106 protein-coding genes, 5 pseudogenes and 1 other annotated feature are annotated in these 115,343 nt (G+C 43.6%); of the genes and pseudogenes, 84 read left to right on the top strand and 27 right to left on the bottom strand.

Annotation, left to right across the window (positions count from 1 at the left end; genetic code table 11):
* The 9 genes and pseudogenes from G5B06_RS06145 to G5B06_RS06180 all read left to right on the top strand — a co-directional run.
* Positions 1–5,990, top strand: a 5,990-nt coding sequence (locus G5B06_RS06145; RefSeq protein WP_173771566.1) for a SpaA isopeptide-forming pilin-related protein, incomplete at its 5' end; no start/stop codon positions are given.
* A 72-nt stretch (positions 5,991–6,062) separates the two neighbouring features.
* Positions 6,063–6,203 carry a hypothetical protein gene (locus G5B06_RS06150; protein WP_164651566.1) on the top strand — a complete coding sequence of 47 codons (141 nt, stop codon included), beginning with the start codon at positions 6,063–6,065 and terminating at the stop codon, positions 6,201–6,203.
* Positions 6,204–6,209: 6 nt separating this feature from the next.
* Positions 6,210–7,310, top strand: coding sequence for a DUF5688 family protein (locus G5B06_RS06155; protein WP_026648906.1), 1,101 nt, complete (start codon positions 6,210–6,212; stop codon positions 7,308–7,310).
* Between the two features lie 73 nt (positions 7,311–7,383).
* Positions 7,384–7,692, top strand: coding sequence for a hypothetical protein (locus G5B06_RS06160; protein WP_026648905.1), 309 nt, complete (start codon positions 7,384–7,386; stop codon positions 7,690–7,692).
* Between the two features lie 880 nt (positions 7,693–8,572).
* Positions 8,573–8,917 carry a TnpV protein gene (locus tag G5B06_RS19785; protein ID WP_222891046.1) on the top strand — a complete coding sequence of 115 codons (345 nt, stop codon included), beginning with the start codon at positions 8,573–8,575 and terminating at the stop codon, positions 8,915–8,917.
* Positions 8,918–9,939: 1,022 nt separating this feature from the next.
* Positions 9,940–15,027: pseudogene (locus G5B06_RS06165) on the top strand (DEAD/DEAH box helicase family protein); the annotation flags it as partial.
* An 81-nt stretch (positions 15,028–15,108) separates the two neighbouring features.
* Complete coding sequence (locus G5B06_RS06170) at positions 15,109–17,859, top strand: YodL domain-containing protein (RefSeq protein WP_028086450.1); 2,751 nt, start codon at positions 15,109–15,111, stop codon at positions 17,857–17,859.
* Positions 17,860–18,342: 483 nt separating this feature from the next.
* On the top strand, positions 18,343–18,975 hold the full coding sequence (locus tag G5B06_RS06175; RefSeq protein ID WP_173771568.1) for a reverse transcriptase domain-containing protein: 633 nt from the start codon (positions 18,343–18,345) through the stop codon (positions 18,973–18,975).
* A 5-nt stretch (positions 18,976–18,980) separates the two neighbouring features.
* Entirely contained in the window at positions 18,981–19,310 is a 330-nt protein-coding gene (locus tag G5B06_RS06180) for a hypothetical protein (protein WP_173771570.1), read from the top strand.
* A 286-nt stretch (positions 19,311–19,596) separates the two neighbouring features.
* Here the strand turns inward: G5B06_RS06180 and rlmN are convergent, their stop codons facing one another.
* Together rlmN and G5B06_RS06190 are read right to left on the bottom strand one after the other, a co-directional pair.
* Positions 19,597–20,580: a 23S rRNA (adenine(2503)-C(2))-methyltransferase RlmN gene (gene rlmN / locus G5B06_RS06185; protein WP_002584956.1), complete on the bottom strand. Its 984-nt coding sequence runs from the start codon at positions 20,578–20,580 to the stop codon at positions 19,597–19,599.
* Between the two features lie 16 nt (positions 20,581–20,596).
* The gene (locus G5B06_RS06190) at positions 20,597–20,782 is read right to left on the bottom strand and encodes a cysteine-rich KTR domain-containing protein (RefSeq protein ID WP_003431289.1); all 186 of its coding nucleotides are present in this window, start codon (positions 20,780–20,782) and stop codon (positions 20,597–20,599) included.
* 398 nt (positions 20,783–21,180) lie between these two features.
* Between G5B06_RS06190 and G5B06_RS06195 the strand changes: the two genes are divergently transcribed.
* From G5B06_RS06195 to G5B06_RS06210, 4 genes and pseudogenes are all read left to right on the top strand, one after another.
* Positions 21,181–21,537: a helix-turn-helix transcriptional regulator gene (locus G5B06_RS06195; RefSeq protein ID WP_002584957.1), complete on the top strand. Its 357-nt coding sequence runs from the start codon at positions 21,181–21,183 to the stop codon at positions 21,535–21,537.
* A 201-nt stretch (positions 21,538–21,738) separates the two neighbouring features.
* A pseudogene (locus G5B06_RS06200) lies at positions 21,739–21,843 on the top strand (plasmid mobilization protein); the annotation flags it as partial.
* Between the two features lie 217 nt (positions 21,844–22,060).
* On the top strand, positions 22,061–23,389 hold the full coding sequence (locus G5B06_RS06205) for an ADP-ribosylglycohydrolase family protein (protein ID WP_044924450.1): 1,329 nt from the start codon (positions 22,061–22,063) through the stop codon (positions 23,387–23,389).
* Positions 23,373–24,041, top strand: coding sequence for an SIMPL domain-containing protein (locus G5B06_RS06210; protein WP_026648895.1), 669 nt, complete (start codon positions 23,373–23,375; stop codon positions 24,039–24,041). The genes G5B06_RS06205 and G5B06_RS06210 overlap by 17 nt, the downstream gene beginning before the upstream one ends.
* 66 nt (positions 24,042–24,107) lie before the next feature.
* Here G5B06_RS06210 and G5B06_RS06215 read toward each other — a convergent pair whose 3' ends face one another.
* Entirely contained in the window at positions 24,108–25,466 is a 1,359-nt protein-coding gene (locus G5B06_RS06215) for a relaxase/mobilization nuclease domain-containing protein (RefSeq protein WP_026650134.1), read from the bottom strand.
* The gene (locus G5B06_RS06220; RefSeq protein WP_026650133.1) at positions 25,433–25,756 is read right to left on the bottom strand and encodes a MobC family plasmid mobilization relaxosome protein; all 324 of its coding nucleotides are present in this window, start codon (positions 25,754–25,756) and stop codon (positions 25,433–25,435) included. The genes G5B06_RS06215 and G5B06_RS06220 overlap by 34 nt, the downstream gene beginning before the upstream one ends.
* A 282-nt stretch (positions 25,757–26,038) precedes the next feature.
* On the opposite strand from G5B06_RS06220, the gene G5B06_RS06225 reads away from it, so the two are divergent.
* Entirely contained in the window at positions 26,039–26,794 is a 756-nt protein-coding gene (locus G5B06_RS06225; RefSeq protein WP_049946956.1) for an 8-oxo-dGTP diphosphatase, read from the top strand.
* Between the two features lie 72 nt (positions 26,795–26,866).
* On the opposite strand, the gene G5B06_RS06230 is transcribed toward G5B06_RS06225, so the two are convergent.
* From G5B06_RS06230 to G5B06_RS06240, 3 genes are all read right to left on the bottom strand, one after another.
* Positions 26,867–27,160 (bottom strand): hypothetical protein, encoded by a 294-nt coding sequence (locus G5B06_RS06230; RefSeq protein WP_026650130.1) that lies wholly within the window; start codon positions 27,158–27,160, stop codon positions 26,867–26,869.
* 33 nt (positions 27,161–27,193) lie between these two features.
* The gene (locus G5B06_RS06235; RefSeq protein WP_026650129.1) at positions 27,194–27,748 is read right to left on the bottom strand and encodes an ImmA/IrrE family metallo-endopeptidase; all 555 of its coding nucleotides are present in this window, start codon (positions 27,746–27,748) and stop codon (positions 27,194–27,196) included.
* A gap of 77 nt (positions 27,749–27,825) precedes the next feature.
* Positions 27,826–28,278, bottom strand: coding sequence for a helix-turn-helix domain-containing protein (locus G5B06_RS06240; RefSeq protein ID WP_026650128.1), 453 nt, complete (start codon positions 28,276–28,278; stop codon positions 27,826–27,828).
* A 194-nt stretch (positions 28,279–28,472) separates the two neighbouring features.
* On the opposite strand from G5B06_RS06240, the gene dinB reads away from it, so the two are divergent.
* From dinB to G5B06_RS06275, 7 genes are all read left to right on the top strand, one after another.
* A complete protein-coding gene (gene dinB, locus G5B06_RS06245; protein WP_044924451.1) occupies positions 28,473–29,717 on the top strand; it encodes a DNA polymerase IV in 1,245 nt (414 codons plus the stop codon).
* A 20-nt stretch (positions 29,718–29,737) separates the two neighbouring features.
* Entirely contained in the window at positions 29,738–29,977 is a 240-nt protein-coding gene (locus G5B06_RS06250; protein WP_026650126.1) for a hypothetical protein, read from the top strand.
* A 275-nt stretch (positions 29,978–30,252) separates the two neighbouring features.
* Positions 30,253–30,798, top strand: coding sequence for a hypothetical protein (locus G5B06_RS06255; RefSeq protein ID WP_026650125.1), 546 nt, complete (start codon positions 30,253–30,255; stop codon positions 30,796–30,798).
* Between the two features lie 331 nt (positions 30,799–31,129).
* Positions 31,130–31,690, top strand: a complete 561-nt coding sequence (locus G5B06_RS06260) for a sigma factor-like helix-turn-helix DNA-binding protein (protein WP_026650124.1) — start codon at positions 31,130–31,132, stop codon at positions 31,688–31,690.
* Positions 31,691–31,795: 105 nt separating this feature from the next.
* Complete coding sequence (gene trxA / locus G5B06_RS06265; RefSeq protein ID WP_028086464.1) at positions 31,796–32,101, top strand: thioredoxin; 306 nt, start codon at positions 31,796–31,798, stop codon at positions 32,099–32,101.
* Positions 32,102–32,113: 12 nt separating this feature from the next.
* Positions 32,114–32,434, top strand: coding sequence for a rhodanese-like domain-containing protein (locus G5B06_RS06270; protein WP_161234128.1), 321 nt, complete (start codon positions 32,114–32,116; stop codon positions 32,432–32,434).
* Between the two features lies 1 nt (position 32,435).
* The gene (locus tag G5B06_RS06275) at positions 32,436–34,127 is read left to right on the top strand and encodes an FAD-dependent oxidoreductase (RefSeq protein ID WP_073106970.1); all 1,692 of its coding nucleotides are present in this window, start codon (positions 32,436–32,438) and stop codon (positions 34,125–34,127) included.
* Between the two features lie 118 nt (positions 34,128–34,245).
* On the opposite strand, the gene G5B06_RS06280 is transcribed toward G5B06_RS06275, so the two are convergent.
* The gene (locus G5B06_RS06280) at positions 34,246–34,929 is read right to left on the bottom strand and encodes a Crp/Fnr family transcriptional regulator (protein WP_044924472.1); all 684 of its coding nucleotides are present in this window, start codon (positions 34,927–34,929) and stop codon (positions 34,246–34,248) included.
* A gap of 110 nt (positions 34,930–35,039) precedes the next feature.
* Here G5B06_RS06280 and G5B06_RS06285 point away from each other — a divergent pair, with 110 nt between their 5' ends.
* The 11 genes from G5B06_RS06285 to G5B06_RS06335 all read left to right on the top strand — a co-directional run bounded on the left by G5B06_RS06285 (position 35,040) and on the right by G5B06_RS06335 (position 43,564).
* Positions 35,040–35,960, top strand: coding sequence for a hypothetical protein (locus G5B06_RS06285; RefSeq protein ID WP_028086467.1), 921 nt, complete (start codon positions 35,040–35,042; stop codon positions 35,958–35,960).
* 85 nt (positions 35,961–36,045) lie between these two features.
* Positions 36,046–36,372, top strand: a complete 327-nt coding sequence (locus tag G5B06_RS06290) for a hypothetical protein (protein WP_222891074.1) — start codon at positions 36,046–36,048, stop codon at positions 36,370–36,372.
* Positions 36,373–36,491: 119 nt separating this feature from the next.
* Positions 36,492–36,692 (top strand): 4Fe-4S binding protein, encoded by a 201-nt coding sequence (locus G5B06_RS06295; RefSeq protein WP_222891075.1) that lies wholly within the window; start codon positions 36,492–36,494, stop codon positions 36,690–36,692.
* On the top strand, positions 36,689–37,273 hold the full coding sequence (locus G5B06_RS06300; protein WP_055195153.1) for a 4Fe-4S binding protein: 585 nt from the start codon (positions 36,689–36,691) through the stop codon (positions 37,271–37,273). Before G5B06_RS06295 ends, G5B06_RS06300 begins: the two co-directional genes overlap by 4 nt.
* Before the next feature lie 98 nt (positions 37,274–37,371).
* Entirely contained in the window at positions 37,372–38,145 is a 774-nt protein-coding gene (locus G5B06_RS06305; protein WP_055195155.1) for a NifB/NifX family molybdenum-iron cluster-binding protein, read from the top strand.
* A 189-nt stretch (positions 38,146–38,334) separates the two neighbouring features.
* On the top strand, positions 38,335–38,721 hold the full coding sequence (locus G5B06_RS06310; protein WP_044924454.1) for a helix-turn-helix domain-containing protein: 387 nt from the start codon (positions 38,335–38,337) through the stop codon (positions 38,719–38,721).
* A 139-nt stretch (positions 38,722–38,860) separates the two neighbouring features.
* Positions 38,861–40,318, top strand: coding sequence for a helix-turn-helix domain-containing protein (locus G5B06_RS06315; RefSeq protein ID WP_161234127.1), 1,458 nt, complete (start codon positions 38,861–38,863; stop codon positions 40,316–40,318).
* 49 nt (positions 40,319–40,367) lie between these two features.
* Complete coding sequence (locus G5B06_RS06320; RefSeq protein WP_008705291.1) at positions 40,368–40,547, top strand: hypothetical protein; 180 nt, start codon at positions 40,368–40,370, stop codon at positions 40,545–40,547.
* Between the two features lie 333 nt (positions 40,548–40,880).
* A complete protein-coding gene (locus tag G5B06_RS06325) occupies positions 40,881–41,807 on the top strand; it encodes a nucleoside 2-deoxyribosyltransferase (RefSeq protein ID WP_173762714.1) in 927 nt (308 codons plus the stop codon).
* Positions 41,808–41,867: 60 nt separating this feature from the next.
* The gene (locus G5B06_RS06330; protein ID WP_173762715.1) at positions 41,868–42,737 is read left to right on the top strand and encodes a KilA-N domain-containing protein; all 870 of its coding nucleotides are present in this window, start codon (positions 41,868–41,870) and stop codon (positions 42,735–42,737) included.
* 599 nt (positions 42,738–43,336) lie between these two features.
* Complete coding sequence (locus tag G5B06_RS06335; protein ID WP_118263272.1) at positions 43,337–43,564, top strand: DNA-binding protein; 228 nt, start codon at positions 43,337–43,339, stop codon at positions 43,562–43,564.
* A 113-nt stretch (positions 43,565–43,677) separates the two neighbouring features.
* On the opposite strand, the gene G5B06_RS06340 is transcribed toward G5B06_RS06335, so the two are convergent.
* From G5B06_RS06340 to G5B06_RS06370, 7 genes are all read right to left on the bottom strand, one after another.
* Positions 43,678–44,103 carry a sigma-70 family RNA polymerase sigma factor gene (locus tag G5B06_RS06340; protein WP_118510262.1) on the bottom strand — a complete coding sequence of 142 codons (426 nt, stop codon included), beginning with the start codon at positions 44,101–44,103 and terminating at the stop codon, positions 43,678–43,680.
* Positions 44,104–44,663: 560 nt separating this feature from the next.
* Positions 44,664–46,028, bottom strand: coding sequence for a sensor histidine kinase (locus G5B06_RS06345; protein WP_118071896.1), 1,365 nt, complete (start codon positions 46,026–46,028; stop codon positions 44,664–44,666).
* On the bottom strand, positions 46,019–46,681 hold the full coding sequence (locus G5B06_RS06350) for a response regulator transcription factor (protein WP_055056575.1): 663 nt from the start codon (positions 46,679–46,681) through the stop codon (positions 46,019–46,021). Before G5B06_RS06350 ends, G5B06_RS06345 begins: the two co-directional genes overlap by 10 nt.
* A gap of 38 nt (positions 46,682–46,719) precedes the next feature.
* On the bottom strand, positions 46,720–47,097 hold the full coding sequence (locus tag G5B06_RS06355) for a NisI/SpaI family lantibiotic immunity lipoprotein (protein WP_025580194.1): 378 nt from the start codon (positions 47,095–47,097) through the stop codon (positions 46,720–46,722).
* Complete coding sequence (locus G5B06_RS06360) at positions 47,090–47,833, bottom strand: lantibiotic immunity ABC transporter MutG family permease subunit (protein ID WP_025580193.1); 744 nt, start codon at positions 47,831–47,833, stop codon at positions 47,090–47,092. Before G5B06_RS06360 ends, G5B06_RS06355 begins: the two co-directional genes overlap by 8 nt.
* A gap of 2 nt (positions 47,834–47,835) precedes the next feature.
* The gene (locus tag G5B06_RS06365; protein WP_008705323.1) at positions 47,836–48,582 is read right to left on the bottom strand and encodes a lantibiotic immunity ABC transporter MutE/EpiE family permease subunit; all 747 of its coding nucleotides are present in this window, start codon (positions 48,580–48,582) and stop codon (positions 47,836–47,838) included.
* Complete coding sequence (locus G5B06_RS06370) at positions 48,583–49,287, bottom strand: lantibiotic protection ABC transporter ATP-binding protein (RefSeq protein ID WP_173762739.1); 705 nt, start codon at positions 49,285–49,287, stop codon at positions 48,583–48,585.
* A 331-nt stretch (positions 49,288–49,618) separates the two neighbouring features.
* On the opposite strand from G5B06_RS06370, the gene G5B06_RS06375 reads away from it, so the two are divergent.
* From G5B06_RS06375 to G5B06_RS19610, 6 genes and pseudogenes are all read left to right on the top strand, one after another.
* Positions 49,619–49,855 (top strand): helix-turn-helix domain-containing protein, encoded by a 237-nt coding sequence (locus tag G5B06_RS06375; RefSeq protein ID WP_118064609.1) that lies wholly within the window; start codon positions 49,619–49,621, stop codon positions 49,853–49,855.
* A gap of 263 nt (positions 49,856–50,118) precedes the next feature.
* Positions 50,119–50,340 carry a helix-turn-helix transcriptional regulator gene (locus G5B06_RS06380; protein ID WP_173762716.1) on the top strand — a complete coding sequence of 74 codons (222 nt, stop codon included), beginning with the start codon at positions 50,119–50,121 and terminating at the stop codon, positions 50,338–50,340.
* Positions 50,324–51,118 (top strand): DUF3169 family protein, encoded by a 795-nt coding sequence (locus G5B06_RS06385; protein WP_173762717.1) that lies wholly within the window; start codon positions 50,324–50,326, stop codon positions 51,116–51,118. The genes G5B06_RS06380 and G5B06_RS06385 overlap by 17 nt, the downstream gene beginning before the upstream one ends.
* Before the next feature lie 232 nt (positions 51,119–51,350).
* Positions 51,351–52,398 (top strand): annotated as a pseudogene (locus G5B06_RS06390) (macro domain-containing protein).
* Positions 52,399–52,549: 151 nt separating this feature from the next.
* Positions 52,550–53,248: pseudogene (locus G5B06_RS19605) on the top strand (ADP-ribosylglycohydrolase family protein); the annotation flags it as partial.
* A gap of 57 nt (positions 53,249–53,305) precedes the next feature.
* Positions 53,306–54,010, top strand: coding sequence for a vWA domain-containing protein (locus tag G5B06_RS19610; RefSeq protein ID WP_173762740.1), 705 nt, complete (start codon positions 53,306–53,308; stop codon positions 54,008–54,010).
* Positions 54,011–54,092: 82 nt separating this feature from the next.
* Here G5B06_RS19610 and G5B06_RS06405 read toward each other — a convergent pair whose 3' ends face one another.
* The gene (locus G5B06_RS06405) at positions 54,093–54,452 is read right to left on the bottom strand and encodes a helix-turn-helix domain-containing protein (protein WP_021977433.1); all 360 of its coding nucleotides are present in this window, start codon (positions 54,450–54,452) and stop codon (positions 54,093–54,095) included.
* 244 nt (positions 54,453–54,696) lie between these two features.
* Here G5B06_RS06405 and G5B06_RS06410 point away from each other — a divergent pair.
* The 21 genes and pseudogenes from G5B06_RS06410 to G5B06_RS06510 form a co-directional block, all read left to right on the top strand.
* Positions 54,697–54,885, top strand: a pseudogene (locus G5B06_RS06410) (type II toxin-antitoxin system HicB family antitoxin); the annotation flags it as partial.
* Between the two features lie 117 nt (positions 54,886–55,002).
* Complete coding sequence (locus G5B06_RS06415) at positions 55,003–55,737, top strand: class I SAM-dependent methyltransferase (protein ID WP_173762719.1); 735 nt, start codon at positions 55,003–55,005, stop codon at positions 55,735–55,737.
* Positions 55,718–56,809 carry a hypothetical protein gene (locus tag G5B06_RS18970; protein ID WP_243278931.1) on the top strand — a complete coding sequence of 364 codons (1,092 nt, stop codon included), beginning with the start codon at positions 55,718–55,720 and terminating at the stop codon, positions 56,807–56,809. Before G5B06_RS06415 ends, G5B06_RS18970 begins: the two co-directional genes overlap by 20 nt.
* Positions 56,810–56,813: 4 nt before the next feature.
* Complete coding sequence (locus G5B06_RS06425; protein WP_173762720.1) at positions 56,814–57,755, top strand: DMT family transporter; 942 nt, start codon at positions 56,814–56,816, stop codon at positions 57,753–57,755.
* A 131-nt stretch (positions 57,756–57,886) separates the two neighbouring features.
* Positions 57,887–58,438 (top strand): ECF-type riboflavin transporter substrate-binding protein, encoded by a 552-nt coding sequence (locus G5B06_RS06430; RefSeq protein WP_173762721.1) that lies wholly within the window; start codon positions 57,887–57,889, stop codon positions 58,436–58,438.
* A gap of 102 nt (positions 58,439–58,540) precedes the next feature.
* A complete protein-coding gene (locus G5B06_RS06435; RefSeq protein WP_173762722.1) occupies positions 58,541–60,265 on the top strand; it encodes an ABC transporter ATP-binding protein in 1,725 nt (574 codons plus the stop codon).
* On the top strand, positions 60,255–61,085 hold the full coding sequence (locus tag G5B06_RS06440) for an energy-coupling factor transporter transmembrane component T family protein (protein ID WP_173762723.1): 831 nt from the start codon (positions 60,255–60,257) through the stop codon (positions 61,083–61,085). The genes G5B06_RS06435 and G5B06_RS06440 overlap by 11 nt, the downstream gene beginning before the upstream one ends.
* Before the next feature lie 22 nt (positions 61,086–61,107).
* Positions 61,108–61,791 (top strand): pyridoxamine 5'-phosphate oxidase family protein, encoded by a 684-nt coding sequence (locus G5B06_RS06445; RefSeq protein ID WP_330384916.1) that lies wholly within the window; start codon positions 61,108–61,110, stop codon positions 61,789–61,791.
* A 199-nt stretch (positions 61,792–61,990) separates the two neighbouring features.
* On the top strand, positions 61,991–62,527 hold the full coding sequence (locus tag G5B06_RS06450; protein ID WP_173771573.1) for a nitroreductase family protein: 537 nt from the start codon (positions 61,991–61,993) through the stop codon (positions 62,525–62,527).
* Positions 62,528–62,810: 283 nt separating this feature from the next.
* Entirely contained in the window at positions 62,811–63,833 is a 1,023-nt protein-coding gene (locus G5B06_RS06455) for an alpha/beta fold hydrolase (RefSeq protein WP_173771575.1), read from the top strand.
* A 202-nt stretch (positions 63,834–64,035) separates the two neighbouring features.
* Positions 64,036–65,433, top strand: a complete 1,398-nt coding sequence (locus tag G5B06_RS06460) for an alanine/glycine:cation symporter family protein (protein ID WP_148446141.1) — start codon at positions 64,036–64,038, stop codon at positions 65,431–65,433.
* Positions 65,434–65,519: 86 nt separating this feature from the next.
* Positions 65,520–65,766 (top strand) — a binding site (T-box leader).
* A gap of 86 nt (positions 65,767–65,852) precedes the next feature.
* Positions 65,853–66,356 (top strand): TRAP transporter small permease, encoded by a 504-nt coding sequence (locus G5B06_RS06465; protein WP_118062304.1) that lies wholly within the window; start codon positions 65,853–65,855, stop codon positions 66,354–66,356.
* A complete protein-coding gene (locus tag G5B06_RS06470) occupies positions 66,357–69,689 on the top strand; it encodes a TRAP transporter large permease subunit (protein WP_173771577.1) in 3,333 nt (1,110 codons plus the stop codon).
* Between the two features lie 162 nt (positions 69,690–69,851).
* Positions 69,852–70,784, top strand: coding sequence for a GTP-binding protein (locus tag G5B06_RS06475; protein WP_173771579.1), 933 nt, complete (start codon positions 69,852–69,854; stop codon positions 70,782–70,784).
* Positions 70,768–71,802: a DUF3878 family protein gene (locus G5B06_RS06480; RefSeq protein ID WP_173771581.1), complete on the top strand. Its 1,035-nt coding sequence runs from the start codon at positions 70,768–70,770 to the stop codon at positions 71,800–71,802. Before G5B06_RS06475 ends, G5B06_RS06480 begins: the two co-directional genes overlap by 17 nt.
* Before the next feature lie 135 nt (positions 71,803–71,937).
* The gene (locus G5B06_RS06485; protein WP_118169595.1) at positions 71,938–72,171 is read left to right on the top strand and encodes a polya polymerase; all 234 of its coding nucleotides are present in this window, start codon (positions 71,938–71,940) and stop codon (positions 72,169–72,171) included.
* A gap of 211 nt (positions 72,172–72,382) precedes the next feature.
* Positions 72,383–73,612: a CobW family GTP-binding protein gene (locus G5B06_RS06490; RefSeq protein ID WP_173771583.1), complete on the top strand. Its 1,230-nt coding sequence runs from the start codon at positions 72,383–72,385 to the stop codon at positions 73,610–73,612.
* 94 nt (positions 73,613–73,706) lie between these two features.
* The gene (locus G5B06_RS06495) at positions 73,707–74,657 is read left to right on the top strand and encodes a GTP-binding protein (protein ID WP_021977126.1); all 951 of its coding nucleotides are present in this window, start codon (positions 73,707–73,709) and stop codon (positions 74,655–74,657) included.
* 13 nt (positions 74,658–74,670) lie between these two features.
* Entirely contained in the window at positions 74,671–75,249 is a 579-nt protein-coding gene (gene pth / locus G5B06_RS06500; protein WP_021977127.1) for an aminoacyl-tRNA hydrolase, read from the top strand.
* A gap of 7 nt (positions 75,250–75,256) precedes the next feature.
* Positions 75,257–78,583, top strand: a complete 3,327-nt coding sequence (gene mfd / locus G5B06_RS06505) for a transcription-repair coupling factor (protein WP_173771585.1) — start codon at positions 75,257–75,259, stop codon at positions 78,581–78,583.
* A gap of 213 nt (positions 78,584–78,796) precedes the next feature.
* Positions 78,797–79,978, top strand: a complete 1,182-nt coding sequence (locus tag G5B06_RS06510) for an FKBP-type peptidylprolyl isomerase (protein WP_173771587.1) — start codon at positions 78,797–78,799, stop codon at positions 79,976–79,978.
* A gap of 75 nt (positions 79,979–80,053) precedes the next feature.
* Here the strand turns inward: G5B06_RS06510 and G5B06_RS06515 are convergent, their stop codons facing one another.
* Complete coding sequence (locus G5B06_RS06515) at positions 80,054–80,851, bottom strand: HAD family hydrolase (RefSeq protein WP_244094534.1); 798 nt, start codon at positions 80,849–80,851, stop codon at positions 80,054–80,056.
* A 10-nt stretch (positions 80,852–80,861) separates the two neighbouring features.
* Positions 80,862–82,067, bottom strand: a complete 1,206-nt coding sequence (locus G5B06_RS06520; RefSeq protein ID WP_148446123.1) for a DUF4317 domain-containing protein — start codon at positions 82,065–82,067, stop codon at positions 80,862–80,864.
* Between the two features lie 641 nt (positions 82,068–82,708).
* Here G5B06_RS06520 and G5B06_RS06525 point away from each other — a divergent pair.
* A complete protein-coding gene (locus G5B06_RS06525; RefSeq protein WP_173762734.1) occupies positions 82,709–83,710 on the top strand; it encodes a hypothetical protein in 1,002 nt (333 codons plus the stop codon).
* Positions 83,711–83,876: 166 nt separating this feature from the next.
* Here the strand turns inward: G5B06_RS06525 and G5B06_RS06530 are convergent, their stop codons facing one another.
* Complete coding sequence (locus tag G5B06_RS06530; protein WP_148446119.1) at positions 83,877–84,521, bottom strand: phosphoribosyltransferase; 645 nt, start codon at positions 84,519–84,521, stop codon at positions 83,877–83,879.
* Positions 84,522–84,828: 307 nt separating this feature from the next.
* Positions 84,829–85,281, bottom strand: coding sequence for an Hsp20/alpha crystallin family protein (locus G5B06_RS06535; RefSeq protein WP_173771590.1), 453 nt, complete (start codon positions 85,279–85,281; stop codon positions 84,829–84,831).
* A gap of 676 nt (positions 85,282–85,957) precedes the next feature.
* Here G5B06_RS06535 and G5B06_RS06540 point away from each other — a divergent pair.
* On the top strand, positions 85,958–87,589 hold the full coding sequence (locus tag G5B06_RS06540) for a glycoside hydrolase family 36 protein (RefSeq protein WP_173771592.1): 1,632 nt from the start codon (positions 85,958–85,960) through the stop codon (positions 87,587–87,589).
* Between the two features lie 15 nt (positions 87,590–87,604).
* Here the strand turns inward: G5B06_RS06540 and G5B06_RS06545 are convergent, their stop codons facing one another.
* Positions 87,605–88,450, bottom strand: a complete 846-nt coding sequence (locus tag G5B06_RS06545; protein WP_148446113.1) for an AraC family transcriptional regulator — start codon at positions 88,448–88,450, stop codon at positions 87,605–87,607.
* Between the two features lie 78 nt (positions 88,451–88,528).
* On the opposite strand from G5B06_RS06545, the gene G5B06_RS06550 reads away from it, so the two are divergent.
* The 3 genes from G5B06_RS06550 (at position 88,529) to G5B06_RS06560 (ending at position 91,700) form a co-directional block, all read left to right on the top strand.
* Positions 88,529–89,164, top strand: coding sequence for a YczE/YyaS/YitT family protein (locus G5B06_RS06550; RefSeq protein ID WP_173762945.1), 636 nt, complete (start codon positions 88,529–88,531; stop codon positions 89,162–89,164).
* A 270-nt stretch (positions 89,165–89,434) separates the two neighbouring features.
* Entirely contained in the window at positions 89,435–90,559 is a 1,125-nt protein-coding gene (locus tag G5B06_RS06555; protein WP_173771594.1) for an aldo/keto reductase, read from the top strand.
* A 49-nt stretch (positions 90,560–90,608) separates the two neighbouring features.
* On the top strand, positions 90,609–91,700 hold the full coding sequence (locus G5B06_RS06560) for a PTS transporter subunit IIC (protein WP_173771596.1): 1,092 nt from the start codon (positions 90,609–90,611) through the stop codon (positions 91,698–91,700).
* A gap of 152 nt (positions 91,701–91,852) precedes the next feature.
* Here G5B06_RS06560 and G5B06_RS06565 read toward each other — a convergent pair whose 3' ends face one another.
* On the bottom strand, positions 91,853–92,890 hold the full coding sequence (locus tag G5B06_RS06565) for a DnaJ C-terminal domain-containing protein (RefSeq protein ID WP_173771598.1): 1,038 nt from the start codon (positions 92,888–92,890) through the stop codon (positions 91,853–91,855).
* Positions 92,891–93,192: 302 nt separating this feature from the next.
* Between G5B06_RS06565 and G5B06_RS06570 the strand changes: the two genes are divergently transcribed.
* Entirely contained in the window at positions 93,193–94,143 is a 951-nt protein-coding gene (locus G5B06_RS06570; protein ID WP_243278935.1) for a hypothetical protein, read from the top strand.
* Between the two features lie 63 nt (positions 94,144–94,206).
* A complete protein-coding gene (locus G5B06_RS06575) occupies positions 94,207–95,118 on the top strand; it encodes a LysR family transcriptional regulator (protein WP_173771600.1) in 912 nt (303 codons plus the stop codon).
* A gap of 80 nt (positions 95,119–95,198) precedes the next feature.
* Here the strand turns inward: G5B06_RS06575 and G5B06_RS06580 are convergent, their stop codons facing one another.
* Positions 95,199–95,717: a nitroreductase family protein gene (locus tag G5B06_RS06580; protein ID WP_173771602.1), complete on the bottom strand. Its 519-nt coding sequence runs from the start codon at positions 95,715–95,717 to the stop codon at positions 95,199–95,201.
* 247 nt (positions 95,718–95,964) lie between these two features.
* On the opposite strand from G5B06_RS06580, the gene G5B06_RS06585 reads away from it, so the two are divergent.
* On the top strand, positions 95,965–96,237 hold the full coding sequence (locus G5B06_RS06585) for an acylphosphatase (RefSeq protein WP_148446101.1): 273 nt from the start codon (positions 95,965–95,967) through the stop codon (positions 96,235–96,237).
* 4 nt (positions 96,238–96,241) lie between these two features.
* Positions 96,242–96,937 carry a YjjG family noncanonical pyrimidine nucleotidase gene (locus G5B06_RS06590; protein WP_173771604.1) on the top strand — a complete coding sequence of 232 codons (696 nt, stop codon included), beginning with the start codon at positions 96,242–96,244 and terminating at the stop codon, positions 96,935–96,937.
* Positions 96,938–96,949: 12 nt separating this feature from the next.
* On the opposite strand, the gene G5B06_RS06595 is transcribed toward G5B06_RS06590, so the two are convergent.
* Positions 96,950–98,077 carry a CdaR family transcriptional regulator gene (locus G5B06_RS06595; protein WP_148446097.1) on the bottom strand — a complete coding sequence of 376 codons (1,128 nt, stop codon included), beginning with the start codon at positions 98,075–98,077 and terminating at the stop codon, positions 96,950–96,952.
* A gap of 242 nt (positions 98,078–98,319) precedes the next feature.
* Between G5B06_RS06595 and G5B06_RS06600 the strand changes: the two genes are divergently transcribed.
* A complete protein-coding gene (locus G5B06_RS06600; RefSeq protein WP_148446095.1) occupies positions 98,320–99,450 on the top strand; it encodes a glycerate kinase in 1,131 nt (376 codons plus the stop codon).
* A gap of 119 nt (positions 99,451–99,569) precedes the next feature.
* Here the strand turns inward: G5B06_RS06600 and G5B06_RS06605 are convergent, their stop codons facing one another.
* Positions 99,570–101,363: a flavin reductase gene (locus tag G5B06_RS06605; protein WP_148446093.1), complete on the bottom strand. Its 1,794-nt coding sequence runs from the start codon at positions 101,361–101,363 to the stop codon at positions 99,570–99,572.
* 213 nt (positions 101,364–101,576) lie between these two features.
* Between G5B06_RS06605 and G5B06_RS06610 the strand changes: the two genes are divergently transcribed.
* From G5B06_RS06610 to G5B06_RS06625, 4 genes are read left to right on the top strand one after another with little or no spacing between them, the layout of a single operon-like run.
* Positions 101,577–102,215, top strand: a complete 639-nt coding sequence (locus tag G5B06_RS06610; protein WP_148446091.1) for a Crp/Fnr family transcriptional regulator — start codon at positions 101,577–101,579, stop codon at positions 102,213–102,215.
* Positions 102,216–102,229: 14 nt separating this feature from the next.
* Positions 102,230–102,721 carry a GNAT family N-acetyltransferase gene (locus tag G5B06_RS06615; RefSeq protein WP_148446089.1) on the top strand — a complete coding sequence of 164 codons (492 nt, stop codon included), beginning with the start codon at positions 102,230–102,232 and terminating at the stop codon, positions 102,719–102,721.
* Positions 102,718–103,281, top strand: coding sequence for a class I SAM-dependent methyltransferase (locus G5B06_RS06620; RefSeq protein ID WP_173762937.1), 564 nt, complete (start codon positions 102,718–102,720; stop codon positions 103,279–103,281). Before G5B06_RS06615 ends, G5B06_RS06620 begins: the two co-directional genes overlap by 4 nt.
* A gap of 37 nt (positions 103,282–103,318) precedes the next feature.
* Positions 103,319–103,591 carry a DUF1294 domain-containing protein gene (locus G5B06_RS06625; protein WP_173762936.1) on the top strand — a complete coding sequence of 91 codons (273 nt, stop codon included), beginning with the start codon at positions 103,319–103,321 and terminating at the stop codon, positions 103,589–103,591.
* On the opposite strand, the gene G5B06_RS06630 is transcribed toward G5B06_RS06625, so the two are convergent.
* Positions 103,475–104,272 carry a YczE/YyaS/YitT family protein gene (locus tag G5B06_RS06630; protein ID WP_243278936.1) on the bottom strand — a complete coding sequence of 266 codons (798 nt, stop codon included), beginning with the start codon at positions 104,270–104,272 and terminating at the stop codon, positions 103,475–103,477. The two genes, G5B06_RS06625 and G5B06_RS06630, sit on opposite strands and share 117 nt — an antisense overlap.
* 213 nt (positions 104,273–104,485) lie before the next feature.
* Between G5B06_RS06630 and G5B06_RS06635 the strand changes: the two genes are divergently transcribed.
* The 10 genes from G5B06_RS06635 to G5B06_RS06680 all read left to right on the top strand — a co-directional run bounded on the left by G5B06_RS06635 (position 104,486) and on the right by G5B06_RS06680 (position 114,066).
* Positions 104,486–105,451 (top strand): beta-ketoacyl-ACP synthase III, encoded by a 966-nt coding sequence (locus G5B06_RS06635; RefSeq protein ID WP_148446082.1) that lies wholly within the window; start codon positions 104,486–104,488, stop codon positions 105,449–105,451.
* A gap of 103 nt (positions 105,452–105,554) precedes the next feature.
* A complete protein-coding gene (fabK, locus tag G5B06_RS06640) occupies positions 105,555–106,499 on the top strand; it encodes an enoyl-[acyl-carrier-protein] reductase FabK (RefSeq protein ID WP_148446080.1) in 945 nt (314 codons plus the stop codon).
* Between the two features lie 3 nt (positions 106,500–106,502).
* Positions 106,503–107,423 carry an ACP S-malonyltransferase gene (gene fabD / locus G5B06_RS06645; protein WP_148446078.1) on the top strand — a complete coding sequence of 307 codons (921 nt, stop codon included), beginning with the start codon at positions 106,503–106,505 and terminating at the stop codon, positions 107,421–107,423.
* Between the two features lie 16 nt (positions 107,424–107,439).
* Complete coding sequence (fabG, locus tag G5B06_RS06650) at positions 107,440–108,180, top strand: 3-oxoacyl-[acyl-carrier-protein] reductase (RefSeq protein WP_148446076.1); 741 nt, start codon at positions 107,440–107,442, stop codon at positions 108,178–108,180.
* 25 nt (positions 108,181–108,205) lie between these two features.
* Positions 108,206–109,447, top strand: coding sequence for a beta-ketoacyl-ACP synthase II (gene fabF / locus G5B06_RS06655; RefSeq protein WP_148446074.1), 1,242 nt, complete (start codon positions 108,206–108,208; stop codon positions 109,445–109,447).
* A 4-nt stretch (positions 109,448–109,451) separates the two neighbouring features.
* Positions 109,452–109,955 (top strand): acetyl-CoA carboxylase biotin carboxyl carrier protein, encoded by a 504-nt coding sequence (gene accB / locus G5B06_RS06660; protein ID WP_148446073.1) that lies wholly within the window; start codon positions 109,452–109,454, stop codon positions 109,953–109,955.
* Positions 109,956–109,987: 32 nt separating this feature from the next.
* A complete protein-coding gene (gene fabZ, locus G5B06_RS06665; RefSeq protein WP_021977160.1) occupies positions 109,988–110,416 on the top strand; it encodes a 3-hydroxyacyl-ACP dehydratase FabZ in 429 nt (142 codons plus the stop codon).
* 9 nt (positions 110,417–110,425) lie between these two features.
* Complete coding sequence (gene accC, locus G5B06_RS06670) at positions 110,426–111,790, top strand: acetyl-CoA carboxylase biotin carboxylase subunit (RefSeq protein WP_148446071.1); 1,365 nt, start codon at positions 110,426–110,428, stop codon at positions 111,788–111,790.
* Complete coding sequence (locus G5B06_RS06675) at positions 111,780–113,489, top strand: acetyl-CoA carboxylase carboxyltransferase subunit alpha (RefSeq protein WP_173762933.1); 1,710 nt, start codon at positions 111,780–111,782, stop codon at positions 113,487–113,489. Before accC ends, G5B06_RS06675 begins: the two co-directional genes overlap by 11 nt.
* A gap of 136 nt (positions 113,490–113,625) precedes the next feature.
* On the top strand, positions 113,626–114,066 hold the full coding sequence (locus G5B06_RS06680) for a MarR family winged helix-turn-helix transcriptional regulator (RefSeq protein WP_148446068.1): 441 nt from the start codon (positions 113,626–113,628) through the stop codon (positions 114,064–114,066).
* A gap of 100 nt (positions 114,067–114,166) precedes the next feature.
* Here G5B06_RS06680 and G5B06_RS06685 read toward each other — a convergent pair whose 3' ends face one another.
* Entirely contained in the window at positions 114,167–114,445 is a 279-nt protein-coding gene (locus G5B06_RS06685) for a type II toxin-antitoxin system HicB family antitoxin (protein ID WP_148446066.1), read from the bottom strand.
* A gap of 238 nt (positions 114,446–114,683) precedes the next feature.
* Between G5B06_RS06685 and G5B06_RS06690 the strand changes: the two genes are divergently transcribed.
* Positions 114,684–115,127, top strand: coding sequence for an HD domain-containing protein (locus G5B06_RS06690; protein ID WP_148446064.1), 444 nt, complete (start codon positions 114,684–114,686; stop codon positions 115,125–115,127).
* Positions 115,128–115,343: the final 216 nt, after the last annotated feature.

Genomic DNA, 115,343 nt, shown 5'->3' on the forward strand with positions numbered 1-115,343 from the left:
CGACAGATCATGCGGACACTTACAAAGCGGTCTATTATGTGGAACCGGTAAATCAAGAGCATCCGAAGTACCAGATCAGCCGAAAACTGATTGTGCGTGAGAAAGCAACAGAAGCTCAGACTGAAACTGCAGGGAGTGAAGCAGTGACCGAATCAGAAACCGCTGGCAGTGAACAGCAGACAGAGGAAGCGGAGGATTCAGAAGCAGACTCGGAGATTACCGATATTGACGCTGATGAATTTGATGATTTAGTAGAGCAGGCACAGAATCAGGATACCTATGATGAAGAATCAGGGTTAGAGCTTCATGATGTTTTGGAACAGGCAGGAGACGAAGGTGTGGATCTTGATGCTATGGAAGAGGGAGAGATTGCAACATTTGAAGCAGTTTCAGCTTATTCAGCAAGAAGTACACAGCAGGTAACAATTGAAAAAGGACCACTGTATAGATATGCAGATTATAATCTTGGAACCTATCTGACAGAGCCGTACTATATCAGCTACGGAAACGTCAGAGCAATTGCGTATTGTGTACAGCCAGCTAAGCCAGGACCTGGATCTGGAAATTATACAATTACAAAGATTGGAGACAATCAGGCGTTAGCAAAAGTGTGTTATTACGGCACAGATGCCGCAGGGAGCGAAAGCTTTTTTGCGAATAAACACACGGATTTTTCAGAAGGAAAAAGATTCATCATCATTCACATGGCTGCATCATATGCCAACGGAAGCAGTGATGCATTTTATGGAACCAATGCTACAGGAGAGGCTTTGGCAAAAGAACTCTATAATTATTGTGTGAATAAGCCGGAAATACCAGATGTAGCGATGTCATTTTCAAAGCCGGATGTAAAAGCTTATGTAGATAGAAATGTTCAGAGAACGGAGAACATTAAGTTCAACGCATCTTCCCAGCAGAAAATCACAATGGACTTACCAAAAGGAGTAAAGCTCCATAATGTATCTACTGGAACCGTAAGTGCGGCAGGTGCAAGCGTAACAATTGGAGGAGGAACCACGTTTTATCTCTCAGCTCCTCTGACACAGACAAGAGATGTAAGTGATACTTTTTCTGCAAAAATGAAGGGAAGTATTACAAAAGATTATTCAGCATATAAATTGACTACGAATGCAAGTGTTCAGGATCTGGCATTTGTATTTGGAGAAGGTGTTGCTGATGAAAAATATGTAAGCTTAAAGGTGTCATGGATTGAACAGGCTACGATCGAAATCGTAAAGAAAGACGATACAGCGAATGTCAATCTTGCAGGTGCAGTATTTGGCGTTTACAGCGATGAGGCTTGTACAAAGCTGATCACTCAGATGCCTGCAACAGATAAGAATGGAAAATCCTCTGTTACGATTATCAAGACACAGGATACCGTTTATCTGAAAGAAATCACAGCACCACAGGGATATGTAGTAAATGCAACGGCAACAAATGTAAAACTGGTAGCAAGTAAGACCTCAGCTGTAACCGTGGAAAATAAGGAGCAGCTTGCAGAGCTTACTGTTTATAAAGAAGGTCAGGTGCTTACCGGAGCAGAAGTCAGTGAGAGTGGAACCGTATTCCATTATGAGAACCGCAGACAAAAAAATGCTGTTTACAACGTGTATGCCGGAGCAGATATTGTGACTGCGTATGGTACAAAAGTGTACAGCAAAGGTGATCTGGTGAAAGAAAATCTGACAACAGGTGAGAATGGCTCTGTTACCCTGAAGAATCTCCATCTAGGAACTTATGTGGTAAAAGAAGCAAAAGCACCGGACAACTTCTATAATGGCGGCGAAGAAAAGACAGTGACGCTGACTTATGCCGGACAGAATAAAGAAGTTGTATTTGCGGATGTCACCTTCAACAATGAGCGTCAGAAAGCAGAAGTCACTGTAGTAAAACAGGATAAAGATACAAAGAAACCGCTGGAAGGTGGTATTTTCGCCCTGTATGCGGCAGACGATATCAAAAATGCAGATGGTGTAGTTGTTGTAAAGAAAGGCACCCTGATTGAGAAAGCCACTACCGGTGAGGATGGAAAGGCAAAATTCACAGCAGATCTGCCTATCAATCATTCCTATTCCGTAAAAGAAGACCAGGCACCAGAAGGCTATGTAAGAAATACAGAAGACGTGTATACGTTCAAGTTCTCTTACACCAATGATAAAGAAGCAACCGTATCTTTCGCCCATACCTTCAGCAATGACCGTGTGACAGCAAAAATCAATTTATTCAAAGTTGATAAAGAAACAGGAAAAGCCGTTCCGCAGGGCGATGCAACACTGAAAGGTGCAGTCTACGGATTATATGCCCGTGAAGATATCGTGCATCCGGATGGAGCAACCGGTGTGATTTATAAAGCAGGGGAACAGGTGGCTTCTCTTACAACGGATGAAAAAGGACAGGCTTCTGTAGATGGCTTATATCTTGGCAAATATTACGTCAAGGAGATCACACCACCGACCGGATACCTGGCAGATACAGAAGAACATGATCTTGAATGTAGTTATGAAGGTGATATGACTGCAGAAGTAAAAAGAGAATGCATTTCCAGTGAACAGGTGATCAAGCAGCCGTTCCAGATTATCAAAGCAGCCAACAATGGAAAGACCGATGCAGATCTGTTATCCGGAGCCGGATTTACAGTTTATCTGAAATCTTCCCTTACAAAGAAAGCAGATGGAAGCTATGATTTTGATTCTGCTAAACCAGTAGTGAGTGGAGAAAACGGAGCTACTGAGATTTTTACAGATGAAAAAGGTTATGCCTGCAGTATTCCATTACCATTTGGAAGCTATATTGTCCGTGAAACAACAACACCACACAATTACAAGCCAGTCGATGATTTTGAAGTGAATATCACAGAGAACCATCCGAATGAGCCACAGATCTGGCGTGTGCTTCTGGACAAAGAGTTCAAGGCAAAATTGAAAATTGTGAAAAAAGACGATGAAACAAAGAAATCCGTCCTGATTGCAGGAACAGAATTTAAGGTATATGACCTGGATAACAAAAAATACGTGGAGCAGGTAACTACTTATCCTGTGACAACCACACACAAGTCCTATTTTACAGACAGTCAGGGTTATCTGATCATGCCAAAGAACCTGAAAATCGGACATTACCGGATTGAGGAAGTCAACGCACCGGAAGGGTACACAATCAACAAGAATTATATGGAGATTGCTGTTGATGCAAACACTGCTTATCAGATGGATTCAGAAAGCGGCGATGCCATTATCACAGTTGATTACGAGAATCATCCGGTAAAAGGAAAGCTGACGATCTATAAAAAAGGTGAGATGCTGAGTGGATTCAAAAAGGATTTTGTTTATGAAGAAAAATATCTGAAAGGTGCAGAGTTTAACGTCTATGCAGCGGAAAATATCTACACACCGGATTATCAGAAAGATGAAAATGGAAACAGACAGCTGATTTATGCAAAAGATGCTCTGGTAACAACGGTAACGACCGGGGAAGACGGAAAAGCAGTTGCAGATAACCTGCCGCTTGGTTCTTACTATGTGGTAGAAAAAACAGCACCGGAAGGATTTGTTCTGAACCATGACAGATCGGATGTAGCATTTGTCTATGCAGATCAGGATACACCTGTGATCGAACAGGAAGTGACTGTTGGTGATGACAGACAGAAAGTTGCAATCCAGGTAGAAAAACAGGATGCAGAAAACGGAGCAACGGTAGAAGGTGCAGTCTTTGGCATTTATAACAAAGATGATATCAAAGCAGAAGGCAAAGTCATTGTCAACGCTGATACCCTGTTACAGGAAATGACTTCTGATAAAGATGGAATTGCTTCCTGTACGCTGGATCTGCCACTCGGACAGTATTATGTAAAAGAGTTAAAGGCACCGGCAGGATTCGTTTCTTCCGATGAAGTTCTGAATCTGGATGCTTCTTATCAGGGACAGGACGTGAAGACAGTAAAACTGAAAACAGTGAAGAAGAATCAGCCGACAACGGTTGAAATTACAAAATCAGATGTGACAACAGGTGTGGAACTGGATGGAGCAAAACTCACCGTTCTTGATAGAGAGGGGAATGTCGTAGATCAGTGGACTTCTGTAAAAGACCAGCCACATGTGATTAAACGACTGACCGTTGGGGAGGAATATACCCTTCGTGAAGAAATCGCACCGTATGGATATCTGAAAGCAACGGATGTGAAGTTCACACTGGAAGATACCGCAGAGATTCAGAAGGTAGAGATGAAAGATGAAGTGCCGACAGGACTTTTAATCATCAACAAAAATGGAGAATTTTTGGATAAAGTGACACTTCTGGACAATGTAAAAGGCACTGTGGAGCATCTCTTCGAATATGTAACCGGAAGCCTTACAGATGTGACTTTCGATGTATTTGCTGCGGAAGATATCAAAGCGGCAGATGGTGTCAGCAAAGATTATTACAAAGCAGATGAAAAAGTAGGAACTATTACTACAGATTCCAATGGTATTGCACAGATGGATAATCTCCCGGCAGGCAAATACTATGTGAAAGAAGTTAAAACTGCCCATGGCTATGTATTGGATGGAGAACCGAGATATGTTGATCTTTCCTACCGTGATCAGGACACACCGGTAATCACTTATGATGAAAAATGGCAGAATACCCGTCAGAAAGTAAAGGTTACTGTTCTGAAGAAAGAAAAAGATACAGACCGTGTTCTTGCAGGCGGCGTCTTCGGCCTTTATACCAGTGAAGATATCAAAAATGTAAACGGAGATGTGTTGCTTGAGAAAGATTCCCTCATCGAGCAGAAAGCAACCGATGAGAAAGGACAGATCACTTTTGCGGCAGATCTTCCAGTAGATGGAAAATATTATGTAAAAGAGAACAGTGCACCGGACGGATTTGTGACAACGGAAGAAGTGCAGGAGTTTACCTTTGAATATGCCGGAGAAGATCAGGCAGAAGTAAGCTATGATTTTACGTTTGAAAATCAGCCGACCACAGTGGAACTGACAAAAACAGACCTGACCACAGGCAAAGAACTTCCAGGTGCACACCTGAAAGTGACGGATGCAGATGGAAATGTTGTGGATGAATGGACTTCTACAGAAGGATCTCATGTGATCAAAGAACTTGTTGTAGGTAATGAGTATACCATGACGGAAACAAAACCGGCAGACGGATATGTTACTGCAGAGAGCATTACCTTTACGGTTGAGAATACAGCTGAGATTCAGAAGCATGAGATGAAAGATGATGTGACCAAGGTTCAGATCAGCAAGACAGATATCACAGGAGATACAGAGATTCCTGGTGCAAAACTAACGATTCTTGATAAGGACGATCAGGTAGTAGAGAGCTGGACTTCCACAGAGGAGGCACACTATATTGAAAAACTGCCAATTGGTAGATACACCTTACGAGAGGAACAGGCACCAAAAGGATATCTTCTGACATCGGATGTGACATTTGAGGTGAAGGATACTGGAGAAATCCAGAAAGTGGTTATGAAAGATGATACTGCCAAGGGAAAAGTCATTCTCAATAAGACAGATAAATCATCTGGGGAACCGCTGAAAGGAGTAGAATTTGAATTCCGTGACAGCAAAGGAAAGGTCCTGGAAACCTTAAAAACAGATGCTGCCGGTCATGCCGAGAGTAAGCTGTATGAGATTGCCGCATTCAAGAACGGCAAATATGATACAGCAATCAAGTATTATCTGGTGGAGACAAAAACACTGGATGGATACACACTGGATCAGACCAAGCATGAAGTGACATTTGCCTACGCAGACGACAGTACGCCGGTTGTAGAAGTTACTTTCAATCTGACAAATGAGAAACCGGAAGTTCCGGAAACACCAAGCACACCAGATGTGCCGCAGTCCCATGAAGAGACGAAGGTATCAGATGCACCGAAGACAGGAGATAACACAAATATCTGGCTGCCGATTCTGCTTCTGCTTATCTCTACCGGAGGCATGGCAGGACTTTATATCAGCAGAAAGAAAATCAGAAAACAGTAATCCTCAGTAAAGGGGGCCCTGAATCAGGGCTCCCTTTAAAATACAAAAATTCACAGAAAGGGACAGAAAAATATGATGAAAACAATGGAAAAGAGACAGGAAGCAAGAAAGAACCAGGAGAGAACTTTAAAAAGAATGATGGCTTATCAGAAAAAAGCCGAGCAGATGGTCAGCAGGAAAAGAATGAACCATCACATGATCAGAAAGGGGTAAAAGCGTATGATGAACAGAAAAGAATTTTATGAATATGTCAAAGATAATGTAAAAGACTATTTGCCGGATTCATATCAGAATGGAGAAATCCGTATTGAAGAAGTTGCAAAAAATAATGGATTAAGGTTGACTGGCATTTCAATTCCACAGGGTGATCAAAGAGCTGTGCCGATGGTATATCTGGATTCTCTTTATATGGAATATGTCAATGGAAAAAATCTGGATTCCTGTGTGGGTGATGTGGCAGATATGCGTATTGAAGTGCAGGACAAAGCGGCATTTATCAATATGGGTCTTCCGGATATTTTGGATTATGAAAAAATGAAGGACAAATTACAGGTGAGAATCTGTGACCGGGAATGGAATGAAGAACGCCTGGCTGATAAAGTTGTTACCGAACATGGAGATTTTGCAGCATATTACGCAGTGAATGTGGAAGAAAACGAGGGAGGAATTGGTAGTATTCCGGTTACTGTCAATCTTATGAATGAATGGGGTGTGACAGCAGAACAAATCCAGGCAGATGCAGTGGCGGCAGACAGAAATCGTGGTGTTGTTTTGATGGACATGAATGAAATGATAAAATCCATGATTTTTGGTGAAGAAGCAGAAAATCTTTTGAATGAAAAACTGAATGTTGAAGCAATGGAAAATCCAATGTTCTGTCTTTCAAATGCACAAAAAATGAATGGTGCATCACTGTTACTGCAGGAAGATATTCGTAAGCAGATCGGTGAATGCCTGGGAAGTGATTATTTTGTTCTTCCCTCTTCAATTCATGAGGTGCTGATTCTTCCTGATAACGGAATGTTTGAAGTACCGGAATTAAATGCCATGGTACAGGAAGTCAATGAGACGCAGGTAGAGAGGCAGGAACAGCTTTCGGATAAGGTTCAGTTCTGTGATGGAAAGACAGCAGTTATGGAAAATGCCGAACGCAGGGAAGCACGTCTGGAGAAAGAAAAAGCAGCAGAAAAAGCAACTGGGAGAACAGAAGCAAAAGGTGGAATCCATGGAAAACTGGAGAAAGCCAAGGCGGAGATCAAAGCAAAAGGGACAGATACAATCCCAAAGAATAGGGCGAAAGACCTTGCCTCAGTATTATAACGAGAAATAACGATGATTTTGAGGGGACTGTGTGAGCAGTCCCTAATTTTATGAAGATGGAGGAGAAAAGAATATGGACTGGTGTTTATATGGTGATGATAAAAGAAAGGAAATGGATAGAGATTTAAAACCGGAATATCTTTTGGATGACTTACGGAGATATCAGGATGTATTTGGTGAAGAATTTGGTGTAAAAGAGCTTCTTATGCTGGAGGATATCCGGGTAAAGGCTATGATTGCCGGAGCACTTGCAGATATGCCGGAATTTCTTATTGATCAGATTGGAAAAGCAAGTAACAGTAGTAATTTTCCTTCTATGACAAGGGCAATGGAACGGATTGCCGATGTTGTAGAAGAAAAGTGGGAAGAAGAAAGGGAGTAACAGATGGCAAATAAATTATATGCAATGGAACTTCTGACGGAGGAAGTGGCAAAGGATGTTGCTGCCAATCCGCAGGAATGGATGCGGTTTCTAAATACTGCATCCAGGCTGTACCGGTACACTTTTCCGGAACAGCTCTTGATCTATGCACAGCGTCCGGGAGCAACAGCCGTGGCATCCATGGAAATCTGGAACCAGAAGATGTACCGATGGATTAAAAAGGGTTCTAAAGGAATTGCCCTGATAGATAACACATCCGGACCAAAAACGAAACTCCGATATGTTTTTGATGTGCAGGATACTTATAAGGTAAAAAATCTGGGCAGAGATCCGCAGTTATGGAATCTTAATCCAGAAGGAGAACAACTGGTGGCAGATTATCTGCAGGAGCGGCTGGCACTGGAAGCAACAGAGGGAGGATTAGCAGAGGTTCTTCACCAGGCGGCAGAAGAAAGTGTGCAGGCCTGGTTGCCGGATGCTTTCGACGAACTGCAAATGGATGTAGCCGGCACTTTTCTGGAAGATCTGGATGAACAGAATCAGAAAGTGGAGTTCCGGGAACTGATGACAAACAGTGTCTGGTATGTGTTACTGAACCGATGCGGACTGGATGTGCAGGAATATCTTGATGCAGAGGATTTTCGTCATATTACAGATTTTAACCAGTTAAAGGTTATTGGACACCTTGGAAGTTCTGTGAATGAGATCAGCAGACCGGTATTGATGCAGATTGGACGATATGTGTTGAATGACTTGGAAAAAGATCTGAAAACGGTTGCAAAAGAAAAAGAAGTAGCTTATAATGAATTTAACACGTTAATTCGTGAAAGCAAAACAAGGAACACAGAAGATAGAGGAGAAAATAAGGAGGAAACAGAGCATGAGAGAGATCACTTACAGCCAGAATGGAGAGTACCAGATTCCGGATATCAGTCTGGAGGAGACGAGAGGAACGATCGGGAAGTACGGATTGATGAGGAAAGAGTATCTGAGAAACCACAAAGTAGCCAGATTCAACATTCTGACCTTACAGAACCGTCTGGACAGTCATCTGATGGAAATCGACAGCCAGGCAAGGCAGAGAGTAGACAACCTGATGTCAGAACTTCTGGAGAAAAACCCGGCACCGGACAAAATGGCAGACGGGATGGCATGGACCAGACACATGAACCAGATCAAAGCACAGGCAGAGGAACTGGTAATTCAGGAGATTATTTACAATTAAGTCTGTTCCCGACAGAAGAGGAACAGTTAGGAGAAATAAGGAAAGCGGTAGCTGCATTAGAACAGCCAGCCGCTTTTCTTATTTCTGATGAAGTAGTAGATGATATTCTCCGCACGGGAAGTGGACAGAAAAATACACTGTTTCATATTACGGCAAGACTGATTGAAGGTCTGGATAATGAAGAAATGCAGAACTTCCTGAAGGAGGAATATGAAACAGGTGGAAAAGGATTTACCATAGATGGACAGAAAATCAGTATCTGGTATGACAATGATGGTATCCGTATCCGACGGGGAGATTCCGCCAGAAGAAACTTTGATCGCATGGTTACGTGGGAAGAAGCGGCGGACAGAATCCGGGATATGTATGAGGATAGAAGTTACGTGGATAATCTGATTTCCAATAACGCCATTGAACAGGAGCAGGAAGAAATGACCAATCTTCTTGCACTCCATTTTCGGGATACCAGCAGAAACCGGGAGGAGCAGCAATCATATTCGGATTGGCAGGATGTCGTGCGGGAAGCTTGGACAGATTCAGCGGAAGCAGATGCAATTGCCCATCGCTTTGAATGGCTGCAGAAAGATATGGATGAGAATCCAGAAGATTATCGCAGGTGGGAGATTCAGCATAATCCGGAATATTTCCAGCGTTTTCAGGATCTCCAGAGGGAGCGTTCCTGGGTAGACCAGAAATTTACGGTCGAACGTCCGGCCCTTTCCTTTATCACACAGGATGAGATAGATGCAGTCCTTAGAAGAGGCGGGATCACTGCCGGAGGACGGAATCGGATCTATGAGTATTTCATGGAACATCACGATATAAAGGATGCAGCTGAGTTTCTGAAAAATGAGTATGGTACAGGTGGAGCAGCACCTGGGATACCGGGAGCGTATGAATCCGATGCTTCCCATGATGCGAAAGGATTAAAACTTGCGAAAGGGAAGATTGGCAGTCCAGATGTAGAAGTTCTATTAAAGTGGAATAAGGTTGCAGAACGTGTCCGTCAGCTGATTCGCACCGATGATTTCTTATCACCGGAAGAACTGGAAAAGTATGAAGAACGGCAGGAAGCACAGAGACAGGCGGATCTGGAAGGAGCTCAGCAGGCTTTGGAAGTGGAGCAGGAAGGCTCTGATCAGCAGGAAATACGAGAGGAAAATCAGGAACCGTCGGAGGTTGAGACACAACCGGAAGCAGTAGAAGATGCAGAAAAAAAGGAAGATATAACACCAGAACAGTCTGATATTCCAGCAACAAACTTCCATATCACAGATGATGAACTGGGACAGGGAACACCAAAGGAAAAGTTCCGTGCTAATATCATGGCAATCCAGCTTTTAAAGAAATGCGAGGAAGAAAACCGCAATGCCACACCAGACGAACAGGAGATTTTATCCCGATATGTAGGCTGGGGAGGTCTTGCTGATGCTTTCGATGAAACAAAATCCGCATGGGAGACGGAATATCTGGAATTAAAGACAGTCCTTACACCGGAAGAATATGCAGCAGCCAGAGCTTCTACCTTAAATGCCCATTACACACAGCCAATCGTGATTGAAAGTATGTATCAGGCGTTGGAAAATCTGGGATTTACAAAAGGAAATATCCTGGAGCCATCCATGGGTGTTGGTAACTTCTTTGGAATGCTTCCTGAGAAGCTGAACCAGTCAAAACTCTATGGTGTGGAACTGGACAGTATCAGCGGTAGAATTGCAAAACTGCTTTACCCAGATGCCAATATCCAGATTAAAGGTTTTGAGAAGACAGATTATCCGAATGATTTCTTCGATGTGGCAATCGGAAATGTGCCATTTGGAGCTTATAAAGTGAATGACAGGCAATATGACCGCTATAATTTTATGATTCACGATTATTTTCTGGCAAAGACAATCGACCAGTTGCGTCCGGGTGGTGTGGCAGCTTTGATCACAACAAAAGGAACCATGGATAAAGCATCACCGGAAGTCCGAAAGTATCTGGCAGAACGTGCCGATCTCCTTGGAGCCATCCGCCTGCCGAACACAGCATTCAAAGCAAATGCAGGAACGGAAGTCAGTGCAGATATTTTATTCTTCCAGAAGCGTGACAGCATGACAAAAGAGATGCCGGAGTGGGTGAATCTTGGAAGTGATGCCAATGGAATTACGGTCAATCAGTATTTTGCAGACCATCCGGAAATGATTCTGGGTGAGATGAAAGAGGTATCCGGTCCGTATGGTATGGAAACAACCTGTATGCCGATAGAAGGTGCTGATCTTGAAGTCCAGCTTGCAGAAGCTGTCAGGAATATTCATGGAAATATGGCACCTGCAGTTGATGTGGATGCAGAACTGGATGATGTACCAGAGAGTATCCCGGCAGATCCGAATGTTCGTAATTACAGTTATGCGGTTGTAGATGATCAGGTATATTACCGTGTTAACTCTCTGATGAATCAGGTAAAGATGCCTGCCGCTACTGCAGAACGTGTAAAAGGTATGGTGGAGATCCGAGACACGGTGCGTGAACTGATTGCCATGCAGATGGAAGAATCCGTAACAGATGAAGAAATTCACAAACAGCAGGAGAAATTGAATCAAGTATATGATGCTTACACAGCAAAGTATGGAGTCATCGGAAGTAATGCAAACAAGCGGGCGTTTTCTGATGACGCTTCTTATTGTCTGTTGTGTTCTCTGGAAGACCTGAACGAAGATGGAACATTGAAGCGAAAAGCAGACATGTTTACGAAACGAACCATCAAAAAGGCAGTGGCGGTAACCAGTGTGGAAACTGCGACAGAAGCCTTAGCATTATCATTGAATGAAAGAGCAAAGGTGGATCTGTCCTATATGGCACAGCTGACAGGAAAGACAGAAGAAAAAATCACGGAGGAACTGGTTGGAGTTATATTTAAGAACCCACTGACAGACCAGTGGGAGAGTGGAGATGAGTATTTATCTGGAAATGTCAGGGAGAAGTTAAACACAGCAAGAACCTTTGCAGAGAATCACCCGGAATTCACACCGAATGTCCGTGCATTGGAAGCAGTTCAGCCAAGAGAACTGGAAGCATCTGAAATCGAAGTAAGGATTGGGGCAACCTGGATTGAACCATCGGATTATCAGGACTTTATGAGGGAACTGCTTCATACTCCGTGGTATCTTGCACAGAAGGAGATACAGGTAAAATATTCTGAGGTGAATGGTGAGTGGCGGATTACCGGGAAAAATGCAGACAGTCCAAGAAATGCGTTTGCCTATGCAACGTATGGAACCGAGAGGGCAAATGCTTACCGGATTCTGGAAGATACACTGAATCTGAAAGATGTTCGTATCTATGATAAGAGTGTCAATGAAAATGGGGATGAGATTCGTGTCCTCAATAAAAAAGAAACTATGCTGGCATCACAGAAACAGGATGCCATGAAAGCAGCATTTAAGGATTGGATTTTCAAAGATCAACAGAGACGTGAAAGACTGGTAAGAGTTTATAATGAACGGTTTAACAGTATCCGTCCCCGTGAATACGATGGCAGTCATCTGACTTTCCCAGGAATGAACCCGGAAATTGAACTTCGCCCACATCAGAAAAATGCTGTCGCACATCAGCTTTACGGGGATAATGTGCTTCTGGCTCATGTAGTAGGAGCTGGGAAGACCTACGAGATGGTAGCGGCTGCAATGGAGAGCAAACGTCTGGGATTATCACAAAAGAATCTATTTGTCGTGCCGAACCATCTGACAGAGCAGTGGGGAGCCGAGTTCCTGCAGTTATATCCGGGAGCCAATATCCTGGTGGCAACCAAGAAAGATTTTGAACCGGCGAACCGGAAAAAGTTCTGTGCCAGAATCGCTATGGGAAACTATGATGCGATTATCATCGGTCATTCCCAGTTTGAGCGTATCCCAATCTCTGATGAGAGGCAGGAAGCCATGCTGCGGAAGCAGATTGACGATCTGGAAATCGCAATCCAGAGTGCAAGATATGAGCAGGATGGCGGCCGCTATACGGTAAAGCAGATTGAAAAGACCAGAAAAACGCTGATGACAAGACTGGAGAAGCTGAATCAGAAAGAGAAAAAGGATAATGTAGTTACCTTTGAAGAACTGGGAGTGGATCATCTGTATGTAGACGAGGCACACAGTTATAAAAATGCGTTCCTTTATACAAAAATGAGAAATGTAGCCGGAATTGCCCAGAACGAAGCACAGAAATCAGCAGATATGTTTAATAAATGTCAGTATCTGGATGAGATTACCGGTGGAAAAGGCATTACCTTTGCAACGGGCACACCGATCAGCAACAGCATGACGGAACTTTATGTCATGCAGAGATATCTGCAGAACAGCAAATTACAGAATATGGGCTTGGGATTATTTGATTCCTGGGCATCCACGTTTGGAGAGGTTGTGACCAGCATTGAACTTGCACCGGAAGGAACCGGATACCGAGCAAAATCCAGATTCGCCAGATTCTATAATATCCCGGAACTGATGAATATGTTCAAGGAGATTGCAGATATCAAGACTTCGGATCAGTTGAATCTTCCAGTACCGGAAGCGGAATACGAAACTGTAGTATTGAAACCAACAGAACAGCAGAAAGAAATCGTAGCAAGCCTAGGAGAGCGTGCGGAAGTGGTAAGAAACGGTGGCGTAGATGCTAGTGTAGACAATATGCTGAAAATTACCAATGACGGAAGAAAACTGGCACTGGATCAGCGATTGGTCAATGAACTATTGCCAGACGATCCGGGCAGTAAAGTGTCGGTCTGTGCAGAAAAAAGCTATGAAATCTGGAAAGATACAGTTGTACAGAAATCGGCGCAGATCATTTTTTGTGACTTGAGCACACCGAAAGGCGATGGCAGTTTCAATGTTTACGATGACTTGAAACAGAAGCTGATGGCGAAAGGTGTACCGGAAAAAGAAATTGCATTCATTCATGATGCAAATACCGAAGCAAAGAAGACGGAGCTGTTTGGAAAAGTAAAATCTGGGCAGGTTCGTTTTTTGATTGGTTCAACAGCAAAGATGGGTGCCGGTACCAACGTGCAGGATCGTCTGATTGCTCTGCATCATCTGGATATTGGCTGGAAACCGTCTGATCTGGAGCAGAGGGAAGGACGTATCATCCGGCAGGGAAATCACAATAAAAAGGTTTATATCTTTCGGTATGTGACAGAATCCACCTTCGACAGCTACATGTGGCAGTTGATCGAAAATAAACAGAAGTTCATCTCCCAGATTATGACGAGCAAAGCACCGGTCAGAAGCTGCGAAGATGTGGACGAAGCGGCACTGTCCTATGCAGAGGTTAAGGCACTGGCAACTGGAAATCCGGCAGTAAAAGAAAAGATGGCACTGGACGTGGATGTGGCAAAACTGAAACTTTTAAAAGCCAATCACATGAATAACCAGTACCGTCTGGAAGATGATATTGCAAGAAATTTTCCACAGCAGATTGCAAAATTGACCGAGACTATTGATAGCTACAAAGCGGATATTGCCCATTATCAGGAGCATAAAATCACAGATCCAGAACAGTTTTCCATGGAGATCAGCGGCAAAGTATTTACAGAAAAGAAAGAAGCAGGAGCGGCACTACTGGCAGTCTGCAAGGACATGAAAGCAGTCGATGCAGCAATGGATATCGGAAACTATCAGGGATTCAACATGAGAATCCAGTTCGACAGCTGGAGTAAGGAGTTTATCCTGTCTGTGAAGCATGAATCGGTATCGAAAGTTCATCTGGGAGCAGATGCCCTGGGAAATATCACCCGTATCAATAATCTTCTGGAAAGCTATCCGGAGAAACTGGCAGAAGCGGAGCAACGATTGGAAACGGTACAGGAGCAGCTTACAAATGCCAAAGAGGAAGTTGGAAAGCCATTCACAAAAGAAGAGGAACTGAACCAGAAACTGGAGCGACTGTCAGAACTAAATGCCCTTCTTAATATGGATGAACGGGAAGACACAGAAGCAGAGCAGTCAGAATCGAAAGAGAAAGAAGAACGACCGGCACGTGGTTCTATCCATGAGAAATTGCAGATTTATAAAGAAAAAAGCCAGCGGGAAAGCGAGAATGGCAGGGAAGATAGAAAAAGGGACTTCGGTCTGGAATAAGAAAACAGGAAAGATGGCATAATTTGGTAGAAAGAATGTTCTGCCGGTTATGCCACTTTTGGGAATACAGGAGGAACTTATATGGCGAGAAACATGATAACAGGAATAGAAACGCAGAAAATGCAGGAATATACACAGGAACAAATAGACCGTGCAGAACACATGGGAATAGCAATTCCAGCGGACGTAAAAGAACAGATTTTTGAATATGCAAATCTGGTTGGCGAAGAAGAGAAAGTAAGGACGCTGGTAAGAAATCTGGCAGATGCAGTCAATCGGTCAGATGAAGATAGAGTAGAGGAACTTCTGGATGATGCCCAAATGGATATTCAGGACTTACCAGATCCAACCATAGGCAAGCTGGAACTTCGGGATTATGGATATACAGCAGAGGATATGGTGCCGCTTAGAAAAGCAGCAGCCCTGGATTATCACAGAATGGGTTCTAAAATCTATTGCCTGGGTAGTGATGGCAGCAAGGGAGAGTATGCAAGTAAAGAAATGATACAGGCACATGAAGGGCTGTTTGGCATGGAATCACAGATGTGGGAACGGATAAGGGATCAGGATCTGGATTATGCAGATGAAGATTTTGGAGCATTTCAGGAGCCGATGAATGTGATTGGACAGGAAGAAGCTCTGAAATTATATGATGCCGGAGCAGATATCTATCTGATTACCAATTTTTCATCACCAATCTATGTTACAGAGCGAATGGAGATTGAACGAGGTCCGGAGCATTATCAGATGTCTACAGAAGAACTGGAACGATTCCGCAATTTGGAATGGGAGATGCAGAAATATCCGCAGATTCAGTCTTTGAAAGAGGCAAATCTGCTATTAGGGACAAGACGAACATTCGGTATTTATCAAATAAGAGATGGTTTGCCAGGTGAAAACTATGCGTTTATGAATATGAGCTTCATTGAAAGTCACGGGATGCAGATTAAAAAAGAAGACTATGAACTGGTCTATGTGGGAGAATTATTTGGAAATATGTCGCTAGATGATATATTTGAACGATTCAACATCGACAGACCAGAAGACTTTCGAGGACATTCCCTGTCTGTCAGTGATATCGTAGTTCTGAATGAGGGGGGAAAGGTAACCGCTCATTTTGTAGACAGTATCAGTTTTGAACAGCTAGATTCTTTCCTGAATCTGGAAGAACAGGTTCTTAGTGAACTGGCATATGAGGTAGGAGAACGTTACTTTGCTATTCAGAGAACAGAAGGAGGATATGATTATTCCTTTTACGATGAAGATTTCCGCCTGATGGATGGTGGCGTCTATGAAAATGGTGAAATTTCTATTGAAGAAGCGGCAGAGGAACTTTTGGAAGACGAAGGATGGACTGGAGAACGCATCCGTGGGGATTATGATCAGTTGATGGAAAAGGTAGAAGAAATGGATGAGGTTGTAATGGCAGAGATTCAGAAAAGCCAGGGCGAATATAAGCCATTGGCAAAGGTAGAAGAACTGGAAGAGGCAAATTATAACATGATTGATAATGTCCTCAATAATATGCCACCGAAGAAAGAACCGTATCTGGAATACTTTGCCGCAGAATGTGATGAGTTCCATGATATGGGAGCTTATGAAAAAAGTACCGATGTTAATCAGATTGCTGCGGTTTATGAAAAATATAGGGAGAATCCTGAGAATGCCTATCGAGTATGCAGTATGGGGATTATCTATCGTGATCCGGAAGACAGTTACTATGATGATGCTGAATTTGCAATCGTAAAAGGAAATACAGTACTTGGAAATCTGATGGACGATGTTCGATTTTATGGAGAACTTGCACTGATACGGGAAGGGATTGAGAAAATTCATGATGCATTGCCGGACTATAAGTATGTACCAATGCGGGATGTTCGGGAAGCAATGTATCCAGAGAAGATGACCACAGAACAGTTGGCAGAGGCATTGGATGAGATTGCAGAAGCTTTTGATCCGTATGAGTATCGAGATAATGTGGAGACGGGAGAAAATACGGTACAAGAGGTGATGTTGGATTTGCAGAGTGGCAATACACATTCTTATATTTCTTATCTGAAGGATATTGTAGACGAAGAATGTGACCAGTCTGTGCGTGCAGGTGTATTGATTGAAAGACTGAAAGTCTATGAGCCGGAGTTTCCAAAGAATCTGGAACCAATGGTGTATGTAAACTATTGTGAAGAAAGTGCTCTCATGAATCCAAGATGTCAGAAGTTATCCGAGCTGGATGCAAAAACAGCAGAAATGGATAAAGAATGGTATGCAAAACGTGATTCGAAGACAGAGGAACCTACAAAAATCACAAAGATATATGTGACTGTATATTATGCGGAAAAAGGTGAACAGATGCTGCATCATTTCAAGAAGTCAATAGATATTGGAAATGGACATGGCGGTATTGTGAGTCAGTTGAAGTATGATAATGAAATGAAGCTTACAGATGAGTATTGGATCAATTACCAGAAAGGTAAAGGAAGTGAAGAGTTCCAAAAATATATGGAAGATCTGACAGACATGCAGAATCATGTGCTTCCGTATCTGCAGAGCTTTTGCAATCTGGAAGAAAAAGGTGTGAAAGAGAGACGAGAACAGCAGATAACGGAAAGAAATGAAGGAAGAGCAGATGAGCGGGGAACAAGTACCGAAGCGAATGCAGTGGTCAAGGATGCAGGAAAAGCAGATAGGAAACAGGTACAACAGAAGCAGGCGGTAGTTGGAAAAGATAAGAAATTATCCATTCATGAACGGCTTGAGATTAATAAGAGGATTATTCAAGAAAAGCAGGGAAAAGATAAGCCGGAGAGAGGGGCTGATCGGGGTGTGAGATAAGTATAATATTATAATTCTAATGAAGGATGTAGGGAGTCAATCCCTGCATCCTTTTTTAATGGTGCGCCTTGCGGCGCACGTTTCTAACGGGTGAAAGTCCCTAATCCGCCCTAGTAGTGGGAAGGATACAGCCAAGACCAAGGGTGTCCTTTTCATAGCAACGACTATGATTAACGCAAGGGGAATCTGAAGGAAGGCGGAGGCAAATCTCCGGTCTGACGAACAGAAATCACATGAGGCTACAGTTAAGGATAAGGTTGCCATACAAACTGAAGTCCAATAACTACTCGGAATTAACTGTGGTAGATGTGGCAGATATGTGGAGAGAAAGAAACGTGTGGTACCAAGGGAGGTCTTGTCAGCAAGTGGAAACAGAGTATGAAACTTGTAGTAACAACGAATGGCAAGAAGTCAGCAGAGGTCATAGTACCATTGTGGTTGCAAACATAATGGGAAGGACTGAACTTTAGGAGATGTGAGTAAATGAATGTAACCAAAGATGGAATTAAGGACAGACAACTTCATATTGAGGACTATCTGCAAATGGTATCTGCGGAACAGAAAGAGTATGCAGAAGTGTCCGCCCATCAGAGGATTGCTGAAAACAACGACATCATCACAGATTTTCAAACGGACAGACTGATGGAAAAGATTTTATCAAATGACAATCTTAATCAAGCATACAAGAAGGTAAAATCCAATAAAGGAGCAGGCGGAGTTGATGGGATGAGCGTGGATGAACTTCTATCGTTTCTCAGAAACAACGGAGTGCAACTGAAACAACAGTTAATGGATGGTAAATATAAACCCAATCCAGTCCGAAGGGTAGAAATACCCAAAGAAACAAAAGGCGAGTTCAGAAAACTGGGAGTACCAACGGTAGTTGACCGTGTTTTTCAACAGGCAATTACACAAGTACTTTCTCCAATTTATGAAGAACAGTTTTCAGAAAACAGTTATGGCTTTCGCCCAGGCAGAGGTGCACACGATGCACTAAAGCAATGCCAGACAAATGTAAACGATGGTTACGGATATGTGGTAGATATGGATTTGGAGAAATTCTTTGATACTGTATGCCAAGTGGTTTCCCGGATGACAGAGAAAGTGCTGCAGTAAACAGTGTGGTAAAAGATAGGGCATCATTTGTTGAGTACATAGCGTTTGTACTTGGTGATGATTATGTAGCATCTATGCTTGAAGGAAAGCAGATGGGAGAATCCGGCTTTTTTGCCAATTCGAGTGATGCAATGCCGGCACTCTATGAAAAGATGTTAAAGACATCTGTAGAAGGGCCGGAAAGAATAAAAGACATTGTCCTCTCTGCCCCTTTCGCTCCGTACCCGTTCGGGAGATGGCTCTTGAGTGCGCTTTTCAGAAAAAAGTTGAAAAAAGCAAAATGCGCCCGTCCGCAAGACGCGGACGGGCGCAAAGGAAATGTAAGCAGTAGCTAAATGTATTGACAGTTCACATTCATAGCCGGAATATCCCGCTTGCGGAGCATAGCTTTTTTTGACCGCAAAGCATTAGGCGGGTTACAGTAAATAAAAATGGACACGGCGATACCTCCCCGATACCGCCGTATCCTTAAAAAAGGGCGACTTTAATACACTACCCGCAATCCATTCTATAATAGGGAACAGCGGCTTTTGCGCAATATTAAATAAAAAAGCCGATAACACATAGGTTTTTTGACCTAATGCGTTATCGGCTCTGCGTCTATGCGTCTGGCACTTTTAATCATTTTTTTTTGAATTTATTATATGTGTTAGCTAACTGTCCACAAGCCGCGTTAATCTCTCTGCCATGAGAAACTCTCATAGTAACTTCAAGTCCTGCTTGCTCTAATTGATGTTTGAATGCAACTATTTCCCGTTTCTGTGGTGCTTTAATTCTTGAATTGCTTGTTGGGTTGTATTGTAACACGTTAATCATAACTTTTTTGCCCCGAAACCATTTTGCAAGTTGTCTTACATCTGAGGGCCGGTCATTTATACCCGGTAAAAGCAAATACGCAAAGACAATTTTGCGATTATGCCTTTCAGAATAGGATAAGGCTTGCTTAACAACATCTTCAATAGCATATATGCGCATGTGAGGAATAATACGATTTCTTGCAGATTGTGTTGCTGCGTGTAAAGATATTGTCAACTGAATTTTAAGATGTTCCTCGCGCAATTTTTTTAATTGATCGACCGGACCAACTGTTGATATGGTAATGCCGTCGGTTGGAAAGTTGAGCCCATATCTATCTCGGAGAATATGGATTGCTTTTATCAAGTTGTCATAATTGAATAAAGGCTCTCCCATACCCATAAAAACGATACGGTTTACTTTTCGACGCAACAATATAATCTGTTGTACGATTTCTGACGATGTTAGATTACGAACAAAGCCATTTCGCCCGGACTCACAAAAAATACAACCAACAGGACAACCGACTTGTGTGCTCACGCAAACAGTTCCACCATCTCGCCGCTTGATAAAAACCGTTTCAATGTATTTGTTGTCTTTCAGTTCGTAAACATACTTTTCAGTATCACTGCTTTTGCAAATATTTTTTACCAACATTGATAGATTTTTTTTGCGTGGTAATTGCTTATATAATTCTTCATATAAGGCTTTTGCTTCATTCTCGCCAATAACTTCCGACATTTCTTTGTAAGTAAATCCGTATGGATCATTCCGTACTTCCGCAGGCGTATATTTAGGTAAACGTTTCATTTTTATATCCTTTCTTCTAAATAATAAAAGTTTGTTTTTCTGTATTTTTGATTACAATCTCTAATTTTTCTACATCAATGATATGCGTCAATTTGCATTTAGGGCAGAAAAGAGGAAAATCTTTTAATACAGTATTATGAAATACTTGAACTCTCGTCTTTCCGTTACAAATCGGACATTTTATCCAATATTTTTTAAGCATTATATTTCACTCGTCCTTTTTACACAAAAAAATGCAGGTCAATCCTCAACATGAGCATTGACCTGCATTTATAATGCACAGAGCAGTACAACAAAACTAAGGCATAGCTTGCACTATGTCTATACTATATCTATACGTCGTTAGTTTTTTGTATAGCATCCGCAAAATAAGCATGACAAAAAAGCCCATGTTGAAAATGGGAAAATCCTTTTTTTCAATGCTTATCTAATACGCATGCTATGCAACATAAACGCCGCCTCCTTTTACATAAATTTTATTTTATCAGAAAATCAGTCTACTGTCAATACACAACAGGAAGTATTTAACCTAATGATATGAATTGTGTGGACATATCCAAAAAGAAAGGTGAACTGTAAAATGTAACAGGGTGAATGAAAATGGCAAAAAGACCCGTACCATTGTACGACTTTAAGGCTTTCGGGGCAGCTATAAAAGCCGCGAGAAATGAATACGGCGAGAGCCGCAAAAAGGTAAGCGACGAGTTATATATTTCCCCGCGCTACCTTGCGAATATCGAGAACAAGGGACAACAGCCGAGTTTACAGGTATTCTATGACCTTGTAACCCGGTATCATATTTCGGTAGATCAATTTTTCTTCCCGAACAGCAATGCGGAGAAATCCACCGGGCGGCGGCAGCTTGACGCGCTGCTGGACGGTATGAGCGATAAAGGCATACGGATTGTAACCGCAACAGCAAGGGAGATAACGGAAGTCGAAAAAGCAGAGGATTAACCTCACAATATGAGAAATCGGGAGATTGCAGCGCATGGCGGCTGCAATCTTTTTTTGCGTCCAAAATCAAAGGAACGCGCAACAAATACCGCCTTTCGGTGGGGGTATGGAGTAGATAGCAAGCACAGCAAACGAGTACCCGTTTGCGGAAAATGCTTGTTGGGATAATCCCAAACCCTTATACCGAAAGGCGGTGCGGAAATGGAAAACCGAAAGAGAAATATACAGATGAAGTTTTACGTTACGGAAGAAGAAAAGCGGCTGATCGACGAGAAGATGAAGCAGCTTCCCATAAAGCAGTATGGCAATTTGCGATGTGGCAAGAAAAAAATATGGTACGCCAGTATGGTCAGAACAAAATGAAAAATATTAGAGAAATTAGTGTCGGTGCAATATTGTACCGGCATTTTTATTTTCTGAAAGTGTCGCCCAAACAGCGACCATATGAAGATGCCTTTTAATTATACTCATATTGTAACAGAGAAAGAGAGGTGCCGGAGTAATCCGGGAATTGGAGGCATATATGTACGGAGCAATTTTAGGAGATATTATAGGAAGTCCGTTTGAGTTTGACAGAGGTGATAAAACAAAGAATTTTGATTTGTTTAGTGAAGGCTGTGGCTTTACAGATGATTCTGTTATGACAATAGCAGTTGGAGAAGCTCTCCTGGCAGTCGGACCGGAAGCAGCAGTAAAGAAAATTGAAGATGCGGTAGCATCCAATATGCAGGATTGGGGAAAAAGATATCCACATGCAGGCTATGGTGGATGCTTCAGACATTGGCTTAAAGAAAATAATCCGAAGCCATACGGAAGCTATGGAAATGGTTCAGCCATGAGAGTGTCAGCGGTAGGCTGGCTTTATGATTCGATGGAAAGAACCAGAGAGGTAGCTAGAGCTACAGCGAATGTGACACATAATCATCCAGAAGGTATAAAGGGTGCAGAGTCAACTGCAAGTGCAATATATATGGCAAGGAATGGATCTTCAAAAGAAGAAATCAAAGCTTATATCGAGAGGGAATTTCATTATGATCTGAGTAGAACATTGGATAATATCCGAACCTACTACCATCATGTTGAAAGCTGTCAGGAAACAGTACCAGAGGCAATCATCGCATTTCTGGAATCCAAAGATTTTGAGGATGCCATACGGAATGCAGTATCACTTGGTGGAGATACGGATACGCTTGGTGCTATTACAGGAAGTATTGCAGAAGCATTTTATGGGATCCCAGCTGTGCTGATTGCAGAGTGTAAAAGCCGGATTGATAAGGGACTGATGACGGATGTTCTTGATGAATTTGATCATGTACTTGGCAGGAGCGTGGATACTTATTCAGATGAAGTGGATGAGACACAGGCAAATCAGATGATTGAGGCAGCAATCGACCAGTATTATATTCAGCAGGATAAAAATGGAATGCTGTTATTTATGGAAGTTATGGTAACAAGAATGCAGCAGGCAGGAGAAGTTATTGTTCCATATATCACGGAAAATCCTTTTATGTCGGAAGAACAGATAAGTAAAGTAAAGGCTGGTGACACGATTTCGCTTGACCATGATGTAAGACTTAAAATAGAGACTGTAAAAGATGCTGATGAAAAAGAATGGATTGGAGTATTTACATCTTCTGAAGAGATGCATAAGGGTTCTGCTGGAAATGTGCAGATGAATCAGTCTATTGAATCAATACTTCGTCTGGCACTTAATTGGGAACAGGTGAATGGAATTGTGATTAATCCGTTTGGTAAGTATATTCAGATGACAAAGAAGATGATAGAGCTTTTAATCAATGGGTATGAATATAATGAGAATGAAAGGAAGAGCAAAGATGATGAGAACAATTAAAGTTACAGGAAAAGGGAAAATAGCAGTAAAGCCGGATAAAATCCGGTTATATGTCAACAAGGAAGAACTTTGCAAAGAATATGAAGATACTCTCCGAAGGTCAACAGAAGATACAGAGCTTCTCAAGGATTTGTTTGAGAAACTTGGTTTTCAGAGAAAAGACCTTAAAACAGTATATTTTAATGTCGATACAGAATATGAAAGCTATCAGGACAGAGATAAGAGCTGGAAGCGAAGATTTAAAGGTTATAAGTATAATCACCATATGAAAATAGAGTTTGCAGCTGATAATAAAAGATTAGGGCAAGTCCTTTACGCTTTGGCTCATAGCTCATTAAGGCCAGAGTTTTCTATTGAGTATACAGTGGCAGATGTAGAAAAATGTAAAAATGAGCTGTTACATAAAGCAATCGAGGATTCCATTCAAAAGGCACAGGTGCTTACAACAGCAGCAAATGTGAAATTGGGTGAAATACAGGCAATTGATTATTCTTGGGGAGAGATAGATTTTGTAACAAAGCCATTGAATGAAATGAGATTAATGGAGTGTACGGAATGTGAAATGAGTGCACCGGGAGCATATGATATAGATATTGAGGCAGACGATATTAATGTTACTGATACGGCAACTGTAATATGGGAAATTGCATAAAGAGGAAGATATAAATAGATTAGACGAAAAGCAAGAGGCACCGTTAAAGTAGGTACCTCCTTCTTTTTAGAGAGTTAGCTCTTTTTCTGATATGGGAATTTGCATCTCCGGAGCATTAAGTAGTGCTGTGAAATTCTGTCTAATGATATTCAGTGTCTTCTGCTTTTTCTGCAATTCTTGTTTTTCCCGGACAGTAGCAGCTTGTTCAGATTCAAGATTTTCTATCCTATTCTGGATTTTATTAGAGCTTGGGATTTTGGTAACACCGAGATCCTGAAGCTCTTTTTTTAGTGAATCGTGCAGTTGGTATTCTGCTTGATGTTTGGTTCGGTATGCTTTTGGATTTTTAGCAGATTTGCAATCTTCAATCACTTTTCGGCAGAGACGGTAAGAATCACAGTGTTTTTGAATGATTTTCTGTGTGCTCAGCTCACTGTTGATTTGCGTTATTCTTTGATCAGCCGCTTTAACAGAAGCATCAACATCAGAAACATGCTGTTGGAAATCTTCATAATTCAGCAGGTTATTTTCGGAAAGATAGTTGAAGGTGCGTGCCGCTTCTTTCAGGTTATTTAGTTTTGCCCATCGTTCAAATCCTTCTCGATTGCCGGTCGTAACATAAGTGGAGATATTGATATACAGGCGAGCTTCTCTGGACAGATGCCTTGGAGCTTTTATTTTGTTACGGTTTTTTGCCAAACGGATGCGGACATTTTCTTCTGAATAATAGCTTCCAAGAGATTTCATATAAGTGAAGTTTTTCTGTTCCGGTGCACGGAAGGACAGGTGTTTTCCCTGTCGGACTTCATATCCGGCTAACTGCATTTTTTGTAAAAATTCCTCATAGTTGATGGAAGTCCAGATTGCTTTATCAACTGCAACACGTAGCTTGGCTTTCCAGCTGGTGCCACGATGATATTCCATGTTCTCCTTATAACTTTTGCCTTTTTCTCCGGTTGGCATACTGGTGGCAAGTCCATTTTCATGGCAGATACGATTACTGATCCGGCAGATTTTATGGTAGCTCCGCTTATTGGAAACATACTTGTGATGATCAACAAAACTTGCTGCATTAAAGATGATGTGGTTATGGATATGATTTTTATCAACATGGGTGCTTATCACATATTCATATTTTCCTTTCAGTACTTCGTTTGCAAATTGTTGCCCTAAGCGATGGGCAGTTTCGGCATCAACTTCTCCAGGTTTAAATGACTGGATCAGATGAAATGCCAGGTTATCACCTTTGTCCATTCCATTCTTTTTTGCCATTTCTCTTGTCATAGAAAATTCAAGATCTGCAGTTTCCGGGGAACAGCCAAAACTGGAAACTAACAGTTTTTCTTCTGTTTTATCTGGATTCGTGATGTAGTCCAGAGCTTTCTTGTCTGTTACTTTAATTGGGAAGATCTTAAGATACGCCATAATTCTTTCACCATCTCTTTTAATTCTTGCTTTTCTTCCGGATACAGATCACCGGTGCTGTTTACTTTTTTGGCAATCTGATTAATATTCACACCGATCTTATGCATTTCCTCATACTGTTTCTTCAGTGGAGTGGTATCGGTGTTGACGATGTAACCGTCGATTGCCATTTTACGAAGATAAGCTCCCATATTTTTTGTCTTTGATTCAATCATCTTTCTACGAATAAGCTTTTTTTCTTCTGGGGAAACACAAAACAAAATCTGTATATTTCTTTTTCTCTTTGCCATAGGCAGATTCTCCTTTCTTTGGTTCTTCGAAGTAGTGACTTCTGTGTTTTTAATTTAGGGCAGGGTTCCCTAAATTGCTGGTTTTCCGGAAGTGTATATACACTTCCTGTCCTTGCTATTTACCGGTGGCACAGCCGCCGGAAGAGAGTCTTAAAAAAGAACCCTCTATAAATAAGGTACTGAGAGAAGAAAAAGAGGACATCGAAGCTCAGAAGTATGACGCAAGCATGATTCTGTGGTATAGTAAAATCTGAATGAAAAAGAAGAAAAGAGGTCAAACCGATGTCACGGAAAAACCATAAGATGATAGATGGGAGATTACTGCAAACGAATAAGAAGTATTCCCAGTTAAAAATGAAGCAGAAAGAAAAGATTGCGGAATGGATGTTTCAGGCAACCAGAGATTATTATATGAAAAAATGTACTTTTCCGAGTGACAAACATCTGGAAGAAGTGGTGGATTCTGTTTATGAAAAAATTGAAGATGCAGAAATCTGGATTCCGTATGGAGAGGTCTTCAAGCATTATAAATCCAAACGATCGGATATCAACAAACGTGTCAGAAAATCTCTGAATGAAAAAGAAGAGAGTCAGATTGAGAAGGTCTGTTTTATGAATATGTGTATGATTCAGGATCATAAAGGGAATGTACTGGCTCTGGATAAAGTAAATGATAGCTATACCGGTACAACTTTTCCAGGCGGTCACGTAGAAGCAAATGAGATTTTTCAGAAATCTATGATTCGGGAAGTCTGGGAAGAAACAGGACTTACGGTTGAAGCACCGAAGCTTGGAGGATTATATCATTGGCATAAGAGCGGAGTGCACTATGTTATTACCTTGTATAAAGCGGATAAGTTTACCGGAGAATTAAAGAGTTCTGAGGAAGGAAGAGTTTATTGGATTCCGCTGGAAGAGTTAAAAACAAAAGAACTTGCTACAGGTATGGAACACGTTTTGCGGATTCTGGAATCAGAGAAGGTGGACGAGTGCTATATGCATCTGGAAGCAGATGGATATGTGGGAGACTTGTATTAAAGAATTACATGAGAAATGGCTGCCTGCTCATTGGAGAAAAGACAGCCATTCTTTATAAGATACATCATTCATCTATTCTGTTTTTTGCGGTTCGTTTTTGGAAGTGAAATTAATATATTTGGCACGTTGTAAAATTGAAATAACTGCATCAATGCTTTCAGGATTGGAGAAGCTCATGATAAAAGGTTCTTCTTTAAATTCCATGGGTTCGAACCCAGGATTCTGATCTGGATTCTTGAGTATATGGATGGGACGTGCACTCTGATTATAAAATGCCAGTTGTGCGGAATCTGTAGTGTTACCGATGACACCAATGCCTACATCCCCTTTTCCAAAGTCTATTCTATGTTTATTTAAGTTGATCATTTTCAAAAATCTCCTTTTTCAAAAATAGCATATTTAGTAATTTTCTATTATTCCCGAAGTAGGGATATCTTTTAAAAAGTCACTGTTGGAAGTAATCGGAGAATCTACAATCTGAACGCCGCTTCGTTTCATCATTCGGAATTTGAAATCAAGAAGTTCCGGTGGAACTTTCAGTTCTGCGGCAGCCTGGAAAAAGGACATATCAGCGTTAAGCATCTCCAGGACATCTTCATCTTCCAGAAGATAATCAGCGGCAAAGCAATTCGCTTCATATTCACATTGTGACACTCCATCGAATAATTCAAAATCATGAAAACACTTGATCTGAAGGGGTTTCTGATGAAGGAGTGCGTGACCGATCTCGTGGATCAGGATAATCTGCTGTATGATTTCCGGTAGGTCGCAGTTAATGACGATGCAGGTCTTTCGACATTCCCGCATACAGAAGCCTTTGCAACAGTTTGGATCAGTTCCAAGCGGAAGCTTTTTAACAATAATATGCATAGCGGCTGCAAGGCGGTACGGATCACTTTCCTGATATTTTGCTTTTACTTTATTAACAGTGTCTCTTATACATTTTGAACTCATAAAAACACCTCGATATTTCATAAGATAGTTTGCTGCAAGTATAGAGTAGCAAAAGTGCTGTACGAAAATACGGACACCTATGAATCACTTTCCATTTCAGTGTTTTTCTTTTTCCGTCCAAATGTCTTTTTGGCTTCCATCTTACAGGAAAGATATGCTTTGGTTACAGCCTGATAGAAAGCATCTTTTGCTTCTTCGTCGAGTTCGCCACCAGCAAAAAGAGCACGGTTGGCTTCGAGAATCTCATTGATGTCCCTGGCTCCTTTTTCACCAAGCTGTCCATTGACTTCATCAATATAATCCATTTTTTCAATTCCGTAAGAAGGATCTGTGATCTCATCATGTTTCAAATAATCGTAAGAGACATTCAATGCATGAGCGAGCTTTCTCATAGTAGAGATTCGTGCGATGGTGCCGGAACTTTCATAAGCTGCGATCGCACGCTGGGATACGCCGACCAGTTCTGCAAGTTCTTTTTGTGTCAGATGATTTTGTTCTCGTTGATATTTAATCTTGTCTGAAAAATTCATAGTGGGATCCTTTCCAAGTTTTTGAAATCGTAACTTCATCAACTTTATAAAAACTATTGACAGAGTTCATTATCACGTATAAAATACAAACAAATGTTCGTGAAGTTAGTAGAAATTATAATCTATAAACTTCACAAAGTCAATATGAAGCAAAGAACTTTTATTATGATTTTTAAGACTGGTAGGTGAATGTTATGAGCAGGACAATTCTTCATTCAGATATGAATTGCTTTTACGCAAGTGTTGAGATGCTGCATCATCCAGAACTTGCCGGGAAGCCGATGGCAGTCGGTGGTGATCCGGAAGCAAGACATGGAATTGTGCTGACTGCAAACTATATTGCGAAGCGAGCCGGAGTAAAAACAGGCATGGCATTGTGGCAGGCAAGACAGGTTTGCCCAGAAATAATCTTTGTACCGCCTCGCATGGATCTTTATTTGAGGTTTTCCAGAATGGCACAGGAGATTTACAGTGAATACACAGATCAGAGAGAACCATTTGGGATTGATGAAAGCTGGCTGGATGTGACCGCCAGTACTTCTATCAAGGGAGACGGAATGAAGATTGCAAAAGAGATCAGCAGTCGGATTAAATATGAACTGGGGGTTACCGTAAGTATTGGTGTTTCCTGGAATAAGATATTTGCAAAGCTCGGTTCTGATTATAAAAAGCCGGATGCCATTACAGAGTTTTCCAAAGACAATTACAAGGATATTGCATGGAAACTTCCAGTAGGTGATTTACTCATGGTCGGAAGAAGCACTGAACGGACGATGAAGAAACTTGGCATTTGTACAATCGGAGATCTGGCAGGAGCAGAACCTTCTATATTAGAAACATATCTTGGAAAGATGGGATTGGTACTTCATACCTTTGCAAATGGATGGGATGAAACTCCAGTTTTGGTAGAAGGATATAAAGTACCGATCAAGTCTATCGGGAACAGTACAACAACGCCAAGAGATCTTGTTAGTGAATTGGACGTGAAGATTATTTTGATGGCTCTTTCAGAAAGTGTAGGAGCCAGGCTTCGTGAAAATGGTTTTCAATGCAGGACAGTAGAAATCTCGATTCGGGATAATGGATTGTATCATTTCACGAGACAGTGCAAGTTGGACAGGGCAAGTAATCTTACAGAAGAAATTGCCAGAACTGCATTTGAGTTATTCCAGAAAAACTATAATTGGGAACATCCAATTCGTAGTCTTGGTGTTCGAGGATGTGATCTGGTATCAGAAGAGATGCCGTATCAGCTTGATTTATTTATGGATGAAACGAAGAGAGAAAAAATCAAAAAGATGGACCAGGTGGTAGATGAGATCCGTGGAAGGTTTGGCTATCAGAGTATTCAGAGAGCATTTATGTATCAGGATAAGATACTGGCACAGCTGAATGCTAAGGAACATACGGTTCATCCACAGGCATATTTTCATGGATAGGAGAGAGCAGGTGTTTTGTAATGACAGCTAAAGTGTATGTAGATGTCCTGGCAGTATTCAGCCGGGAAGGAGAATTGATCCCTACAGCGTTTGTCTGGGAAGATGGACGTAAGTATGCGATTGATAAGGTTTCAAAACCGGAGCGTTGTGCCAGCCGAAAAGCTGGCGGAACCGGATATCGTTATACCTGTCAGGTGGGTGGAAAAATCTGTCATCTGACTTATGAAGAAAATTATAAATGGTTTATGGAACGTAAATAACGGCGTCCTAAAAGGGAGCCCTGAATCAGGGCCCCCTTTGGAGAGATAGATATTCGATGAGAACATCAGCAGTCGGGGATACATCCTTTCCCGTGAGAACCGATTGCTTTCAATAGATCATACAGTTGCCGATCAGCCAGAAATAGAAGCTATCCCACAGCGGATATTTCTGCGGAATCTGCATGAAGAGATGTTAGGACAGTGACAGACTGTGAATGGAACAAACAATACAATGATTGGTCTGGCTGCGGAAGCGGTCGGGAAGGAGGACAATTATGCAGAGAATACAGGATATGTTTATCAATATGGAAGAAGTGGCAGAGGATGCTTATAAGAATACGGAATTATTGCTGAGTCAGTATACTAAAGTAATGTTCCGTATTGAGAAGAACCTTGTGGATATAGATTATGAAATGTATGCAGAGGAAGGGAAGCATCTGAAGGAAATGTTATATGATCTGGTAGATTTCGATGCGACTGCAGAGAAACGCAGAATCCAGGAAAAGCTTCTGAATAATGATATGAATCTCTGTTTGCTGGAAATCATGAGAGATTCCCTGATAGCTTTGAGGGATTATCCAAAAAATGGACAGCTGTATTATCGGCTTTTGAAATATAGATATTTTGAAGCAGGAAATACCAATGAAGATGTGATGCTGATGCTGGATGATATGCCAAGCACTACTTATTATCGAAACCGTAAGAAAGCAATCCGTTTGTATGCAACAATGCTCTGGGCATTTACACGTCCGGAAAAGATACAGAATAAGATGGAGGAAATAAACTGGAAGAAAAGTGGAAGTAAAGTGGCAGTGAACTGACAGTAAACTGGCATGTGAATGGTATTACAATGAAAATACGTGCATGTTAGAATTGATATGCTGAGAGAAATAGACCTTCGCAGACGTAATGTTTGCGGAGGTTTTTCTTTTCTCAAATTTTAAGGCGTCAGGCTGTGCCCGGAAGGGCATGGCCTTTTTTTATACCCAAAAACAGGTTGCAGATTTGAAAAAGCTTCCTTTTTAACAGGTAGATGCCGGAAAGGAAGAGCATATCAAGATGCAGGGAAGAGGCAGGCATTATGCCAGATATCCATGATTTTCGATTTGTCACAAATCAAATCAACAAAAACGACAAATCGGAGAAACAATCATGGAAGAAAGAAAATACACATTTTACGACAGATATCAGAAGGTGAAATACGCTAATATTACAGCAGAAGAGCTGGAAGTTCTTAATATTTTTTATAATAAGGAACATTATATGTTTGATCAGCAGCATCAGAGAAATAATACAGTATTATTTTGTGGATTAGAATCAGAAAACGGTTGTGCGACAGACTTTATCGCAGATAGTGGACGTGACATTGCATCGGATATTACAACTGAGATCTTCTTTAAAGAACTCTTCAGCGATCTGACAGAGAAAGAAAAGAAAATCGTGAGCGATTATTTTATCATGGGAAAACAGGTTAAAGAAACAGCAGAGGAACTGGGCATCAGCACACGTCAGGTGAGTAGAGACAAGAACAGTGCTTTGGCAAAAATGTTGAAGAGGATGAAAGCAGCTGGATATGAATCATATGCTGAGGCGGCAGGTGCATTTCTGCAGGAAAGCGATTATATTCCAACACAGATGGAGACACAGAACTCGATTATGAAGAAAAGGACCGGAGAAGTGAGACTGCCATCAGATCATAAGATGAAAAAATAAATTAGTTAAAAATTAATCATGATAATAATGTGATGATATCACAGAAAACAAATGAATTTCAGATTATAATAAAGCCACAAAAGAAAAAACAAGGAGGACTGTAAAATGTCTGCTATTAATATCAATAAAAATAATTTTCAGAATGAAATAATGGATTCCGAGAAAACCGTTCTTTTAGACTTTTGGGCTCCTTGGTGTGCTCCTTGTCGTATGGTGGCTCCTATCATAGAGGAGATAGCAAGTGAACGCCCTGATATCAAAGTTGGAAAGATCAATGTGGATGAGCAGCCAGAACTGGCAAGTAAATTTGGTATTATGAGTATTCCAACTTTGGTGGTTATGAAGAATGGGAAGATTGTAACAAAAGTTTCAGGGGCAAGACCTAAGAAGGCAATCTTAGAGATGCTTTAAGGAGGTGCGTTAATGGGATTTTTTGATTTTTTAAAACAGGCGAATATTAATCAAGGGATAGAGGAATATAAAAAGACTGCTGGTGCAGCTCTGCTGGATGTTCGTACGCCGCAGGAATATCAGGAAGGGCATATACCAGAAAGTAAAAATGTGCCATTGCAACAACTTAACAATGTTGTTTCGGTAGTGAAGAATACAGAAATACCGCTGTTTGTATACTGTTATTCCGGAGCCCGAAGTCGTCAAGCAACTGGGATGTTGCAACGAATGGGATATTCTAAAGTAAATAATATTGGTGGCATTGCTGCTTATTCAGGAAAGGTGGAAAAATAAGATGAAGGTAATAATCGTAGGCGGTGTAGCCGGAGGAGCTACAGCTGCAGCAAGAATACGAAGATTGGATGAACATGCAGAAATTACTGTGTTTGAAAGATCCGGATACATATCCTATGCGAATTGTGGGCTTCCATATTATATCGGAGACGTGATCACAGACCCGGAAGAACTTACACTACAGACACCAGAGAGTTTTTTTAAACGATTCCGTATTAACATGAAAATTCATCATGAAGTTATCTCCATACATCCGGAACGAAAAACGGTTTCAGTGAAAAATTTAGAGAATGGTGAGATATTTGAAGAAAACTATGATAAGCTGATCCTCTCTCCAGGTGCAAAGCCAACACAGCCGAGACTTCCCGGAGTAGGTATGGATAAACTTTTTACACTTCGTACTGTAGAAGACACTTTTCGGATAAAGGAATATATAAATAAGAATCATCCAAAATCGGCTGTATTGGCAGGTGGCGGTTTTATTGGTCTGGAACTGGCAGAAAATTTGAGGGAGCTTGGCATGGATGTTACAATTGTCCAGCGGCCTAAGCAGCTGATGAACCCATTTGACCCGGATATGGCATCCATGATCCATAATGAAATGAGAAAGCATGGGATAAAACTGGTACTGGGCTATACAGTAGAAGGATTTAAAGAAAAGGACAATGGAGTAGAGGTTCTATTAAAAGATAATCCATCCCTTCAGGCTGATATGGTGGTGCTGGCAATCGGAGTTACACCAGACACAGCATTAGCAAAAGAAGCTGGTCTGGAACTTGGCATCAAGGGAAGTATCGTAGTGAATGACAGAATGGAAACTTCTGTACCGGATATTTATGCAGCAGGTGATGCAGTTCAGGTAAAACATTATGTTACGGGTGATGATGCGCTGATCTCTTTGGCCGGACCAGCCAACAAGCAGGGCAGGATCATCGCTGATAATATTTGTGGTGGTGACAGCCGTTACCTGGGCAGTCAGGGAAGCTCCGTTATCAAAGTATTTGATATGACAGCAGCCACTACAGGTATCAATGAAACCAATGCCAAAAAGTCAGGATTAGATGTAGATACAGTAATTCTTTCTCCTATGAGTCATGCCGGTTACTATCCTGGTGGAAAAGTGATGACCATGAAGGTGGTTTTTGAAAAAGAGACTTATCGTTTGCTTGGTGCTCAGATTATTGGATATGAAGGAGTTGATAAACGTATTGATGTGCTGGCAACAGCAATTCATGCAGGGCTGAAGGCAACCCAGCTGAAAGATCTGGATCTTGCATATGCACCGCCGTATTCCTCTGCCAAGGATCCTGTAAATATGGCAGGATTCATGATAGACAATATAGCAAAAGGTACCTTAAAACAATGGCATCTGGAAGATATGGATAAGATTTCTAAAGATAAAAGTGTTGTATTGCTGGATGTGAGAACTGTAGGTGAGTTTAACAGGGGGCATATGGATGGATTCAGAAATATTCCTGTAGATGAACTAAGGGAACGTATCAATGAAATTGAGAAGGGAAAGCCTGTTTACTTGATATGCCAAAGTGGTCTGCGCAGCTACATTGCCAGCCGTATTCTGGAAGGAAACGGTTATGAAACATACAACTTCTCCGGTGGATTCCGCTTCTATGATGCAGTGGTTAATGACCGTGCGTTGATTGAAAGGGCATATGCATGTGGTATGGATTATTAAAAAATAATCACAATAATTTTATAATTTACTTGTAGCGTAAAAAGATCCCCCATTTATTAGAATGACTTTCACAATTCTGATAAATGGAGGATTCTTTAGATGTCATAGAAAAACAGTTTTATGATCTTTGTAGTGTTTCCAGTCTTTTCGAATCAAGGATGGTGATTTTGCCGCGTGAGAGTTTGACGAGACCATCGCCCTGAAAGTATCGAAGCATTCGAGTGATCACTTCCCTGTGGGAACCAAGATGGTTTGCGATAGTTTCGTGAGTGATTTTCAGTTCATTTGTTCCTTCGATAGAGGTCTCTTCTAAAAGAAATGAAGCAACACGCTTATCCAAACTCTTCCACATGATCTGTTCAATCAGCCACATGACATCAGAAAAACGGCTAGCCATTAATTCATTGGTATAGTTTGCGACGGGAGCCGATTCCTTCATGATGTCCTTATAGATTTCAGCAGGGATGATCCAAAGATCAGTATCTTTTTCTGCTTCAATGGTTACTTCAAATTGAATGGACTGCATGATACATGAGGCGGATAAAAGACACATATCCATATCGAACAGGCGGTAAAGTGTAATTTCTCGTCCTTCATCTGAAAGTATGTAAGTTCGAAGCTGCCCGGATTTAACCAGTAATAATCCAGTACAATCCAGGTTTCCGTTGTGAATGATCGTTCCTTTTTTTACATCCCGTGTAATCAAATTGTCTGAAATTACTTTTTTCTGTGCTGTATTTAAGTCATTCCATAGTGGAAAATAATTTTCGAAGCTCATAACAGTTATCTCCTTTACGAACATAGTATACTTACTTTTTTTAGATGCGTCAATTATATAATTGACATATGCCATAAATAAAAATATACTGACTATAGTACATGACTGTTGTGAATATGAGGGAGGGATAAATAATGCAGGGAGATGTCAGTTTTACATTTTTGGACCGAATTGAAGAAGTAGAACTGAATATTGTAGATAGACGATGGCAGTCTGCACTGGCATTGGCATTGACTTTGCCAGATATTTGCGGAGGTATTGCTTTCCCGGAAATTGTTAAACATTATCGAGATGGCCGGGTTATGCTGGATCGGCAAAAGAATCCGACCCGTGATGTGGGAACCCAGTATATTCGCTGGTTTGATGAATATGCAGGGGACTACTTTAAACTATCTCAATCCGATGAAAAGCCATATATTTGCGGAGAACGCTGTTGGCAGCTTCGATGTGAATATCTTCATCAAAATAAAGGATTTTTGAATGATGAAAATAATATACGCTTTCATCTTGGACTAAACTGTGGAATGTCAGTTTGTCAGTTGGAAAGTATGAACATACAGGAGAACGGAAACGATATTCGTATAGACATAGAACAGTTTTGTCTGAGGATGTGCAAGGCAGCAAAGAGTTATTATGATAAAGTTCATTTGGAAAAAGACTTTAGTCTCTATAATACACCAGTTTTGGATTTTATTCAGGTAACACAAAAAAAGAAAGCTGCTTCTATTATTGCACTGGTCTGTGGCAGTGAACGTTATGCAAAAGGATTAAAAGAAACATTGCAATTTATTTCAGATCAGATCATGCTGTTTTACACACCGGAAAGTGCTAAAACAAGATTAGGCAGACATAAGCCGGATCTTTGGATTGTTACCGAAGATATGACGAGCCAACCGAATCAGCCATGGCGTGCGGACAGGACAACACCTGTAATTTTAATCACAGGCAATCCTGATGCTGTTGAAATTAAAAAGAATTCAGGAAAACTAACTGTTCTTTCTATGCCATTATCAATAGTTGATTTGCGGAAAACCGTCGAAATATATGTGTCGTGAGGAGAAGTTTATGCTGTACATAATACTATTATTTGTATTTGTAGTTGTATATTTGATGATGCTTATGCGGAGACAGAAAGAAAAGATGAGCGAAATTAAAATACAAATAGATCAACTGCAAGCACAACATGATCGATTGCAGAAAGAAAGGGATCAGTTACAAGAACGGATGAATCATCTGGAAGAGCAACGAGAACACTTGCAAATGCAAACAGACCAGGCATTTCGGAGTGCTGATGAAATCGAGAAAATTTACGATGAGATATGGAATCATGCTAATACCATTCACCTTTACTCTTCGTTAGCTGAAGAAGAAAGCAAATCTATAACAATGAAAGAAAAACAAAAAGAAATTATTCGAACAACTGAGGAAATTCTAAACATCATATATAAATATAAAGGTAATGTATAATAAAAATATGTCATTGTAATGATTAGCGTTCAAGGTAAATTCTTATGTAATAATATCACAGAAGGATTTACCTTTTTCAGGTACAATAGAGATACAAAATTTGAAAGGGGAACAAAGCATTGGCAAAAAGAATGGCAAGTGTCGATAAAAAAAGATGTGTTGCCTGCGGAGTATGTGAAAATACTTGTCCGCTGGCAGCTGTCAAAGTTTACCATGGATGTTATGCTGTGGTAGAAGAAACAGTGTGTGTAGGATGTGGAAAATGTGCAAAGTCCTGTCCGGCAGGTTGTATTGAAATGAAAGAGAGGACAGCGATGTGAAGAAAAAGAAACATTGGTATGATTATTTATGGATATGGGCGATCCTTTATTTTGCTCTCGGTTTTTTTAATATTTTGTTTGCTTGGTTTGGGATGATTGATTTCCTGTTGCCGTTAGGAATAGCGATATTCGGTGAAAATAAATTTTTCTGTAATCATTTGTGTGGACGTGGCCAGCTTTTTAGTAAGCTCGGTGGGGATTTAAAATGCTCAAGAAATAAACCAACCCCGCGATGGATGAGTTCAAAATGGTTCCGATACGGCTTTTTGATATTTTTCCTTACAATGTTTGGGAATATGGTATTTCAGACATATTTAGTTGGTGCCGGATCATCATCCTTGCGTGAAGCCATCAAATTATTCTGGACCTTCCGTGTTCCGTGGGGATGGACATACACTGCCGGAACAGTAGCTGATTGGGTGGCACAGTTTAGTTTTGGATTTTATAGTTTGATGCTTACATCTTTGTTGTTAGGGTTGATCGTAATGGTGTTATATAAGCCACGAACCTGGTGTACATTTTGTCCAATGGGAACAATGACGCAGGGTATCTGTAAATTAAAAAATAATGAAAAGAAGTAATACTATAAGGTGATTCATAAAAGGCATATGTCAAAAACATTATTGACATATGCCTTTTATAGGGCTATTATATAAGAAAAGCGAGAAAGGAGCAGTTTATGCCGAGACCAGTAAAATGCAGAAAAGTCTGTCATTTCCCCAATGTTTTAGAATTTCTTCCGGCAGATGATACTGAGAAAAAAACACCCATTGTTCTAACGGTAGATGAGTACGAGACAATCCGTCTTTTGGACAAGAAAGGTTACAGTCAGGAGCAGTGTGCAGCATCTATGCAAGTCGCAAGAACAACGGTCCAGCGAATTTACGAGATCGCCAGGAAAAAGATCGCAGATGCACTTATCGACGGGCATCCACTCAAAATTGAGGGCGGAGATTTCAGAATCTGTGACGGTCAGAGCGGCAACTGCAGCTTTGGAGGATGTTACAAACAGGAAATTTACAAAAAATATGCAGCAGAAAAAGGAGAAGGTATCATGAGAATAGCAGTAACATATGAAAATGGACAGATTTTCCAGCACTTTGGACACACAGAGACATTTAAGATTTACGATGTAGAGGAAGGAAAAGTAGTACATTCAGAAGTAGTAGATACGAATGGAAGTGGACATGGCGCATTGGCAGGAGTTCTTAATGCATTGAATGCAGACGTTTTGATTTGTGGCGGAATTGGAGGCGGCGCACAGACAGCGTTAGCGGCAGCAGGCATCAAGCTTTTCGGAGGAGTTTCCGGAGATGCGGATGAAGCAGTAGAAGCTTTTATCAATGAAACACTTGAGTATAATCCGGATGTGAAATGTTCTCATCACGAGCACAACAACGGGGAAGGACATACATGTGGCGAGCATGGATGTGGAAGCCACAGTTGTCATTAAGAAGTGAGATTGCCATCGGATCATAAGATGAAAAAATAAAAGGTATTGATCTATAAAGAGGGAAGGGAACCCGCATCATCAAATTTGCTTGTGATGTCGGGTTCTCTTTTTATTTGCATAATGATATACTTTTATTGTGGTTAGAAAAATAAAGCATGTACAAAACTCATAGGAGAAAGATGTATACTTATGACAACATTTGGTGATAAAATTAGGAAGTTGCGAAAAGAGAAAAAAATGACTCAACAAAAGCTGGGTGATATGGTGGGCGTTTCTCATAGAACAATTCGATCTTGGGAAGTTGAAGGACGATATCCGAAGCAGAGTAGTTTATATCAAAAACTGGCAGATGCATTTCAGTGTCAGGTTTCTTATCTTATGAATGATAATGAAACCGTGTGCTTGGGTAATGATGAGCCAAGTGAATATGCTGGTGCTAAACAGGCAAGGCAGATTCTTGAACAGGTAGCTGCTTTATTTGCCAGTGGAACTATGACCAATGAGGACAAAACTATTTTCATGGATGAGATGACGAGACTTTATCTGGCATCAAAAAAGAACAGAAGAAAATGGTAAGAAGAAATGAACTGTTTTGTTTTCTTGCTTGATAGAAAAGAAGAATAGAACGTATAATAGTGTTAATGATCCAGAGAAGATTGCTCTGGAAATAGAATTATTCGTACCAGTGGTGCGAGTATAGAGTAGGAGTGAAAGAATGGTAGAAGATACTATGTTTTCCGGGGAATCGAAAAATATTGAGTACAAGGTATCCTTACCTGATAAAAGTGAAAAGTACATGAAGACAATCGTAGCTTTTGCCAATACACAAGGTGGCAAGCTGATTGTTGGAGTAGATGATAAAACACACCAGATTGTTGGTGTGGAAAATGATGTGTTGTTTCAGCTGATGGATGGAATTGCCAATGCAGTTTCTGATTCCTGTGTGCCACAGATCATTCCTGATATTGAGCCACAGACAGTAGACGGGAAAACGGTCATTGTTGTATCAGTAGAAGCTGGAAAGAACAGACCGTATTATCTAAAATCAAAGGGAAAAGATAATGGCACTTATATCCGTGTAGCAGGTACATCAAGACAGGCATTTCCGGAGAAGATAAAAGAACTGGAAATGGAAGGGGCCAGAATCTCATGGGATGAGCTTACTTGTGTGGGTTATCCTGTTTCAGAGGAAGCAACAGAGAAACTTTGTCAGGATATTGAAAAGTTCCGGAAGAAAGCAGGAATGTCAGAACATTCTGTAAAGAAAGAGCAGCTGATAAACTGGAAAATTTTGAAGCAGAGCGAGGGACAGCTTCTGGCAACGAATGCCTATGCGTTGCTGACATCGGATTATTTTTCATTCTCCAAAACACAATGTGCGGTATTCAAGGGAACAGATCGTGCAATGTTTCTGGATAAGAGAGAATTTACAGGACCAATCTATACACAAATCGAAGAAGCAGTAGATTTTGTATTGAGAAATATTCGGCTTGGAGCAACAATTGACGGATTGGTGCGAAAAGAGAAATATGAGTTACCACCGGAAGCAATCAGGGAAATGATTATTAATGCCCATTGTCACCGTAACCTATTAGATGAATCCTGTATTCAGGTCGCAGTTTATGATGACAGATTGGAGGTGACATCTCCGGGTGGATTATATAACGGATTAACTTATGAGGAAGTCATGAATGGTCATTCGAAGATCAGGAATAAAGGCATTGCCAATATATTCAGTCAGATGGGACTTGTAGAGGCATGGGGAAGCGGAATAAAAAGAATCCTTAATGCTGCAGAAGAGTATGGACTTCCAAAGCCGAGATTTCAGGAATTTGATAATATGTTTCGGGTAGAGTTGTTCCGAGTCAATCCAATAACTGACCAAGCTAACCAAGCTACTAACCAAGCTAACCAAGCTACTAACCAAGCTAACCAAGATTTAGAGAGATTAGACCAAGTGGAAGATGAAAATGTACTGAGTGAGAAAGAAATAGAAATTCTGAATCTTGTACGTATGCAACCTTCAATCACGCAGAAAGAAATGGCTAATGCGTTAGATTGGAATCTTGCTAGTGTGAAGTATTATATAACCAAATTGAAGGAAAAGAATTATCTGAAGAGGCAGGGAAGTAGCCAAAAAGGGAAATGGGTGATATTAACAAAACGAGATTGACACTTGTATCAATTCGTGTTAAACTATGAAATGTAAGGAGGAGAGAAAGATGCCTAGAAAACCATCATTAGACGGCAAAGATTCTAGTCTGAGAATTAGGATGTCACCAGAGCAAAAAGAAAAGCTAGTATCTTATGCAGAGAGACATTATCAGACTATGAGTAATGTAATATTCCAGGCGTTGGACATTCTTTACGCAAGAGAAGAACAACAAAATAATAAAGAGTAAAATGGAGTTATTTTGGAGTTTATTTCTTCATAAGCGGTGCGAAAAACACAAAAACAGAACGCACGTTCGAAATATAAACCTCTAATAACAGCCTTTGCGTGTCATGAAACGCAGTCCGCAAAGGAATTTGAATAGAATAATAGAAATTTTATACAGATTGTTTTTATATGGTAGGTAATCTATAGATTATCTGCCATATATTTTTGTTTTTTAACAGTATAGATTTTTAATAATATACAAGAATAACAAGAAAACAAACAAGAATGCAAGAAAAGGACTTGACTCTAAGATATTGCAGAGGTATTATTAGAGTAAATTAGGAGGGGCAAAGATATGACAATGAGTTCGACAATACAAGAAGTTGTATTAGAATTTTTATCAGACAAACAAGAACATAGTGTGCAGGACATTAAGCATTATCTTCGAGAACAAGATGTTCGTGATTATACAGAGGGGCAATTTGCAGGCTCTTTGAATACTTTAATGAGAAATGGATCAATAAAAAAAGTGGATAGAGGTATATATTCTATAAAATTAAGGAGTGAGGATATGAAAAAATGTTTTGTAGTATCACCAATAGGTGATGAAGGGAGCGAAATAAGAAAACGGGCGGATCAAATGTTCAAATACATAATCGCACCTGTATGTGAAGAAACTGGATTTGAACCTATAAGAGTGGACAAGTTAAATCAACCAGATTCAATAACCCAAACTATTATAGATTACTTATTACAATCAGAACTTGTGATTGCGGATATTACAGGACATAATCCGAACGCTTTTTATGAGATGGGTTACAGAGCTTCAACTGGAAAACCAATTATCCATTTGAAATGTAAAAATGAAGGGATTCCTTTTGACATAGCTGGAATCAGAGCATTTGATTATGACCTTAGTGACTTGGATTCAGTTGAAGAGATTAAATCCAGGTTAATCAAAACAATAGGGGCCCTATCGTTTGATACGAAATCAGATCAAAATAATGAAGACGATTCCGATACTAAGGAGATGAATGGAGATATATCTCAATTGATTCCAATTTTATATGAAATTCAGGACGATATATCCCAGTTAAAAAAGGAAATTCATAATAAGGATACAGAAACAATACAAGCAGTTATTAAGGCAGCAACGCCATCTGCGCCTATAGAGGATTCCAATACAGCAATAATGAAAGCAGTTCTTCCTGAGCTGTTAAGAAATCCCAATTCAATGAAAACATTGATAGAATTAAGTGAGCTGGGAAATAAAAAGAAGTAAGGGAGAATGGAAAACAATATATTGGCGTTTTTAAAGATGATATAAATAAAGGGGAATCATATGAAAAATATGAAAATAGATGCCAATGGAACTGAAATCAGAATAATGGGAGATATTGTTAATGAAGACGCCTATATTTCGCTCACTGATATTGCAAAATATAAAAATCCAGACAATGCTTTTATTGTAGTGGCAAACTGGATGCGTAATCATTCTACAATTTCATTTTTGGGATTGTGGGAACAAATTCATAATCCCAATTTTAAACCTATCGAATTCGATAGGTTTAAAGCAGAGTCAGGAGATAATGCATTTACACTGACACCGCAGCAGTGGATAAAAGCAACGGATGCAATCGGTATCATATCAAAATCAGGTCGATATGGTGGTACTTATGCACACACGGATATTGCGTTTGAGTTTGCTTCTTGGATTTCACCAGAATTTAAGCTGTATATTATCAAGGATTATCAGCGTTTAAAGAAAGATGAAGCAGACCGTTTAGCGATTGGCTGGGATGTAAAGAGAGAACTTTCAAAAATAAACTACCGAATTCATACGGATGCGGTGAAGGAGTTTTTGATTACACCGACGTTGTCCCAACAGGAAATGGCATATACATATGCTTCTGAAGCGGACATTTTAAATATGGCTTTGTTTGGAAAAACAGCATCCCAATGGAGAAGCGAAAAAGGAATAAAGGGGAAGAATTCCAATATCAGAGATTTTGCTTCTGCGGAAGAATTGGTTGTGCTTATCAATCTGGAGGATACAAACGCTGATCTGATAAGACGGGAAGTGCCTAAAATTGAGCGATTAAAAATATTACGGGAAAAGGCATACAGACAATTAGAACTTTTGAAGAAGAATCAAGATACGATTGAAGCATTGAAGAAAAATCTTATTGAAGATACAGAAACAAATAGTTGATTTTCTAAGCAAAGCTGCTTATAATCTGTATCGGAACATATTGCTATTATCCACAGTTACTTATGCTGTGTTATAAACAGCGATAACAAAATGATAACATTAGCTTATACAGGCAGGATAATATGGACAAATCAAAGAATTAAAAGAAAGGCAAATACGATAGCAAATAATCTCTAAACAAAATTGATTAGTAGTTGTCGAGTTTGAGTAGCGGACTAAATTGCGAAAAAGCCCATAAATAAAGGTTTTGCGGGCTGTCTGGATGTTCCGGTGGAGTGCAAATGGAGTTAAAAAATCTTTTTTTTCTTTGTTTTCTTTCCGGAGTTATCTGAGATTTTCGCAAAAGTAACTATGCTCAGAAAATATAATTAGTGTGAATATGAAGAACAGTTTGTTTTGATGGAAATATTTTCCGTCAGGGCAGACTGTTTTTTTATACCCTTTTTCAATGATATTAACTCCATGGTTCAGCGATAACACATATGGAAACTGTAAAATTAAAATAATTTGCTAAATTTCGGAAAATGATGTCCGATTTTGCATCGGCCAGTACAGAGTATATGAAGAGATAAATATTCAAAATACAGGAGGTACTGATTATGCAGAACAAATTATTTTTAAAGGCAGCTGATATATGTGAACTTCTGGAGGTGAAACAGACATCGGCTTATGAGATCATTGGCAATCTGAATAAGGAGCTGGAAGAACAGGGATATTTGACGCTTAGAGGAAAAGTTCCGACAAAGTATTTTGTGAGGCGTTTCTACGGGGTAGAAGATACCTGTGAGATTCCACAGGAAGAGGGAAAGGAATGGTTTCATGCGTAAGAGAAAAATGTATTTATCAGTAGAAGACATTGCAGAACTCTTTGGATTATCAGTTTCGTTTGCTTACCGGGTGTTGGAAAGAATGAATGCCGATCTGGAAAGCAAGAACTGCTTCATTCTGCAATACCTCCCGTCAGTCTTGTTCTCATGGTTTCCAGCGTCTTAGTCCTGTGCCGCTGGACGGCGCTGCGGGACATTCCCACCACCGCGCCGATCTCGCCGTCCGTCAGTTCCAGGACACAATGCAGTATCAAGATGCTTTGTCCCGGCTGGGGCAAGCTGGCAAAGGCAGCGGCCACCAGCCCGTCGCTGATCTGAAGCTCACAGCCATAGGCCGGAAATATAAAACTGTCGCTGGGGTACTGATCTATCGTGCATAGCGTGTCCAGTTCCGAAAGCGGCAGCGTTTCAAAGGATGTTTCCCAGCCACGCTGACGCTTCCTTTCCCGGAAGTAGTCAACGGCTTCATGGTACAGTACCAGCTTGCAAAAATGGTCAAACTGGCAGCGCCTCCCGTAATCATCAGGGGTAACTTTCATCTTCTCACCCCCTTTCCGTGGGGAGTGAGCAGGATGATCCTGTCCGTTGTCAGGGGCCTATGCTGGCCCTGGTCTGCTGACCGCCTCCTTTTCCATCTGATTTTTTGCCGGAAATGAGAATCCGCGAAAATCGACAAAAATCGCCCGGCAGGTCGTAAACCTACCGGGCGACGATTTGAAGCGTTTTGTTGTTTTCTTACATGGTATAGTTCATACTCATAGCCGGAATATTCCCGTGGCGGGGCAAGGCTTTTTTTAAGCGGTAGAAGTGGATTAGATTATAATGATAGTAAAACAGCATGGCGGCGTCCTCCCGTGGGCCGCCATGCCTTTAACTGCTGGGAATGACAGAAAGAAAGCAGCGGCCTTGATTTCTCAAAACCGCCACCAGTGAATATAAATTAAGCGTGAAAATGGGTCTGCCCAGCAGCGGTTTTTTTCTTTTCTGCCGCTGGGCAGATGTTTTTTCTTTAGATACATGATAAGAGGAATTTTTGAAGATTCCATAAAGATTTGAAAAATGGACGGACATAAAAGACGTCCATTACACTATCGGAAAATCAGCAAGGAAGTTTCATAGTAACCTTTGCGCCGCCGGTTTCTTTTGAATTTTCTAAAATAAGCTGACCATTATGTTGTTCCATAATCGAATTTGTAATATATAGACCCATACCAAAGTGTAACTTTGAATTGCGGCTTTGATCGCCCATATAGAACCGTTCCTGTGCGTGGCATAATGCCTCTTTAGAAAATCCCGTTCCCTCGTCTGTGACTGAAATTTCCACGAAACCGTTGTTACTCTGAACATCCACATAAAGCGTTCCGCCTTGCGGGGAGTAGTCCAGCCCATTACTGATAACATTCATAATAGCACGTTCTATCAGCACCCTATCAAATTTCAGCATTTGAGGGAGTGAAACAGTATTCATTTGCAGCCGGATTTCTTTTGTCCGGCATAGTGATTCCATATAACCGAACAAGTGCTGCATGAACGCTGGCAAGTCTATACTTTCAATATGGAGCTGATAACCAACCGCCGCCCGTGATATATCAATCAGGGTTTGAATATATGACTGCATCTGGCCGGAGCTTTCCACGACGTAACCAGCGTATAATCGTTGCTCATCATCAAGATTTGTTTCTGTGAGTAAATCAGCATTTCCTTGAATAACCGTCAGAGGCGTTTTCAAATCATGGGCAAGCGCGGCGATTTGCTCTTTCTGTGTCTGTTCGGTTTTCCATTGCCGTTCTAACGAAATTTTCAGATTATCTTTCATATCTGAAAAAGATGCAAGGACATCTTCAAACTCTTTGATTTTGGCGTGTCCTACTTCAAAATCAAGGTTTTGCTTTGAAACCTCCGCAGTTGCTTCAAAAAGCGGGGTCAGTTGTGTACGCAGGTTCTTAGCAAATCTGGCGGTCAGTATGATAATGACCAGCAGCGAATTTACAGCCATCAGGATAAACACAAGCGTGTCAGGAGATGGAAAATATTCCGGTAGCCATGACACTGTAAATTGAGAACCAATATAATACCTTAAAACGCAAAATTCGTTTTCCCGGACAACAAGTGCAAACTGCCTCCCCGTAGCATATTCAATATATTCTCCCTTTGCGTACAGCAGGGCAATTTCTTTTTCATCATCGTCCATATTGCTGTAAAGCTCATTAAAGTTCTTGTCCAGAATTAAGTAGCCGCATCCCTGTGGAATCACAACCTTTGTAATATCCGGGGCAATCGTCAGCGTTGGAATGATCTCTTTTACCTGCAATTCACTTAGATTTGCTCTTGTAGCTAATCCAGCATTTACAGCAAGTCCCTCCAAACCAGAAGGGACAATAATTGCCGCTACCAGCATGACAATGAGGGAGATAGCAAACTGGCGAAACAATATTTTCAATGTAGGTTTCTTTTTCACTCCCATTTATATCCTATCCCCCATACGGTGCTGATCGGACTTATTTTGAAATGCTCCAATTTCGCACGAATATTTTTTATATGCGTTGAGATCGTAGAGTTATCGCCTATTCCATCAAACCCGAAAACGGCTTCATAGATTTGTTCTTTTGTAAAAACCTGTCCCCGGTTTTTCGCAAGGTATTCACAGATTGAATACTCGCTTTTGGTAAGGGGAACCGGCTGTTCTGAAACATACAGTACCTTTGCGGAAAGGTCAAATCTTATATCAGGCTCAAATGAAAGTGTGCTGTGATGCTCCCTTTTTTCTCTGCGTAAATGTGCCGCGACACGGGCGCGAAGCTCCTGAATACGAAAAGGTTTCGTAATATAATCATCCGCACCGATGCCCAATCCAAACAATATATCTTCCTCTAATGTCTTTGCGGTCAGAAAGAGAATCGGGCAGTCTACCATATTCCTGATCTGTTTGCAAAACTCAAACCCGTCTGTGCCAGGCATCATCACATCCAAAAGAATGAGGTCATAGAAATGCAGCTTTTTGATGTCTACATCATCCGCATTTTGACAGACTGTTATCAAATATCCATCTTTCCCCAAACTGTTCTTAATCAATTCCAAGATAGAAACTTCATCGTCAACTACAAGTAAGTGGGTCAAAAAATCGCCTCCCGCCCCATTATACCACATTGTCGAGGTTACTCATCATTATTTTTAATGTCAGCTTTCCGATATTCATTGTTGATATTTACAGCTACGGCATTGCTTATATCCACATCCACAATACTGTAAACGTAGCCGAAACTGAAATCTTCCCCCGCCACATTTTTGAAGCGTTTCGATACCTGCCCGATTTCTTCTTGCAGTTCTGACATTTCAAGACATTCATCCGTTATGGTATATGTCAGGCCGTTATATGAAATTTCATCATAGTTTGCGGCGTTCAGCTCATAATACGGCAGAGATTCATTTAACGCCTTATTTTTATCGGCGGTATCGCGGAGCGCACCGCAGGCCGATAAGCATATAAGACTTACAAGCACAATTACCACGGCAAACAGGCACTTTTTATTCACTGTTTTTACCTCCCTCCCAACCATGAAACCAAACCAAACTGGCAATCAGCAGACAAACAGTGCAGCATACAGAAATAATCATACCGCTGAAAAAATCGGTTTTTACCTGTGCATACAGTTGGGGGCTATCCCATGCAAGCACAGTGTAATCCATAGCACGAACGCCCCAGGCCCAGGGAATATATTTCCATGTAGCGTCACCAAGCCCTGTTATCATAAGGGCAGCTATTAAACTCCCTGCAATTCCCAATCCCATAGATGCACCTTTTCCGAAGCTCATTCCCACAAACAAATGAATCAGATAAATGGGAAGCATGGTAATCAACAATAGAATCCCTGCTTTCAGGTAAAGGCTTGCCGGAGCATCCCTATATAGTGCAGCGAATGTTCCTAACGCTAAAAATGTTGCGCCAAAAGCACAGATCATCAGAAAACCAAGTTTACCAATATACGTTGCCATGCGAGATGGGATTGTTCCCAACAAAAGCTGATAATGCCCGGCCTGATTTTCGATCTGAACAACCAGGCCCACAATAATGCCGATCAGAAACGGGAACGCAACGGCCAGCACTTCCAGATAGGCACTGATTTTGGTTGCCAGTTCCCATCTGGATATATGATAGTAACCCGCAAAAATCGCCGCACATATAATCGGAATCATGCTGTGCATATAGAGCAAAATGCTATGTTTACACTTCTGATATTCTGCTTTCCAGCAGCGAACCACAGATACCATAGTTACCCCACCTCCTTTTTCTCAAACCATCTTGCAGTTAAAAATGACAGCGCCGCAAACCAGGCCAGCGAAATGACCAATACAAGTATAATCATCCAAAATGCCATTGCCGTACTCTGATCTGCAACCGGCTCACCATTAGGCAAAATACCTAACACGGAAATCATAAGATGCGGCACCCAGCTATACGGGCAGATCATCCACAAAGAGGTTGTAGCCGTGAAAATCCCTAAAACGCTTCCAAGTCCGGCATTAAGAATAACCGTGACAAAGATACCAACTTTTTTTGATAACCATAAGCACAGCGGAACTTCCCATAGGCTTGCAATGACAATACAAGCTGTTCCGGCCGCAGCCTGCCAAATTCCGATTGTCAGGGGAATTTCGTTGATAACTAATATTGCAAAACCGCCCAACAGATTTAGCGCCAGGAAAATGAAATTCCCCACACAGGAGTAAATACCGGCCACTCCAATTTTTGCTTTCCAGACTTTGTTCTGCGAAACAGGCAATGAAGCAACGGCACGATATTTTAGTTTGCCATTATCCCGCTGTTCAATCAAGGCACAGGTGAGCGTAAGGAATCCAGGATAAAGCAGGATATACCACCAATTATAAGAATTGAGCTGGAACCAAAGAGGGGCAAAAAAGTTCATAAGCGCAGTTACAAACGGGGCCAGAACGATCAGCGTTTTTGTGAAAGTTCTCTTATGCTTTAGGTTCTCTGCCTGAATATATGCCATCTCCATTTAATATCCCTCCTTACCATTTCTGCGAATAACATTCATAAAGAGTTGTTCCAAATCTTCACCGGCGCGAAGCTCTCCCTCATATCCAAGGACGCCGCCAGCAATGATACCCACATGATCTGCAATCTGCTGGACTTCTGACAGAATATGGCTGGACAAAATAACTGTAATCCCTTTGCAGGGAAAAGAGCGAATTAACTCTCGAAGTTCCTCAATCCCTAAAGGGTCAAGGCCGTTAGTCGGTTCATCCAGAATCAAAAGCTGGGGACTGTTCAGCAATGCAATAGCAATACCAAGCCGCTGCTTCATACCAAGAGAAAACTGCCCGGCCCGTTTCTTGCCGGTATTCGTGAGCTGGACAATTTGCAATACCTCGTTAATTCGTGCATCGTCCAGGCCGAGCAATGTAGTTCTGACTTTGAGATTTTCGTATGCAGTCAGATTTTCGTAAAGCGGGGGCATCTCAATCAAAGCACCGATATGCTCCAGATCATTCCGCTTCCACGGGTGGCCGTCAAACTCGATGCTTCCCGATGTGGGGCGCAAAATGCCGGTGAGCATTTTTAAGATCGTGGATTTGCCAGCCCCATTCGGCCCCAGCAGACCATAAACCGAGTTGCGCCGGATGTTCAGTGACACATTGTTTACCGCCATTTGCCCCTTGAAATTTTTGCAGAGGTCAGTCGTTTTCAAAATCATATCCATATAATCAAGTCCTTTCTTTGATTTTACGGATAGCATACCGGGCAATTTTGAAGATTTCATAAAGATTCCCGAAAACAGAATATGAACAATACACCGTAACCGTGGAGCATATCGCAACAAAGCACCAACCTACGCATTTAGGGCCTTAAAAAGCCCTATATTTCAAGGTTTTTCCCGCATAGTCGGCGGGGTATGTGAGTGTTTTATCCTATCCCCGCCATAGTGCCGCTCTAAATGCGTAGAATTTACCAGCAGAAAATCGCCGGTTTCTTTGGCTCCATACTCCCAGATATGGTATCATGGAAAAAATCAATCTGACGGGGGTATCAGGATGGACGGACAAGAAAAGCTGCTGGACTATGAAACAATCAAAGCCGCCGTTGCCGGTGAGAAGTGGGCCACAGAAAAGGTGCTGGCCCACTATGCGGACTACATCGACGAGCTTTCCACGGTGGAGATCAGGCAGCCGGGCGGCAAAGTGAAAAAAGTCATTGACGAGGATATGCGGCAGCACATTTCCTTAAAGCTGCTGGAAGCGTTGCCGAGCTTCCCGCTGGAACAAGAATAACGATCAAGAGATCCTCATAATAATTGTCACCATAGCCACTACATGTCAGCCTCCTTGTGAGGCTGTGAGTTGAAATAGCCTGTATTTCAGCCGGCTACCTTCTCGTGAAATTGTGAATTAAATGTATAAAACTATTTTCGTTCTCAAAAAATGACAACAATATTTGTCAAAAACATATTGACAAGTAAAGTTGTCAATGCTAAGATAAAACTATGAAATGACAAGAAAACTTGTCAAAATAAACAGCAAAAGGAGGGCCTGAATTGCCACTGTTAAATCGTCTAAAAGAATATCGTTCCAGCAAGGGGATTAATCAGACTGAGCTGGGGAAGTTGGCCGGGGTGTCCAGGCAGACGATCAGCCTGATTGAGAGAGGCGATTATTCACCGTCTGTAACACTGGCGCTTAAGATCGCCAGGATCTTTCAGGTAAGTGTAGAGGACATTTTCATGTATGAGGAGGATGAAGATGAAACAGGAGAATAAGACAAAAAGTGTTAAAAAATTCAGTGTGAAAATGCTTCTGGCAATGGTGTTTGGAGGTGTGCTTGGAGGCTTTTTCGGTGTTTTTATGTATTATTTTCATGGAGATCTGGAAGCATTTCTGACAACGTGGACTAAGATGGTTCAGAGTATATTGGTTCCGGGTTTGCTGATAGTAAATATTGTTTCCATTCTGGCTGGAGAATTTTGCCTGTGGAAACTGAAAACGGTTTGTGACAGAATAGCTACAGCGGAAGATGAGGAAGCAGATCTTGTCAGCTATCAGGAGGAAAAATATGGAGCCATTCTGCAGTGTGTCAATGCTGTTTCACAGGTACTCTGCATTTTTCTTCTTGCAAATGGATACCAGATAGGATATATCGAATCCAGTAATAAAAATGCGATTAATATTCTCATTGCCTGTGGGCTGTTTGTAGCTTGTTTCTTTTATAATGGAATCATGCAGGCCAGATATATCAAGCTGCTTCAGACAGTGCATCCGGAAAAAAGAGGAGATGTTTCCTCCAGAAAATTCCATCAGCAGTGGGTGGAGAGCTGCGATGAGGCGGAGAAGGAAGTTATCTATCAGAGTTCTTACAAGACTTATATTTTTATGAGCAAAGCCATCGGGCTGTTGCTGATCGTTACAATGTTATCCCATCTGTTTTTCAAAACAGGTATCATGGCAATCCTGGTGGTTGGCGTGATGTACCTGATTCTGGTTGGGAAGTACAGTTGTTCCTGTGTGAGTCTGCGTAAGGACCGGATTTTGAGATCGTGAAATATATAGAATTATTATGGCTGGATCAGATGTAAAATCTGGTTCAGCTTTTTGGTTATGGGAAATTTCTTCATAATATTCCAGTGACATAAAAAAGCTCTTGGGGCAGGAGCACACTACGGAAGAAAAATAGATATCGCTGAAATATCGGTTTATGGTATGATAAGAAAAGAGATAATTAGTCCAGGAAATATTATATTCATAAACGTGAATAACAGAAAGAAGGTATGCTATGCCATTTAAGATCATACAGAATGACATCACAAAAATTACAGCGGATATCATTGTAAATACGGCGAATCCCAATCCAGTTTACGGCAGTGGCACGGATTATGCGATTTATAAGGCGGCAGGAAAATCACAGTTACTTCGGGCAAGGTGGAAGATTGGAAAAATCCGTCGGGGAGAGATTGCGGTAACGGATGCGTATAATCTTTCCGCAAAGTATATCATCCATACCGTTGGGCCTGTATGGAAGGGGGGGGAAATCTCATGAATTTGAAATACTGGAAAGTTGTTACTGGAAATCTCTGAAAAAAGCAGCAGAGCTGAATTGTGAAAGTATCGCGTTTCCGCTGATCGCAACGGGTGTGTATGGATTTCCGAAAGATATGGCTCTTGAGATCGCAGTTTCTACATTCAGTAAATTTCTTGCTGAGCATGAGATGAATATCATTCTTGCGGTATTTGACAAAGAATCATTTCAGCTTTCCAGTCAGATTGTAGATGTTGTAGATTCTTACATTGATGAAAATTATGTGAATCAAAATTATGCGGCAGAATATTCTCAACCATTTCGCCGGGACAGAAGATCAGAGTATGAGAATCGAAACGGTTATCCTGCGGATCGATTTCCAGAAGAAAATTTTTATGAGGCATCTTTTTCCAATGAAGCATTGGGATGGGGAGCGATGTCCCTGGAGGAGCAGTTGAATCAGATCGGACCGAGTTTTCATGAAAAACTGTTCGAGCTGATAGAAAGATCGGGAATGGATAATAAGGATGTGTGGAAAGCGGCCAATCTTGACAGGAAGCATTTTTCAAAAATCCAGTGTGACAGCCATTATCATCCGAAGAAAAAAACAGTTATGGCATTGTGTATTGCGCTGAAATTAAATCTGGAACAGGCAAAAGATCTTCTGGCGAGAGCAGACTGGGCATTCAGCCCAAGCAGTAAGGTGGATCTGATCGTGCAGAAAGCGCTTATAGACAGACAGTATGATATCATGCAGTTGAATACGGTTTTGTTTAAATACACAAATGAAATACTGGGAGTCTGAATGCAGCAAAGTGGAGTGCAAATGGATATTTTATTCCTATCTTATAAAAATGTCGCCGGTTCAGCGACCATACTGGTATAAAACCCGTGTATTATAAAATCACAATAAAAAAACAAGATTACCGGATTGGTTCCGGGGACAGGAGGCATATATGTACGGTGCGATTTTAGGAGATATTATTGGAAGTCCATTTGAATTTGACAGAGGCGATAAGACAAAAGATTTTGAACTGTTTTCATGGGGATGTCGTTTTACAGATGATTCTGTAATGACAATCGCGGTGGCAGAAGCTTTAATGGAAACCGGAATAAATGCGGATGAAGAAACAATTGAAAATGCTGTTCAGAATCAGATGCGTAAATGGGGAAGACGATATCCAAGAGCAGGGTATGGCGGAAGATTTCGTCAGTGGCTTATGGCGGATCATCCGGAACCTTATGGAAGCTATGGAAATGGTTCTGCGATGCGTGTGTCGGCAGCAGGATGGTTATATCCGGATCTGGAACAGACCCGGGCAGCAGCAAGGGCAACAGCAAAGGTGACACATAATCATCCGGAAGGAATTAAAGGTGCTGAGGCAACGGCCAGCTGTATTTTTCTTGCCCGAAATGGAAAGTCAAAGGAAGAGATCCGGGAATATGTAACAGGAGAATTTCATTACAATCTGAACAGAACGTTGGATGAGATCAGGCCATTTTATCATCATGTGGAAAGTTGTCAGGAAACAGTACCGGAAGCGATCATTGCTTTTCTGGAAGCAGGGGATTTCGAAGATACTGTGAGAAATGCAGTTTCTATTGGTGGTGATACAGATACTCTGGCGGCTATTGCGGGTAGTATTGCAGAAGCTTTTTATGGAGTGCCGGAGGAGCTGCGGGAAGAATGCAGGAAGAGAATTCCGGGCAATATGAGAAAAGTCCTTAACCAGTTTGATAGGGAACTTGGCAGGGAGTGCGAGAGGGAAGAGACGACAGAAATTGTATTTATCCTTGACAGAAGCGGTTCTATGGCAGGACTTGAGAGAGATACGGTTGGGGGATTTAATTCCATGATCGAAAAGCAGAAAAAAGAAAAAGGTTCTGTGTTGGTTTCTACGGTGCTTTTTGATAATACGGCAGAAGTTCTTCATGACAGGGTAGATTTAGAGAAGATCAGGCCCTTAACAGAAAAAGAGTATTTTGTGGGAGGATGTACTGCACTTCTGGATGCTGTCGGAGGGGCAATCCATCATATTGGAAATGTACATAAATATGCCAGAATGGAGGATGTGCCGGAGCGTACATTATTTGTTATCATAACAGACGGGGAAGAAAATGCCAGTCGTTATTACAGTGCCAAAAAGGTGAAAGGAATGATCGAGCGTCAGAAATCCAGATATGGCTGGGAGTTCCTTTTTCTGGGAGCAAACATAGATGCGGTACAAACGGCAGGAAGATTTGGCATCAGTGAAGACAGAGCGGTAAATTATAATTGTGACAGCAGAGGAACTATGCTGAATTACCAGGTGATCGGAGAAGCGATTTCTGTATTCAGAAATGATGCGCGTATTGATGAAAGCTGGAAAAGGCAGATTGATGAGGACTACAAAAAACGGAGAAGTGACTGGGAATAAATCAGGCAGAAGAAGGGAGTTATTTTCTATATTTATAATGGATATTTTCCCTATATAAGAAAAATATATCAGAGGAACCGTTCTATTTACAGGACAGTTCCTCAGTTTTTTTGTATGAAAGTTCCCTGACATAAGTAAAAATCCTGCTTCTCAGTTCCTGGTCTGTCTGCATCGTCTGTACCAGTTCATACAGTTCCGGTGATTCGGAACGGGAGATGATGATCTGATCGGCTTCCATCTGGTCAGATATTCCATATAAAAAATCTACATTACAATGAAAAGTCTGTGCGATAAAACATGCAGATTGGTAGGAGGGCTCACGCTCTCCACGTTCGTAACGGCCGTATGCCATAGCCGAAATATTCAGCTGGCGTGCGGCTTCTGCTTTATTGATATTCAGGGACGTTCGAAGCTGGATCAGCCTTTCCGGACAAAAATTCATAAAATTCACCTCTTGATATTAACCAACGGTTATGATAATATATAGAACAATACTAACCAATGGTTATTATAAACGAAAAGATCAGATATTACAAGAGTGAAAAAAGAAAACGTTGTATATAGGATTTTTACTTTCTTTTTATGTCAGCTTCCTTGAGAGGCTGTGAGTTGAAATGGCCGAAAAGACGGAATAGCGATCTACCAGCTGGTAAGACAAATAGTCGAAAGTGAGACCGAGAATAAAAATGAAAACGATGAATGATTATATGGAAATGCCCTATCGTATGGAAATTATAGAAGATAAGGAAGAGGGAGGATTTGTGGCTTTTTATCCTGATTTGCCAGGGTGCATTACCTGCGGTGAAACTGTTGAAATTGCGGTAGCAAATGCATTGGATGCAAAAAAGGCATGGATTGAAGCAATGATGGAAGAGGAACATTAAGAAATGATGTGACATTCTCAAAAAAATGATACGATGTTTTGGTAATACTATGTTATACTTATATCTTCAGGATTACCACAAACAACCATGGAAGTGAGAACAACAAAAATGAACAATAAAATCGTAGTCTGCCTTGGAAAGGGTGGACAAAGGGATCAGGCAGAGTCTTTTGCCAGGAGGACGGATGCGCCGATTCAGGATAAGCCGGGGGATTATCTTACTGTCCGGTTTGATTCTAAAGGGGTATCTCTGTCGGGATTTGGTTTGACCTATCAGGGTAATTTCGTAGAGTCTATGCTGCACAGAGTGACCAATGGACGGCTGCAGCATGAGATGCTGGTGAAAGCTGCCAAGTCTGATAAAGAGGGCAGGAAGGCCATTGATGCCACAGCCGGAATGGGAGAAGATGCTTTTCTTCTGGCAGCTCAGGGATATGAGGTGACTTTGTATGAGCAGAATCCGGTGATTGCAGCTCTTCTGAAAGATGCCATTCGCCGTGCGAAGAAAAATATAGATCTGAAAGACATTGCCAGTCGTATGAAAGTGATCGAAGGAAACAGTGTGGAATGTATGTCAAAACTTCTTGATCCGGTGGACGTGATCTATCTGGACCCTATGTTCCCGGCAAGGCAGAAATCCAGCCTGATCAATAAGAAACTTCAGCTGATCCAGAAACTGGAACCACCTTGCTCTGAGGAAACGGATCTTTTTGATGCAGCGATCAAGGCGAATCCAGATAAGATCATCGTCAAACGTCCGCTGAAAAGTGAATGCCTTGCCGGCCGGGAACCATCTTATACATTGAAGGGGAAAGCAATACGATATGACTGCTATGTGTTATAAAGTTACACATTATCAATACAAAGACCGCATCGGAAACCTTAAAGCGGAAGCCGTAGGTGTGGTAAGCGGGGAAAAGCATTTCCCCATATTTCCAGGGAATATGATCTTTAAACCACTGACGAAATCCAAGCCATTTTCCACACCACTATATGCTTATGCAGAGGTATTCTGGTCAACGGTCATTAATGAATATTTCATGCCTGCGCCACAGTATGAGCTGGCGATCTGTGAGGGTTATGAGGCGGTAAATGAGAAATATCTCGATTATGGAACCGCAGTTCCTGTGGCATATAAGGAGGGAGAGTCCCTTCTGAATCTTCTGGAGTTTTTCCGGAAATATCCGGATAAAAAAGTTGACATAGATAATTATGTAAACTACTGCCAGATGTTTTACGATTATCGGGACATCTTTGAATCGGAATTTTTCCAGAAACACGAAGATCTGGCAGAACAGCTTGCTATGCAGGTACTGATCTCTGTTCTGAAGGGAGACCAGAATTATCATTATGAGAATGTAGCTTTTCTCTGTGATAAAGAGGGAGAGATTATCAGCCTTGCGCCGATGATCGATCATGAATTTTCTACCTATTTCATGTTCCCGGAAGATGTTTCACGACATGTGTACTGGCTGATGGAACTGAGTAAGTCTATCCGTGGCTGGGAAGTGAAGCCAGGGGAATATGATAATTTTAAGAATCCGGAAGAACGGAAACTGATGGAAAAAAGTGCCACCTGTATTCACAAAAATCTCTTCTATATAAAAGAACATTATCCACAGGTAACCGAAGAATTTCTGAATAAAGCAGAAAAACTGAAAACAGCACTGACAGAAACTTCGAAGGATTTTCTGATCCAGGGAAATACGGAATATCCGGACCATGCGGATTCCAGTGCCTGGCTGATCGGAAAAGCCAGATATAAGGATAAAGATGAAGAGAAAGCCAGAACTTATGAAGCGAAATTTCGTGGAAAAGAGAAAAAGATTGATTTCCGTGACGTCAGTATCAGTGCAATAAATGAAATAAAATCCATCTTAAGTCAGATGGAAGAAGTTTTGGGAAAGAGAGAATAAACAAATGAAACAAACAAAAACAACGTTGACAAAAACCTGGGTGGTGGCGGCACTTGCCTGTGTCTGCTGTCTTCTCTGGGGAAGTGCGATCCCGCTGATCAAGACAGGATATCGTCTGATGCAGGTGGATTCTGCAGATACCGCAAGCCAGATCGTTTTTGCGGGAGTGCGTTTTGCACTGGCAGGGATTCTGGTACTGATCTTTGCGTCCATCAGTGAACGGAAAGTGATGATCCCGGACCGGACGATCCTGAAATATGCAGTACCGGTTTGCCTGGCGCAGACGGTGTGTCAGTATTTCTTCTTTTATATCGGAGTGGCGCATACTTCCGGAGTAAAAGGTGCGATCATCACAGGCCTTGGAAACTTTATCGCGATTCTGTTATCCTGTTTTATTTTCCGTAAGGAGCGTATGACAGGAAGAAAGATGATCGGATGTATCCTGGGTTTTGCAGGCGTTGTTGTGATCAACCTGATGGGAAATTCCCTGGATGCAGGATTTAAACTCACGGGAGAAGGATTTATCCTGATCGCGCAGTTTTCTTATGGAATGTCTACAGTACTGATCAATATTTTTTCCAGAAAAGTGTCACCGGTAATACTCAGCGGAACACAGTTTACTATGGGTGGAATTGTTCTGTTTCTTATCGGAAAAATAATGGGCGGACATCTGGGAGTGGTAAATGCTGCCGGGATTGGAATTATTTTTTATCTTGCAATGGTTTCTGCCGTGGCTTATACACTGTGGTCAGTGCTGCTTGCATGGAATGATGTATCCAGGGTTGCAATCTTTGGCTTTGTAAATCCTCTGTTCAGCGTAATTTTGTCTGCACTGGTCCTGGGAGAAGTACGCCAGGCATTTAATCTGGGAAGCCTGATCGCACTGTTCCTTGTCTGTGTGGGAATTTATGTGGTAAATCGTAAAGACAAAGCGTCTGTCCATTGACAACTTCTTCAGAAAAGTCGTATACTATGCGTGTTTCATAAATGAAGCAGAAATTCTCATGTGTCTGCACGGCGAGTCCGCACTGTGGCTTGTGATGAAGACAGTGTGAGAAACTGAGGGAGGAAGAGACTATGAACAACAATAACGGCATTAAAAATGTTGTAGCCATCGGTATTGGTGCGGCTCTGTTTTTCGTGCTCGGACGTTTTGTGGCAATCCCAAGTCCGGTACCGAATACGAACATCAGCCTTCAGTATGCAGTACTGGCTCTGCTGGCAGCAATGTACGGACCGGTTGCAGGTGGACTGATCGGATTCATCGGTCACACACTGGTAGATCTGTCCTGGGGCGGAAGCCCGTGGTGGAGCTGGGTTATCACTTCTGCGTTTGTAGGTGTGGTAATCGGTGTTTTTGCGAAGAAGCTGAATGTTCAGGAAGGTGAGTTCGGTAAAGGAAAAGTAACGATTTTTGTAATCGCAAATGTGGTTGCACATGTGATCGGATGGGTCGTTGTGGCTCCTGTACTTGACATTCTGATCTATGCAGAACCTGCAAATAAAGTATTTGCACAGGGTGCGTTTGCAGCAGTTTCCAACACAATTACCGGAGCTGTAGTAGGTGGACTTCTGATCCTGGCTTATACGAAGACCATTGCAAAGAAAGGTTCTCTGGACCAGGAGTAAAACTTTGACAAAAAGCCTTTTCATTGTGCTTATAAGGCATATGAAAAGGCTTTTCTTCTCTTAATATATGAAAGTTTTATTGATTTATTGAGGTAATAATACATGACTGAGAAAAAATCTCCTGTTATTTCTTTTAAAAATTTTACGTTTCAGTACCGTGCCCAGAAACGTCCTACACTGATGGGGATCAATCTGGACATTTATCCAGGTGAGAGAGTTCTCATTGCCGGACCTTCCGGTTGTGGAAAAAGCACTCTTGCCGGCTGCATCAACGGACTGAATCCATTTTCCAATCCGGGTGAATGTACCGGAGAGCTGACTGTAGACGGCGTCGATGCGCCAAAAAGCAGCATTTTCGAGCTGTCTGCCCATGTTGGTACTGTATTACAGGACCCGGACGGACAGTTTATCGGCCTGACAGTGGGGGAAGACATTGCTTTTGCCCTGGAAAACAGCTGCACGCCCCAGAATGAGATGCATGAGATCACCCGCCATGCGGCAGAACTGGTAGGGATTGAGAACCACATGGACTATGCACCTCATGAGCTTTCCGGTGGTCAGAAGCAGAGAGTAAGTCTTGCAGGCGTTATGGTGGATCAGGTAAAGATCCTTCTCTTTGATGAGCCGCTGGCGAACCTTGATCCTGCCACTGGCAAGCAGACCATTGAGCTGATCGATGAGATCCAGGAAAAAACGGATACTACTGTAGTGATCATCGAGCATCGTCTCGAGGATGTTCTGTGGCGAAATGTAGACCGCATCATTCTTATGAAAGACGGAGGAATCCTTGCAGATCTTCATCCGGATGAACTGCTTTCCACAGGGCTTCTGGGAGAAAACGGAATCCGCGAGCCATTGTATCTGACAGCTATGCGCTACGCAGGAGTGGATATCCTTCCAGAGAAAAAACCTTCCCATGTGGATTCCGTGATCATAAATGAATCAGACAGAACAAAGATCCACAACTGGTTCCATGCTCAGCCGACAGCAGAAAAAGAAGCAGAAAAAACACCTCTTCTGGAAGTAAAGAATTTAAGTTTTGGTTACACAAAAGATCATCAGACACTTCGCAATGTAAGTCTTTCTATCGGGAAAGGCGAGATGGTCAGCATCGTCGGAAAAAACGGTGCCGGAAAATCCACATTTTCCAAGCTTGTGTGCGGCTTTGAAACGCCGGATTCCGGTGAGATTCTTTTTGACGGCAGAGATCTTCTTCAGGAAAATATTCGTCACAGAGCAAAGTATATCGGGTATGTTATGCAGAACCCCAACCAGATGATCTCCAAGACCATGATCTTCGATGAGGTTGCATTAAGCCTTAAAAATATGGGAAAAAGTGATGCAGAGATTCGGGAAAAAGTGGAGGAAACCTTAAAGATCTGCGGCCTTTACCCCTTCCGTAACTGGCCGGTATCTGCTTTAAGTTTCGGGCAGAAAAAACGTGTGACAATTGCAAGTGTTCTTGTGCAGAATCCGGAACTGATCATTTTGGATGAGCCCACCGCGGGCCAGGATTTCCACCATTATACAGAGATCATGGAATTTCTCCGTGGTTTAAATGAGCAGGGAGTTACGGTTGTAATGATCACTCATGACATGCACCTGATGCTGGAATATACACCACGTGCACTGGTATTTGCAGACGGACAGCTGATTGCAGATAGAAGTGCGGCAGCCGTTCTCTGTGATCCGGAGCTGATACAGAAGGCGGCCTTGAAGGAGACCAGTCTGTTCACACTGGCCAACCATATGGATATCACACCGGCGGAAGCGTTTGTGGAACGTTTCATAAAGGAAGACAGGGAGGTGCGTAGCCATGGCTGCTAAAACAGTACTGAATTATCTGCCGCGGGAGAGTGTGGTGCATAAGCTGACCGGTACAACCAAGCTTGCTTTTTTCCTGCTGTTTACCTTTGCCAGCATGATCACCTACAATACCTGGGTACTTTTGGGGCTGTTTGCGGTGAGTATTGCCGCATTTAAACTCAGCAGGATCAAATTTAAAGAAGTCCGCTTTATGATGATTTTTATGCTGGTATTTCTGCTTCTGAACAATCTGTTTATTTTTCTGTTTGACCCGAATCAGGGTACGACTTTGTATGGGACAAAACATATCATCTGTCATCTGTTCTGGAGATATGATGTGACACAGGAGCAGCTGTTTTATATGCTGAATATTTCCCTGAAATATTTTGTGGCGCTGCCGGTAGCGATCCTTTTCATTTCTGCTACCAATCCAAGTGAATTTGCGGCCAGTCTGAACAGCATTGGCATTTCCTATAAAGTTGGATATTCTGTTGCGATCGCATTGCGCTACATTCCGGATATCCAGAGGGATTATCACAGCATCAGTCAGGCGCAGCAGGCCAGAGGAGTGGAGCTTGGAAAAAATGAGCACTTTTTTGCCCGGCTGAAAAATTCTGTAAATATTCTTCTGCCGCTGATTCTTACCAGCCTGAACCGGATCGATGTGATCTCCAACGCCATGGAGCTTCGCGGATTCGGAAAGAATAAGAAGCGAAGCTGGTATATGAAGAGACCTTTTGTAAAAAGAGATTTCATTACTTTGGGGCTGGGTGTTGTGCTGCTTATTATCAGCCTTACAGTGACCATCCGTTTTGGAAGATTTTATAATCCGTTTGTATAGAAAGATCAGGAGGCGCAAAAAAATGGCAAAGATCAAAGTAATCAAAAAAAATGACGAGTATTCTTCTGACTATAAAGTAGGAGATATCCTGGAGGTAACAGGAACCTGGTACGGCGGGTTTAACGTAAACAGTGTAACTGGAATTCCGTTGTGCCTGGATAAAGATGAATGTGAGGAGATTCTGGAAAAAACAGATCTTTCCCATGAAGAATATGAAGAGGCTGCATCCTACTGGAAGAAAAAAGACGCAGAAAGTGTAAAGCTGGATGAAGCGAAGCTGAAGAAAGCAGTGGAAGAGTATATTCTGGCAAATAAAACCTGTGCACTGGCAACGGGTGCGGGAGAGTTTGTGCGCTGCACACCTATCGAGTATACGTATCATCATGGTGCATTCTGGATGTTTTCCGAAGGCGGCGAGAAGTTTGCCGCACTGGAAAAGAATAAGAATGTGTGTCTGGCCATTTTTGATAAATATGAGGGCTTTGGCAAACTGAAGGGAATGCAGGTGACAGGAGAGGCAGAGCTTGTGGCACCGTTTTCTGATGAGTATAATGCAGCGGCAGAGTTTCGGAAGATCCCGCTGGATGCGCTGAAAAAAATGCCGCATACCATGAACCTGATCAAGGTGCAGCCGAAGAAGATTGAGTTTCTGAATTCTGATTTTAAGAAAGATGGTGCAGATTCCAGACAGATGCTGGAATTCTGAGAAGAAAGCTTGTGATTTTGCGAACAGCAGTGTTCAATGTTTACAGTACATATGTTGTTCGCAGTACAAATTGATTTCAACACAGTATTGTGCTAAAATTATTTCATGAAAAATATGAACATATAAATCAGCATACCAATAACCGCAGAACTTAATAATGATTACACAAATTCTGCATCACCAGACGAGGAGGATCAATATGGAATTTCAGAAACTGATCGAAGAGAGAAGAACCATCCGTAAATACAGCCCGGAGGGAAAGATCACAAAAGATGAGCTGCTTACCATAATCAGGGCGGCGCAGGAAGCACCTAGCTGGAAGAACTCCCAGACAGGAAGATATTACTGTGTGACATCTGAAGATATGGTAGAGAAGATCAGCAAAGAATGCCTTCCGGAAATGAACCAGCCCAAGGCAGAGAATGCGGCTCTGATCATTACTACTTTTGTACAGAACCGTTCCGGTTTCCAGAAAGACGGTACACCGGATAATGAACTTGGAAATGGCTGGGGCTGCTATGATCTGGGACTTCAGAATGAGAACCTGGTTCTTAAAGCATGGGAGCTTGGTTATGGAACTGTGATCATGGGACTCCGTACAGCAGATAAGCTCCGTGAGATTCTTTCCATTCCGGAAACAGAGACCGTAGTTGCAGTGATTGCAATCGGAAAAGCAGCAGAGGAGCCTGCACGCCCGAAACGTAAAGATGTGGAAGACATTGTGAAATTCTTTTAACCGAATCAGGGAAGTCCTTTTCGGGATTGCGAATATCCGCTTGACACAACAGAAATCATAATAGAAATCATAACAGAAATGCCCGGTACATGCGAAAATGTCCGGGTATTTTTCAACAGAAATTAAAGAGCAAAATGGACTAAAAAACATTGCCGGAAGAAGTGAATTCTGTTATCCTGTAAGAAGACAGAAATCAACGATCATTCAAAAATCTTACAAAGGATAAACATAAATCGCAGAGAAAAAAGCAATACACCAAAAGCAAGGGAGGTTTTTAATCAATATGCAGATCATACATGAGAACGAATACGAAGAAACTATGAAAAATACCGTAGAGCCATATCTGTCAGCCCGGAGAAGAGAACTATATGTACCGGGAGCAGACTACCCATTTCGCAACGAAAACAAACGGATCACAGGTAAGATCCACATGCTGCAGTATCTGTCTGATGCGCCAAAAGGTGTGGTGGTCATCAGTCACGGTTTTACAGAATCCGCGGCGAAATACGATGAAGTGGCCTACTATTTTCTGAAAGAAGGCTACCACGTGTATATTCCGGAGCATTGCGGTCATGGCCGAAGCTATCGCCTTACTGCAGATCCGTCTCTGGTCCACATCGATACATGGAGACGATATATCCGCGATTTCCTGAAAGCATGCCGCTACATAAAAAAAGCTCACCCGGATCTGCCAATGGATCTTTTTGCCCATTCCATGGGAGGCGCTATTGGCGGTATTGCGGCAGTCTGGGAGCCGGACTGGTTTCACAAAGTAATTCTTTCCTCCCCGATGATCCGGCCTCTTACCGGAAATGTTCCGTGGCCTGCAGCCACCGGAATCGCTCTGGAGAAGTGCATTCTGGGAAAAGATGAAGAATACGTAGCAGGCAAAAAACCATACGATGGCGGCGGTTCTTTTGAGACAAGTTCCGCAACATCAAAACCAAGATATGAGCGTTACAAAAATCTCCGCGCAGAGCACAAAGAACTCCAGACCTGGTCTCCGTCCTACGGCTGGCTCTGGGCTTCCGCAGAGATGAGCTGGTATCTGCGTCTTTACGGCTGGAAAAAGTATACGGCACCAATGCTGCTCATCCAGGCCCAGACCGAAGATCTAGTGTCTGTCCGTGCCCTGAAGAATTTTGCCGGAAAGATCAACCGTCAGGGAAAAACCACCTGCGATTATATCCATATGATCGGAACAAAGCATGAGATCTATGGAAGCAGAGGCAAGATCCTGGAGAAATACTGGGGATATATATTTACATTCCTGGACGATACGGAAAATGATACTGACCACAGATAAGTATTTTTACTACAGGTGTATCACATATTTGACAACAGGATTGGCAGCTTTTATTCACTTCCTTTCTTTATCATAGTAAAATTATAAAGCTTTTCTCTTATACATTCGACAGAAAATGTGCTATAATTTGAAGAATCGTCTTTTTTGTACAAACAAACGTACTGACCGAAAAGACAAAATTAAATAAGGGAAGGGTTATAGAATGTTATCTGTTATTGAATCAGTGAATGCTGCCATAAACAATTTCATCTGGGGCGTTCCTGCAATGATCTGTATTATTGGTGTGGGTCTTTATTTAAGTATCCGCACGAATTTTCTCCAGATCCGTAAATTTCCTTATGCCATCAAGGTAACCATCGGACGTATGCTTCGTAAACGTGAGGCTTCCGATGGAAGTCTGACACCGTTTCAGGCTGTCTGTACCGCATTGGCTGCTACCGTGGGAACCGGAAATATTGCAGGTGTCGCAGGTGCCATCGCTATCGGAGGACCGGGAGCTGTGTTCTGGATGTGGGTTTCCGCACTTCTTGGAATGTGTACGAAGTTTTCCGAAGTAACACTTGCGGTACATTTCCGTGAGACCAATGCCAACGGAGATCTGGTTGGCGGACCAATGTATTACATCAAGAACGGCCTTAAGAAACACTGGCACTGGCTGGCGTATCTGTTTTCCGCTTTCGGTGTGCTGACTGTTTTCGGAACCGGAAATGCAACCCAGGTTAATACCATTACAACAGCTATTGATTCTGCACTGATCAATTACAATGTGATCGCTGCAGACAATACTTCTACGGTAAACCTTGTTATGGGGATCATCCTTGCGATTCTTGTGGCAATGATCCTGCTTGGCGGAATCAAAAGGATCGGCCAGGTTACAGAAAAGCTGGTACCGTTTATGGCATTGTTTTATATTATTCTTGCCGTCGGTGTAGTTATCATCAACTGGAAAAATGTTCCGGGGGTTTTCAGCGCTATCATCAGAGGGGCATTTAATCCGGCATCTGTGACAGGCGGCGTAGTAGGAAGCTTTTTCATGAGTATGAAAAAAGGTGTTTCCAGAGGTATTTTTTCCAATGAGGCAGGTCTTGGTACCGGTTCCATCGCACATGCCTGTGCAGACACCAGAAAACCTGTAAAACAGGGATTTTTCGGGATCTTTGAGGTATTCACGGACACGATCGTGATCTGTACGCTGACAGCGCTTGTCATCCTCTGCAGCGGGGTGCCGGTTGGTTATGGCGCAGCAGCAGGAGCGGAGCTTACCATCAGCGGTTTTACCAGTACATACGGAAACTGGGTTTCCATCTTTACAGCAGTTGCCATGTGCTGCTTCGCATTTTCCACTATCATTGGATGGGGACTTTACGGAGCCAGATGTGCGGAGTTCCTTTTTAAGGAAAAAGCTATCAGACCTTTTATGGTACTGTACTCTCTGGTAGCAATCATCGGTGCAACTGTTGACCTTGGACTTCTCTGGAGTATCGCAGAGACCTTCAACGGTCTGATGGCGATCCCTAACCTTATCGCAGTATTCCTGCTTTCCGGTGTGGTTGTAAAGCTTGTGAAGGAGTACTTCGCCGGAGAAGGAAAGAACGCCTGAAGGAGTTTTTGAAAAAAAAACTTGACTATCAAAACAAACAGAGTTAGAATTGATTTAACTCATTAAAGAGTTAACACATAACAGAAGTAAATTCCATGAAGGGAATCAGTAAAGACAGAGGAACCGTCTTCAGAGAGCTGTGGCTGGTGTGATGCAGCGTCGGAACTGGCTTGAATATCATCCCTGAGAAGGAAAGCCGAAAGTTTCAGATAAGTAAGTAGGTTTTCACGGGTGCTTCCCGTTACAGAAGTCGCGTATGCCGGTACGTTGCAGAATCGTGCTTGTTTCAATGGAGAAACAGGGTGGTTGCGGAATTTTATATCCGTCCCTGAAAGGGGACGGATTTTTTTTATCCAAAACATTTTAAACCACGCGGTAAGGATCTGAAACCGGAAAAAATACACAAAAGGGGAAAGAGTATGAAAGTGTACAAAAAACTCATGAACGCACTTGCAGCAGTAGAAAAAATCGTACTGGTCATTTCCACACTGCTGATCCTTGTGCTGACTGTGGGAAATGTATTTTCCCGTAAGGTCATCCATCGCTCATGGTCTTTTACAGAAGAGCTTGTTGTAGCGGTGTTTGTTCTCATCACACTTCTGGCAGCAGCACTTGCCTGCCGTGAAAAAGGAGGACTGGTAAGTCTGACATTGTTTACGGACCGTCTTCCGAAAAAACTGGAAAAACCATCTGTGATCCTGATCACAGTCCTGAGCATTGTTTTTTCCGCAATTTTATTTAAGTATGGAATGGACAAAGTTCTTACACAGCTGGCAAACGGCAAGAGAACTTTCGTACTGAACTGGCCGGAGTGGATCTTCTGGTCCTTTGTGCCGATCGGAGCAGTCTGTATGATCCTTCATTTTATTGAGTACTGTCTGGACTTCTGCCTGAAAAAAGATGATGAAAAGGAGGACAAATAAATGATCAGTGCAATCTTATTTATCTCCTTCTTTATTTTCCTGATCCTGGGACTTCCCATTGCGATCTGCTTAGGTCTGTCATCTGTATGTGCCATCCTTTATTCCGGCACATCTCTGACGATCGTAGCTACAAATATGTACTCCGGAATCAGTAAATTCCTGCTTCTTGCCATCCCGTTCTTCGTTCTGTCCGGAAACATCATGGCAAAAGCCGGTATTTCCAAACGACTGATCAACTTCGTAGATACCTGCGTAGGACATAAAAAGGGCGGTATTGCCATTGTATGTGTTATCGTAGCCTGCTTCTTCGGAGCGATCTCCGGTTCCGGTCCTGCAACTGTTGCGGCACTTGGAGCAGTTCTGATCCCGGCTATGGTTGAGCAGGGCGGTTTCTCCGCACCGTTTTCCACAGCACTGATGGCAACCTCCAGTTCTATCGCCATTGTCATACCACCGAGTATCGCATTCGTTGTATACGCTTCCATCACAGGTGTATCTATTGCAGATATGTTCATGGCTGGTATCGTTCCGGGACTTCTGATGGGTGTTGCTCTTGTGATCATCGTTATGATCGAGGCAAAGAAACATAACATTCAGCCATCCCGTGAAAAAGCTTCCGCAAAAGAGCGCTGGGATACATTTAAAGATGCATTCTGGGGATTCCTGATGCCGGTTATCATCCTCGGAGGAATTTACGGTGGTATCTTTACACCAACTGAGGCTGCAGCAGTATCTGTTGTTTACGGTCTGTTTGTTGGTATGGTGATCTACCGTGAGGTTAAGCTCAAAGATCTGTTTGACATTCTTGTGGATTCTGCAAAGACAACAGGCGGAATCATGCTGATCGTAGCGAGTGCTTCCCTGTTCTCTTTTGTATGTACCAAGTTTGGTATTGCAAATGCGGCATCGGAGCTTCTTGCCAGCATTGCACATAATCAGTTTACTTTCCTTCTGATCGTAAACATCATTTTCCTGATCGCAGGATGCTTCATTGATGCAAACTCTGCAATGTATATTTTTGTACCGATCATGCTTCCGGTATGTAAGGCTCTGGGCTATGATGTGGTAGCATTCGGTGTTATGGCAACAGTTAACCTTGCGATCGGACAGGTAACACCTCCTGTAGGTGTAAACCTTTTCGTTGCCATCAGTATCAAGATCAAAAAAGGTCTGGAGGTTACTCTTCAGCAGATCTCCAGAGCAGTTATGCCGATGATCGCTGCATCCGTTGCAGTTCTTCTGATCATCACTTATATTCCGGCTGTTTCCACAGCTCTTCCGAAGGCGCTTGCAAAAGAGGGCTCCTATACAGGAGACCAGTCTTCTGACACAGGAAGCCAGAGCTCCAAGGATGCCGGAGACGGAAGTGATTCCTTTAATACCATCGCAGATTACAGTGATCTTGACTGGCCGGAGATGACATGGAACTTCGCATGCTCTACAACGGAGACAAGTACCTGGGCTGACGGCGGACGTAAATTCGGTGAGCTTATGGAAAAAGCAACCGGCGGAAAAGTCAAGGTTAATATTTATGCAGCAGACCAGCTGACAAACGGAAATCAGTCCGAGGGAATCCAGGCACTGATGAACGGAGACCCGGTACAGATCTCCATGCATTCCAATCTGATCTACTCTGCATTTGACCCGAGATTCAATGTAGTATCCCTGCCGTTTATCTATGATTCTTACGATGACGCAGATGCAAAATTTGATGGTGAGGCCGGAGAAAAGCTGAAAGAAATCCTTGGTGAGTACGGACTTCACTGTATGGGAATCGCAGAGAACGGTTTCCGTGAGCTGACAAACAGCAAGCATGAAGTAAAAACAGTAGACGACATGAAGAACCTGAAGGTTCGTGTGGCCGGTTCCAATCTTCTCATGGAATGCTATAAGAGATGGGGCGCAGATGCTACAAATATGAACTGGTCCGAGACCTACACAGCACTTCAGCAGAATACGGTAGAGGGCGAGGAGAACCCGTTGCCTGCGATCGACGCAGCCAGTGTACAGGAGGTACAGCCGTACTGCTCCATGTGGGATGCAATCTATGATTGTCTGTTCTTCTGTATCAACCAGGATATCTATGACAGCCTGACACCGGAACAGCAGCAGGTTGTTGATGAGGCAGGCCAGAAGGCTGTTGAGTATGAGCGTTATATCAACCGTTCCGGCGACGAGGAGATCATGAGCCGCTGGGAGAAGAGCAACGGTGTGACCTTTACAAAGAAAGAGGATATGGATATCGATTCCTTCAAGAAAGCAGTAGACGGAATCGACGACTGGTTTGTAAAGGAGCTTAAGAGTGAAGGCTATGACGATGCACAGGATCTTGTAGATCTTTTTACAAAGGATTCGGTAGATACCGTGGAGGATTACAGTGATCTGAACTGGCCTGAGACAACCTGGAACTTTGCATGCTCCACAACGGAGACAAGTACCTGGGCTGATGGAGGACGTAAGTTCGGTGAACTCATGGAAAAGGCTACCGGAGGAAAGGTCAAGGTTAACATTTACGCAGCGGATCAGCTGACAAACGGAAATCAGTCCGAGGGAATCCAGGCATTGATGAACGGAGACCCGGTACAGATCTCCATGCATTCCAATCTGATCTATTCTGCATTTGATCCACGCTTCAATGTGGTATCCCTGCCGTTCATCTATGATTCCTACGATGATGCAGATGCGAAGTTTGACGGAGAGGCCGGAGATAAGCTGAAGGAGATCCTTAACGGCTACGGACTCCACTGCATGGGTATTGCAGAGAACGGTTTCCGTGAGCTGACAAACAGCAAGCATGAGGTAAAATCTGTAGATGATATGAAGAATCTGAAGGTTCGTGTAGCCGGCTCTAATCTTCTTATGGAGTGCTATAAGAGATGGGGCGCAGATGCCACAAATATGAACTGGTCCGAGACTTACACAGCACTTCAGCAGAATACGGTAGAGGGCGAGGAGAATCCGTTGCCTGCCATCGATGCAGCCAGTGTACAGGAGGTACAGCCATACTGCTCCATGTGGGATGCCATCTATGACTGTCTGTTCTTCTGTATCAACCAGGATATTTATGATGCGCTGACACCGGAGCAGCAGGCTGTTGTTGACGAGTGTGGCCAGAAGGCTGTTGAGTATGAGCGTTACATCAACCGTTCCAGCGATGATGAGATCAAAACACGTTGGGCAGACAAAAACGGTGTGACTTTCACAGAGAAAGATGACATGGATATCGATTCCTTCAAAGAAGCGGTAGACGGCGTAGATGAGTGGTTTGTTCAGGAGCTGAAAGATCAGGGCTATGACGATGGCCAGGATCTGGTAGATCTGTTTACAAAGTAATCTTCATACATAATCATAAAAGGGTAAAATAGCCGGAAAGAGGCAGTTCTGAGAAGATTTTTCAGGGCCGCCTCTTTTCTTTGTGGGCAAAAGATTATATACTGGTAACAGCCCGGTGCCTGCCGGACAGGAGTATTATTGAGATAAAGTAAAGGAAGAAATATGATAAAAATTGATCTGATAACCGGATTTCTCGGATCCGGGAAGACAACATTTATAAAAAAATATGCCTCCTATCTTCTGAAAAAAGGCATGAACATTGGTATCCTGGAAAATGATTTCGGGGCAGTGAATGTGGATATGATGCTGCTTCAGGATCTGATGGGAGACAACTGTGAGCTGGAGATGGTTTCCGGTGGTTGTGATGCGGACTGTCACAGACGTCGATTTAAGACAAAACTGATCGCCATGGGAATGTGTGGTTATGACCGTGTCATCGTGGAACCATCCGGAATCTTTGATGTGGATGAATTTTTTGATGCGCTGCATGAAGAACCGCTGGATAAATGGTATGAGATCGGAAACGTTATCGCTATCGTGGATGCCAGGCTTGCAGAGGATTTTTCTGCGGAAGCGGATTACCTGCTGGCTTCTGAGGTGGCAGATGCAGGCTGCGTACTTCTGAGCAGAAGCCAGGAAGCCACAGAGGAAGAGATCCACAGCACAAAAGAACATCTCAACCGTGCACTTGGTCAGATCCAGTGCAAACGCCGTCTGGACAGCGAGATCATGGATGGAAACTGGGATGATCTTACAGACGAAGATCTGGAAAAGATCTTGAACTGTGGATATGTGGCAGAAGATTATGTGAAAGAATCCTATGCAGAAGGCGGTGGATTTGATTCTCTGTTTTTTATGAATGTTCATAAGAGTGAAGGGGAACTTCAGGAAACTGCAGAAAAGATCCTGAACGATTCATCCTGCGGAGATGTTTTCCGCGTAAAAGGTTTTCTTAAGAAAGAAGACGGACAGTGGCTGGAGCTCAATGCCACCCGCCACGAGATCTGTATCCAGCCAACGAAGCTTGGCCAGGAGATCATGATTGTCATCGGAGAAAAACTGAACAAAGAGGTAATTGATGAATACTGGAAATAATACTGCGGGAAAAACAGCGCCGGAGAGATACGTTTCCGAGAAGGCTTTTGAAGAGTTGCCAGATGCTTTTCAGAAGCTTGCAGAGCTGCTTGGTGAAGATCAGTTTGAGCTGGTGGCGGTAAATGAAAAAGATTCTCAGGATATTTATGTACAGGATGGGGAGATACGTCTTGTGTATCTTATGAACGACGCGGTAGAAAGTTTTCTCGTCTTCGGAAATGCCCGTATGACCGGTGTATACAAGCCAGACTATGAAGAGGAGATCCTGGCAGACTTAAGCCATCAGGGCAGGGAATACATTCTGGTGGTGCACCAGGACGATTCGGTAGTGACACTGTTTTTTGAAACCCTGACTCTGGAAAAACATCTCTACGATTACAGTCAGATCGGGCATTTCTGGGTGGAGGGATATGAATACCTGCGGCAGCTGGAGTACCGTCTGGCGATCCTTCGTGATAAGTATGATTATATTGGCGGTGACAGCTGTAATGCACTGGAAGAGAAGCTTTCCGCACTGGTGGAGTTTCCACCTCTGAATTACTGCTGTTATCCGGCTGTGCCGGAGAAGTATATTGTGCCTCGGGAAAATCCATGGGTTCCTTCACAAAAGGCGATTTCTGTTATGAAAGAGATTGCAGAGCAGGCAGATGATGACAGTTTCATCAGATGGCTTGAAATTTATCGGAGATTTCCGTTTAAATGGATGGCACGGAAACTGGCAGGAATGCTTCACTGTACAAAACATATCAAAGTGACGGAGTGCCTTTCCAGGAAGCTTAAAGAAGCTTCCGCCGGATATGGAGACCGGTCCTTTGGAAAGGAAGCAGATAAACAGCTGGAAGCTCTGATGAAAAAAGCAAAGGAACGGCAGGCAGAGCTGAAAGCCCGGGGCATAGAATCAGAAGTACTCAGAGAGGAACCTTTTACAACCGCCAGAGATTCTCTTGGATTTAAGGTTTATCTTATGATATGGACAAAAGGAAGGCGTGACTGTACCGTTAAAATTGAAGAAATGTGACAAAGAGAAATGATATTTGAGGTGAATATCTGTGATTGTTTTTGAGCGCCGGGGATTGCTTTTTTTTGAACACTAGGGTATAATTTTACAGAAAAGAGTTAAGAACAGCCCTTTAATAGGAAAGGAGAATTTCAAATGAAAGTAACACATATTACAGATATTGATAAATTTTTTGAGGTAATTGACAGCTGCAAAGGCAGAGTAGAGCTTGTAACAGGAGAGGGAGACAGACTGAACCTGAAATCCAAACTTTCTCAGTATGTATCTCTTGCAAACATCTTCTCCGGCGGTGAGATCCCGGAACTTGAGATCGTTGCAGCAGAGAAAGAGGACATCGACAAACTTATGAGCTTTATGATCAACGGCTGATAAGAGGAACGATTTTCAGGGATGTGAGCTTTTCACATCCCTGTCTTAATCTGGATGCAAAACAGAACACGAATGTCTGTTTTACAAAATGGATATAATGATAACAGAGAGAGAAACAAGAATTTTTCTCTTCCATCATGATCATAACAGGATACAACCAGGGGGTATAAACACTTCCTGGTCAAACTACGTTAAAAGGAGTGTATACAAAATGGTAAAAATTGATATTATCTCCGGTTTCCTTGGTGCCGGAAAAACAACTCTGATCAAAAAACTTCTGAAAGACGGATTTCAGGGTGAGCAGGTCGTGCTGATCGAGAACGAGTTTGGTGAGATCGGTATTGACGGTGGTTTCCTGAAAGAGGCCGGAATCCAGATCCGTGAGATGAATTCCGGATGTATCTGCTGCTCACTGGTTGGAGATTTCGGTACTTCCCTGAAAGAAGTTGTTACCAAATACAACCCGGACAGAATCCTCATCGAGCCATCCGGAGTTGGTAAACTTTCTGACGTTATCAAAGCTGTACAGGGTGTTCAGGATGAGGTTGACATCAAACTGAACAGCTATACAACTGTTGTTGATGCCAAGAAATGCAAGATGTACATGAAGAACTTCGGTGAGTTCTTTGACAATCAGATCCAGTATGCAGGCGCCATCATCATGAGCCGTACAGATATCGCAACTGAGAAGAAAGTTCAGGAGTCCCTGGAGCTTCTTCGCAGCCTGAATAAAGATGCAGCCATCATCACAACTCCGATTGAGAACCTTGACGGAAAGAAACTGGTAGAGGTTATGGAGCATCCGGTATCTCTGGAGCAGGAAATGCTTGAGGAAGAGCATGAGCATCATCACCATCATCATGATGACGAGTGTGGCTGCGGCCATGACCATGATCACGAGGAGCATGAGCATCACCATCACCACGACCATGATGAGGAGTGCGGCTGTGGACATGACCATGATCACGAAGAGCATGAGCACCATCATCACCATGACGAGGAGTGCGGCTGCGGCCATGACCACGACCATGACGAGCACGAGCATCATCATCACGACCATGACGGCGCGTGTGGCTGCGGCCATGATCACGAAGAGCATGAGCACCATCATCACCACGACGGTGAGTGCGGCTGTGGACATGACCATCATCACCATCATGCAGATGAGGTCTTCACAAGTTGGGGCCGTGAGACAATTAAAAAATTCACACGTGAGGGACTTGAGAAGATCCTTGAGGCACTTTCCGAGTCTGACAAATATGGTATCATCCTCCGTGCAAAAGGAATGCTTCCGGCAGAGGACGGAACATGGATCTATTTTGATATGGTTCCGGAAGAAACCGAGATCCGTGAGGGCGCACCGGAATATACAGGCCGTCTGTGCGTGATCGGTTCCAAACTTGATGAGCATGCTCTGGAAGAGCTTTTTGGAATCGCATAAAAACAGAACATAAGAGAAATTTTTCAGATTTTATATTACAGAAAGGAAATGGATACTGTCCGGATTAACGGATAGTATCTTACAGGATAAATTTATGGAAGAGATCAAAGTTCCCATTTATCTGATCACAGGTTTTCTGGAAAGTGGCAAGACCTCTTTCCTGAGCTTTACCCTGCAGCAGGATTATTTTCAGGTTGAGGGAAAAACACTTCTTATCCTCTGCGAAGAAGGAGAAGAGGAGTATGATGAGGAAGCCCTGAAAAAGAGCAACACCGTTGTGGAGGTTATCGACAGCGAGGAAGAACTGACACCGGAGAGACTTGCGGCAATGGATATCCTGCATCAGCCGGAACGTGTGATTATTGAGTACAATGGCATGTGGCTGGTAAGCAAGTTTGAAGAGATGGAAAAACCGGCGGGCTGGGGTGTGGAACAGCACATTACCTGTGTGGATGCCAGCACATTCCAGGTTTATATGGCCAACATGAAGTCCCTTTTTATGGACATGGTCCGTAATGCAGATATGGTTATCTTTAACCGCTGTCAGGAAGAGGATCCGCTTCCTTCCTACAGAAGAAGCATCAAGGTGGTAAACCAGCGTGCAGAGATCATCTTTGAGGATGAAGAAGGCGAGCTTGGTGATCTTTTTGAAGATGAGATGCCGTTTGATATTGATGCACCGGTGATCGATATCCTTCCGGAGGATTACGGCATCTGGTTTGTAGATTCCATGGATCATCCGGACCGTTACGTCGGAAAAACTGTCCATTTCAAGGCACGTGCCCTGAAACCGCGTGGAATGGGAAGCAAATTCTTTGTTCCAGGAAGAACAGCCATGACATGTTGTGCAGATGATACCACATTCCTGGGATATATCTGCAAAAGCGCTTTTGCCCCGAAGATTGCAGAAGGACAGTGGGTGGAAGTTACCGCGAAAGTTGCTTTTGAGAAGAGAATGGAATATCAGGGAGAGGGTATTGTACTTTATGCAGAGCATGTGGAAGTGTGCGAGCCTCTTGCTGATGAGATGGTATATTTCAACTAACTGAGGAGTTTTTATGTATTTAATTGCAGGTTTGGGAAATCCGGGAAAGCAGTATGAGGCTACCCGCCATAACATGGGATTTGACACCATCGACTGCCTTGTGGAGAAGCATAATATCCCACAGGGCGGCGTAAAATTTAATGCCATGTATGGAAAAAGCATCATCGGCGGTGAAAAAGCCATTCTGATGAAACCGCTTTCCTATATGAATTTAAGCGGCGGTCCGATTCAGGAGATGTCCAGCTATTTCAAGATCGATCCGGAGACAGAGCTGATCGTGATCTACGATGATATCGATCTGGAACCGGGACAGCTTCGTATCCGCAAAAAAGGCAGTGCAGGCGGACATAACGGGATCAAGGATATTATCCGTCGTCTTGGAACTGAGAAGTTTATCCGTATCCGTGTTGGTGTTGGTGCGAAACCGAAAGACTGGGATCTGGCAGATTTTGTGCTGGGTCATTTTTCGGACAGCGACCGCAAGCTTGTGGACGAGGGAATTAATGATGCGGCAGAGGCCGTAGAAATGATCCTGTCCGAGGGCGTGGATGCGGCGATGAATAAGTATAACAGGAAAAAGCCTAAGAATTGAGGTTTGTATGGAAGCATTTTTGCAGCCTCTGCAGGGCCTTGCAGAGTTTGAAGAAATAAAAAAGCGCTGTGGCGCAAACCGCGGAATTCTTAATGTTTCCGGATGTATGGAGTCCCAGAAAGTCCATCTGATGTATGGACTTTCCGGGCTTTTTCCATGTCATCTGATCCTTGCGGATGATGAACGTAACGCAAAGGAAATTTATGAGGATTACCGCTTCTATGACAAAAATGTATATTTTTATCCGGCAAAAGATCTTCTGTTTTTTCAGGCAGACATTCATGGAAATCTTCTGATCCGGCAGCGGATGCGTGTGATCCGGGCACTTCTGGAGCAGGAAGAAGTGACGGTGGTTACCAGCATAGACGGATGCATGGATTTTTTGATGCCTCTGGAAAAGATCAAAAGCAGCCTTCTTCATTTTAAAAGTGACAGTGTAATCGATCTGGATCAGCTGAAAGCAGATCTGGTGGATCTGGGATATGAGCGGGTTGGCCAGGTGGAGCTTCCGGGACAGTTTTCCGTGCGGGGAGGGATCATTGATATCTATCCGCTGACGGAGGAGAATCCATGGCGTATTGAACTCTGGGATGATGAGATCGATTCCATCCGGAGTTTTGATGCAGAAAGCCAGAGATCTCTGGAAAATATAGATGAGATCACCATTTATCCGGCTACAGAAAAGATGGACTGCGAGGATATGGTATCTTTCCTGGATTATTTTCCGGAAGAAAAAACACTGCTGTTTCTGGATGAGCTGAACCATCTGGCAGAAAACGGCGAAGGTGTGGAGGAAGAGTACCGTCAGAGCCGCATGCACAGGGAGGAAAAAGGCGAGGCAAATCTTCCGGAACAGTGGCTCTGTGGTTTTCAGGAAGTGCAGAAGAAACTGAACAGACGGAACTGCGTGGCTGTGTCCGCACTTTCTCCGAGACGTTCCGGCTGGAAGATCAATGAGGAATTTGATCTCACGGTGAAATCTGTGGATTCTTACAACAGCAGTTTTGAACTTCTGGTAAAAGATCTTCTCCAGTATAAAAGCCAGGGGTACCGGATCGCCCTGCTTTCCGGTTCCAGGACAAGGGCAGAGCGTCTGGCAAAGGATCTCTCAGAGGAAGGCCTGAATGCTTTTTACAGACAGGATACAGACCGTATCATAAGCCCCGGCGAGATCATGGTTGTTTATGGCCATGCGCGCCGTGGTTTCCAGTATCCGCTGATCAAATTTGCGGTGATGACGGAAACAGACATTTTCGGCAAAGAGCAGAAGAAGCGCAAAAAGAAGAAAAAGTACAGTGGAAACCGTATCCAGGATTTTGCGGAGCTTTCCATCGGGGATCTTGTTGTCCACGAAAAACATGGACTTGGAATTTATCGTGGAATCGAAAAAGTGGAAGTGGACCGAGTTGTAAAAGATTACATCAAGATTGAGTACCGTGGTGGCAGCAATCTCTACATCCTGGCAACCCAGTTGGATGCTTTGCAGAAATATTCCGGATCTTCCGAAAATGCAAAAACACCCAAGCTGAATAAACTTGGCGGACAGGAGTGGAACAAGACCAAGAGCCGTGTCCGGGGTGCGGTTAAAAATATCGCAAAAGAGTTGGTGGAGCTTTATGCGGTCCGCCAGGAAAAAGAGGGCTATGTCTGTGGCCCGGATACGGTCTGGCAGAAGGAATTTGAAGAAATGTTTCCTTATGAGGAGACAGAGGATCAGCTGGCAGCCATCGAGGATACCAAGAAGGACATGGAAAGTACCAAGATCATGGACCGTCTTGTGTGTGGTGACGTTGGTTACGGTAAGACGGAGGTTGCTTTGAGAGCTGCGTTTAAGGCAGTTCAGGAAAGCCGCCAGGTCGTTTATCTGGTGCCCACTACCATTCTTGCCCAACAGCATTACAACACCTTTGTGCAGCGTATGAAGGAATTTCCGGTGAAAGTGGATCTTCTCTGCCGGTTCCGTACTTCTGCCCAGCAGAAAAAGACCATCGAGGGGATCAAAAAAGGCCAGGTGGACATTGTGATCGGTACTCACAGGGTTCTTTCCAAAGATGTGGAATTTAAGAATCTGGGACTTCTGATCATTGATGAGGAACAGCGTTTCGGTGTCACTCATAAAGAAAAGATCAAGCAGATGAAAAAAGATGTGGATGTGCTGACACTGACTGCAACTCCGATTCCCCGAACTCTTCATATGAGTCTCATTGGTATCCGTGACATGAGTGTTCTGGAAGAGCCGCCTATGGACCGTGTGCCGATCCAGACGTATGTTATGGAATATGATGAGGAGACTGTCCGGGAGGCTATCCGCAGGGAACTTCGACGTGGCGGCCAGGTTTATTATGTATACAATCGGGTTAATGATATTGCGGAGGTAGCTCTTCGCATATCGAAGCTGGTGCCGGAAGCCAGGGTGGATTTTGCCCATGGTCAGATGAGCCAGAGGGAACTGGAGCAGGTGATGTATGATTTTATCAACGGAGATGTGGATGTACTGGTTTCCACTACCATTATTGAGACGGGACTGGATATCTCCAATGTAAATACCATGATCATCCATGATTCCGATCGATATGGTCTTTCTCAGCTGTATCAGCTTCGCGGACGTGTAGGACGTTCTAACCGTACTGCCTATGCGTTTCTGATGTATACGAAGAATAAGATGCTTCAGGAGACAGCGGAAAAGCGACTCAGCGCCATGCGGGAATATTCGGATCTTGGAAGCGGCTTTAAGATCGCCATGAAGGATCTGGAGCTCCGTGGAGCAGGAAATCTTCTTGGAGCTCAGCAGCATGGCCATATGAACGCGGTGGGCTATGACCTTTACTGCAAGATGCTCAGTGAGGCTGTCAAGGAGGCTAAGGGAATCCAGACTATGGATGATTTTGAGACGACCATTGATCTTAATATCGATGCATTTATTCCGGATTCCTACATCAGCAACGAATTTCAGAAACTGGATATTTACAAGCGAATTGCCGGTATTGAGAGTCAGCAGGAGTATGACGATATGCTGGAAGAGCTGATCGACCGTTTTGGTGAGCCGACGAAAGCAGTACTGAATCTTCTTGCCATTGCAAGACTGAAGGCCCTTGCTCATCAGGGATATGTGACGGAGATCAAGCAGCTTGGAAAAGATGTCCGGATCACGCTCTATGAAAAGGCTAAGCTGGATCCCGCAGGTATCCCGGCTATTATGGCGCAGTACCGGAGAGGTTTGCAGTTTAAGGCTGATCATGAGCCGAAATTTATCCTGACACCACAGGGAAGGCTGATCGAAGAGTTGATGAAGTTTGCGGGGGAGTTGGCAAAACTGGCAGAGCCACTGGAGTAAAGGGAAGAATCAGCTAAGCTTAGGGTTATCCACGGGAAAAAACATCCGGTCTGTGGATACCGGATATTTTCCCGGAAAGACTTGTGGATAATTTGTGAAATGTCGTGTAAGTTCGTGAAATTCCTTGCTCTTAAAGAGGAAAACGTTTATAATTAAGCATTATGGAATAAGAGCCGGACCGTGATTTTTATGGACGGATAGATGGAGGATGAAATGAAAAATTCAGTAAAAAAAGCGGCAGTTACCGCTCTTGTCTGCGTTACAGCAGCAGGAATGATGGCAGGCTGCGGAAATAAAAAACTCGACGGCACAAAGACTGCAGTGACAGTGAATAAGCAGGAGATCCCGCTTGGTGTTGTAAGTCTTGCGGCACGTATGCAGCAGGCACAGGCTGAGGCTATGTACAGGATGTATCTTGGCGGCGGAAGCGACATGTCTATCTGGAGTACCAAGATGGGTGATGATTCCGATGAGACTTACGGTGAGAATGCGGTAACAACATCCGTTGAGACTGTTGAGAAAATGTGCCTGGAGAAGGAGCACGCTTCCGAGTATGATGTGGAGATCACTGAGGATGAGCAGAAGGCACTTGAGGAAGCAGCCAAGAACTTTATTGCAGCAAACTCTGATGAGACAATTGCAGAGCTTGCAGTTGATGAAGATATGGTGAAAACTTTCCTGGAGCTTGAGACATACGATGTGAAGATGAAGGATGCCATTGAAGTCAAGGCGGATGTGAAGCTGGATGAGAAAGAGTATCAGCAGATGTCTTTCAGCTATGCAAGCGTGAAAGTCAGCGGAGACGATCTTTCCGATGATGATATCAAGACAAATAAAGAGAATCTCCAGAAATTCTTTGACAAGGTTAAAGAGGATCCAACTGCAGATTTTAATACACTTGGAGACGAAATTTCCACAGATATGACAGCAACAACCGGTTCATGTCCGGCTTACGAGGAAGGCGACGACAGTGCAGCCAATGGAACAACCTATCCGGATGAGGTTCGTACTGCTTTAAGAAAACTGGATGAGGGTGCGCTGAACGAGGATATCATCAAGACAGATTCCGTATGGTATGTGGTAAGACTGGATTCCAAGAATGATGAGACGGCAACAGAGAGCAAGAAAGAGTCTCTGACAAATACCAAGAAGGATGATTTCTATAACGATACTACAGATGGCTGGAAAAAGAAAGCGGATATCAAAGAAGAGACAAAACTGATCAAGAAGATCAAGATCACAGATAATCACAGCTTTACGATCCAGACCCCAACTCCTACTCCGGACCCGGATGTGACGGAGACTCCGGCAGCTGAGGATTCTGCAACCGAGGATTCTACTGCAGCAGATTCTACAGAGGCAGAGGCAACTGCTACACCGGAAGCTGAGAAATAAATAAAAAAGTTATTTTAAGAGTATAAAAAACGGACAATGTACCATTTATCGTACATTGTCCATTTTTTTGTCAAATCAGATCAACTTAAAATGTTCCAGTGCGTTGTAGATTCCATCTTTATCAACAGCACTTGTCTGATAGGTGCAGTCCTTTTCGATATCGCCATAGGAGTTGCCCATGGCTACGCTGATTCCGGCTGCTTTCAGCATGGGGAGGTCGTTGGGGCTGTCTCCGAATGCGTAGCTGTTTTCCTTCGGGATGGAAAGGCGGTCCAGGAGAAATTCCATGCCTGTGGCTTTGCTGGTGCCCTTCTGTGTGACTTCCCAGATTCCGTCTCCGTGGTCAAAATAGGTGTAATGATCGTTGCAGAAGCTGCGGAATTTTTCTACATTGGAGTCCGGCAGCATGTGCACCAGGAATTTGTCGTAGGAGTAGGTGCAGGCGTCTTCACGGTTGAATTTCGTGATGTCTACCATGGGAATTTCTTTTCGCATTCTAGCTCCGAATTCGGACTGTGCCGGGGATGCGCCATCGTACAGAATCTCGGTGTTGGATTCAAAGAGTGCTTCGATCTTGCATTTGCGGAGAAGATCCACTGTTTCTTTGCACAGAAGGTTGGGTACTGTGCGGAAGAAGAGCAGTTTGTTATCCATGTAAATGTGGGTTCCACAGCCGTATATATAGCCATCGAAATGGAGGTCTGAGAGTTCAGAGGGCATCATGGCTTTGGTGCGGCCGGTGTTGATGAAGAGGAGATGGCCGTTTTCGTGGGCTTTTGTGAGGGCGAGGCTGGTGCTTTCCGGAACCTTGAATGGGTGTGGGGTGAGCAGTGTGCCGTCTATGTCGAAGAATAAGATTTTTTTATTGTTCATAAGGTCTCCTTTAAAATGGGATTTCTTCTTCGTTGTCACTGTTATTAACGCCATGAGCGGGGATGGATTCTGCGATTATATTTTCGGCAGAATTCAGTGCGCTGACACGGATGCCGTTGAGTTCTACTTCGCTTTCCATGGGGATCACCAGGCATTTGCGGCCGTCGATGATCCGGGTTTCTACCAGGTCTGCGCGGTCCGGTGCTACGTGGATTACCACATCCGGAGTTTTGATCTCGAATTTTCTGGTGTTGGTGATATTGGATGCTACCAGGGAAGATTTTTCGCCTGCGGCAAGTTCGTATTGTTCATCAAAGTTCTGGAGTTTTTCGTCTTCTACGCCGCATTCTTCGAAGAGGCGTTTTACCTCGGATTTGGTGAGGACTACTGGTTCCGGTTCGTCTTTCTGGGATTCGATGAGGTCGTTAAGTTTTTCGTGGATCTCAAGGACGGTATCGTAGGCGCAGTCATCGCCGAGGGTTTCTTCAACCAGAGCGTTGAATGAGTCGCGCTGGGTTGCTGCGGACAGTGGTGTGGTACAGCCGAAGACTTCTTCCATCATGGTGGAGCGGAGGTTTTCGGCGTTTTTTGTGTAGTAGAGGAGGCCATGGATATCGGTGCTGCGGTCATTGAACTGTGGGAAGAGGAAGCCCCAGTCGGGCATTTCTACCAGCCAGTCGCGGATGCGGTCTTCGATGTTGTTGGTCTCTACGTTGTAGTGCAGGCCTGCCTTGGAGAGTTTGACGGGGCAGATGCTGCAGAGGATGTGGTCGTAGATCTCATCGGAGGCGTCGAACATTTCGGCTCCGTCTGAGGATTTTCCGGGGATGTCGTAGACTGCGTGGATGAGGATGATGTAGTAGTTTTCGCCGTAGTCGTAGTTTTCGATAATTTTGTCGTAGAAGGCTTCGGTGAGGGTGTCGTCGGTGAGTTTGCTTTCCCGGAGTTTCATGAGAAAGTTTTGGGTTCCGCCTTCGGATTCCTGCTCCAGGGGGAATTCCATGTTAATGAGGTTTTTTCCGATGGTGCCTGTGAGGGTTTTTCGGAAGATATCAAAGTATTTGAAGGTTTCTTCTTCGGATAAGGATAAGAAGGCTTCTTTGAGTTCGGTTTTTTTGTTTTTTTCGCCGTCTACGTAGCAGCCGCAGATGCGGGTGATGGAGCAGCGGTCGGAGGTGAATTGTTTTTTTATTTCTGCGATTTCTTTTTTGTTCATGTGTGGTTTACCTCGGTTTTTTGATTAGTTTGATTATAGCACAGGTGTTTGGTGGGGGCAAGGTTGTGAAAGGGACGCCCGGGAGGTGTGTGCGGTCTGTCGCTGGGGCTTCGTCGGGGGCTGGCTTCTAGGCTGCCGGGAATCTGCTAAAAGCGTTTTCCAAAAGTCCGAACTCGCTTCGCTCAAACAGCGAACTTTTGAAAAACAACGCAGATTTCCACCAGCCAAGAATCAGCTCCCCTCCTGCAGAGCCAGTGACAGACCGCACACACCTCCCGGGCTGATCTTTCAGAGTGGTAGGTAGAGTGGTCTGACGGGAGTTGGATGAGCCATCAGCGCTGCGCTGGATGGCTGGGAGGAAAGGCTGAGATTGTTTGTGGTTTGGCGGGAGGGTTGTGAGTGTCGGCGCGTTGCTGGACGCCTGGAAGTTGAGTAGTGTCGAATTTTGGGGATGGATTTTTGTGGTGTTGTGGTGGGATGTGTGGTATGATTTGTGTATCTTATAAGATCTGACCATTTATTTGGTTTCTTTTGGCTTCAATGTCTGAAGCGTTTTTTCAAAAACATTTATAAAAACTGTATACAAGGTTTCTGTAGTGTTTGTTTGATGGTATAATTATGGATACCAGAAGGAGTATTGTTTGAGTGATAATACGATTTTTGATGATGTTTTTCGTACTATGATGGAGAAGATGACATTTCTGGTCGTGCCTTTGATCAATGATGTTTTTCATACATCGTATCCGGCTGATGTGGAGATTGTGCAGCTGCGTAATGAGTATCAGCGGGTGGATGGTGAGATTATTACGGATTCGCGGTTGTTGATCGGAAATAAGATTTATCACATAGAATGTCAGAGTACGGATGACACGACGATGGCTGTACGGATGATCGAGTATGATTTTGCAACTGCTGTTGAGTTTGCCAGGAAGCAGGGACGGAGGTATCGGATGGAGTTTCCTCGTTCTTGTGTGTTGTATCTGAGAAGCGGTAGCAATACGCCGGATTTTCTGGAAGTGGATGTGGTTTTTCCGGATGGAAAATGTCATTTGTACAGAGTGCCCACGATTAAAGTTGATAATTATACAAAAGATAAGATATTTGAGAAAAGTCTTCTTATGCTGCTTCCTTTTTATATCATGAGATATGAGAAAAGAGGGCATGAGATGAGTGAGGATCCACAACTTTTTCAGGAATTGTTGAATGAATATGAAGTGATCCGGAGTAAGCTGAAAGTGGAGATTACTGAGGTTGGAAGGTCTGAACTGTTCAGTGATCTGATTGGACTGATCACTCGGATATCTGATTATATTTTCAGAAACGAGGAGAAAGTCCGGAAAGGAATAGGTGAGGTTATGGGCGGACATGTTCTGGAACTGGAATCTGAGAAAAGGGCAAGACTGCTTAAGGAAGCTAAAGAACAGGCTGAAGCATTAGGGCTAGAACGAGGGATGGCGCAAGGGATGGCGCAAGGAATGGCGCAAGGAATGGCACAAGGAATGGCGCAGGGAATGGCCCAAGGTGAGGAGCGTCTTAGCGTTCTGATCAACAGGCTTATCCTTGATGGCCGGGGTGATGAGATTCAGAAGGTTGTTACGGATAAAGAAATGCGTGAAGCCATGTATAGAGAATATCAATTATAAGCAGAAATTATAAAGAGGAAGTCATAGGGATATCAATGTCATTTATGAAGCATTGGTTGATATATGGCTTCTTCTTTGTTTGCAGATTTAGTGTGATATGAGTAAGTCCCCCGCGGGTTGTTGTTTTTTTGCAACCCAGGGAGGACTTCATTGATCTGGTTAAAATTTACAATACAGAATATCCATAGCTGCTGACAATGGCATCGATCTTCTGGCGGTTTTTGCACAGTGGGCAGTTGTCGGAGCGGTAAGAGTGATAGTCAGGGATGTCTCTGGCCTGGAAAATAGAGTGGACAGGGAGGGTAGCTACGCTGTCTACGCTACTGTAGATGGCTGCGACTCCGCGGATCTTGCCACCGTAATAGAGAACACTTTCGATGGCACGGTTCAGTGTGGAACCGGTGGTAATGGAACCGTTGAGGATGAGGATGTTTTTACCATTGATCATCGGCTCATAGTTGTCGCGGAAGATCATCTGTCCGGTGCTGTTGAATTCCGGTGTGATGACGTAAATGGTCTGATGAGCGTTCATGGAAAGTACACCGGCCTTGGTCAGTTCTTCGGCGAGATAGGCACCGATCACTTCAAGTCCATCCATGCAGACGATGGTGTCTACCGGAATAGATGCTTCATAATTTGCTGCGAGAGTGGCTGCGATACGCTGCGCTTCGGAGGATCTGGATTTCATGGTGGTGAGGTCCAGATAATGTGTGATATGAGACTGGGAAGTTACGAAATGTCCCGGAATCATTTTCAGCTGAATGCGGCTGTCACTACGTGCATAGATTTTAATCATTTTGTCCTGATCCATAATAAAAACCTCCTGTCATGATCGTGTTTTACGTGGCTGTTCAGGAGTATTGTCCTGAAAGATTGCGAAACAGATTTATTTAATGTGCATATTATACCATTAATTTCAAAAAAATGGAATAATGTACTGCAAAATATACAAAAAATATTCTGAAATACCAATAACTTTGTTAAAAAATACCCGATATTATGAATTCTTTGACAATGAGAATGCAGCGAAGTGGAATGCGAATGGCTGGTGTCAGGTATAAAAAGAGGAGGAGGGGAATCCCTGTGGATTCCCCTCCTCCTGTGAAAGTGAGTCATCGTTATCCTTCGATAGAAATGTATTTATCAGCTTCGATTTCCTGTGCTGCTTTCTTTGGAATAGAAAGTTTCAGGACGCCGTTTTCAAATTTGGCATGAACTTCATCGTTCTTTACACCATCCCCAACATAAAAGCTTCTGCTTGTACTGCCGGCGTAACGTTCACGGCGGATGTAGTTGCCCTTCTTATCCTGTTCGTCTTTGTCAAGGCCTTTGGCAGCGGAAATAGTAAGATATCCGTCTTTCAGCTGTACCTGTACTTCATCTTTCTTAAATCCAGGAAGATCTACATCCAGTTCATATCCTTTATCTGTTTCACGTACATCGGTTTTCATGATATTTTTGGCATGTTTGCCATAAAGAGGATTCTTACCACTAAAGAAGTTGTCTTTGAATCCAAAATCATCCATCCAGTCATCAAATAAGTTTTCTCCAAATACACTCGGGAACATCATAAGTCATTTCTCCTTTCAAATTGAAAAGCCGTTCCGGTGGATCAAGAGATCCAACTGTTGTCGGTATATCGTTACCACTTTGGGTTATTCCGCAGTGGTGATTGTTTGGTTATTCTGAACATCCGGAAGCTCTTTTTTTATCTCTTCTTTTGTTCTATATGTAATATAACACTTGCTGTTAGCAAAGTCAATAGGCGAGTGCTAAAATCACAATTTCTTCACATTTTCACTTAAATGAAATAGTAATTTCCACCATTAGTCCTTTACGTTCTTATATTGAAATTAGGGGTGGAACTTAGTCCTGCAATAAGGTATCAAAAACAGGAGTGAGGCCTGACATATTTACAAATGTCTAATATACGAGTCACGGGTTGGATGAAAAATAGCAGAGACGAGTTTTAAAAAGTGAACATTCTGCAATGTTATAAAAACTTTAAAGCATAGAAAAAAAACAAAAAATCAATATAATAAAGCATATAGATAAGTAGTATGAAAGAAAGCTTCCCATATGTTGTTTGGGTTTGTACAGATAATAGAAGGAAAGCGCTAAATAACAAGAACAGAAAGTGTGAAATGCTTATATCTAACAGAAGCAAGGAAGTCCCCTGCAGGGTTGTGAAAAGCAATCAACAATAAGCAGCGGGCAGGGACTTGCTCATATCAGGAGGAGAGAATAATGCAGAAAACATATGCAGATTTTAAACTTGGTGTACCGGATTATGTAACGGTGGAAACAGAAGATGAGAGACTGGTATGCCAGGGTGGGCAGCCGGTCGTAACTGCCGGTGCAACTACCGTAGAATTTCAGGATGCGGGTGAACATGAGGATATATTTGTCACCTCAGAAGATGCAGTAAGATGTGTAAAACTGAGATGGAATTACAAGATCCCGAAATCCGCCAGATTCCTGGGAGATGCCTGGGAACGTACCTATGGTGATGTGGAATGGCATGGAATGAGCGGCAACCGTTATCTGCCATGGTATTTTTTGGCAAAGCTTTCTGAGAAAGTCCTCTGCTTTGGTGTAAAGGTCCGCCCTTCCGCTATGTGTTGCTGGCAGGCAGATACCAAGGGAATCACATTATTTCTGGATGTTCGCTGCGGTAATACAGGCGTACAGCTGAAAGGAAGAAAACTGCGTGCCGCACAGATCGTCTGCATGGAATCAGAAGGAGCAGATACTTTTGAGACTGCACAGGAATTCTGTAAAAAAATGTGTACAGATCCGATCTTCCCGGAGTTCCCGGTATATGGAAGCAACAACTGGTACTATGCTTACGGCGACAGTTCCGAAGAGGAGATCTTAAGTGATACCGATTATATCCTGAAACTGACCGAAGGGGCGAAAAATCCTCCGTTCATGGTTATTGATGACTGCTGGCAGGAGCACCACCGCCTGGATGAATACAATGGTGGCCCATGGACAAAAGGTAATGCCAAGTTCCCGGATATGAAAGGTCTTGCAGACAAGCTGAAAGAAAAAGGTGTCCGCCCGGGTATTTGGGTACGTCTGCTTCTTAATGAGGATGAGAACATTCCGGACGAGTGGCGGATTTCCTATAATGACTGTCTCGATCCGTCCCATCCGGACGCACTGGCATATATCCGTAAAGACATTGAGCGCATCTGTGACTGGGGATACACTCTGATCAAACATGATTTTTCTACTTTTGATCTCTTTGGAAAATGGGGATTTGAGGCAAATTTAAGAGACAATTCCATGGAAAAATGGCATTTCTACGACCAGACCAAAACCAGCGCAGAAATCGTAAAAATGCTTTATCAGGAAGTTTATGATGCTTCCCGCAGCAACAATGCGGTGATCATCGGATGCAACACCATCGGACACCTGGGCGCAGGCCTGATGCACCTGAACCGGACCGGTGATGATACCAGTGGACGTATCTGGGAGCGTACCAGAAGAATGGGAGTAAATACACTGGCATTCCGTCTTCCACAGCACAATGCTTTTTATCATATTGATGCAGACTGCGTCGGCATTTTCGGAATGATCCCGTGGGATAAAAACCGCCAGTGGGCAGATGTTCTTGCAAAGAGCGGTACACCATTGTTTGTGTCCGCAAAACCCGGAGTCTTGAATCCGGAAGAATTTGAGGAGCTGCATCAGATCATGCTGCGGGCATCAGAACAGAAAGAGCATTTTGTTCCACTTGACTGGGAAGAGATCGACTGCCCGGAAGTATGGGGAGAAAATGGCGAGACCATCACTTACGACTGGTATGACAATGAAGGTCCGACCATGGATGCAACCGTGGAATACTACAATGCAAAGGTAGTTGTTCCGTAAATCCGAAGAAGGGATTCAGCAATCCAGAAGATCCTCGGCATGATGATATTTTTCCCGGTATTCCCGGGGCGTCATGCCGGTTTCTTTTTTGAAGGCACGGGAGAATGCAAAAGGATTCTGATATCCACAGGAGATCGCCACGCTGGATACAGGGATATCCGTGATCGTCAGAAGTTCCCTGGCATTGATGATCTTGGCGGAAGTCAGGAAAGCCTGGGGCGTGGTTCCAAGATGTTTTTTGAAAAGTCCGTAAAGGTGACTGCGGCTGATATGCAGATAGTCGGCAACATCGGTAACAGTAATATCCTGAAGCGGACTTTTTTTGATGTAATCAACAGCCTGTGTGATATAAAAATTCTCGTTGGATTCCATGGTCGTGTAGGAAGCATGAAATTCTTCCTCCAGCATGGCGATGATCCGGTAAAGACCACTCTGGATATAGGCTTCATTGGAGGGCGTCAGCTGCGGGTGAGTCATCATTTCAAGAATGGTTTCCTGATAGGGAAGAACCGAATCCAGCTGTTGGACCGGAGTTTCCTCAGTAAGATGGCAGTGTTCACAGAGGATGGGAGCGTTTTCTCCATTGAAACAGATCCAGATATAAGTCCAGGGATCAGAAGGCTCTGCTTTGTAGAGAGAGCTGGTCACAGGAGGAATGAAAAAGCACTGGCCGGCTTTCAGAGCATATTTTCGGTTATTCATATAGAAATATCCCTGTCCGTTCAGCACAAAGTGGATGGTGTAATATCGCCGGACACCAGGGCCGTAGGATTGTTCCGGCGTACATTTTTCCCATCCGCAGGAAATAAGATGAAGTTCTTTTGATGAAGTCTGGCGGTTCAGGACCTGTTTGTTTTCCATGGGAATTTCCTGCCTTTCGATGCATGATTATAGATAATATCAGTTTAAAATATTTGATCAGAGGTGTAAAGAAGAAAGATGAATTCATTAACAGTAAAAAGAATCCTCATGACATTTGCCGGAATCTTTCTGGCTGGTGTCAGTGTGGCCATTTTCAAGGCATCTGATTTTGGGACAGATCCCAACTCCTGTTTTGTCATGGGTGTGTGGAATCTTGCAGGAATAAAATACAGTTATGTTTATATTGCCATCAATGCACTGATGCTGCTGGGAGTATTCTTTCTGGACAGACATTTTATCGGACTTGGAACTGTGCTGAACCTGTTTTTTATGGGAATTATCGTGGAAAAAGGAATGCAGCTTTTTGACAGGTATCTGCCGGAGAGAACATTTGGAGTAAGAGTGATTCTGATGTGTATCGCTGTTGTAATGATGTGTTTTGCGTCGGCACTGTATTTTACAGCAGATATGGGAGTTTCCGCCTATGATGCCTATGCACTGATTCTGGATAAACGAACCCGGATCCCTTTCCGCATGTGCAGGATCGGAACGGATGTGATCACAACAGCGGCCGGATTTTTCATGGGCGCGGTTGTAGGAGCCGGAACCCTTGTCACCGCATTTTTTATGGGACCGTTGATTGAGTTTTTCAACCGGACAGTGGCAAGGCCATTTCTTTATGGAAAAGAGAATAAACAGATGCAGAAGAAGTAGAACAAAAGGCAGTTGTCGTGCTGTAAAAGTGCGACAGCTGCTTTTTGTTTGCAGATACAAGATTTCCACTGTCTTGACACTTGTAAAAGAAAAAGGTTTACTGCTGGAGTAAATACCGTTATAATAGGAGAAACGCAGTTTTTTTCCTGCAGTAAAAATATAACAGTCCGGGAGATATCAGTGTCTGGAATATTGTTTATCAGACGATATAACAGATGATATAATGATGTGGAAAATTTTCCGGAATGGAATAAGAAGGGAGAAAAAAATATGGCATATTTAGGCGAAGAAATCAAAAAACTTGGTTTTGGTCTCATGAGACTTCCGCAGAAATCCGAAGGTGTGATCGATGTGGAGCAGACCAAAGTCATGGTAGACAAATTTATGGAAGCCGGATTTACATATTTTGATACAGCATGGGCTTATGCAGGAAGCGAAGATGCTATCCGCGAAGCACTGGTAGAGCGTTATCCGAGAGAAAAATATCAGCTTGCTACCAAAATGGCAGCCTGGATCAACTGCAAGACAAGAGATGAAGCTCTTGCACAGTTTAAAACATCTCTGGAGAGAACAAAGGCAGGATATTTCGATTTCTATCTTCTCCACAATCTTGGAGAGCACAGAACAAAATATTTTGATGAGTACGGTTTATGGGACTGGATCCGTGAACAGAAGGAAGCCGGTCTGATCAGACATGCAGGATTTTCGTTCCATTCCACACCGGAGGAACTGGATGCACTTCTCACTGCACATCCGGAAATGGAATTTGTACAGCTGCAGATCAATTACGCAGACTGGGAAAATCCGGCGATCCAGTCAAGAGCCTGCTACGAGGTAGCCAGAAAACATGGAAAACCGGTCATTATCATGGAACCTGTAAAAGGCGGCATGCTTGCAACTCCACCGGAATCAGTGGAAAAGCTTCTGAAGGCAGCAGAGCCGGAAGCATCCACCGCATCCTGGGCGATCCGTTTTGCGGCAAATCTGGAAGGCGTGATCACCGTACTTTCCGGAATGAGCAATGTTGCACAGATGGAGGATAACCTTTCTTTTATGAAGGATTTCAACGGCCTCACTGACAGTGAGAAGGAGACTCTTGATAAGGCAAGAGAGGCTATGAGCAAAATTCCTCTGATTCCATGCACAACCTGTAACTACTGCGCAAAGGTCTGTCCGATGGAAATCGGAATTTCCGGTTCCTTTACAGCAATGAATTATCTGACATTGTACGGAAATAAAGCTGCCGCAGTTCATCAGGAAGACTGGCTGGTAGTCAGTCACGGCAGAAAGCGTGCAGATGAATGTGTAAAATGCGGACAGTGTGAGGAAGTATGTCCGCAGCATATTTCCATCCGCGAGGAACTTGAGAAAGTAAGCGAGACCTTTTGCAAATAAAGGAACTGATCCGGCAGGAAGCGGATCAGGGTAAGGAGAGAGTTTAAAAATGGAAAAATTCAAAGCATTTCTGAAACGGAAGGATATCGAGATCTCCCTGAAGAGATACGGTATCGATGCACTGGGCGCCATGGCGCAGGGACTTTTCTGTTCCCTGCTGATCGGTACGATCATCAACACCCTTGGCACACAATTCCACATTCCGTTTCTGACTATGGCAGTTGCCACAGTCAATGACACCCAGTACACGGTAGGTTCTCTGGCCTCTGCCATGAGCGGACCTGCCATGGCAGTAGCTATCGGTTACGCATTGCATTGCCCGCCGCTGGTACTGTTTTCACTGATCACTGTTGGTTTTGCCTCCAATGCACTTGGCGGAGCAGGTGGCCCTCTGGCAGTACTGTTTGTTGCGATACTTGCAGCTGAGATCGGCAAGGCCGTTTCCAAGGAGACCAAGATAGATATTCTTGTAACGCCTCTTGTAACCATCGGGGTGGGTGTAGGCCTTTCCGCATGGTGGGCACCTGCCCTTGGAAAAGCTGCCATGAAAGTGGGAAGTATAATTATGTGGGCAACGGACCTGCAGCCGTTCTTTATGGGAATCCTGGTTTCCGTATTTGTGGGAATCGCACTGACACTGCCGATTTCTTCCGCTGCGATCTGTGCGGCTCTGGGACTTACCGGACTGGCAGGCGGCGCCGCAGTAGCAGGTTGCTGTGCACAGATGGTAGGTTTTGCGGTTATGTCCTTTAAGGAAAACAAATGGGGCGGATTGGTTTCTCAGGGAATCGGAACCTCCATGCTCCAGATGGGAAATATCGTCAGAAATCCAAGGATCTGGATTGCACCAATCCTCACATCCGCCATCACAGGACCTATCGCGACCTGTCTCTTTAAATTGCAGATGAATGGAACAGCTGTATCCTCAGGAATGGGTACCTGTGGTTTTGTAGGACAGATCGGTGTGTATACAGGATGGATGAATGATATTGCAGAAGGAACCAAGACAGCAGTCACAGCCATGGACTGGGCAGGACTTTTCCTGATCTCCTTCATCCTCCCGGCAGTCCTCTGCCCACTCATCAATATGTTTGTACGTAAACTTGGATGGGTGAAAGATGGAGATATGACATTGTCATAAATAAGAAGTATTGAATGGGGATGGCAAATATCCCTTTGACGATCAAAAAAAGAGTATCACAGAAACTCATGGATAAAGATGAGATCTGTGATACTCTTTTTATTTAACCGAATGCGGATTGCGAATATCCGCTTGACCCTGGTACTAACTATTTACGCCACATGCGATCCATTGGCATTACTCCGTTCCAGTCCACATGCCCTTGCATACTCATGAAGTTTCTCTTTGGCGGTGTAATTCAGATTCTGTGGAACCTGGATCTGGATGGTTACGTACTGGTCACCGCGGATGGACGGGTTCTTCATGGAAACGATGCCTTTTCCTCTTAGACGGATCTTAGAACCGGACTGCATGCCTTCCCGGATCTTGCAGATTACATTTCCATAAAGGGTAGGAACGGTAGCTTCACCGCCAAAAACAGCTGTTGTGTACGGAATGGAGATGGTGGTGTAAACATCCGATCCTTTCCGCTCATATCCAGGACGGGTTCCTACGGTAACTTTCAGAAGCAGGTCACCAGGTTCTCCGCCGCCGGTTCCAGGCATTCCTTTTCCTTTCAGACGGATACTCTTGCCGGTATCGATACCTGCCGGAATGTGGACCTGCAATGTCTGTGGGGCACCGGAGCTTCCGTCCGGGCTGGACAGGGAGATCCTTTTATCTGCACCAAAAGCGGCCTCATCGAAGGTAACGTTGATGCTGGCCTTCACATCGGAGCCTTTCTGTGGAAAATCCTGCTGATGGAATCCGCCGAAACCGCTGCCACTATGGAACCCGCTTCCGCCAAATCCGCTGTGGAACCCGCCGCCGTGACTGCCGTGGAACATATTTCCGAAGATATCGCCGAAAATATCGTCCATATTTTCACCGTTAAAATGAAATTCCTGATAGCCGCCATTGCCGCTACTCTGGAATCCGCCGAATCCACCAGCACCTGCACCGGCTCCCGGATCAGCACCTGCCTCAAAAGCAGCGTGGCCAAACTGATCGTACATTTTTTTCTTCTTCGGGTCACTTAAGATATCGTAGGCTTCGTTTACTTCCTTGAATTTATCTGCGGCATCCGGATTACCGGCGTTGGTATCCGGGTGATATTTTTTTGCCAGTTTACGGTATGCTTTTTTTATTGTTTTTTCATCTGCGTTCCGGTCAATGCCCAGAACATCGTAATAATCTCTTTTTACTGCCATGGTATTCACCTTCCCTTATATAATCTTATTTACCTACAAAATGCCCCGGGAAAACAGCCCCGGGGATCGTTGGTTTCTTGTTCTATCTGTAATATAACACTGCAAATTTAATAAGTCAAGACCTGTAAAAAAGAAAGCCCGATTTGGACTTGACCAGACACATGGTTCTTACAGAGAAAAGGAAAAAATATGATATAATATTAATATAAAATCCTGCAGCTGCCTGTGCAGGGATAATCGATGAAACATAAAACAAGCGGATTACAAATATCCGGTTAACAAAAGGAAAGGGAGGCGGAATTATGGAGAAAAGAAACTTACTGTCAGAAAAGAAGACAGTGAAATGGCTGGCACTTTTTATTTTTACACTTATAATGGCATTCCTGTTTACAACACAGAATGCAAAAGCAGCAGGCACAACATTTAAAGTGCAGGTTACCAGCGGTTATCTGGCATTGAGAAGTGAAAAATCTTTTGACAGAAATAATGAAATCGGCCAGTTGAATACCGGAGATCTGGTAGAGGTTATGGACAAAAAAGACAGTACTTACTGGTACGCATATTCGCCAAAGCTGAATAAATCCGGATATGTGGACAAAAATTACCTCCAGGTGGTGGAAAATACAACGGCCACGAATGACTCCTGGACGGTAAAAGTAAAAAGCGGCTATCTGGCACTTCGAAATACAGCAGCATATAATGACAGCAATGAGATCGGCCGTCTGAATACCGGAGACACCGTTCTTGTAAAAGACAGCAGCGATTCCACCTACTGGTATGTATATGCCCCGAAGCTGGATAAATCCGGATATGTGGATAACCGCTATATCTACAACAGTGGTCTGTGGACAGTAAAGGTAGAGAAAGGTTACCTGGCACTCAGAAATCAGGCAGCATATAATGACAGCAATGAAATCGGCCGTCTGAATACCGGAGATATGGTGCAGGTAAAGGATACCAGTGACAGTAACTACTGGTATGTATATGTTCCGCAGCTTGACAAAACGGGATATGTAGATAAAGATTATCTGACAGGTGGATCAGAAGTTACGTATCCGACCATGACAGTTCAGGTAGAAAAAGGATTTCTGGCACTTAGAAGTGCAAAAGTTTACGATAAAAACAATGAGATCGCCCAGCTGAACACAGGAGATACGGTTGAGATCATTGAAAAAGAAGACAGCACTTACTGGTATGTATATGTTCCGAAACTTGGAAAAGAAGGATATGTAGATAAAAATTATCTTAAATAAATGTTTTACACCAGGTGGAAAGATATCCGCCTGATATAGAATACAGGGAGGTAATACAGACAGATGACTCTGGCACAGCTCAGATATACCATAGCAATTGCAAAAGCCGGATCTATGAACGAGGCAGCCAAAAGCCTTTATATTTCCCAGCCAAGTCTTTCCACGGCGATCCGGGAACTGGAGGCGGAGACAGGTGTTGAGATCTTCAGAAGAACAAACCGTGGAATCGCCGTAACGCCCGCAGGGGAAGAATTCCTGGGGTATGCGAGGCAGGTAGTAGAACAGTATGAACTGATGGAAGCCAAATATATTTCCAAAGAACAGTCCCGCAAAAAGTTCAGTGTTTCCATGCAGCATTATACTTTCGCAGTCAATGCCTTTGTGGAGCTGGTAAAACAGTTCGGCATGGATGAGTACGAATTTGCGGTCCATGAGACCAAAACACATCAGGTGATCGAGGATGTGCGGAATTTTAAAAGTGAGATCGGGATCCTCTATGTGAATGATTTTAACCGAAAAGTACTTACAAAAATGTTTCACGAATATGGCCTGGAGTTTCACGAACTTCTCAACTGCAGGATCTACGTTTACATGTGGAAAGGCCATCCCCTGGCGAAACGTGAGAAGATTACTCTGGAAGAACTGAAAGAATACCCGTGCCTGTCTTTTGAGCAGGGGGGAAATAATTCCTTTTATTTTGCAGAGGAGGTTTTGAGCACCTATGAGTACAAACGGCTGATCAAAGCCGATGACAGGGCCACCATGCTGAACCTGATGGTAGGACTTAACGGATACACTCTATGTTCCGGCATTATCTGTGAAAATCTGAACGGTTCTGATTACTGTGCGGTGAAGCTGGATTCCGATGAGATCATGACCATCGGCTATATTGCCAGAAAAGGTGTCAATATCAGTGACCTTGGGAAAAAATATCTCGAGGAGATTTCCAGATATAAGGATAAGGCGCTGAAATAAGAGAAAATAAAATCTGACAGATTTCTGCGGGAATCTGTCAGATTTTTATTTGCAATGAAAGTTTTTATTTTTTGAACTGTTTACACGCGGATCACAAAGCCCTCTTTACGAGGTTTGGCTGTTGGATACTCGCAGTCGCGGTATCCCAGAACACAGTGGCTGACACCGATATATTCATCCGGAACACCCCACTGTTTCTTCAGTTCTTTTCCTTCTTCGGAATCAAAAACTTCTCTTGCACGGTGGATCCAGCAGGAATCGACGCCAAGAGCATGAGCGGCGTTCATGAGATTTCCCATCACAAGGCTTCCGTTTTCCACGCAGGTGCCCATTTTGCTGTCGGAAAAGACAATGATCACAGTTGGAGCGCCGTAGAACGGATCTGCTTTACTGCCCATAACATCCGCGTTCATTTTGGAAAGTTTTGCAACCAGTTCCGGATCCTGTGTTACTACCATAAGAGTACTCTGCTGTCCCATGCCGCTTGGAGAATATTCTCCGGCTTCCAGGATCACATCCAGAGTTTCCTGTGGAACAAGGTCTTTTTTGTAGGCGCGGATGCTTCTGCGCTCCAGCATGTTTTTGATGCTTTCGTTCATAATGATTACCTCCTGATGTTAAGTTTTGTTGAAAATATTTTCTGTAAAAGAAAGTAGTTTTCTTTTTATTCTGATAAAAACTATTATAACGCAGATGTTTACGGTTTCCAATAGACAGGTGGTTATAACTTTACAACTTATAAAGAATTATTATATAATCTTGTTACGACATTCCTGCAGCGGAGCAGGAGATTTTGGGTGGAGATACAGAAACGGAATAGTTGAGACAGAAAATAAGAGGTGCCAGATGGAAAAGATTCGAAAACATTTTTATTTTTCAGGAAGAGTACAGGGAGTGGGCTTTCGTTACCGCTCTTATTATATTGCACAGTCCATGGGACTAACCGGCTGGGTAAAAAATCTCTGGGATGACCGTGTGGAGATGGAAGTGCAGGGAACCAGAGAAGAAATCCGGGAAATGGTAGAACGCCTTTCTCAGCAGAATTTTGTGGAGATTGAGGGAATTGAAGCAAAAGAGATTCCTCTGGAGGATGAGTTTGGATTTCATGTGAAAGGATAGTGAAATGATCAGAGCTGTTTTTATGGATATTGATAATACGCTGCTGGATTTTGACGCGGCGGCACAGGAAGGCATGGAGCATTGTTTTGAGGATGCAGGTCTTACATATAAGCCGGAAATGTTTGCGGTTTTCAAGGAGGAGAATGACCAGATCTGGAAAAAGATCGAACAGGGTATCCTGACAATGGATGATCTTCCCTACGTGCGCTGGCAGGCAATCCTTAAGAAACTGGGGCTTGAGGCAGATGGCGTGGCCATGGAGATGCTGTTTCGGAAGTGTCTGTTTTACAGTGCAGTACCTGTGGAGGGAGCAAAGGAAATCCTCGATTATTTGCAGGGAAAATATATCCTCTGCACAGCCAGCAACGGTCCTTATGAGCAGCAGATCTGCAGGCTGAAAAAAGCCGATATGCTGAAAGATTTTGACCATTGTTTTGTGTCTGAGAAGATTGGCGTGGATAAGCCGGATGTACGTTTTTTCGAGCGCTGTCTGGAACAGCTTCCGGGGATCAGAGCAGAAGAATGCATGATCGTGGGGGATTCCCTGACTGCTGATATCGCAGGCGGACAGGCAGCAGGGATGGAGACCTGCTGGTTCTGCCGGGAGAAGATGGAAGAAGCGGAACTGGAGAATGTGAAACGGACACATAAGGCGGATCATGTGATAAAGCATTTGGATGAACTGAAAAATCTTTTGTAAAAATGGGCCTGTTTATTCCATTTCCAGCGCCAGATACAACAGAACAGCATCCCGGAATTTCCGGGGATTGAGACCACATTTTTTATAAATGTGGTTTAATTTATATTGGAGAGTATTTTTGTGGAGAAAAAGTTTCTCTGCGGTATCGGCCAGGGACATTTCCAGGGAAAAATAAGTTCGCAGAAGTTCCTTTTCATCCGAAGATAACTGACGAATGGTTTTTCCGGAAAATTCTTCACGGTCTTCCGGAGATACGGAAGAGAGAACAATTTCCAGAGTGAGATCATCGAAAACTGCGTAATTTTCTGCACAGATGTTGTCAGTAGAAGGCTGGTGAAAACTAAGGCTTCGCAGGGCAGTTTCAGCAGTAGTAAGGGAAAGTCCCAGCTGATACAGCGATACGGACCGGCCAACGGCAATGGCCAGAGTGTCAGCATGTTTCTTTGCGAAATTATGAAGCGTTCCGGAAAGCGCAGAAAAACCGGAATTGTCTGCGACAGCGAGATAATCTCCGGGATAGCGGAAGGTGTACAGGGTGATCCCGGCAGTTTTGAAAAAATTCTGGATCTGGTGTTCTGAAAGAACAGAACCGCTGACAGAATCGGTATAATTTTGTCCAGAAGCAGCCGGATATGTATGGATCAGGATCAGTCGCTTGGGTGTATCCGGATCGATCTGAAATTCTTTTAGGCATTTCAGAAGATATTCCGGGTTCTGGGTGTCTCCGTGGAGCAGGGAACTGATGACAAACTGCTTTTTGTCCGCCTGATGTCGGCTGTACTGGCCAAGTTCCTGTTCCCGGATCAGGAGGCTGGTGATGCGCTGTGCCAGAAAGGCGTATTTGCGTACTTTTTCCGGGGAACCGGTGATGCCGATTACAGCCAAAAGACGGTCTTCATGGTAAAGAGGCATGTTGATACCCTGGCGGGTTCCTGTAAAATTATCGGATTCTGCCACTTCGATGGTAGTACCGGTTACAGCAGCTTTCCGGCCGATTTCATGAAAAGCTCCGATCCGGGCAGAGTTGGTGCTGGCAATAATGGTGCCGGATGAGTTGATGAAATTGATATCATAACTGCAGACGTCCTTGATGGTATTGACGATCTGCTGGGCGAGAGTGTGGCTGATGTGTGTGATCATGAATCCTCCTGGAAAAGTTGATGTGCTTTCTTTCGGTCAGTATATCATATATATTTCAGAGGTTCAAATTGGATATGTTACTTATAACAATAGAAAACAGAAATTATTGAAAAATATAGTATATATAATATATACATCCAAGCTCGATTTTATTAAGATTAAAAACAGAATAGTAGACAGCGAATGCGGATTGCGAATATCCGCTTGACTTTATATAAAAAATTTCACAGGAGGAAAATACAATGAAAGTAGTAACAGCAATCGATTCTTTTAAAGGCAGCATGACATCCATGGAGGCAGGTTTTGCAGCTGCAGAAGGGATTCATCGTGTGTACGCAGACGCGGAGGTTCAGGTAAGACCGCTGGCAGATGGCGGAGAGGGAACGGTGGAAGCTCTTGTTGCAGGAATGAACGGAAAAACAGAGCATGTAAAAGTCACCGGTCCTCTGGGCGAGCCGGTGATCTGTGAGTACGGCATCATCGAAAGCACAAAGACCGCAGTGATCGAGATGGCCGGTGCAGCAGGAATCACACAGGTTCCGGACGAAAAAAGAAATCCTCTTTACACGACAACTTACGGTGTCGGTGAAGTGATCAAGGATGCTATCGAAAAAGGCTGCCGCAGATTTATTGTGGGCATCGGCGGAAGTGCTACCAATGACGGCGGTGTGGGAATGCTGCAGGCACTTGGCTATGCATTTCTTGACAAAGATGGAAAACAGGTTCTTCCGGGAGCAAGAGGCCTGAAAGATATCGCGGAGATCACCGATGCCTATGTGATCCCGGAACTTGCAGAATGTAAATTCCGTGTTGCCTGCGATGTAACAAATCCTCTTTGCGGAGAGCTTGGATGCAGTGCCATCTACGGACCGCAGAAAGGTGCTACACCGGAGATGATCAAAGATATGGACCAGTGGCTTGGTGCTTACGCAGAGCTTGCAAAAGAGCGTTTTCCAAAAGCAGATCCAGTGTATCCGGGAACAGGAGCAGCCGGCGGAATGGGATTTGCATTCCTGACATTTACTAATGCAGTTCTGGAATCCGGAATCAATATCGTACTGGACGAGACAAAACTTGAGGATTACATTAAGGACGCAGATCTTGTAATTACAGGCGAGGGCCGTATGGATGGCCAGACAGCCATGGGAAAAGCGCCGGTAGGTGTGGCAAAGCTTGCAAAGAAATATGGCAAAAAAGTGATTGCTTTTGCAGGTGCCGTACAGCGTGACGCAAGAGCCTGCAACGATGCAGGAATTGATGCATTCTTCCCGATCCTCCGCGGAGTGGTAACTTTGGAAGAGGCCATGAAAAATGAGAACGCAAAATTGAATCTGGCAGATACCGCAGAGCAGGTTATCAGACTGATGAAATAAGAATCATGTGAATGCAAAAAAGACAGGCCGCTAAGGAGCCTGTCTTTTTTGGATGGTTTATAATTTGTAAAAACAAGGGAGTTGTAACCGGATAAAATTCGTTTATCGGGATTTTCGTTTTATCCTTCGATTGGTTCAAAATCCACAGCGCCATGTTTGCACAGAGGGCAGATGATATCTTCCGGAAGTTCATCGCCTTCATAGATATATCCGCAGACTTTGCATACCCAGCCTTTTTTGCCTTCAGTCTGTGGCTGCGGTTTTACGTGTTTCTGGTAGTAGGTGTAAGTCATGGTATCCTGATCGCTCATAACACGGGCCTCTGTGACGCTGCAGATGAACATTCCGTGAGTGCCAAGATCTACGTAGTTTTCCACTTTCAGGGACATGAAAGCATTGATATATTTGTCCAGGAATACCAGTCCATTGTCAGAGTGGTTCACTTTCTGGCCTGCAAATTTATCGGTGCTTCTGCCGGACTGGAATCCGAACTGTTCAAAAACAGAGAACGGAGCTTCTGTAGACAGACAGTTTACGTTCATGATACCGGTCTGCTGGATTACGTGGTGAGAGTAGTTGGCCTTGTTGATGTTGACAGCTACGCGGTATGGATTGTCAGTAAGCTGTGTAACGGTGTTGACGATCAGGCCGTTGTCCTTTTTGCCATCGTTGGAAGTTACCACATAGAGGCCGTAACCGATGCGGAACAGAGCGGTCATATCACTCTTGTTGGCAAGATCATCGCTTTTGGCAATGTATTCCTGGCAGAGTTCATCAGCCATGGCTTCCATCTGTTTGCGGTTTTCTTCGTTTACTGCGGACATGATCTTAACGTTGGTATTCAGCCAGTTGATTTTTTTGCACTTGGAAAGCATCTCTTTCATGACTTTCGCTGCCAGCGGTGCCCAGGTACCGTTTTCAATCAGTCCAACGGTACGGTTCTGGAAGTTATGCTCTACCAGACGGGTGATAAAGTCGTTCATAAACGGATAGATGCTTGCGTTGTATGTGGTGGTTGCCAGAACCAGTTTGGAGTAGCGGAAAGCGTCGCTCAGTGCCTGAGACATGTCATCTCTTGCAAGGTCATAGACAACAACGTTTGGACATCCTTTGCTGCGGAATTTGTCAGCAAGCTGCTGGACTGCCATTTTTGTGTGGCCGTATACGGAAGTGTAGGCGATTACGATTCCGTCATCTTCCGGTGTGTAGGAAGACCAGGTATCATAGAGGCTGATGTAATGTCCAAGATCTTCGGTGAGAACCGGTCCGTGAAGCGGACAGATGGTCTGGATATCCAGAGTTGCGGCTACTTTCAGAAGGTTCTGTACCTGTACGCCATATTTTCCAACGATACCGATAAAGTATCTTCTTGCCTCATCATCCCATGGCTCTTCCACATCCAGGGCACCGAATTTTCCGAAGCCGTCTGCGGAGAAAAGGACTTTTTCTGTGCTGTCATAAGTAACCATAACTTCCGGCCAGTGAACCATCGGTGCAAATACAAAAGTCAGGTTATGTTTTCCAAGGGAGAGGGTTCCGCCGTTATCTACAGTGATCTGCTGGCCTTCCAGATCCAGGTCAAAGAAATTCTGCATCATGCCGAAGGCTTTTTTGTTGGAAACAACGGTGGTGTCCGGATAAACTTTCATGAAGTTGGCGATATTGGCTGCGTGGTCCGGTTCCATATGCTGTACGATCAGATAATCCGGTTTCCGGTCACCCAGAACCTGCTGAATGTTATCCAGCCATTCGTGGGTAAAATTTGCATCTACGGTATCCATAACCGCAACTTTTTCGTCCAGGATCACATAGGAGTTGTAGGACATGCCGTTTGGCACTTTGTACTGGCCTTCAAAAAGGTCAACCTGATGATCATTAACGCCTACATATTTGATGGTATCTGTGATTTTCATGAGCAATTCCTCTTTTCTTTCTATGGTGGATTTATTTATGTGACTGTGTTTTGTTTGTTTCTTAACTTTGATAAAAATATAACAGATTATGCGGATAAAAACTGTTGCAAATACAACAAAACAGGAAAATTTTCCAGACTTTACATTTTTTCTGTGCTGTTATAAAATCAGAAACATGTACGGTTCATCTGGCTGGTGCGAGGGAGGAAAAACATGGAGCACATTACTTTATTTACGGATATTTTGCCCGAAGAACAGGAAAGAATGCGTGTCTGTTTCAAAGTCCGGGAGGCTGTTTTTCAGAATGGAGAAACCATTATGGAATATTCCAGCTCCATGAAAAAGATCGGGCTGATCCAGGAGGGACGGGCGGTGCTTTACTGCTGTGATGAAGATGGAAATGAGTATGTCATTGATGAACTGAATAAGGACAGTGTATTTGGCGAACCGTTTTTGCTTCCGTCGGATTCTCAGCATTATTATGTGTGCGCCACCACTGTGACGAAGGTGATGTTTATTGATTATGAGCATGTGATCAAGCGCTGCGAAAATGCCTGTCATCATCACAGCCAGATGGTCAGCAATCTTCTGCAGATGACGGCGCTTCGCTCCAGACAGCAGACGGACCGGATCTATATGCTTTCCAGATCTTCCACCAGGAAGAAACTGATGGCCTATCTGCATTCTCTGGCTGCAGAGAAAAACACCGGAAAATTTAAACTGCCCATGTCCTACACCGCACTGGCCCAGTACTTAAGTGTGGATCGAAGTGCCATGATGCGTGAGATCAAAAATCTTTCGGATGAAGGCGTGCTTAAAAGAGACGGGCGGAATGTGGAATTACTTAAATAGAGGAGACAATCATTATGAATATTACAGTAAGAAAATATGAAGAAAAAGATCTTCCGGATCTGATCCGGATCTGGAATGAAGTGGTGGAAGATGGTGTGGCTTTTCCACAGGAAGAATGTCTGAATGAAGAAACCGGAAAAGCTTTTTTTGCGGAGCAGACTTATACAGCGGCAGCCGTGGATGAGGAGAGCGAAAACGTTTACGGCCTTTACATCCTTCATCCAAATAACATCGGAAGATGCGGTCACATCTGCAATGCCAGCTATGCGGTAAGCCGGGATTCCAGAGGCCTTCATATTGGAGAAAAGCTGGTATCAGACTGCCTGGTACAGGGAAAAGAGCACGGTTTTGGCGTACTTCAGTTTAATGCGGTTGTGGCTTGCAATGTCCACGCAAGACATCTTTATGAGAGACTTGGATTTACACAGCTTGGGGTGATCCCGAAGGGTTTCCGTATGAAGGACGGACATTATGAAGATATCTGCCCGTATTATCATGAATTATGAAAAATCTTCAGATCACCGCATACACGCAAAGCTTTATCCGGCAGCAGGTCATGCCGGGAGATATCTGTATTGATGCAACCATGGGGAACGGAAATGATACTGCACTGTTAAGTAGACTTGCGGGAGAAAAGGGACATGTTCTTGCGTTTGATATTCAGAAACAGGCACTGGAACACACGGAAGAGCGCCTGAAAAAAGACAACTGCCCGGAGAATTATCGGCTGATCCTGGATTCCCATGAGAATATGGCTGCCTATGCAGAAATGGAAACCGTATCCTGTATCACCTTTAATCTGGGATATCTTCCAGGAGGAGACCATTCGGTGGCAACCAGAGCGGACAGCAGCAAACGGGCAGTGGAAAGCGGCCTTACACTTCTGAAAAAAGGTGGTCTTATGACACTTTGCATTTACAGTGGAGGGGATACCGGATTTCAGGAGAGGGATGAGATGCTTGCATTTGTCCGTCAGCTGGACCCGCATAAATATCTGGTGATCCGGTCGGAATATGCAAACCGGCCCAATAATCCGCCGATACCGGTACTGATCATAAAATTATAAAGTCCAAAATACAGGACACTGAATCAGGAGAAAAAACATGAACAATTACATATATTATTATCTGCTTGCGGTCAATATCCTGGCTTTTGTGCTTTTCGGTATCGACAAGCAGAATGCCCGCCGCAATATGTGGAGAATTCCGGAGAAGACTCTGATCTTAAGCGCTGTCATCGGTGGCAGTGCCGGAGCTATCTTAGGTATGAGATTTTTTCACCACAAAACACGCAAGGCCAAATTTGCGGTCGGCGTACCGGTGATACTGCTTGTGCAGATCGGTGCGGTGTGTCTGGCGCAGTGGGCGATGAAGTAGAAAGAAAAAATGATGATTAAATACTGCGATCACGCGTCCTACGCCAAGTACGGCGATGACAGTTCCAAGTCCGATACCGATCAGCTTATGAGCGAAGATCAGACCAATGAAAGTAGTAAGGCAGATATTAAAGAGGTCAAAGCAGTTCTTGGTGAAGCCAACAGATTTTCCAACACAGTCGGAAATAGCCTGTACAATCCCGTCTCCCGGATTGGGGATGATACGCATGTTCAGAGACATTGCGGCACCGATACCGGTAAGGATGATTCCGGCGGCAAGGATCAGAAGCCTGGATAACATATTGTCGGACGGAGCTGGCAGCAGAGCGGAAAAAAGGTTCATAAAACGTGTGAATACAAGGCTTAAGGGCAGCTGCAGAAGATCCATCAAAAGTACCAGTTTCAAATCCCGGTGTGCTGCCGGAGCAATGGCACCATCCGCTTCTCTGGAATATCTCTGATTCCGGAAGATATGTAAAACAATCTCAACCACAACAAATGCGGAATACAAAAGAAAAGTAATATTACCAAAGTTAAATCCGCCAATGGTGGCAATACTGTAGGCCACAGAAATAATCGGGGAGACACCAAGACCCGATTTGGTGTTAAGGATGATCCCCAGCGCCAGGATCAGAAGGCCGGCGGCATAGAAGACAATCCGGAGGAATATATCTTTTTTCATTTCTTATCACACTCTCTTTCTATACAACATTCTTATCATAGCACAAAATTTCATTAATACCAGATCGGAATTCTGTTAGAAATTTCCTTCTTGACAAATACTTTTATGATGATATAATTTGATAATCAAAATATTTTAAGATAAAAGATAATTCAGAGAACAGCAGTACAGATTTATACAGACTGCTTGACGACAGATATCATGGAGAAAAATATGACAGGTAAAATATGTGGAACTGGTTCCTGGGCACCGGACAGAGTGTGGGATAACAACGATCTGGCAAAAATGGTGGAAACCAGTGATGAATGGATCAGGGAAAGAACCGGTGTGGTACAGAGACATATTGCAAAAGAAGAGGAAGACACTGTGACAATGGCAGCGCAGGCGGCATTGCGGGCAGTGGAAGATGCAGGAATGGATGTGGAAGAGATCGACCTGATTCTTGTGGCCACCATTTCTCCCACAGAGATCATGCCCTGTGTGGCATGTGGTGTACAGGAGCGGATCGGCGCGGAAAATGCCACCTGCTTTGATCTGAACGGAGCCTGTACAGGATCTCTTCTGGCCTTAAACACCGCACAGGCATACCTGGCTCAGGGGATTTACCGGAATGCCCTTGTGATCGGTGCGGAAAAACTGTCCGGTTTAACGGACTGGACAGACCGTGGCACCTGTATTCTTTTCGGAGATGGCGCAGGAGCAGTTGTACTGAGAGCAGAAGAGGGCGGCAGATATGCACAGGTAACCCATTCCATTGGAAAAAAAGGCGGCGCACTTACCCTGCAGAGCAGAAATCAGATCTGTTACGAAAATGACCCGAAAGCAAAAGAAACCTACATACAGATGAATGGAAAAGAAGTATTTACCTTTGCAGTGTCCAAAGTACCGGAAGCTATAAAAACCCTTCTTTACAGAGAAAAGATTTCTTATGGGGACATCCGTTATTATCTTCTTCACCAGGCAAATGAGCGGATCATCCGCTCCGCGGCAAGGCGGCTGGGCGAAGACATTTCCAAATTTCCCATGAACATGGACAGATACGGCAATACGTCTTCCGCAAGCCTTCTCATTCTTCTGGATGAGGTAAAAAAAAGCGGAAAACTGCAAAAGGGCGACAAACTGGTTCTTGCAGGATTCGGTGGCGGGCTGACATATGGCGCGAGCCTGATCGAGTATTAGACGCAAACAAAGTAAAGTCCCGATTAACGGACTGTTGAAACTATGAGCAAGAAGAAAAGCGGGTTGCAAATATCCGCCTGACTCAATTTCCCGGAGGTAAAAAATGAAAACAAGAGTGACAGAATTACTTGGTATCGAATATCCAATTATCCAGGGCGGTATGGCCTGGGTGGCAGACCATCACATTGCGGCAGCAGTATCCGAGGCAGGCGGCCTGGGACTGATCGCAGCAGCAAACGCACCGGCGGAATGGGTACGTGAGCAGATCCGCGAAGCAAAAAAACTGACAGATAAGCCTTTCGGTGTAAACATCATGCTGATGAGCCCAAGCGCCGATGAGGTTGCGAAGATCGTCGTGGAAGAAGGCATCAAAGTGGTAACAACCGGCGCCGGAAGCCCGGAGAAATATATGGAAGAATGGAAAGCTGCCGGAGTAAAAGTGATCCCGGTCGTTGCATCTGTAGCTCTTGCAAGAAGAATGGAGCGCTGCGGTGCAGATGCGGTGGTTGCTGAGGGAACCGAGTCCGGCGGACATATCGGTGAGACAACTACCATGGCGCTGGTACCACAGGTTGTGGATGCAGTAAAGATCCCGGTGATCGCGGCAGGCGGAATTGCAGACGGCCGTGGAATCGCGGCAGCCTTTATGCTGGGTGCGGAAGCCGTACAGATGGGAACTCGTTTTGTGGCAACAGAGGAATGTAATGTACATGAAAATTACAAACAGTTCCTTCTGAAAGCCAGAGATATCGATACAAGAGTAACTGGCCGAACCACAGGACATCCGGTCCGTACCTTAAGAAATCCCATGACAAAGGAATATCTGGAAAAAGAAGCAGCAGGAGCATCTTTTGAAGAACTGGAAATGCTGACCCTTGGAGGTCTCCGAAAAGCAGTTGTAGACGGCGATGTAAAAACAGGAAGCGTCATGTCCGGCCAGATCGCAGGAATGGTAAAAGATGTACCGGCCTGCAAGGACCTGATGGCAAGACTGATGGCAGAGACAAAAGAAGCTGTAAAGAAGAACAGTTTTCTTGTGGAGGAATAAAAAATGGGAAAAACAGCATTCATCTTCCCAGGCCAGGGCGCACAGAAAGCCGGAATGGGAAAAGATTTTTATGAGAAATACGATACTGCAAAAGAAGTTTTTGATTCGGCCAGTAAGTGGCTGGATCTGGATATGAAAGCACTCTGCTTTGAAGAAAACGACCAGCTTGATCTTACTGAGTACACACAGGCTGCGCTGGTCACCACCTGCCTTGCCATGGAAAAAGTGGTGGAGGAAATGGGACTTCATCCAGATGTAACCGCAGGGTTAAGCCTTGGTGAGTACTGTGCCATTGAGGCTGCCGGGGGCATGGATCTTAAGGACGCCATTACAACCGTCAGAAAAAGAGGAATCCTTATGGAACAGGCAGTTCCGGCAGGACAGGGAAGCATGGCGGCAGTTATGGGAATGGAAACAGAGAAGATCGAAGAAGTGCTTGCAGACATTGCAGACGTAAGTATTGCCAACTACAACTGTCCCGGCCAGATCGTGATCACAGGACTTAGCGAAGCGGTTTCTGAAGCTTCCGAAAAGCTGAAAGCAGCCGGTGGAAGAAGGGTGATCACGTTAAATGTCAGCGGTCCGTTCCACTCTGCAATGCTTGCCACAGCAGGAAAAGAACTGGGAAAAGTTCTGGATGATATCACACTCCATGAACTTCAGATCCCCTATGTCACCAATGTGACTGCAGAATATGTGGAACATTCATCTGAAACAAAAGCACTTCTGGAAAAACAGATCTCTTCCTCTGTGCGCTGGCAGCAGAGCGTGGAAAACATGATCCGCCAGGGCGTGGATACATTCGTGGAGATCGGACCAGGAAGAACACTGGCCGGATTTATGAGAAAGATCGACAGAAATGTAAAAGTATATAACATTCAGACCGTAGAAGACGCAGAAAAAGTCTGCCAGGAACTGGTATAGATAGAAAGGAATTCATATGTCAGAGAAAAAAATCGCAGTGGTAACAGGCGGTGCACGTGGAATCGGAAAAGCCATCGCCCTGGAACTTGCAAAAGCAGGAAACCTTGTAGTGATCAATTATAACGGCTCAGAAGAAAAGGCCAGAGAAACAAAGGCAGAGATCGAGGCAGCCGGTGGTGAAGCAGATATCATGCAGTGCAATGTGGCAGATTTTGATGCATGCGAAGTTTTTTTCAAAGCCATTGCAGAAAAATATGGACGTGTTGATATTCTGGTAAACAATGCCGGGGTTACAAAAGACGGACTTCTCATGAAGATGAGCGAAGAAGATTTTTCCAGAGTTGTTGACACCAATCTGAAAGGAACGTTCAACTGCATCCGCCATGTGTCCAGAATGATGCTGAAACAGAGAAGCGGCCAGATCATCAGCCTTTCATCGGTGGTAGGCCTTCGGGGAAATGCAGGACAGGCCAACTATGCGGCATCCAAAGCAGGAATCATCGGCCTTACAAAATCCGCCGCAAAAGAGCTGGCATCCAGAGGAATCACAGTCAACGCCATTGCACCGGGATTTATCAAAACAGACATGACGGACGTGCTTTCTGACAAAGTAAAAGAAAATATTGCGGCATCCATCCCCATGGGAAGTATGGGAACTACAGAAGATGTGGCAAAAGCAGCTGCATTTCTGGCATCGGACGGTGCACGTTACATCACAGGACAGGTACTTCGCGTAGACGGCGGAATGGCAATGTAGGGAAAGTTTCCAGGAGGACAGATGGATGAAAAGACGAGTAGTAGTAACAGGACTTGGAGCAGTAACACCGATCGGAAATGATGTGGAAAGTTTCTGGAGCGGAGTAAAAGAAGGAAAAGTGGGAATCGGGCCGATCACCCGTTTTGATACAACCGGATATAAGGCAACACTGGCAGCGGAGCTGAAGAATTTTGTGGCAAAAGACCGCATGGACCCAAGAACCGCAAGAAGAATGGAGCCTTTTTCCCAGTATGCCGTAGCGGCTGCCCTGGAAGCTGTGGAACATGCAGGGCTTAAGATGGAAGAGGAAGATCCGTATATGGTAGGCGTGATCATCGGTTCCGGTGTGGGAAGCCTTCAGGCTACTGAGACAAATGAGAAGAAGCTTGTGGAAAAAGGTCCTTCAAGGGTTGATCCCCTTCTTGTTCCGAAGATGATCACAAACATGGCAGCCGGAAATGTTTCCATTGCCACTGGTGCAAAAGGAAAATGTACCAACGTGGTAACTGCATGTGCAACAGGAACACACTGTATCGGAGATGCGTTCCGCGCCATCCAGTACGGCGATGCGGACGTGATGCTTGCAGGCGGTACAGAAGGAGCCATCTGCCCCATCGGAATCGCAGGATTTGCAAGCCTTACTGCACTGAGCACAAGTGAGGACCCGCTGCGCGCTTCTATTCCTTTTGACAAAGACAGAGGCGGTTTTGTTATGGGTGAGGGCGCAGGTGTGGTTGTTCTGGAAGAGCTGGAACATGCGAAAAAGAGAAACGCCCATATCCTGGCAGAAGTTGTGGGATACGGCGCAACTGCAGATGCTTTTCATATCACATCTCCGGCTGAGGACGGAAGCGGCGCTGCCCGTGCCATGGAAAATGCCATGAAAGAAGCTGGTGTTTCCCCAGAAGAAGTGGACTACATCAACGCCCATGGAACCGGAACCCATCACAATGACTTGTTTGAGACAAGAGCCATCAAACTTGCATTTCAGGATGCGGCAAAAAAAGTGAAGATCAACTCCACAAAATCCATGGTAGGACATCTTCTGGGAGCAGCAGGAGCTGTTGAATTTATCGTATGCGTGAAATCCATTCTGGACGGCTTTATCCACCAGACAGTGGGAACAAAAGAGACAGAGGAAGAGCTGGATCTCAACTATATGATCGGCGCTCCGGCAGAACAGGAAGTGCGCTATGCAATGAGCAATTCCCTTGGCTTTGGAGGACACAACGGAACATTGCTTGTAAAGAAGTATGAGGAGGAGTGAAATCATGGAATTTAACCAGATCCTTGAACTGATCGATCACGTATCGGCATCAGAACTTACCGCTTTTACTTACGAGACAGCAGATCTGACTTTGAGCATGGAACACGGAAAACCACAGGTTATCCAGGGTGTTATGGGGGAAACTGTGGAAAACATTCCGGCAGCAGGAATGGCCGGTGGAAAAGATGCAACAGAAACACAGGCAGTGAATACTGCATCCGCACAAAGCACTGAGCAGTCAAAACCCGCACCGCAGAAATCAGACGACCAGACCGGCAGCCTGGTAACTTCTCCTCTGGTAGGAACCTTCTACGCAGCACCGTCCCAGGATCTTCCGCCTTACGTTCAGGTAGGAGATAAGGTAAAAAAAGGCCAGGTTCTTGCAATTGTGGAAGCCATGAAACTGATGAATGAGATCGAAAGTGATTTTGACGGCGAGATCGTAGAGATCTATGTGGAAAACGGACAGCCGGTGGAATACGGCCAGAAACTTTTCCGCATCAAATAAAATTTTTCGAAGCCTTTCAGGAGGATAAATAAATGAAACATCTTGATGTAAAACAGATCGAAGAGATCATTCCGCACAGACATCCGTTTCTGCTTGTGGACTATATCGAAGATTATGAACCGGGAGAGTTTGCCGTTGGATATAAATGTGTGACTTTCCGCGAGGACTTTTTCCGTGGACATTTTCCCAAGGAGCCGGTAATGCCAGGTGTCCTTATGGTGGAGGCACTGGCCCAGGTTGGCGCGGTAGCCATCCTTTCCCTGGAGGATATGAAGGGAAAAACTGCTTATTTCGGCGGCATCAACAAGTGCAAATTCCGCAGAAAAGTAGTTCCGGGAGACAAGCTCCGTCTTGAGACAAAGATCATCCGCAGAAAGGGCCCTGTGGGAATCGGTTCCGCAGTGGCATCTGTAGACGGAGAAGTTGCCGTAGAGGCAGAACTTACATTTATGATCGGGTAAGGTGATTGTATGATTCGAAAGTTACTGATTGCCAACAGAGGCGAGATCGCGGTGCGTATTATCCGTGCCTGCAGGGAAATGGGAATTGCAACGGTAGCGGTTTATTCCGAGGCAGATGAGGAAAGTCTTCATACGCAGCTGGCAGACGAAGCAATCTGCATCGGGCCGGGACCTTCCGCACAGAGTTATCTGAATATGGAGCAGATCATCAGCGCAACCATGGTTTCCGGTGCGGATGCGATCCATCCGGGCTTTGGTTTTCTTTCCGAAAACGCCAGATTTGCGGAGCTCTGCGAAAAATGCGGAATTACATTTGTAGGACCACCATCAAAGGTTATCCGCATGCTTGGCAACAAAAAGATTGCAAGAAGCACCATGATCGCGGCGGGTGTTCCGGTAGTTCCAGGCAGTGAAGGGGATGTGGAAGATATTGAAACCGGTCTTAAAGAGGCAGAGCGCATCGGCTATCCGGTGATTATCAAGGCAGCTCTTGGTGGCGGTGGAAAAGGCATGCGCGTGGCAAATACACCGGAGGAATTTCCGGAGGCCTACGCAACAGCCAGAAAAGAGTCCGAGATCGCTTTTGGCGACGGTACCATGTACATTGAACATTTTGTGGTAAATCCGCGACATATTGAATTTCAGATCCTTGCAGACAGTCAGGGAAATGTAATCCATCTGGGAGAACGTGACTGCTCTATCCAGAGAAATCATCAGAAGATGATCGAGGAATCCCCAAGCGCCGCAGTTTCACCAAAACTGAGGGAAAAAATGGGACATGCGGCAGTGACAGCGGCAAAAGCAGCCGGTTATGTAAATGCAGGAACCATCGAATTTCTTCTGGAACCGGATGGAAAATTCTGGTTTATGGAGATGAATACAAGGATCCAGGTAGAGCATCCGGTGACAGAGTGGGTGACGGGGATTGATCTTGTAAAAGAACAGCTGAAAATCGCTTCCGGAATGCCTCTCGAGATCTCGCAGAGCGATGTCCGGATTATGGGACACGCCATCGAGTGCAGGATCAACGCCGAGAATCCTCAGAAAAATTTCCGACCTTCACCGGGAACCATTCAGGGAGCGCATTTTCCGGGAGGAAACGGGATCCGTGTGGATACCTGCGTGTACAACGGATGCAAGATCCCGCCGTATTATGATTCCATGCTTGCCAAACTGATTGTCCATGCGGACAGCCGTAAGGCGGCCATTGCAAAAATGCAGAGTGCCCTTGGTGAGGTGATCATTGACGGAATTGATACAAACATTGATTACCAGTATGAGATTTTGAAAAATGAGGATTATCAGTCCGGAAACTTTGACACTGGCTTTCTGGCAAGCCATACCATTGCGGGAGTGAAGATCAATGAGAATTAAGCATATGTTCAAAAAAACAGTCCGGGATATCCGCGGTGAGGAGCATGAAAACACTCCGGAGGTGCCGGATAACCTGATGCGTAAATGCAATGCCTGCAAAGCAGCGGTTTTTGTAGATGAGGTAAAACAGAATCATTATATCTGTCCACACTGCGGAAATTATTTTCATGTACCTGCCTACCGGCGGATCAAAATGATCGCAGACAGAAAAAGCTTCGTGGAGTGGGACGCCCATATGGAAGAAGGAAATCCCCTTCAGTACAAAGGGTATGAAGAAAAACTTCGTGCTCTCCGCGAAAAGACAGGGCTTGATGAAGCTGTGGTCACCGGCAAGTGTACCATAAAAGGGACACCAGTGGCTCTTGGTGTCTGTGACTGCCGTTTCATGATGTCCAGTATGGGAGAGATCGTAGGGGAAAAGATCACCCGGGTTTTTGAACGTGCCACGGAGGAACAGCTTCCGGTGATCCTTTACATCTGTTCCGGCGGTGCCAGAATGCAGGAAGGTCTGGTATCTTTGATGCAGATGGCAAAAACCAGCATGGCGATCCGGAAACACAGCGATGCAGGCCTTCTCTATGTGCCGGTTCTTACAGACCCGACAACAGGTGGCGTGACGGCAAGCTTTGCCATGCTGGGAGATATTATCCTGGCAGAGCCAAAAGCACTGATCGGATTCGCCGGCCCCAGAGTCATCGAGCAGACCATCGGCCAGAAACTTCCAAAGGGATTCCAGAGAGCGGAGTTTCTTCTGGAGCATGGCTTTGTGGATAAGATCGTGGAGCGTGAGGAACAGAGGATCGTGCTGGCGGATATCCTGAAGTTACATGAAAATAAAGTACGGGATAATGGACAGTCCGATAAAACGGACAGAGATATCGGGAATACAATCTGGCCGGAATTTGTCCCATCAGGAAATTACACCCCCTGGGAACATGTCCAGCTTGCCAGGGGCAAAACACGACCCACAGGAAAAGACTACATCGAAGCAATCTTTGATGATTTTATGGAATTTCACGGAGACCGTCACTGCGGCGATGACCCGGCAGTGATCGGCGGTGTGGCGTTTTTCCATGGACAGCCGGTGACAGTTCTCGCTCAGGAAAAAGGTGAAGGAACAAAGGAAAACATTGCCCGGAATTTCGGAATGGTTTCCCCGGAAGGTTACTGGAAATCCCTGCGTCTGATGCAGCAGGCGGAGAAGTTTCACAGACCGGTGATCTGCCTTGTGGATACGCCGGGTGCATTCTGCGGTCTGGAAGCAGAAGAACGCGGACAGGGAGAAGCCATTGCAAAAAATCTCTACACACTGGCAGGTCTTACAGTTCCGGTACTTTCCATTGTGATCGGAGAAGGCGGAAGTGGCGGTGCCCTCGCCCTTGCAGTGGCAGATGAAGTATGGATGCTGGAGCATTCCGTATATTCCATACTGTCCCCGGAGGGCTTCGCTTCCATTCTCTGGAAAGACAGCAAAAAGGCGAAAGAAGCCGCCGCAGTGATGAAACTTACTGCCGCGGATCTTTACCAGATGGGAATGATCGAGCATGTGATCCCGGAAACAGAGCCTGTAAATCGTGAGAATATAAACGATGCAACGGCTTATCTGGAAAATGGAATTGTAGATTTTCTTGAGAAATATGGACAGAAAAAAACGGAAAAGCTTTTGGAACATCGCTATGAACGTTTCCGTAAAATGTAGAAATTATGAGCGCAGTGATTTTGTATCCGCCAAAGCAAAAATCCAGTGGAAAAAATCCCATATTTATGTTACGATGGCTTCATAAACAGAGAACCGGAGAAGCTTTTTTGCTCCGGAGAAACAGGAGCGGGTTAGAGTGGACAATCGGGAAGTTATAAATGACGTGCTGGTGAATCTGTTCAACGAGATCCTTCGGCTGGAGGAAGAAGCCATCATCACAGATAAATATAAAGATATTTCCAACAATGATATGCACATTATCGAGGCAGTAGGCCTTGGCGGAGGGAATATGTCTTCCATCGCGGCCAAGCTGAAGATCACCGTAGGCTCCCTCACAACATCCATGAACAGCCTTGTAAAGAAGGGCTATGTGAAGAGAGAGCGAAGTGAGAAGGATCGACGTGTGGTATTTATTCAGCTTACCAACAAAGGACGTATGGCATATCACCATCATGCGGAATTCCACAGGCAGATGACAGAAGCAGTGCTTGAGGAGCTCAATGAGGATGAGACAGAAGTACTGGTAAAAGCGCTGGACGGACTGCGTAAGTTTTTCAGACAGTATCATGAACAATAAAGAAGCAGATAATAAAAAGCATCAGGATCAGTAACAAAAAGCAGTTACCGATTCTGATGCTTTTGCATACAAATGATATTTTTTGCCCGAAGAGAGATCTTTATTCGTCCCATCCATCCTGGAAGCGGATATTTACAGAGATATTGCGGACAACATCACCTTCCTGAAGATCCAGATCGCTCTCATCGGAAACAGGAGGAAGTTTTCCCTCAAATTCCATAAGCTCTGTGTAGATCCAGTCATATGCGGCAGCATTGGCATTTTCGATGGCGTCGTCCAGTGTGTCGCCCTGGGCCTCACAACAGGCAAGATCCGGGAAAAAAGCGTTGTATTTTTTGTCCTCTGTAGGACGGAAAACTGCGGGATATATAAATTTCATTGGTAAGATTCCTTTCTGTATTACCACCGGAACAGTGGTGGTTTGCTCATTTAAAAGTAAGTATATACCAATTTCAGAATGAGGGCAAGGGAATACTATAATCAGAAAATTGTCGCATATAAGTAAAAATGATAGATATATAAAACTTTTTGTCCTTGTGTGAAAGACATATAGATGCTATACTGTGTTGTACAGAGTACGGAACGGCGGTTCGAAAGACCCAACGGGAGGCGCGGTTATGATTTATACAGCTTTGACGAAAAAAGCTATGAAGGTGGCATACGAGGCACATCATGGACAGACAGATCGAAGCGGGACACCTTATATTTTTCATCCATTTCATGTAGCGGAGCAGATGGATGATGAACTCAGTGTATGTACAGCACTTCTTCACGATGTGGTAGAAGATACGGCAATCACATTTGAAGATCTTACCGGAGAATTTCCGGAAGAAGTTGTGGAGGCCTTACGTTATCTTACAAGAGATAAGAGTATGAATTATTTCGACTATATCCGGAATCTCCGGAAAAATCCAATTGCAAAAAAAGTGAAGCAGGCTGATCTGCTCCACAATTCTGATGTAACACGTCTTTCTGACTGCGAAAATATATCTGCTGAACAGATATCACGTCTGCATGGAAGATATAAACGGGCATTGGAGATTCTTCATGATGCCAGGTGATATTATTTTCGCACAAGTCATTTATTGACCTTTATTCAGTTTTTTTCATGTGTATGATCCACACAAAATATCCGTGACTTCAGATATTATTGTGGATCTTCTTAGCGGAAGCTGTATGGGTATCTTGCGTAAATGTCCATGTAGCACTCCATTGCATATTTGATAAAGTCTTTGATTTTTCTCATTTTGTTTTCCTCCTCTTTTCTTTAACTTACA

The sequence above is a fragment of the Blautia luti genome (genome assembly GCF_013304735.1).
GTDB lineage: Bacteria > Bacillota > Clostridia > Lachnospirales > Lachnospiraceae > Blautia_A.

Excerpts from the sequence above, each read along its gene's own strand:
- G5B06_RS06150 (WP_164651566.1), top strand. The coding sequence starts at position 6,063 with ATGATGAAAACAATGGAAAAGAGACAGGAAGCAAGAAAGAACCAGGAG.
- G5B06_RS06155 (WP_026648906.1), top strand. The coding sequence starts at position 6,210 with ATGATGAACAGAAAAGAATTTTATGAATATGTCAAAGATAATGTAAAA.
- G5B06_RS06160 (WP_026648905.1), top strand. The coding sequence starts at position 7,384 with ATGGACTGGTGTTTATATGGTGATGATAAAAGAAAGGAAATGGATAGA.
- G5B06_RS19785 (WP_222891046.1), top strand. The coding sequence starts at position 8,573 with ATGAGAGAGATCACTTACAGCCAGAATGGAGAGTACCAGATTCCGGAT.
- G5B06_RS06170 (WP_028086450.1), top strand. The coding sequence starts at position 15,109 with ATGGCGAGAAACATGATAACAGGAATAGAAACGCAGAAAATGCAGGAA.
- G5B06_RS06175 (WP_173771568.1), top strand. The coding sequence starts at position 18,343 with ATGAATGTAACCAAAGATGGAATTAAGGACAGACAACTTCATATTGAG.
- rlmN (WP_002584956.1), bottom strand. The coding sequence starts at position 20,580 with ATGAAACGTTTACCTAAATATACGCCTGCGGAAGTACGGAATGATCCA.
- G5B06_RS06190 (WP_003431289.1), bottom strand. The coding sequence starts at position 20,782 with ATGCTTAAAAAATATTGGATAAAATGTCCGATTTGTAACGGAAAGACG.
- G5B06_RS06195 (WP_002584957.1), top strand. The coding sequence starts at position 21,181 with ATGGCAAAAAGACCCGTACCATTGTACGACTTTAAGGCTTTCGGGGCA.
- G5B06_RS06205 (WP_044924450.1), top strand. The coding sequence starts at position 22,061 with ATGTACGGAGCAATTTTAGGAGATATTATAGGAAGTCCGTTTGAGTTT.
- G5B06_RS06210 (WP_026648895.1), top strand. The coding sequence starts at position 23,373 with ATGATGAGAACAATTAAAGTTACAGGAAAAGGGAAAATAGCAGTAAAG.
- G5B06_RS06215 (WP_026650134.1), bottom strand. The coding sequence starts at position 25,466 with ATGGCGTATCTTAAGATCTTCCCAATTAAAGTAACAGACAAGAAAGCT.
- G5B06_RS06220 (WP_026650133.1), bottom strand. The coding sequence starts at position 25,756 with ATGGCAAAGAGAAAAAGAAATATACAGATTTTGTTTTGTGTTTCCCCA.
- G5B06_RS06225 (WP_049946956.1), top strand. The coding sequence starts at position 26,039 with ATGTCACGGAAAAACCATAAGATGATAGATGGGAGATTACTGCAAACG.
- G5B06_RS06230 (WP_026650130.1), bottom strand. The coding sequence starts at position 27,160 with ATGATCAACTTAAATAAACATAGAATAGACTTTGGAAAAGGGGATGTA.
- G5B06_RS06235 (WP_026650129.1), bottom strand. The coding sequence starts at position 27,748 with ATGAGTTCAAAATGTATAAGAGACACTGTTAATAAAGTAAAAGCAAAA.
- G5B06_RS06240 (WP_026650128.1), bottom strand. The coding sequence starts at position 28,278 with ATGAATTTTTCAGACAAGATTAAATATCAACGAGAACAAAATCATCTG.
- dinB (WP_044924451.1), top strand. The coding sequence starts at position 28,473 with ATGAGCAGGACAATTCTTCATTCAGATATGAATTGCTTTTACGCAAGT.
- G5B06_RS06250 (WP_026650126.1), top strand. The coding sequence starts at position 29,738 with ATGACAGCTAAAGTGTATGTAGATGTCCTGGCAGTATTCAGCCGGGAA.
- G5B06_RS06255 (WP_026650125.1), top strand. The coding sequence starts at position 30,253 with ATGCAGAGAATACAGGATATGTTTATCAATATGGAAGAAGTGGCAGAG.
- G5B06_RS06260 (WP_026650124.1), top strand. The coding sequence starts at position 31,130 with ATGGAAGAAAGAAAATACACATTTTACGACAGATATCAGAAGGTGAAA.
- trxA (WP_028086464.1), top strand. The coding sequence starts at position 31,796 with ATGTCTGCTATTAATATCAATAAAAATAATTTTCAGAATGAAATAATG.
- G5B06_RS06270 (WP_161234128.1), top strand. The coding sequence starts at position 32,114 with ATGGGATTTTTTGATTTTTTAAAACAGGCGAATATTAATCAAGGGATA.
- G5B06_RS06275 (WP_073106970.1), top strand. The coding sequence starts at position 32,436 with ATGAAGGTAATAATCGTAGGCGGTGTAGCCGGAGGAGCTACAGCTGCA.
- G5B06_RS06280 (WP_044924472.1), bottom strand. The coding sequence starts at position 34,929 with ATGTTCGTAAAGGAGATAACTGTTATGAGCTTCGAAAATTATTTTCCA.
- G5B06_RS06285 (WP_028086467.1), top strand. The coding sequence starts at position 35,040 with ATGCAGGGAGATGTCAGTTTTACATTTTTGGACCGAATTGAAGAAGTA.
- G5B06_RS06290 (WP_222891074.1), top strand. The coding sequence starts at position 36,046 with ATGAGCGAAATTAAAATACAAATAGATCAACTGCAAGCACAACATGAT.
- G5B06_RS06305 (WP_055195155.1), top strand. The coding sequence starts at position 37,372 with ATGCCGAGACCAGTAAAATGCAGAAAAGTCTGTCATTTCCCCAATGTT.
- G5B06_RS06310 (WP_044924454.1), top strand. The coding sequence starts at position 38,335 with ATGACAACATTTGGTGATAAAATTAGGAAGTTGCGAAAAGAGAAAAAA.
- G5B06_RS06315 (WP_161234127.1), top strand. The coding sequence starts at position 38,861 with ATGGTAGAAGATACTATGTTTTCCGGGGAATCGAAAAATATTGAGTAC.
- G5B06_RS06320 (WP_008705291.1), top strand. The coding sequence starts at position 40,368 with ATGCCTAGAAAACCATCATTAGACGGCAAAGATTCTAGTCTGAGAATT.
- G5B06_RS06325 (WP_173762714.1), top strand. The coding sequence starts at position 40,881 with ATGACAATGAGTTCGACAATACAAGAAGTTGTATTAGAATTTTTATCA.
- G5B06_RS06330 (WP_173762715.1), top strand. The coding sequence starts at position 41,868 with ATGAAAAATATGAAAATAGATGCCAATGGAACTGAAATCAGAATAATG.
- G5B06_RS06335 (WP_118263272.1), top strand. The coding sequence starts at position 43,337 with ATGCAGAACAAATTATTTTTAAAGGCAGCTGATATATGTGAACTTCTG.
- G5B06_RS06340 (WP_118510262.1), bottom strand. The coding sequence starts at position 44,103 with ATGAAAGTTACCCCTGATGATTACGGGAGGCGCTGCCAGTTTGACCAT.
- G5B06_RS06345 (WP_118071896.1), bottom strand. The coding sequence starts at position 46,028 with ATGGGAGTGAAAAAGAAACCTACATTGAAAATATTGTTTCGCCAGTTT.
- G5B06_RS06360 (WP_025580193.1), bottom strand. The coding sequence starts at position 47,833 with ATGGTATCTGTGGTTCGCTGCTGGAAAGCAGAATATCAGAAGTGTAAA.
- G5B06_RS06365 (WP_008705323.1), bottom strand. The coding sequence starts at position 48,582 with ATGGAGATGGCATATATTCAGGCAGAGAACCTAAAGCATAAGAGAACT.
- G5B06_RS06370 (WP_173762739.1), bottom strand. The coding sequence starts at position 49,287 with ATGGATATGATTTTGAAAACGACTGACCTCTGCAAAAATTTCAAGGGG.
- G5B06_RS06375 (WP_118064609.1), top strand. The coding sequence starts at position 49,619 with ATGGACGGACAAGAAAAGCTGCTGGACTATGAAACAATCAAAGCCGCC.
- G5B06_RS06385 (WP_173762717.1), top strand. The coding sequence starts at position 50,324 with ATGAAACAGGAGAATAAGACAAAAAGTGTTAAAAAATTCAGTGTGAAA.
- G5B06_RS19610 (WP_173762740.1), top strand. The coding sequence starts at position 53,306 with ATGAGAAAAGTCCTTAACCAGTTTGATAGGGAACTTGGCAGGGAGTGC.
- G5B06_RS06405 (WP_021977433.1), bottom strand. The coding sequence starts at position 54,452 with ATGAATTTTTGTCCGGAAAGGCTGATCCAGCTTCGAACGTCCCTGAAT.
- G5B06_RS06415 (WP_173762719.1), top strand. The coding sequence starts at position 55,003 with ATGAACAATAAAATCGTAGTCTGCCTTGGAAAGGGTGGACAAAGGGAT.
- G5B06_RS18970 (WP_243278931.1), top strand. The coding sequence starts at position 55,718 with ATGACTGCTATGTGTTATAAAGTTACACATTATCAATACAAAGACCGC.
- G5B06_RS06425 (WP_173762720.1), top strand. The coding sequence starts at position 56,814 with ATGAAACAAACAAAAACAACGTTGACAAAAACCTGGGTGGTGGCGGCA.
- G5B06_RS06430 (WP_173762721.1), top strand. The coding sequence starts at position 57,887 with ATGAACAACAATAACGGCATTAAAAATGTTGTAGCCATCGGTATTGGT.
- G5B06_RS06435 (WP_173762722.1), top strand. The coding sequence starts at position 58,541 with ATGACTGAGAAAAAATCTCCTGTTATTTCTTTTAAAAATTTTACGTTT.
- G5B06_RS06440 (WP_173762723.1), top strand. The coding sequence starts at position 60,255 with ATGGCTGCTAAAACAGTACTGAATTATCTGCCGCGGGAGAGTGTGGTG.
- G5B06_RS06445 (WP_330384916.1), top strand. The coding sequence starts at position 61,108 with ATGGCAAAGATCAAAGTAATCAAAAAAAATGACGAGTATTCTTCTGAC.
- G5B06_RS06450 (WP_173771573.1), top strand. The coding sequence starts at position 61,991 with ATGGAATTTCAGAAACTGATCGAAGAGAGAAGAACCATCCGTAAATAC.
- G5B06_RS06455 (WP_173771575.1), top strand. The coding sequence starts at position 62,811 with ATGCAGATCATACATGAGAACGAATACGAAGAAACTATGAAAAATACC.
- G5B06_RS06460 (WP_148446141.1), top strand. The coding sequence starts at position 64,036 with ATGTTATCTGTTATTGAATCAGTGAATGCTGCCATAAACAATTTCATC.
- G5B06_RS06465 (WP_118062304.1), top strand. The coding sequence starts at position 65,853 with ATGAAAGTGTACAAAAAACTCATGAACGCACTTGCAGCAGTAGAAAAA.
- G5B06_RS06470 (WP_173771577.1), top strand. The coding sequence starts at position 66,357 with ATGATCAGTGCAATCTTATTTATCTCCTTCTTTATTTTCCTGATCCTG.
- G5B06_RS06475 (WP_173771579.1), top strand. The coding sequence starts at position 69,852 with ATGATAAAAATTGATCTGATAACCGGATTTCTCGGATCCGGGAAGACA.
- G5B06_RS06480 (WP_173771581.1), top strand. The coding sequence starts at position 70,768 with ATGAATACTGGAAATAATACTGCGGGAAAAACAGCGCCGGAGAGATAC.
- G5B06_RS06485 (WP_118169595.1), top strand. The coding sequence starts at position 71,938 with ATGAAAGTAACACATATTACAGATATTGATAAATTTTTTGAGGTAATT.
- G5B06_RS06490 (WP_173771583.1), top strand. The coding sequence starts at position 72,383 with ATGGTAAAAATTGATATTATCTCCGGTTTCCTTGGTGCCGGAAAAACA.
- G5B06_RS06495 (WP_021977126.1), top strand. The coding sequence starts at position 73,707 with ATGGAAGAGATCAAAGTTCCCATTTATCTGATCACAGGTTTTCTGGAA.
- pth (WP_021977127.1), top strand. The coding sequence starts at position 74,671 with ATGTATTTAATTGCAGGTTTGGGAAATCCGGGAAAGCAGTATGAGGCT.
- mfd (WP_173771585.1), top strand. The coding sequence starts at position 75,257 with ATGGAAGCATTTTTGCAGCCTCTGCAGGGCCTTGCAGAGTTTGAAGAA.
- G5B06_RS06510 (WP_173771587.1), top strand. The coding sequence starts at position 78,797 with ATGAAAAATTCAGTAAAAAAAGCGGCAGTTACCGCTCTTGTCTGCGTT.
- G5B06_RS06515 (WP_244094534.1), bottom strand. The coding sequence starts at position 80,851 with ATGAACAATAAAAAAATCTTATTCTTCGACATAGACGGCACACTGCTC.
- G5B06_RS06520 (WP_148446123.1), bottom strand. The coding sequence starts at position 82,067 with ATGAACAAAAAAGAAATCGCAGAAATAAAAAAACAATTCACCTCCGAC.
- G5B06_RS06530 (WP_148446119.1), bottom strand. The coding sequence starts at position 84,521 with ATGGATCAGGACAAAATGATTAAAATCTATGCACGTAGTGACAGCCGC.
- G5B06_RS06535 (WP_173771590.1), bottom strand. The coding sequence starts at position 85,281 with ATGATGTTCCCGAGTGTATTTGGAGAAAACTTATTTGATGACTGGATG.
- G5B06_RS06540 (WP_173771592.1), top strand. The coding sequence starts at position 85,958 with ATGCAGAAAACATATGCAGATTTTAAACTTGGTGTACCGGATTATGTA.
- G5B06_RS06545 (WP_148446113.1), bottom strand. The coding sequence starts at position 88,450 with ATGGAAAACAAACAGGTCCTGAACCGCCAGACTTCATCAAAAGAACTT.
- G5B06_RS06550 (WP_173762945.1), top strand. The coding sequence starts at position 88,529 with ATGAATTCATTAACAGTAAAAAGAATCCTCATGACATTTGCCGGAATC.
- G5B06_RS06555 (WP_173771594.1), top strand. The coding sequence starts at position 89,435 with ATGGCATATTTAGGCGAAGAAATCAAAAAACTTGGTTTTGGTCTCATG.
- G5B06_RS06560 (WP_173771596.1), top strand. The coding sequence starts at position 90,609 with ATGGAAAAATTCAAAGCATTTCTGAAACGGAAGGATATCGAGATCTCC.
- G5B06_RS06565 (WP_173771598.1), bottom strand. The coding sequence starts at position 92,890 with ATGGCAGTAAAAAGAGATTATTACGATGTTCTGGGCATTGACCGGAAC.
- G5B06_RS06570 (WP_243278935.1), top strand. The coding sequence starts at position 93,193 with ATGGAGAAAAGAAACTTACTGTCAGAAAAGAAGACAGTGAAATGGCTG.
- G5B06_RS06575 (WP_173771600.1), top strand. The coding sequence starts at position 94,207 with ATGACTCTGGCACAGCTCAGATATACCATAGCAATTGCAAAAGCCGGA.
- G5B06_RS06580 (WP_173771602.1), bottom strand. The coding sequence starts at position 95,717 with ATGAACGAAAGCATCAAAAACATGCTGGAGCGCAGAAGCATCCGCGCC.
- G5B06_RS06585 (WP_148446101.1), top strand. The coding sequence starts at position 95,965 with ATGGAAAAGATTCGAAAACATTTTTATTTTTCAGGAAGAGTACAGGGA.
- G5B06_RS06590 (WP_173771604.1), top strand. The coding sequence starts at position 96,242 with ATGATCAGAGCTGTTTTTATGGATATTGATAATACGCTGCTGGATTTT.
- G5B06_RS06595 (WP_148446097.1), bottom strand. The coding sequence starts at position 98,077 with ATGATCACACACATCAGCCACACTCTCGCCCAGCAGATCGTCAATACC.
- G5B06_RS06600 (WP_148446095.1), top strand. The coding sequence starts at position 98,320 with ATGAAAGTAGTAACAGCAATCGATTCTTTTAAAGGCAGCATGACATCC.
- G5B06_RS06605 (WP_148446093.1), bottom strand. The coding sequence starts at position 101,363 with ATGAAAATCACAGATACCATCAAATATGTAGGCGTTAATGATCATCAG.
- G5B06_RS06610 (WP_148446091.1), top strand. The coding sequence starts at position 101,577 with ATGGAGCACATTACTTTATTTACGGATATTTTGCCCGAAGAACAGGAA.
- G5B06_RS06615 (WP_148446089.1), top strand. The coding sequence starts at position 102,230 with ATGAATATTACAGTAAGAAAATATGAAGAAAAAGATCTTCCGGATCTG.
- G5B06_RS06620 (WP_173762937.1), top strand. The coding sequence starts at position 102,718 with ATGAAAAATCTTCAGATCACCGCATACACGCAAAGCTTTATCCGGCAG.
- G5B06_RS06625 (WP_173762936.1), top strand. The coding sequence starts at position 103,319 with ATGAACAATTACATATATTATTATCTGCTTGCGGTCAATATCCTGGCT.
- G5B06_RS06630 (WP_243278936.1), bottom strand. The coding sequence starts at position 104,272 with ATGAAAAAAGATATATTCCTCCGGATTGTCTTCTATGCCGCCGGCCTT.
- G5B06_RS06635 (WP_148446082.1), top strand. The coding sequence starts at position 104,486 with ATGACAGGTAAAATATGTGGAACTGGTTCCTGGGCACCGGACAGAGTG.
- fabK (WP_148446080.1), top strand. The coding sequence starts at position 105,555 with ATGAAAACAAGAGTGACAGAATTACTTGGTATCGAATATCCAATTATC.
- fabD (WP_148446078.1), top strand. The coding sequence starts at position 106,503 with ATGGGAAAAACAGCATTCATCTTCCCAGGCCAGGGCGCACAGAAAGCC.
- fabG (WP_148446076.1), top strand. The coding sequence starts at position 107,440 with ATGTCAGAGAAAAAAATCGCAGTGGTAACAGGCGGTGCACGTGGAATC.
- fabF (WP_148446074.1), top strand. The coding sequence starts at position 108,206 with ATGAAAAGACGAGTAGTAGTAACAGGACTTGGAGCAGTAACACCGATC.
- accB (WP_148446073.1), top strand. The coding sequence starts at position 109,452 with ATGGAATTTAACCAGATCCTTGAACTGATCGATCACGTATCGGCATCA.
- fabZ (WP_021977160.1), top strand. The coding sequence starts at position 109,988 with ATGAAACATCTTGATGTAAAACAGATCGAAGAGATCATTCCGCACAGA.
- accC (WP_148446071.1), top strand. The coding sequence starts at position 110,426 with ATGATTCGAAAGTTACTGATTGCCAACAGAGGCGAGATCGCGGTGCGT.
- G5B06_RS06675 (WP_173762933.1), top strand. The coding sequence starts at position 111,780 with ATGAGAATTAAGCATATGTTCAAAAAAACAGTCCGGGATATCCGCGGT.
- G5B06_RS06685 (WP_148446066.1), bottom strand. The coding sequence starts at position 114,445 with ATGAAATTTATATATCCCGCAGTTTTCCGTCCTACAGAGGACAAAAAA.
- G5B06_RS06690 (WP_148446064.1), top strand. The coding sequence starts at position 114,684 with ATGATTTATACAGCTTTGACGAAAAAAGCTATGAAGGTGGCATACGAG.